Genomic DNA, 115081 nt, shown 5'->3' with positions numbered 1-115081 from the left:
CGTGGCCCAGACGCTCGCCGGCGTCGGCGACGTGGTCTCGACCGTGTACGTGCAGGCCGATTCGGCGGATGCCATCGACCAGGTGCAGAGCGAGCTCACCGCCGCACTGCCCGACGCCACCGTCAGCTCGCAGTCGGAGCTGGCCTCCACCGTCTCGGGCTCGCTCTCGAGCGCGTCGACGATGATCTCGAACCTCGGCACCTGGCTCAGCCTCGTCGTCCTGCTGGTCGCCCTCGCCCTCGCTGTGCTGTTCACGATCTCGGGTGTCGCCCGTCGCACCCGCGAATTCGGCACGCTGAAGGCCATCGGGTGGTCGAACGCGCGCATCGTGCGCCAGGTCGCGGGCGAGTCGCTCGTCCAGGGTCTGCTCGGCGGTGTCGCGGGTCTGATCCTCGGGCTCGGCGGCATCCTGCTGGTCAACGTGATCTCGCCGACCGTGTCTGTGGCGGCGAGCACCTCCGGCGGCCCCGGCGCGCAGGGCGGTCCGGGAGCCGGTGGCCCCGGCGGCGGTTTCGGACAAGCGGCGGCGCAGGCCACCGACATCGTCCTGAGCGCTCCCGTCACCCCGGTCGTCGTGCTGGCCGCGGTCGGCATCGCCGTGCTCGGCGGCGTCCTCGCCGGAGCGTTCGGCGGATGGCGCGCCGCTCGCCTCAGCCCCGCCGCCGCCCTCCGTTCGGTCGCGTGAGCGGCATCCCCCGTCCTTCGAAGGAGACATCATGACCCTCACCGTTCCCACCGCCACCGCCACCGCGTATCGCCTGTCGAAAGTCACGCGCACGTACCGGCAGCGCGAGCGCACCGTGCAGGCCCTCGCCGGAATCGACCTCGACATCGCCGCGGGCGATTTCGTGACCATCCAGGGCCCCACCGGCGGCGGCAAATCCACGCTGCTGCAGATGCTCGGCGCCCTCGACCGCCCCTCGAGCGGGTCGGTGACGCTCGGCGAGGTCGACATCGCGAGAGCGTCGAACGCGCAGCTGAGCCGCCTGCGCGCCGAGGAGATCGGCTTCGTGTTCCAGGGCTTCAACCTCATCCCCACCCTCACCGCAGCGGAGAACGTCGACATGGGCCTCGAGCCGCTGCGCCTGGACCGCGGCGAGCGCGACCGGCGGGTGACCGAGGCCCTCACGCGCGTGGGTCTGGCCGACCGCGCCGACCACCGTCCGGGAGAGCTCTCCGGCGGTCAGCAGCAGCGCGTCGCCATTGCGCGGGCGGTCGCGAAGCAGCCGCGCGTGCTGCTCGCCGACGAGCCGACCGGCAACCTCGACGAGAGAATGCGCGACGAGATCCTCGACGTGCTCGAGACGCTCAACGCCGAAGGGCTGACGCTGGTGGTCGTGACGCACGATTCGGCCGTGGCCCGCCGAGCCCGCCGCCGATTGCGCCTGGCGAAGGGCGTGGTGACCGACATCACGCGGGGCTGAGGGCGGTCCAGGGGTGGTCCGGGGCGCCGGGCCACCTCTTTCCCGGCGCGAGGCCGCCGTCCACGCGAGGACCCTGAGCCCGTCGATGGGCGCGGGACCCACGCCCACCCCGGAGGCGTCGACAAGCTCAGCCACCTCCCTTTCCCCCACCTCCGCCGACCCCAGCCGTCAAGTCCCGCCGCGCGTGCGGCATCCACCCCCTACAGTCGAACCACGCCGACCGGAGGGAGGGGATGCCATGGCCGCCCGCAACACGCGCCTCATGCGGTGTACACCCGACGACCTCTTCGCGGTGCTCTCGGACGGCTGGCTGTATCCCGTGTGGGTCGTGGGCGCCGCCCGCATGCGCGATGTCGATGCGGAATGGCCCCGGGAGGGCAGCCGCATCCACCATTCGCTCGGCGTCTGGCCCGTGATGATCCACGACGAGACCGAGATCGTCGAGTGGGACCCGCCGCGTCGACTGCGCCTTCGGCCGCGAGCCGGTCTCCTCGGTCGCGGCGTGATCCGCATCGAGGTGCGCCCGCACGGCGACGGGATCGCCGTGACGATCCTCGAGGAACCCGTGTCGGGCGCCGCCGCGGTCCTGCCCTCGCTGCTGTGGAAGCCGATGCTCGTGGCGCGCAATCACGAGTGCCTGAACCGCCTGGCGTTCCTCGCCGAGGGTCGGCGCGACGAGCGCGAGGCGCGCGAGCTCGACCACCGCACCGACACGCCGGACCCCGCCGAGGGCACCCCGTCGTCGCAGGCGGAGGAAGACGTGCGCGAGGCCGGCGTCTGACGCCGCATCCGCTGCGTCTCACCGTCTCAGTTCTCGGGCCGCGTCTCCGCGCCGGTCGACCCCGGCTGCTCGGTCCGGTGCTGCAGCTCGTCGATGTACAGGCCCTCTTCGTCGGTCGTGCGGTTGCGGTAGGCCGCGCGCCCGACCATGTGGGCGGCGAGCGGCGCCGTGGCGAACTGGATGAGCACGATCGGGATGCCGAAGGCCACCACCTCCCACGTTCGCAGCGACAGCGCGACCGCGATGACGATGAGCAGCACGCCCAGCACCTGCGGCTTGGTCGCCGCGTGCAGGCGGGTGGGCACGTCGCGCCACCGCAACAGCCCCATGGTCGCGGTGAGGCAGAGCACCGCGCCGATCAGCACGAGGACGAGCGCGACGGTGTCGAGGACCGATTCGAGGGTCACCGCGGGTTCTCCTTCCGCGCGACGAAGCGGGCGACGGCGATCGACCCGAAGACGCCGACCGCCGCGATGATGAGCATCGCGGGCAGCGACCGCGTGTGGTGGTTGATCACCATGTCGGCACCGAGGATGCAGATCACCTCGGTGAGCAGCACGTCCGCCGCGACCGCGCGGTCGAGGATCGACGGGCCGATGACGAGCCGGATGAGGGCGAGCACCGCGGCGGCGGCGAAGACGACCAGGATGACGACGACGAGGGCGTTCACAGCGGGGTCCTCCCCTCGCGCGGCGATTCGATGGACTGGTGGTGATGCGTCGAGCTGTCGGCGATGCGGGCGCGCAGTTCCTGCAGCTCCTCCCGCGAGCCGACGGCACGCGTGATGCGCGCCTCCCAGCCGAGCACGATGCGGCGCTGGTGCTCGGCATCCTCGTCGCTGCGTACGCCGATGGTGTGCAGGTAGAGCGTGCGGTTCTCGCGGTCGACGTCGACGATGAGCGACCCTGGGATGAGGGATGCCGTGACGGCGGTGTGGGCCATGATCACGTCGTCGTCGACCCGGAGCGGCACCGCGATGATCGCCGCGCCCGGCTGGCGTCGCACGTCGAGCACCTGCCACGCCACGATGAGCGAACCCTTGATGACGGCACCGAGGAAGGTGACGACGAAGATCAGGCCGTACCAGAGGTTGATGCGACCCGACAGCTCCACCGGGGGCAGGCGGAACACGCGGGTGACGAAGACCGCCATGACGAGGCCGGTCACGAGGGCGAGCCAGGTGAACTGGCCCCACAGCAGCATCCACAGGGCGATCAGCCAGATCATCAGCGGGAGCTGATGCAGGAACAGCGACACCTGCGCGCGGCGGTTCGGACTCATCGCGGGTCCTCCGCATCCTGCAGCTGCACGAGGGTAGTCCCGCCGTAGATGCGCTCGCCCGCCCGCAGGCACGCGTCGAGCAGGGGGCCGGCGAACACCGTCAGCGAGATCGTGACGACGACCATTCCGACGGTCGCGACGGTCATGATCCGCGGAATCGTGCGGCGCTCGGTCGAGATCGACGCCGCGGGCGCGTTGCCGAGATAGGCGATGCGCTCGGTCGTCTCGGCCGAGTCGTCGTCCTCGCGCCAGAACGACAGGTTCCACGCGCGCATGAGCGCGTACAGCGTGAGGATCGAGGTGACGATGCCACCGACGATGAGCACGATCATGACCGGTGTGCCCACCTGGGCTGCGGCGTCGAAGAGGGCGTACTTGCCGATGAAGCCCGAGAACGGCGGGAGACCGCCCAGGTTGATGGCCGGGATGAAGTAGAGCACCGCGAGCAGGGGGGCCGCACGCATGAGTCCCTTGACCTTGAGGATCGACGTGCTGCCCGCGCGGCGCTCGATCAGGCCCACGGCGAGGAACAGGGTCGTCTGCACGATGATGTGGTGGACGATGTAGTAGATCGTCGCGCCCACGGCGAGCGGCGTGTTGATGGACAAACCGAAGATCATGTACCCGATGTGGCTCACGAGCGTGAACGACAGGATGCGCTTGAGCTCGGCCTGGGCGACGGCTCCCAGCACCCCGACGATCATCGTCGCGAGGGCGACCATGAGCAGCAGGAAGTTGATGTCGTTGTCGACGAAGAGCTGCGTCTCGGTGCGGATGATGGCGTAGACGCCGACCTTCGTCAGCAGGCCCGCGAAGACCGCCGTGACGGGGGCCGGGGCCGTCGGGTACGAGTCGGGCAGCCAGAACGACAGCGGGAAGACCGCCGCCTTGATGGCGAAGGCCAGCAGCAGCATGAGGTGCAGGATCGTCTGCGTGTCCTGCGGCAGCATCGCCATGCGCTCGCTGATCTGCACCATGTTGACCGTGCCGAGCGCGCCGTAGACCATGGCGATCGCGGCGAGGAACAGGATCGACGACACCAGCGACACGACGATGTAGACCACACCCGTGCGGATGCGGGACTCGGTGCCCCCGAGGGTGATGAGCACGTACGACGCGACGAGCAGGATCTCGAACCCGACGTAGAGGTTGAACAGGTCGCCGGCGATGAAGGCGTTGAAGATGCCCGCACCCAGGATGAGATACGCCGGGTAGAAGATCGAGACGGGCGTGTCCTCGTCGTTGTCCGCCGCTCCCTGTCCGATCGAGAACAGCAGGACCGCGAGCAGCACGATGCTCGTGACGACCACGAGGAGCGCGGCCAGCACGTCCACGTACAGCACGATCCCGAGGGGGATCTGCCACGCGGCGATGGCGACGGCGATGGGCCCGGTGGTGTCGACCGCGACGAGCAGGACCGCGCCGAGGACGAGCACCGCCGCGAGCGAGGCGACCGACACGACGATCTGCGTCTTCTTGCGGCGGCCGAAGATGAGGTTGATCGCGGCGCCGATGAGCGGGATGCCGACGAGCAGGGGCACGAGGGCGCTCACGAGCGATCACCGTCCTGGGGGTCGCGGGGGGCGTCGGACGCGCCGTCGGCGGGCGTGCGGTCGTCCGACGCGCGGTCGTCCGACGCACGCCGGCGGACGGCGACGCGGTCGACCGGAGCGTCGTCGACGAGCTGCGACAGGTCGCCCTGGTGCAGCACCCGGATCGGGTTCGCGGCATCCCCGACGAAGTCGGTGGTGACGTCGTCGTCGTCGGAGCGCGACTCCTCGTCCATCGCATCCTCGACCTCTTCGGCCGTGCGGGTGCGCAGCGCGACGTCGTCGACGTCGTCGATGACCGTGTCGGCCTGACCGAGCTGCCACGACCGGTAGATCAGGGCGAGCAGGAAGGCCGAGATCGCGAAAGTGATGACGATCGCGGTGAGCATGAGGGCCTGTGGGAGCGCATCCGACATGTCGGCGGCGTCGGTCTCGCCGTCGTAGAACGGCGCGATGGCCGGGCGGCCCATGACGATCAGCAGCAGCAGGTTGGCCGCGTTGCCGAGCAGCAGGAAGCCGATCAGAACGCGGGTGAGGCTGCGCTCGAGCATCGCGTAGACGCCGCACGCGAAGAGCACGGCCATGATGATCACCAGCACGAGCGAGATGTTCACGGATTCACCACCTCCGCGTCCTCGGGCAGCTGCGACTGCCGGTCGACCTCGGCCCCGAGGCTGCGCAGCACGTCGAGCACCAGACCGATGACGACGAGGTACACGCCGATGTCGAAGATCGTGCTCGTGACGAACTCCCAGTGGCCGATGAGCGGCAGCTCGCCCTCGAAGGTGAAGCTCTGCAAGGGGGCGAAGCCGAAGAACATCGGCACGATCGCGCACAACACGGCGATCGCCATGCCGGCGCCGAGCAGGCGGCCGGCGTCGGTCGGGGCGGCGGCGCCGAGCTCCCAGCGTCCGCCGGCGATGTAGCGCATGACGAGGCCCAGACCGGCGACGAGCCCGCCGGCGAACCCGCCGCCGGGGAGGTTGTGGCCGGCGAAGAGCAGATAGAGCGAGATGACCATGACCGAGTGGAAGAGCACGCGGATGATGATCTCGAGCAGGATCGAGCGGTTCTCGGGCTGCACCTTGGCGCCCGACACCAGCCAGGCCCGCGGGGCGCCGGTCTCGCCGACGCGCTGCGCGCGGACGCCGCTGTCGGTCTCGACGAGCGGACGGCGACGGCCGAGGCCCGTCCGGCTGCGAGCCGTGCCCGAACGCCGCGACAGGTTGTCGCTGCGGTCGGTGATGAAGACGAGGGATGCCACACCCGTCGCCGCGAGCACGAGCACCGACAGCTCGCCCATCGTGTCCCACCCGCGCAGGTCGACGAGCGCGACGTTGACGACGTTGCGACCGTGGCCGATCTCGTACGCCAGCGGCGGCCACTCGAGCGAGATCGGGAGCTCCTGGCGGGCTCCCGTGGCGACGATGGCGACCAGGGCCATCGTCAGGCCGACGCCGGCGCCGAGCACGGCCCGGGCCAGGGGCGCGACGGAGGCGTTCTGCTCGCCCATGCGCGCGGGCAGTCGACGCAGCACGAGAGCGAACACCACAAGCGTCACGGTCTCGACGAGCACCTGCGTCAGGGCAAGGTCGGGGGCACCGCTCGTGGCGAAGAGCACGACGAGGCCGAGACCGGTGACCGAGACGAGCGCGACGCCCGTGTAGCGCTTCCGGGCACGCACCGCGAGGATGCCGGCGGCGATCATGAGCGGGGCGGCGATGAGCTGCGTCGGGGAGTGCCAGGCGTCGAGCTGCGCCCGCCACTCGGCCGACGCGAACAGGGCGGTGCCCTCGGCGATGACGAGGACGATGAAGATCGTGCCGACGTAGAACGGCAACGAACCGCGCTGGAAACGGGCGGTCACCCACTCCGACGAGTGGTCGATGCCGCGCAACGCGACGTTGTAGACGTCGTTCGCCGTGAAGGGCAGCACGCGGCGCCGCTTGTGCAGCTGCGTCTTGCGCACGGCCCAGAAGATCGCCGCGCCGAGGGCGAGCGTGCCGAGCGACACGAACAGCGCCGGCTCGAGACCGTGCCAGAGGGCCAGGTGGTACGGGTACTCCGGCGCGGCCACGCCGGGCGTCGCCTCGGGCAGGCCGTCAGCGTAGGGGGCGAGCCAGTGGTCGACGACCGGCGCCAGGAAGCCGAGCACGAGCGAGGCCGCGGCCAGCAGCACGGGGGCCGAGAGGAAACCGATGGGCGGGTCGGGCCACTCGGTCGTCTCGACGTCGCGCTTGGTCCAGTACGCGCCCCAGAGGAACCGGATGCCGTACCCCGCCGTGAGCGCCGAGCCGAGCACGATGCCGACCAGTGCGACGATCCCCCACCCCGCACCCGCCTCGGCCTCGTGCAGGAGGGCGGTCAGCGCCGTCTCCTTCGCCACGAAGCCCAGGGTCGGGATGACGCCCGCCATCGACGCGATCGCGATGAACGACGCGGTCGCCATGACGGGAGCCTGGCGGCCGAGGCCGGAGAGCTGCCCGATGTCGCGGGTGTTGAGCTGACGGTCGATGACGCCCACGACGAGGAACAGGCACGACTTGAACAGCGCGTGGCTGAGCAGGAGCGCGGCACCCGCGAGGGCGGCATCCCGTGTTCCGTAGCCGAGCATGACCGTGAGGAACCCGAGCTGGCTGACCGTGCCGAACGCGAGGATGCGCTTGAGGTCGCGCTCGCGCAAGGCCTGGAACCCGCCGAGGAGCATCGTGAACACACCCAGCGCGATGAGGGTGGGCCGCCAGAACGGCGTTTCGGCGAAGCCGGGGGCGAGGCGCGCGATGAGGTAGATACCGGCCTTCACCATGGCGGCCGCGTGCAGGTACGCGCTCACCGGGGTGGGTGCGGCCATTGCACCGGGGAGCCAGAAGTGGAACGGGAAGATCGCCGACTTGCTCAGGGCGCCGATCAGCAGCAGCAGGACGGCGATGTCGACGACCGTGCCGGTGGGCGGGTCGGCGAGGATCACCGACAGGCTCGACGTCCCCGCCTGCACCACCAGCAGCACGACGCCGATGAGCATGACCAGCCCGCCGAGCGTCGTGACCAGCAGCGCCTGCAGCGCCGCACGGCGGCTGGCGGCGCGCGCGTGGTAGTAGCCGATGAGCAGGTACGACAGCACGCTCGTGGCTTCCCACAGCATGACGAGGACGACGATGTCGTCGGTCAGGACGAGGCCGTACATCGCGCCGGCGAAGGCCAGGAGCACGGCCGAGAACTGCCCCACCCCCCGCGTCTTGTCGCGGAAGTACCAGCGGCAGTACAGCATCACGAGCGCGCCGACACCGGTCACGACGAGGGTGAGAAGCCACCCGAGCACGTCCATCCGCATCGACAACGAGACGTCGATGGCGGGGATCCAGCGATATTCCTCGAAGGGAATGTTCCCCGCGAAGACCGCCGGAGCGAGCACGAGAGCATGGGCGAACGCGAGTGCCGGCAGCACGGCGGCGACGTAGAACGCGCGAGCGCCGATGCGGGAGACGAGCCACGGCAGGAGGAGGGGAAGAGCCGCGAAGGCGCCGAGGAACATCAGCATGATCGGGCCTCCTCGGGGTCGACGGGCAGGTGCCCGGGCTCTCGGGGTGTCGGACCTATTCTATGCGGCGCATGAGAGTCCGCGGTCCACGGATTCTCATGTGGTACGCGGAGGAGCCGTCGTCGTTCCCACGCGGAACGTGCATCGGAGATCGAGACCGGAGGGAACGGCATCCTCGAGCATGGCGGCCACCGCCTCGCCGGCGGCACGCCCCTTGGCCGTCGCGGGCTGGACCAGGGTGGTCAGCACGTGGGGGGCGAGCCCGTCCACCACGACGCCGTCGAAGCCGGTGACGCTGACATCCTGCGGAACCCGGAGCCCTGCCTCCTCCGCCGCGCGGATGACGCCCGCGGCGAGGAGGTCGCTCTGCGCGATGACGGCCGTGGGGCGGTGCGCCGCGTCGCCGAAGATCGTGCGTCCGGCGATGGCGCCCTCGTCGATCGAGCTCGTGGCCGCGGCGAGCACCGGGGCGTCGGGGAAGACCGCGCGCGCGCCGGCGAGGCGATCGGCGGTCACATCGACGCGGACGGGAGCGTCGGCGGCGACCCACCCCCGGCGCCGTGAGGTGTCGATGGGCAGGGTCACGAGCACGACGTCGCGGTGCCCCAGGTCGGCGACATGCTGAGCCGCCGCGCGCTGCGCCTCGGCGTTGTCGAGCAGCACCTGGGGGACGCCCTCGCCCGCGTCGCCCTCGACGACCACCACCGGGATGCCGCGCCCCCGCACGATCTCGAGGGAGTCGCGCATGCGCGGGCTGCAGCCGATCAGCACGGCGGCGTCGATCGGGGCGGTGTGCAGCGAGGGTTCGCTGACGGTCTCGCCGTCGTCGCGCAGGAGGAGGAGCGCCGCACCCAGGCGCGAGACGCCGTCGGCGAGGCCGTCCATCATGTGCGTGGTGACCGGGTCGAGGAACGCCGTGCCGAGGTGGGTGTCGAAGACGACGCCGACGATCCCGCTGCGACCTCGACGCAGTGAGGCCGCGCGCGGGTCGGGACCCGTGTAGCCGAGGGCTCCGGCGGCCGCCAGCACGCGGGCCCGGGTCGCCGCGGAGGTGGGCGTCTTGCCGCTGAACACCACCGACGCGGTCGACGGGGAGACGCCCGCCTCACGGGCGACGTCGCTGATGGTGGCGCGGCGGGTGCTCACGGGCCGATCGTACCCGCGACGCGTGGCGCTGCCGAATCGATTCGATCGATGTCGAATCGATTCGGTACAGTGTCCGCATGGCCCCCTCGCTCACCCGCTCCCAACTCGTGCGTTGGCACATCGCCATCTGCGCCATCTTCTTGGCGAGCGGACTGAGCATCTCGACATGGGCGTCCCGCGTCCCCGCGATCCGCGAGTCGCTCGGCATCGAGAACTCCGGCGTCGGCCTGCTGCTGCTCGGCATGGGCGTGGCATCCATCATCGGCCTGTCCATCGCGCCCGCGGTGATCGCGCGCCTCGGCGCGCGATCCGGGATGCTCGTCGCCCTCGTCCTGGTCGGGATCGGCCTCGCCGTCATCGGCTTCGGTGCCGACACGCTCCAGGTCTTCGGCGTCGCGCTCGTGGGCCTCGCGCTCTTCGGCTTCGGCAACGGCGCGGTCGACGTGATGATGAACGTCGAGGGGGCCGCGCTCGAGAAGGCGACCGGCCGCACGATCATGCCGCTGCTGCACGCGTTCTTCAGCTTCGGCACGGTCATCGGCGCCGGCCTGGGCTTCGTCGCCGTGAGCGCCGGCATCCCCGTGCTCGCGCACTGCGTCGCGATGGGTGTCGTGATCCTCGTCGTCGCCTTCGTCTCGGTGGCCAACGTGCCGCGGGCGGAGGTCGCGCTGGACGCCCCCGCCGACGAGGAGCGCGCGCACTGGCGCGAGCGCCTCGCCACCTCGCTGCAGGCCTGGCGCGAGCCGCGCACCTACACGCTCGGCGTCATCATGCTGGGCATGGCCTTCGCCGAGGGCAGCGCCAACGACTGGCTGCCTTCCGCCGTGGTGTACGGGCACGGCGCCCCGGAAGAGGCGGGACCCGCGGTGCTCGCGGTGTTCTCGGTCGCCATGACCGTCGGCCGCATCGCGGGTGGGCCGGTCGTCGACCGCCTCGGCCGCGTGCTCGTGCTGCGCGTGCTCGCGGCGACCGCCGCCGCGGGGCTGCTGTTGTTCATCCTCGCTCCGTACGGCCCGCTCGTGTTCGTGGGAGCTGCCCTTTGGGGTCTCGGCGCCTCGCTCGGTTTCCCCATCGGCATGTCGGCCGCCGCCGACGACCCCGCCAAGGCCGCCTCCCGCGTCGCGGCCGCCGCGACCATCGGCTACGTCGCCTTCCTGTGCGGCCCGCCCATCCTCGGCTGGATCGGCGACCACATCGGGCTGTTGAACACCCTGCTGATCGTGGTCGGCCTGATCGTGGCATCCGGGCTGTTCTCCGGCGCGGCGAAGCCGCTGGTCCCGGCCGCGGCGCAGACCGACGAACCCGCCCGCCGCTGACCTGCGACGAGGCGGATCCGGCGAGCGCGATTAGGCTCGTCGGGTGCGTCTCGTCATCGCCCGTTGCTCCGTCGATTACACCGGCCGTCTCAACGCGCATCTGCCCCTCGCCACACGTCTGCTCGTGCACAAGAACGACGGCAGTCTGCTGGTGCACTCCGACGGCGGCTCCTACAAGCCGTTGAACTGGATGAGCCCGCCGTGCAGCCTCACGCGCGAAGACCCCGACGAGGTCGACGTCGAAGATGGCGTCATCGAGCGGTGGCGCGTGACGCACGCGAAGACCGGTGACGCGCTGCTCGTGCGCATCCACGAGATCGTCCACGACACCGCGCACGATCTCGGCGTCGACCCCGGACTCATCAAGGACGGTGTCGAGGCCGACCTGCAGCGTCTCCTCGCCGAGCAGGTCTCGGTCGTGGGCGAGAACCTCACCCTCGTGCGGCGCGAGTACCCGACGGCGATCGGCCCGGTCGACCTGCTGCTGCGCAACGACGACGGTCCCGGCACGGTCGCCATCGAGGTCAAGCGCCGCGGCGACATCGACGGTGTCGAGCAGCTCACGCGCTACCTCGAACTGCTCAACCGCGACCCCCTCCTGGCTCCGGTCACCGGCGTCTTCGCCGCGCAGGAGATCAAGCCGCAGGCCCGCGTGCTCGCCACCGACCGCGGCATCCGCTGCCTCACCCTCGACTACGACGAGATGAAGGGCGTGCAGTCGGGGGCTCCGCGGCTGTTCTGAGAGCCTCGCGTTCGGTGCAGGTCGTCTGGGCCGGCATCCGTCGAACCGCCCCCGTGCGTGGAGCGCCCGGGACGCACGGCTCCGCCGGTAGCGTGGACGCATGCCCGTACGCTCTCCCTTCTCCTGCGTCCTGTGGGACGTCGACGGCACTCTCGTCGATGCATCGGAGGGGATCCTCCGCCGCCTGACCATCACGCTCGAGCACTTCGGGCGCCGGGCGCCCACGCGCGGTGAGCTGTCGCACTGGATCGGCCCGCCGATGTTCGAGTCGTTCCAGGCCAACGTCGGCATGACGCCCGAAGAGGCGACCACCGCCGTCGCGTTCTACCGCACTCTCAACAAGAGCGAGGGCTACACCGTCAGCGCGCGGCTCTACCCCGGCGTGGCGGATCTGGTGCACGAGCTGCACGAGGCGGGGATGCCGCAGTCCACGGCGAGCTCCAAGCCCGAGGTACAGGTCGTGGCGCTCATGGACCACTTCGGCCTCGCCCCCGACCTCGAGGCCATCGTCGGCGCGACCCTCGACGAGCGCACCCTCAGCTCCAAGGCCGACATCGTGCGCGAGGCGCTGCGCCGTCTCGCCGCCACCGGTGTCGACGTCTCGCGCCCCGTCCTGATCGGCGATCGGCACCACGACGTCGAAGGCGGGGCGGATGCCGGTGTGCCGGTGATCTTCGTGCGCTGGGGCTTCAGCTGGCCCCACGAGGCCGAGGGTGCGCAGGCCGCCGTCGACGACGTCGCGCAGTTGCGGGCACTGCTGATCGTGGACGACCCGGCCGGTGCCTGATCTCGGCGCGGCGGTGCCGATCGGCGTCGCCCTGGTCGCAGCGCTGGTCGTCGCGGCGGCGATCGTGATCGCCGTGCGGGCGAACCGCCGTTCGCCCCGCGCCCGTGCCGCTGCCGACGAGGCCGTGGCCCACGCGGCCGAGGCGCTCGTGCGCCTCGACGATGCGGTCGAAAGCCTCGACGTCGCCTTCGAGGCGGTCGATGCCGTCGATGCCCCCGACGCGCCGACGGAACTGCGCCGCGCCCGCACCGCAGCGCACCGCGCTCGGGACCGCGGCTTCGCCGACGTCTCCGCCCTCGACGCTCGACCGACCATCCCGGCACGACGTCGAGACGACGCCCGGCGCGTGGCGCACGACGTCGATGCGAGCCGCGCACGCGTCGACGCCCTCCGGGTCCGCCTCGACGAGTGGACCGCGACCAGCCGTTCCCCCGCCGCCCTGCGCGACGCAGCGAGAGCACGTCGCGACGACATCGTCGCCGCGACGGGCGACCCCGAACGGCTCCTCGCCGCGCTGCGACAGCGTTTCGACGCCCCCGATTGGATCGACGCCCGACGTGCGGCCGACGCCGCAGCCACGGCGCTCTTCGACGCCGAAGCGGCCCTGCGCGATGCCGATGCCGACCCGTCGCTCGAGAATCTCCGTCGCGCGACCGCGGCCCTGCGCCGCGCCGAGCGGCACGGGCGCGCCGTCGAGGACGCCCATCGCATCGCGTTCCAGGCGGCGCAGAACGCCGACGACGAACTCGCCGCCGTTCGCGACGAACTCGACGCAGCGCTGTCGATCATCGCCGCGCGCCCCGCGCAGTGCGCGCCGTCCGCCGGCGAGACGGTGCGCGAGGCCGTGCGCGAGTTGGAGACCGCCGCCGCAGCCGCGGCGCGTCGTCCCCGCGAGGCGGTCGCCACCGTGGCGAGCGTGCGGGAGGTGCGCGACCGCGCCCTGGGGGATGCCGTCAGCGCGCGCCAGCGACTCGAGGCCGCCCGGGCGGCGCTGCCCGGAACGCTCGCGTGCGCGCGGGCTGCTCTCGCCGCCGCCGACGCCCGCGACGACGCGCCGGCCATCCAGGACCGCCTGCGCCTCGAGCGTGCGCGCCAGGAACTGGCCGCCGCCCGCGCTGCCACGGACGCCGAGGAGGCGCTCGCCAACGCGCGAGCGGCCTGGCACGCGATTCCCCCGACCCGGGGCTGACCCGGCCCGGCCGGGCGGTGCAATATCGTGAGCGGCATGGCGGACACCTCCCGCGTCCTACGCGTCTCGGCCATCGGCCGTCGCATCCCGGTCACGCTCGGGCTCGCCGGCGTCCTCCTGGTGGTCGGTATCGTCTCGGGCGGCCTGTGGTCGCCCGTCACCGATTCACGCGTCTTCGCCGACGTGGCCTACGGTCTTCCCGCGCTGGCCGAGGGCCGGTGGTGGACCCCTGTCACCGGCACGTTCTTCGTGAGCGCCCCGTGGGTGTACCTCGCGGGAATCCCTGCCGTGGCCGTGATGGCGTTCTTCGAGTACCGGCGGGGCAGTCGCGTCGCCGCCGTCTTCTTCGCCGGCGGCCAGCTCTTCTCCATCCTCGCGGCCGCGGCGTTCCTCGCGGTCGCGTCGCTGTTGCCGTGGTCGTGGGCGCAGGAGCAGGCGGCCGCGCTCGACGTGGGGCCGTCGGGCGGCGTCTTCGCGTGCATCGCCGGCGCTCTCGCGCTTCTGCCCTCGCCGTGGCGGCTGCGCGCGTGGACCGTGTTCGTCGCGGTCCTGGCCGTCACCTTCGTGTATTACGGCTCGCTCCCCGACCTCGAGCACGTGTTCGCCGTGGGTCTCGTGCTCGTCGTCGACCGCTCGCTCCGGCCGCAGCGGGTGAGTGTGCGCGAGCAGCGTCTCATCGCGTTCGTGGTGGTGTGCGCGCTCGGCGCGATCGAGATCCTCGGCTACGTCGCTCCGATGACCGGCCCGTTCGGCACCTCGGCCGCGACCTCCGGCTCCTGGGTCGACGTGGCTATCAACACCGCGGTCGTGCTCGTCGTCGCCACCTCCCTGCGCCGCGGCCGCCGGTGGGCCTGGGTCCTGGTGCTGGTGTACTGCCTGCTCAACGTCCTGCTCGTCCTCGCGGTCATCGGCATCCTGGTCGCCGTCGGTCTGCCCGGTGTCGAGGCCGAGATCGACACCGACGTCACGAGCGTCCTGGCCTCCTCGGTGCTGTGGGTCGTGGCATCCGCGTACTTCGTGCTCGTGCGCGGCGCGTTCCACGCCCGCCCCCGTGCAGCGCTCGGCGAGGCCCCCGCCCCGACGGTCGATGACGTGAAGGCCGAGCTGCGCGCCACCGGTGGGGGGACGCTGTCGTGGATGACGACGTGGGAGGGCATGTCGTACGCCCGGTTCGGCCGTGGGCTCGTCGCCTACCAGCGCCGGTCAGGGGTGGCCCTCGCTCTCGGCGACCCCCTCGGTCCGGTCGGCGAGCGCGCGGCCACCGTGCGGCGCTTCATCGAGCGCTCGGAAGCCGCGGGTCTGGCGCCCTGCTTCTTCAGCGCGGGAGAGGCGACGCGCGCCGCCGTCCCGGCCGGGTGGCGACACATCGTCGTCGCCGACGACACCGTGGTGGATCTTCCCGGCCTCCAGTTCACCGGCAAGGCCTGGGGTGCGGTGCGCACGTCGCTGAACCGCGCACAGCGCGAGGGGATGACGTTCCGCCTCACGCATCTCGCCGACGAGCCGTGGGGGGTACGCCAGCAGCTGCGGGCGATCTCCGAGAGCTGGGTGGGCGAGAAGGGTCTGCCCGAGATGGGCTTCACCCTCGGCACCCTGCACGAGGCCTCCGACCCCGAAGTGCGCCTGGCCCTCGCCGTCTCGCCCGCCGGCGACGTCGACGGGTTCCTCTCCTGGCTCCCGATCTACGGCGAGGGCGAGGTGCGGGGCTGGACGCTCGATCTCATGCGACGCCGCGACGGCGGCTTCGGCCCCGTCATGGAGTACCTCATCGGCTCGTCGGCGCAGCAGTTCTCCGCCGAGGGCGCGCAGGTCCTGTCACTGTCGGGCGCTCCACTGGCGCACGAGTATCCCCCGGATGCCGGAGCCATCGCCGAGCTGCAGGCGCGCATGGCCGCGATGCTGGAGCCGGTGTACGGCTTCGCGTCGCTGCACCGCTTCAAGCAGAAGTTCCACCCGCGGTACGAGACGATGTATCTGCTCTACCGCGACGAGGCGGACCTCACGCGGATCGGCGCAGCGCTGACCCGCGCGTTCTTGCCGCATGCGACGCTGCGTCAGTTCGCGGCTGCCGGGATCGACCTCGTGCGCCAGGAACGCTGATCGCCCCGACCGGCGCGGCTGCGCACGGCCGGGGCGGAACCGGCCGCAGCCGGACGCGTCAGAGCGGGCGGATGTTCTCGGCCTGCAGGCCCTTCGGGCCCTGGGCGATCTCGAACTCCACGCGCTGGTTCTCCTCGAGCGAGCGGTACCCGCCGGACTGGATCGCGCTGTAGTGCGCGAAGACGTCCTGTCCACCGTCATCCGGGGCGATGAAGCCGAAGCCCTTCTCCGAGTTGAACCACTTGACCGTGCCCTGCGTGCTCATCGTGATGCCGTTTTCCGCTTGAGCCGACGCCGTGCGCGCCGGACTGTGCCCCCACGGTAACGGCCGGATTCCTCGGACGCACGGCTCCGTGACACAAACGTTGCGCGGCGGAGAAAAGCGGTATCGCCGGCGAGAACGGCCCCGAGCCCATACGACGCCCGGGCTGAGCAGAGCTCGAAGCCCGGGCGTCGACGGATCCCCCCGGATATGTCACGCGATGCGCGACGGCGATCACTTTACCGGCGCGGACGCGTGCGCGCGACACGAAAACGAAGAATCAGTCAGTTCTGACGATGTTCTGTGATAACGATGAGCCGTAAAATCCGGCTGATGGATGGACGGCGGCGCGCATCGGCCCTCGTCGACGAGGCGTATCGCTCTCTCGGCGAGGCCATCGTCGACGGCCGCCTGCAGCCGGGAGACCGCCTGCGCGACGTGGAACTCGCCTCGCTCATGGGCATCTCGCGCACTCCGGTCCGCGAGGCGCTGCAGCGCCTCGAGCGGATCGGACTCGTCGAGGTCGCCGCCAACAGATACACGCGCGTCGCGGCGCTCAGCGACCGCGCCCGGACCGACATGCGCGAGTACGCGGCGCACACCATCGCGGGGGTCATGCACGTCGCCCTCCCTCGCGCGTCCGACGACGAGATCGTCGAGACCGTCGCCCTGGTGGACGCCCTTCACGACGCCCCCTCGTCTCGCTCCTACGTCGCGGCGATGATGGCGTTGTATTCGCACCTGGTGGCCGGATCCCGCAACATCGTCTTCCGGAAGGCCCTCGATCAGACGGACCTCGTGCTCCGTCGCAACCTCGACGGCTGGAGCAGCGTCGACGACGACACCCGCGAACCGCTCTTCCGGCATCTGCGAGAGCAGATCGCCCGTCGCGACGCGAACGGCGCGTGCTGGACGTTCCTGACGCTGCACGGTTTCGCGTGACCGCGCAAGGTCGCACGACCCGGCTCGACCCGCCGCTAGCGTGACGTCATGCCCCACATCGAGCTGCGCGCCCTCACCGACGACGACCGGGATGCCGCGTACGACGCGGTGCGGGCCAGTGGCTCCGCGTGGCCGCGGGGGGTCTTTCACGACCGCGGCTCGTTCGACGAGTGGGTCGACCGCTCCGACGTGGAGGTTCACGCGATCGTGCAGGACGAGCAGATGACGGGCGTCGCTGCGGCCATGGACGTCGACGGAGACCGCGAGATCCTTCTGGCCGTCGCCCCGGATGCCGACGCCGAGGTGCCGACGGAGGCACTGCGTCAGCTGACGGTGCGCGAGGCCGAACGACCGCTCTACGCGTGCGTGGCGGCCGACGATCGTCCCGCCCACGATGTGCTCGCGCGCATCGGTTTCGTCGAGCACGGACGCGACGGCGCCGACGTGGTCTACGTGCTGCCGCCGACGCTAGAGTGACGCGGTGCCGACGAACGACGACCCCGCGGAGCGACCGGTCCCGGACGCCGAGGGTTTCACCCGCGTCCTGAGCGGCCCCCGTTCGCTGGCCGTCTTCGCCGCGATCGTCTTCGTCGTCACCGCCGTGCAGGCGCTGACCAATCCTCTCGCGGGCCTGCTGGAGGGCGAGTTCCCGTGGGAGGGGCCCGTTCCGCTACCGATGGTCGTCGCGCTCGTCGTGATGGGGTGCGCGGCGCAGAGCGCCTTCCTCTTCCTCTGCGCGCGCGCTCCGGTCGTCGCGGTGATCGGCACCGCGGCGTGCTACGTCGCGCTGGTCGTGGGTCTGTCGATCCCCCGCTGGCTCTCCGCGCTGCCTCTGGTGGTCGCCGTGGCCGTGTTCTTCCTCGCCGCGGGCAGACGCCCGGTCGTCGCGAGCGCGTGGTCGGTCGTGGTGGTGATCGCCGTCAGCCTCTCGCTCTTCGCGTGGGCTGTTTCGACGGGCGTCCCCTTCGGCATCGTCGGGAGCTTCGTCCTCGAGACCGTCCTCGCCGTCGGCACCCCGATCGCGGGCGCGGCGGCCCTGGGCATCTGGTGGGCGCGACGCATGCGCGCTTTCCGGCGCACGCGCGACGAGCTCGCCGCCGCCGCCGAACGTCACGCCGCCGAGATGGAGCGGGTCACCACCCTCGAGCGGGCGCGCATCGCTCAGGAACTCCACGACGTCGCCGGGCAGCATCTCGCCGGTCTGCTCTCCCTCGCCGACGCGGCCGTCGACATCGATGTGCTCGACACCGCGCAGGCGACCGCGTTGATCTCGGAGATGCGGGCCGAGGGACGCTTCGCCTCAGCGAGCCTCTACGCCGCCCTCCGAGACCTCCGCATCCAGACCGGCTCGCGTGTCGAGCCGACCCTCGACCTCCGATCGCTCGACGGACTGCGTGACTTCTGGTCGGCCCGCGGCATGCGGATCGACGTCGACGTGCGCGGGCCCGTCGCCGACCTACCGGCGATGGTTTCCACGACCGCGTACCGCGTCGTGCAGGAGGCACTCACGAACGCGGGGAAACACGCGCCGGGGGCACCGACGCGGGTGGAGGTCGACGTCTCCCTCACGACGCTTCGACTCTCCGTGCAGAACGAACCCGCCCTCGTCCCTCGCACCACCCCGACCGTCGGCGGCCTCGGATGGGGCCTGACCGGCATGGCCGAGCGAGTGGATCTGATCCACGGGAGCCTCACCGCCGGTCCGCGGGACGACGGCGGGTGGGCCGTGATCCTTCGTGCGCCGGTCGGCGCCTTGGATGCGGTCTCGCCGTGACGGCGTCCGAAGGGGAGGTGAGCGTCCTCATCGTCGACGACAACCGGACGGTGCGCCGCGGCATCCGTCTGCGGCTCGAGAACGCCCGCGGCATCCGGGTGGCCGGCGAGGCGTCGAACGGACAGGATGCCGTGGTGCTCGCGCGAGCCGAGCGCGTCGACGTCGTGCTGATGGATCTGCACATGCCCGGAATGGACGGTATCGAGGCGACGCGTCGGATCGCGGCCGAGCGCGGCGATCGCTGCCGCGTCGTGCTGCTGACCAGCGAGGTGTCCGACGCCTCGTCGTCGAAGCGCTCGAGGCGGGAGCGAGCGGTTACCTGCTGAAGGGCCACGACAGCGATCAGCTTCTTCCCGTGATCCGCGGCACCGCCGCCGGAACGGCCACCATCTCGCCCCTCGTCGCCCCGCGACTGCTCCGCGAACTCCGCGAGTCCCGTCCCGCCCCCGCCGACCCCGCGCAGCGCGCTCTCCTCACCGCGGCCGAGCAACGGGTGGTGGGTCTGTTGAGCAGTGGCGTGACCTCCAACGAAGACATCGCCCGCCACCTCTGCGTCTCGGTCAACACCGTGCGGAGTCAGACGGCCGCGGCCCTGCGCAAGCTGGATCTCGACGACCGGACGCAGCTCGCCCTCTGGGGCGCGCGCAACGGGCTGCATCGCCGCGACGCGTCGTCCGAACGGATGAAATAGCAGCTGATCTTCGAGCGGATCCCCGCCCATCGCGCGGGCTCGAGCCGCACGCGGAGAAACTTCGTACGTGAACGCGGCGCGAACGCGCCAGAATGCTGCACACAGCGGCAGGGCTTCGCCGCTGGTCCGCGCGGGGCCGGGAGTTTGGGGGCGGCCCCGCGCGGCCGCCGGCCCCGCGCGGACGCTCGTCGCTTCTCAGCGGCGTGACAGCGTCGCGACGATCGGTCGGTGATCGCTTCCCGCGTCGTCGAACCCCGCGACCACGGTGAACCCGTCCACGCTCCAGTCCGATCCGGCGAGCACGTGATCGATGGGCGCCCCCAGCAGCGCCGGCGCACGTACGGGCCAGGTTCCCACCGCGGCAGAACCGGTCATCGCGGCGGCGTCGCGGCATCCGCCGAGGTCTCCACCGTCGACGCCCTCTCCCGCGAAGTGGTCGAGCGTCGCGTTCAGATCACCTGCGACGATGACGTCGTCGTCGGCGCAGCGGTCGGCGATCCACTCGAGGCCGACGTTCCACTCCTCCAGGACGGCGGGAAAGGGCGGCATGGGATGCGCGGCGACCAGCGTCGGACCCGCGCCGTCGACGGAACGCCACACGCCGCTCGGGAGCCCCGGGGTCGATCCCGCGGCGGTGTCGCGCGTGTACGGGCCGAGCGCGTGAGAGATGAGGATCGAGGTGGGGATGGACGCACCGCCCGCGGCCGCCCACACGGTGTCGTGGCGCATCGAGATGCCGTCAGCAGTCAGGATGCCGACCACTTCCGCCGCCGCGAACCCGTCGGTCTCGGGCAGGCTCACGACGTCCGCCCCTGTCTCCCGCACCAGGCGGGCGATCTGCTCGGGCGAAACGGAACCCCCGTAGGTGTTCCACGCCGCGACGGTCAGCTCGCCACCAGAGGACGACGGTCCCGCGCCGCGCACCGCGAGGACGACGCCGTTTCCCACCGCCGCCGCGGTCAAAGCGAGGGCGAGAGCCGCCGCGACACCCCACCGACGGCGACGGGCGGCCACGGCCATACACGGCAGGGCGAGCGCAGCCAGGCCCACCGTCAGCAGAGCTCGGAAGGAGATGGCATTGGCGACGACCGGAAGACGATGGATGCCGATCGCCTGCGGCCACACCGCGACGAGCGCCGCGATCGCACCGAGCAGCAGCGCGATGACGAACGAGGTGCGGGATCGTGTCGGCATCCTGATCAGTAAAGCGTGACCGTCGAGGTCATGGCGACACCCGGGCGACGGCGATCGCTCTCCGCCCTCGGACGCGACGGAGACGCGCGAAGGCCCGGGGCGCGTTCCCCCCGCCCCGGGCCTTCGCGTTCTTCGTCAGCGCGCGGTGCGCCGACCCACGATGAGGCCGTAGATCAGCAGCACGATGATCGAGCCGCCGATGGCCAGCAGCCACGTCTGGATGGAGAAGAAGTCCTGGAGCGGGGCGTTGAACAGCAGGCCGCCGAGGAATCCGCCGAGGAGTGCGCCCACGACACCGAGCAGCAGCGTGACGAGCCATCCGCCGCCCTGCTTGCCCGGGAGGATCAGCTTGGCGATGGCACCGGCCAGGAGGCCGAGGAGGAGAAATCCGAAGAATCCCATGTTGTCGTTCCTTTCGCGAGTGAGAACCGAAGCCCGCTAGAAACGGGGCTCTCGTTGTACCCAGCTTCCTCCCAGACAAGACTTTCGCAGGGTGGGTTGCATCGACGCGTTTTGTCTGTTTATCGCGTGGCGCGCGTTGCGCATCGCCTAGCGTGGGCCGGATGGCCGACCACTTCGCCGACCGCCGCCCGATTCGTCCCGCGCTCGACCTCGTCCGCGGAATCCTCATCGGGGCGGTCGAGGTGGTCCCGGGGGTGAGCGGCGGCACGGTCGCCCTGATCGTCGGCGTCTACACGACGCTGATCGACGCCGCGAGCCACCTCGTGCGGGCCGTCGTCGCGCTCATCGACATCGCGCGCGGGCGGGGAACGAATCGCTCGCGGGCTCACCTCGCCGCGGTGCGCTGGCGCGTCGTGGCTCCCGTGCTCATCGGCATGCTGCTGGCCGTCATCCTGGGCGCGCGCCTTCTCGCTCCTCTCGTGCAGGCCCACCCGACCGAGACCCGTGCCGTGTTCGGCGGAATGATCGCGGCCTCCCTTCTCATCCCCGTGCGGCTGCTCGGCCGCGCCTGGACCTGGCGCCTCGCGCTTCTCGCCGCGATCGCGGCGGTCGCCGCCTTTCTCGTGACGGGGCTGCCGTCGTCGACGGTGGCGGACCCGCCGCTGTTGCTCGTGGCCCTGGCGGCGTCGGTCGCCGTGTGCGCCCTCGTGATGCCGGGTCTGTCAGGAGCGTTCCTCCTGCTCGTCTTCGGCCTGTACGAGACGACGCTCGTCGCCCTCAACGAACGCGACGTCCCGTACATCCTCGCCTTCGCCCTCGGCGCGGTGGTGGGGTTGAGCCTTTTCGTGAACCTGCTGCGCGTGCTCCTCGCCCGCTTCCGCGAGGTCATGCTGGCGCTGATGACCGGCCTCATGCTCGGATCACTCCGCGCGCTCTGGCCCTGGCAGGACGAGTTCGGGCAGGCATCCCCCGTCGGAACGGATGCCGGGTTCGTCGCCGTGATCGCGGCGACAGGCGCCGGGGTGGTCCTGATCGTCGTGGCGATGCAGGCGCGGCTTGACCGCGTGCGCCGTTGAGTCACAATTCGCGCGGCTGTGGACAACTCTGTGCACAGCCGAGAAACTCATGTGGATAACCCTGTGGGAAATCGCTGGCGCCCCGGCGAGCGCGCCACTGCGACGAGAGGAAGAACCGCGGGATCCCGGAGCGTGAGAAGAATTACATCCGCGTAATTCCGCGGGATCGACGATTCTTGCGCATCGCCCAACGAGCTGGGGAGAACTTCCTGCACAGGGTGGTGAAACTGTGGATAACTTTTCCGCGGGTGGGCGTCGCTCGCGACGAACTGCGCCGCCGTGGGGTTCGCCACCTCGGGCGGCACGGGCTCATCGAAGCCCTCTCCGATCGGCCGCCTTCGACGCCGGTACGCGGCGCGCGGAGCCCCCGGCGGCGGGGGCCAACCCGCACGGGTTCACGGACCTCCCACTCCTTCAGACAACGAAAAAGACCCCGGGGATGAACCCCGGGGTCTTTTCGTCTGTGCGCGAGGGGGGACTTGAACCCCCACGCCCTTGCGGGCACTGGCACCTGAAGCCAGCGCGTCTACCTATTCCGCCACTCGCGCGAGACGCGGCACGGATGCCACGAACTCAACTTCCCGAGAATATCACGGAGGCGACCACGTGACGAAACGCGGCCGTCGGGGACCGCTTCCATGACCTGCCCAGCCGCCCTGGCTACGATGTGCCTACTGGTCTGCCTGCCCGAAGGAGTCTCGTGGGACTACTCGACAGTTTCGAGAAAGGTCTCGAACGCGCCGTCAATGGTGCGTTCGCGAAGACCTTCCGCAGTGGCATCCAGCCGGTGGAGATCGCCTCCGCGCTGCGCAGCGAGCTCGATAAGAAGGCCGTCGTCGTGACCCGCGAGCGCATCCTCGCGCCCAACGCGTTCTCGGTGCGCCTCTCCCCCGCCGACGACGAGAAGATGGGCGCCCTGGGCTCGACCCTGCTCAGCGAGCTCGACACCCTCGTGAAGAAGCACGCCCGCACCCAGGGATACTCCTTCGCCGGTCCCGTGGCCATCACGATCGAGCGGGATGCGTCGCTGTCCACGGGCACGCTCCGCGTGGACTCGCAGACCACCGAGGGGCGCATCGCCTGGCGCGGGGTCGTCGACATCGACGGCACGCGTCACCCCCTCACCGGCTCCCGCACGGTGATCGGACGCGGAAGCGATGCCGACATCACCATCCCCGACGCCGGCACCAGCCGCAAGCACGTCGAGATCCTGTGGGACGGCGAGCGCGCGATGGTGCGCGACCTCGGATCGACCAACGGCACGACCCTCAACGGTCGCAAGGTCTCGGAGGCGGCGCTGCCCCCGGATTCCACGATCTCGATCGGCCGCACCAATATCGTGTTCCGTGTGGTCGCGCAGGCGCAGCCGCCGCGGCGCGCGCAGGCGTCCGACGCCACGAGCATCTTCGACGTCCGGGAACGGGGACCCCTGTCATGAGTCAGCTGACTCTTCTTCTCCTGCAGGGCGGGTTCCTCGTGCTCCTGTGGTTCTTCGTGTTCGGCGTCGTGTACTCGCTGCGCGCCGACCTCTTCGGCGTCAAGGTGCGGAAGCTCCCCGAGCCGGCGGCATCCGCTCCCGCAGCCGCCGCGCCGACGGCGTCGCCCGACGCGGTGACCACGCAGGTCAAGCGACCGGCGGCGCCGCCCGCTCCCGCCCCGGTCGGAGCCCTCGCGACGACGTCCGCGGTCTCGCGCATCGTCATCACGAGCGGTCCGAAGGCGGGTCTCGAGCTGCCGCTGGGCACCGAGCCGCTGACGATCGGGCGCTCGAGCGAGTCGGGACTCGTCATCCGCGACGACTACACCTCCAGCCACCACGCCCGACTCGTCCTGTGGGGCGATCAGTGGATGCTGCAGGACCTCGACTCCACGAACGGCACCACCCACGACGGTGTGCGCGTCGCCTCGCCCGTGCAGGTCAAGGTGGGAGCGCCCATCAAGGTCGGCGCGACCACGTTCGAGTTGAGGACGTAAGCCACCCCCATGGTCTTCCAGGGCTCGAGTGCCGCCATCTCCCACACGGGCAAGGTGCGCTCCAACAATCAGGACTCCGGCTACGCCGGGTCCAATCTCTTCGTGGTCGCCGACGGCATGGGCGGACACGCCGGAGGTGACGTCGCCTCGAGCCTCGCGATCCACCGCCTGACCGAGCTCGATCAGCCCTTCGGCAGTCCCGCGCAGGCGGAACAGGCGATCCGCGACGCCCTCGCCGACACCGCCGCCGAGCTGATCGACACCGTCGCGCGCCGACCCGAGCTCGCCGGCATGGGCACCACCGTCAGCGCCCTGGTCATGGTCGACGACTACGCCGTCATCGGACACATCGGCGACTCGCGCATCTACCTGTACCGCGACGACACGCTCACGCAGATCACGGCCGACCACACCTTCGTGCAGCGCCTCGTCGACTCGGGCCGCATCACCCCCGAAGAGGCGCGGTACCACCCCCGCCGTTCCGTCCTCATGCGCGTGCTCGGCGACATGGATCCCGACCCCGAGGTCGACAGCTTCATCATGCCGACGCAGGACGGCGACCGCTGGCTGCTGTGCTCCGACGGGCTCTCGGGCGTCGTCGACGACCCGCACACGGCCAGGACGCTCGCCCTCGGCATGCCCCCGGCCCGCACGGCCGACGCCCTTCTCAAGCAGGCGCTCGACGGTGGCGCGCCCGACAACGTCACCGTCGTGCTCGTCGACGTGGGCGGTCAGCATCCGGTGTTCATCGGCACCCCCGCCATCGTCGGCTCCGCCTCCAACCCCAGCGGCGTCGTGGTCCCCGCGGCACGGCCGAGCCGGCCGAACTGGCTGCACCACGCCCGGCAGGTCGCCAATGAGCCGACTCACTTCGAGCCCGCCGCCGAATTCCTCGAGGAGCTCATCGAGGAGGACCGTCGCCGCGCGCGCCGTCGCCGCTTCGGGTGGCTCGCGGCGCTGCTCGTCGTCCTGGCGGGCATCGGCGTCGCCCTGTTCGCCGGCTACAACTGGACGCAGACGCGGTACTACGTCGGCGCCGACGAGAATTCGGTCGTCATCTACCGCGGCATCCAGCAGTCCATCGGTCCGATCTCGCTGTCGACCGTCTACGAAGACACGAACATCGTGCTCGCCGATCTGTCGGATTTCGACCGTCAGACCGTCGAGGCCACGATCTCGGCCCGCTCGCTCTCCGACGCGGAGCTGATCGTCGACCGCCTGCGACCGGCGGCGGAGGGAAGCGGATGACCGACCAGAAGCAGACGCGCTCCCCCGACGCCGTGTCGACCGACACGGCCGTCATGCGCGCGCTCAAGAAGATGCGCGTCCCGGCGACGCAGCGCAATCGCGAGCTGGGTCTGCTCGTCTTCGCCATCGCCGTCTACGGCTCCGCGATCGCCCTCGTGCAGCTCGGAGCCACGGGCGCGGTCGACACCGGCTTCCTCACGCTCGCCGCCGTGCCGGCCGTGCTCGGCCTCGTGATCCACGTCGTGCTGCGTCTGCGCGTGCGCGACGCCGATCCGTTCGTGCTCCCCATCGCCACCGTCCTCACGGGCCTCGGCATCGCGATGATCTACCGCATCGACCTCGCCGATCAGAGCACCGGGTGGGATGCCACGGGCCACCGTCAGATCGCGTGGGCCGCCCTCGCGATGCTCTGCGCGCTGGCCGTGCTGATCTTCGTCCGCAACTATCGCGTGCTCTTCCGCTACACGTACCTCTCGGGCCTCGTCGGCATCCTGCTGCTCCTTCTGCCCTTCGTGCCGGGCCTGGGCACCGACCAGAACGCCGACGTCTGGGTCTCGCTCGGCTTCGTGTCGTTCCAGCCGGGCGAGCTGGCCAAGATCTGCCTGGCGATCTTCTTCGCCGGCTACCTCGTGCGCACCCGCGAGAGCCTCACCTCGACCGGCACGAGGTTCCTCTTCATGACCTGGCCGCGGGCCCGCGAGCTCGGCCCGGTACTGATCATCTGGCTCGTCTCGCTCGGCATCATCGTTCTGCAGCGCGACCTCGGAACCGGCCTGCTCATCTTCGGCATGTTCGTCGCGATGCTGTACGCCGCGACCGGCAAGACCAGCTGGGTCTTCATCGGCCTGATCCTGGTCGCCAGCGGCGCGTTCCTGGCATCCCGCGTGCTCCCCTACGTGCAGGGGCGCTTCGCCAACTGGCTCAATGCGTTCGATCAGGACGTCATCGACCGCGACGGCGGCAGCTACCAGCTGGTTCAGGGCATCTTCGGCTTGTCGCACGGCGGACTCTTCGGCACCGGGCTCGGTCAGGGCCGGCCGTACATCACGCCGCTGTCGCAGAGCGACTACATCATTCCCAGCCTGGGCGAGGAGCTCGGCCTGGTCGGGATCTTCGCGATCCTCGCGCTCTACATGGTGTTCACCAGCCGTGGCATCCGCGTCGGTCTCGCCGGACAGGACGACTTCGGCAAGCTCCTGGCGACCGGGTTCTCGTTCACGATCGCGCTGCAGGTGTTCATCATGGTCGGCGGCGTCACGCGCGTCATCCCGCTGACCGGTCTGACCACGCCGTTCCTCGCCGCCGGCGGATCCTCGCTGATCGCGAACTGGATCATCGTGGCGTTCCTGCTGCGCATCTCCGACGCCGTCCGTTCCCGTCCCCGGGTGGTGATCGGCTGATGCGCCGCGCCCCCACCGCCCCCCGATTCGAGGAGGCACCGTGACCAAAGAACTCCGACGCCTCAGCATCGTCATGCTCGCCATGTTCCTCGCGCTATTCGCCTCGACGAGCGTCATCCAGGTGGTGCAGGCGAACGCGCTGACCAACACCCAGGGCAACACCCGCGCCCTCTACGACTCCTACGAGATCCAGCGCGGCTCCATCATCGTCAGCGGAACGCCGATCGCTCAGTCGGTCCCGTCCGACGACGTCTACAGCTGGCAGCGCCAATACACGGATGCCGACATGTGGGCGCCCGTGACCGGGTACATGAACCCGGTCCTCGACGCGAAGACGAACATCGAGTCCGCAGAGAACAGCGTGCTCAGCGGCTCCGACTCCAACCAGTTCTTCTCGCGCATCGACCGGGCGATCACGGGTCAGGCCCCGCGCGGATCGAACGTCGAGCTCTCGCTCGACGCCGACGTGCAGAAGGCCGCGTGGGACGCCCTCGGCGATCAGCAGGGCGCCGTCGTCGCCATCGAGCCCTCGACCGGACGCATCCTGGCCATGGTCTCCAAGCCGAGCTACGACACGAACATCCTCGCCTCCCACGACACGGATGCCGTGAACGCGGCGTACGACCAGCTCGTCGCCGACAGCGCGAAGCCGCTCGACAACCGCGCCATCGCGGGCAATCTGAACCCGCCGGGCTCGACGTTCAAGCTCGTCGTGGCCTCGGCCGCCCTGGCATCCGGCAAATACACGCCCGACTCGGCGTTCCCGAACCTCGCCGCCTACACGCTGCCGCAGTCCACCAACGTGGTCAGCAACGCGGGCGGCGGCACGTGCGGCGGGGGCGACACCGTGACGATCGCCACCGCGCTGCGCCTGAGCTGCAACATCCCGTTCGCCGAACTCGCGGTCGAGCTGGGCGACGACGCCATCCGCGCGGAGGCCGAGAAGTACGGCTTCAACGAGCAGTTCACGATGCCGCTGCAGTCGACCGCGTCGACCTATCCCGACAGCCCCAACGCTCCTCAGACCGCTCTGAGCGGCTTCGGTCAGGGCGATGTGCGCGCCACGCCCATGCAGATGGCGATGGTCTCCGCCGGCATCGCGAACGGCGGCGTGGTGATGAACCCGCGGATGGTCGATCGGGTCATCGAGCCCAACCTCTCGGTCACCGACGAGGGCTCCAATAGCGAGTTCGGCCGGGCTCTGGAGTCCGACATCGCGGCGCAGATGGTTTCGATGATGACGGCGAACGTCCAGGACGGCGCGGCATCGAATGCAAGAATAGACGGGGTCCAGGTGGCGGGTAAGACCGGCACCGCGGAGAACGATTCCCGTCCCTACACTCTCTGGTTCACCGGCTTCGCACCGGCGGACGACCCCCAGGTCGCCGTCGCCGTGGTGGTCGAAAACGGTGGAGGCCAGGGGCAGAGCGGGAGCGGCAACGAGATCGCCGCCCCGATAGCGAAGAAGGTCATGGAGGCGGTGCTGGGTAAATGAGACCGACACAGGGTGTGACCTTCGGCGGGCGGTACGAACTCGATTCGCGGATCGCGATCGGCGGCATGGGCGAGGTCTGGGAAGCGACCGACCACGTCATCGGGCGCACGGTCGCCATCAAGATCCTCAAAGACGAGTACATGGGTGACCCGGGCTTCCTCGAGCGCTTCCGCGCCGAGGCCCGTCACGCGGCCCTCGTCAACCACGAGGGCATCGCCAGTGTCTTCGACTACGGCGAGGAAGCCGGCAGCGCCTTCCTCGTGATGGAACTCGTCCCCGGTGAGGCCCTGTCCACGATCCTCGAGCGCGAAGGCTCGCTGTCGTCCGACAAGACGCTCGACATCGTCGCGCAGACCGCGGCCGCTCTCCAGGCCGCGCACGCTGCGGGCCTCGTGCACCGCGACATCAAGCCCGGCAACCTCCTCATCACCCCCGACGGCCGTGTCAAGATCACGGACTTCGGCATCGCGCGCATCGCCGACCAGGTGCCGCTCACCGCGACCGGTCAGGTCATGGGCACGGTGCAGTACCTCTCACCCGAGCAGGCCTCGGGTCACCCCGCATCTCCCGCCACCGACACCTACTCGCTCGGCATCGTCGCGTACGAGTGCCTGGCGGGCAAGCGTCCCTTCACGGGCGAGTCGCAGGTCGCCATCGCCATGGCGCAGATCAACGAGCAGCCCGCGCCGCTTCCGCCCACGGTCGCGGTCCCGGTGCAGAACCTCGTGATGGCGATGATCGCGAAGAAGCCCGAAGACCGCCCGGCCTCGTCCGCGGCCGTGTCGCGCGCCGCCGCGGCGCTTCGTCGCGGCGATCTCGCGGCCGCCGCCGCGGCCGTCCCGGCCGTCGCCGCGGGCACCGCCGCCGTCGACGACGCCACGCAGCTGCTGACGTCGGGACAGACCTCGGCCACCACGCGTCTGCTGCCCGCAGCGGGCGCTGCCGCCGGAGCGACGTCCCTTCTGACGGAGCAGCACACCGAGGAAGACGTCGAGCCGCAGAAGAAGAAGCGCAGCCCCTGGACGTGGCCGCTGGTCGCCCTCATCGTGCTACTGGCCCTGGTCCTGGGCGGAACGGTCTTCACCCTGCTTTCGAACCAGGACGAGCCCGACGCGGCATCCTCCAGCACCGCGCCGAGCTCGGCGGCGCCCAGCACCCCCGCCTCGCCCTCCGCCTCGCCGACGCCGACGCAGTCGGCACAGCTCGTCGACGTCGACGCCCTCGACCTCGTCGGTCAGACCTGCGACGAGGCGCGCGAGACGCTGCGCCAGGCGAACCTCGGCGCGACGTGCGCCACCGGTACGGCAGCGGAGAACGCCGATCAGATCGGTCGCGTCTACATCGTCGACCCCACGGGCCGTAATCCCGAGGGCACGAACATCACCGTCACCGTCTACGGCGAAGAGACCCCGCTCCAGCAGCCCGGCGCCCCCACGCTTCCGAGCAGCTCCGTCACGGCCGGCAGCGACATCCAGGTGTCGTGGCAGCAGTACTCGTGCCCCGCCGGTACCGGCAGCGTCACGTCGTACGACTTCACGGCCACGAACGGCACGTTCGACACGAACGGGCAGTCCACGGCGTCGTTCTCCCCCGACGAGCGCAACGCGCAGCTGAAGGTGAGCAATTCCGCGGGCCAGACCCTGCGGGTGACGTACACCGTGAGCTGCTCGGGCACCGACCGCACCGCGGGGCCCTCGGGCGAGGCATCCGCCTCCATCACCGGTGGCAACACGCCGAGCCCCACCCCGACGGGCAACGGCGCCGGCGCCACCACCAAGCCCTGAGCTTCGATTCACCCTCACCGGGAGTTCCTTCGTGACCACTGAGACGCGCGTCCTGTCCGGACGCTACCGTGTCGACGACCTCATCGGTCGTGGCGGAATGGCGAGCGTCTACCGTGGCTACGACCAGACGCTCGGTCGGACGGTTGCCATCAAGATCCTCAAGGCCGATCTGGCCGGGGACGCCGCGTTCCGCACACGGTTCCGTCTCGAGGCGCAGGCGGCCTCGCGGATGGCGCACCCGACCATCGTCCGGGTCTTCGACGCGGGTGAAGACGTCGAGGTCGACATCGACGGTCGGGAACGCCCCGTCCCGTACATCGTCATGGAGCTGGTGCACGGCCGCCTGCTGAAGGAGATCATCGCCGAGGGTTCCGTGCCGGTCGACGACGCGCTGCGCTACGTCGACGGCATCCTCGAAGCCCTCGAGTACTCCCACCGTGCGGGTGTGGTGCACCGCGACATCAAGCCGGGCAACGTCATGATCACTGACGCCGGACGCGTGAAGGTCATGGACTTCGGCATCGCGCGCGCCGTCTCCGACTCGTCGTCGACGGTCGCCGAGACGACCGCGATCGTCGGCACGGCGGCGTACTTCTCGCCCGAACAGGCCAAGGGCGAGTCCGTCGACGCCCGCGCCGACCTGTACTCCACCGGTGTCGTGCTCTACGAGCTGCTCACCGGTCGTCCGCCCTTCCGCGGCGAGACGCCCGTAGCGGTCGCCTACCAGCACGTCAGCGAAGCGCCCCTGCCGCCGAGCGAGATCAACGAGGCCATTCCGCGTGCGCTCGACGCGATCGTGCTCCGCGCCCTCGCGAAAGACCCGTTCCAGCGCCCGCAGGATGCCGCGAGCTTCCGCGAGACGCTCGACGAGACCGCCGACGGCAAGGCGCCGACCAAGCGGCAGATGTCGGCGCTGTCGAACGAGCTGTACGGCCCCAACCCCCGCCAGGCCGCGGAGACCGCGCGGTCGCTGCGCCAGCTGAGCACCGACACGACCATGCGTCGCACCCAGCCCGGCCCCCCGGTGGCCTGGATCTGGGCCGGGGTCACCGTCCTCGCCGTCCTCCTCGTCGCCGTCCTCATCTGGGTGATGCAGATCCAGCCCGACAACGACGTGCCCACGACGTCTTTCTCCGTGCCCGACGTCGTCGACATGTCCTACGACCGCGCCGTCGAAACGCTTGAGGCGCAGCAGCTGACGGCGAGCCGCGTGAACGAACCCGACGAGACCATCGCCGCGGGCAACGTCACGCGCACCACGCCCGACTCGGGTACCACCGTGGCATCCGGCCAGCAGGTCACCGTCTACGTGTCGACCGGTCCCGACACTGCGACCGTCCCCTCGTTGGAGGGGATTTCAGAGACCGAGGCGCGGAACGCCCTGCAAGCCGCCGGCCTCTCGGTCGGCTCGATCCGCCGCACCACCGACCCCGCCCTCGCCGCCGGCACCGTGATCTCCGCGAGCGCCGATGCCGAGTCGCAACTGGCCAAGGGGACCGCGGTCAACCTCGTCGTCGCCAGCGGGCAGGTCGTCATCGTCAACTACACGGGCTACACGCTCGATGCCGCCAAGCGCGAGCTCGAGTCGGACAGCAAGCAGTTGACCGTCCTGACCCAGGAAGACACCGGATGCCGCGCCACCACGCCGCAGACGGTGAGCGGTCAGTCGCTCGCCCCCGGCGAGGTGCCGGTGCACAGCGAGATCACGCTGACGGTCTGCTCGGGCTCCTGAGCCCGCGCGGACGCAGCTGCGCCGCACGCTCCACGGCTCCCGTGAGCCCGGCTTCCTCCAGCCACCGCCCGAGGAGCGCGTGGCCCCCCTCGGTCAGAACGCTCTCGGGGTGGAACTGCACGCCCTCGATCGGCGAGGAGCGGTGGCGGATGCCCATGATGACCCCGCTGTCCGTACGCGCCGTCACCTCGAGCGAAGCCGGCACGGTGGCCGGGTCCACCGCGAGGGAGTGGTAGCGGGTCGCCGCGAAACCGTCGGGCAGGTCGGCGAACACGCCCCCGCCCTCATGGTGGACGACGCTCGTGATCCCGTGCAGCAACTCGGGGGCGTGACCCACCCGCGCGCCGAAGGCCGCCGCGATGGCCTGATGGCCGAGACACACGCCGAGCAGAGGGATGCCGAGCTCCGCTGCGTCGCGCACCACCGAGACGGAGCACCCGGCGTCGTCGGGATGCCCGGGACCGGGCGAGATGAGGATCGCGTCGGCCCCGTCGCGGATCACTGCCGGCGTTTCCGGGTCGTCGGCTGCCGTGAGCACGGTGTCGGCCCCGAGGTCGCGGAGGTACCCGACGAGGGTGTGGACGAAGCTGTCGCGGTTGTCGACGACGACGACGCGCCAGGGGCTCACTCGACCGTGACCTCCTGTGGGTAGACGATGTCGCTGACCCAGGGGAACACGTAGAAGAACAGCCCGTAGAGGACGGCGGCCAGCAGCACCAGCACGATGAGCAGTCGCACCCACCACGGGCCGGGGAGGACGCGCCAGAGGGCTCCGTACATCAGGCAGCTCCAGAGGTGAGGGACGTGGGCGGGCCGGCATCCGTGCGTGGGGTGTACGACTCGAAGACGCCGTAGGCGATCGCACGCTCCGAGAAGCCGTACCGCGGGCTGCAGGTCGTCATCGTCATGATCCGGTCGGTCGCCTCAATCTGCGGCTGCTGCGGGAAGGGGAGCAGCACGTCGACGGCGTCGGGGCGCACGTACTCGAGGTTGCGGTAGCGGTACGTGTACCAGCCGGTCTCGGTCTCGATCACGATGGCGTCGCCGATATGCAGCGAGGGGAGGTCGGCGAACGGCGCCCCGTGGCTGCCTCGATGACCGGCGATGGCGAAGTTGCCGAGCTGACCGGGCATGGCCGTATCGGGGTAGTGTCCGAGGCCGATCGGGTCGAGGGTGCGCGACGCGCTCACACCCCCGGCGAGGCGGAACTGGTAGTCGGATCCCAAGCGCGGGATGCGGACGACGCCGAAGATCTGCGCGTCGTCCGGCTGCGCCATCGCCGGCGGATCGGTCGTCGGCGGGAGACCGGGCACGCCGGTGGCGCTGGGGGCCGGCGGCAGGGGGTCGGCGGCCCACGAGTCCGTGATGTCGCGCGCCTCGTTCTTGAATTGCGACCCGATGATCACGTCGCCGATCCACAGCTGCCAGACGACGAAGAGCAGGACGAGCACACCCGCCGTCACGAGGAGATCTCCGATCACCCCGACGACGGAGAGCCCACGGCGCGGCGCACGTGCACGCCGCCTGCTCCGGCGGGTCTGCGGCGATGTGACCGTGTGCACGAGGCGAGTCTAGTTCCGTGGGTTCGGGCAGACCTGAGCATTAGACTGTGCCGCATGGCTCGAACTGGCAAAGGCGAAGACCCGATCGCCGAACGCAACGACGGTGGATCCGCCCCGAACCCGGTGTGGTTCCTGCCCATCATGATCGGCCTGATGCTGATCGGCCTCGTCTGGGTGCTGGTGTTCTACCTCAGCAACTCGCAGTTCCCCATCCCGGGCATCGGGCCCTGGAACCTGGTCATCGGCTTCGGAATCGCTTTCGTGGGCTTCCTCATGACCACCCGCTGGCGCTGACTTACACTCGTGTAATTCATCCCCACCTGTGGATGAGGCTGTGGATAACCCTCAGAAGTAGACCACCGCGGGAATCGCCAGCAGCGCGACGAGCACCACGCTGAAGGTGATGAGCAATCCGGTCTGCAGTGCGCGCTGGCGCTGTGCGCGCGTTCGGGAGTAGACGAAACCGACCACGGCGCCCGTCATCAGACCGCCCAGGTGCGCCTGCCACGAGATGCCGATGGCCGCGAGCGACGCGGCGAAATCGCCGGAGCCGATGGCGTTGACGCCGGCGAGGACGAACGGCCAGGCGAAGTTGATCGCGATGAGGATCGCGATGACACGGATGTCGGCACCGAGGTGCCGACCGATCACGAGCAACGCTCCGAACAGGGCGAAGATCGCACCGGATGCGCCGACCGTCCAGACCCCGGGAGCGAGCAGCGCGACCGCCACCGAGCCGCCGAGCGCTCCGATCAGGTAGAGGATCAGGAAGCGCGCGCGTCCGAGCAGCGGCTCGAGGCTGCGCCCGATGAACCACAGCGCGAGCATGTTGAGCGCCACGTGCAGGAAACCGCCGTGGACGAGTGCCACGGTCAGGAGGCGCCACGGCTGCAGCACCCCCGCCTGCGGAAGCACGAAAACGCTGTTGAACGCCAGAAGATCGGACAAGACGCTTCCAAGACCCGGGACGAGTCCGAGGATGTAGACCAGTCCGGTCACGGCGATGATGCCGAGCGTCATGGTCGGGCGCCCGGAGGAGACGACCGATATCGGGCGCGACGCCCAGCGGCGCTCCGCCTTCTTCTGAGCGGGGGTCTGCGTGGCGCGCTGCTGCGCCATGCATTCGGGACAGATGACTCCGACGGCGGCGGGCGTCCGGCACTCCGAGCACACGGTGCGCATGCACCGCTGGCACAGCACGAAGCTCTGCCGGTCAGGATGCCGGTAGCAGAAGTTGTCGCTGTTGCGACGGAACTCCTCGGTGGTGGACACCCGCCGCCGTCCGCGGGTCAGACCGAGACGACGTCGACCGACTGCAGCACGACGTCTGCCTTCGGCCGGTCCTGGGCACCGGTGGGGACTGCGGCGATGGCGTCGACGACCGCCTTCGACGCCTCGTCGGCGACTTCGCCGAAGATCGTGTGCTTGCCCTGGAGCCACGGAGTGGGGTCGGTGGTGATGAAGAACTGCGAGCCGTTCGTGCCCTCGGCCTGGCCCGTGATGGCGTTGCGGCGGAGACCGGCGTTGGCCATCGCGAGCTTGTACGGAGCGGTGAAGTCGAGCTCGGGGTGGATCTCGTCGTTGAAGGTGTATCCGGGTCCGCCGATCCCCTGACCGAGCGGGTCGCCGCCCTGGATCATGAAGTTGGGGATGATGCGGTGGAAGATGACGTCCTTGTACAGGGGACCCTCGCCCTTGGCGCCGGTGGCCGGGTTGGTCCATTCCTGCGTCCCGTCGGAGAGACCGATGAAGTTGCGGACGGTGCGCGGAGCGTGGTCACCGAAGAGGTTGACGACGATGTCGCCGTGGTTGGTGTGCAGGGTCGCGACGGCGGTGTGGTTGGCCATGGGTACATTCTCTCAGAGTTATCTGCAAGGGTCGGCGGCGCGGACGGCCCGTTCTGGCAAGATGAGGGCAACGTACATCCCATCGACAGGGAGGATGAGCCGTGGGCCTCAGCCGCAAGAGCAAGAAGGAACTGCGCAAGCTCCAGAAGCACGCCGCGAAGGTGTGGGAGTCGCAGCAGGTGCTGCTGGGCGAGAGCGGGAAGGTCGCTCGTGAAGCCGGCCACCAGCTCGGTCGCTTCAGCCGCGAAGATCTCGTCCCCGCCGTGCAGGACGGCTACAGCAAGTACGCCGCGCCGTACGTCGACAAGAGCGTGAAGTACAGCAACCGCTTCCTCAGCAACAAGGTCGTCCCGGCCGCGGGTGCTGTCGTCGGCGGAGCGCTTTCGGTGTGGGACGCGGCGGGTGACACCCGTGACCGTCTCGCCAAGGGCAAGGGCTTCGAGCTCGACGCCCACAAGTACGCCAAGCGCGCCGAGAAGTACGGCAAGCAAGCCTCGAAGCGACTCTCCAAGAAGCTTCCGCCGCAGCATGACGGCATCGGCGCCGGTGGCGTCATCGCCATCATCCTCGGAGTGGTCGCCGCAGCCGGTGTCGCGTACGCCGCCTGGCAGACGCTGCGTGCCGACGACGAGCTGTGGGTGGCCGACGACCCGCTGCGCGCACCGGACGCGTGAGCGACCCCACCGTCAGAGTCAGAGAGGCCGCGCGCGAGCGCGGCCTCTCTGTCGATGTGCGCGAGCGCCCCGCCGCGTCCAGCCTCGACGAGGCGGCGGCTCTGCTCGGTATCCCGTCGGCATCCATCGTCAAGACGCTCGTCGTCAAGCGGTCCGACGACACGTACCTCTTCGCTCTCGTTCCCGGCGACCGGGCCATCTCGTGGCCGAAGCTCCGCGCCGTCGTCGGCGTGAACAAGCTCCGCTTGCCCGAACCCGACCTGGCTCTCGCCGCGACGGGCTACGAACGCGGCACGATCGTGCCCATCGGCAGCTCCACCGCCTGGCCGGTCTACGCCGACGAACGCATCGTGGGGACGCGCGTCGCCATGGGGGCCGGCGCGCACGGATACAGTCTCTTCGTCGACGCCGACGACCTGATCGCCGCGTACGGCGCTGTGGTGGCCGACATCACGACCGAGCGGGCCTGATCCCGTTCACGGCCGCGGCAGATCCGCCATGCGCAGCGCGATGTCCACCAGCTGCACCCTCCGCACCTTCCGCGCCGCGGCCACCGTGAACCATTCCGCGCGGTCCGTCGACCCGTCGGTCTCGAAACGCAGGCGCCCCCCGACGATGCGTGCGCGATAGACGATCCGCAGCGCGTGCAGGGGCTCCGCGGCCCCTTCCGCCAGCCGCGACTCGGCCGGGATGACCCGCGAGTGGATGCCGAGGAGCTCGCCGACGACGACCCGGAACCCGGTCTCCTCCCGGACCTCGCGACGTACGGCGTGCGCCGGATCCTCCCCGGGCTCGAGTCCGCCGCCGGGAAGCGTCCAGGCTGCCCGGCGGCCGTCGATCCAGTGCGCGAGCAGCACGCGTTCGTCGGCGTCGGTGATGACGGCGTACGCGGCGACCCGCATGTCCATGTGCAGACTCTATCGACCGTCGCCGCGTGGTCGACGCGCCTCCGTCATGCGGCAGCCGTATGGTGGCGGGTCATCGACGTCGATACGCGAAAAGCCGGTCCGAAGACCGGCTTCTCGTTTCGCGGATGTGGAGCCTAGGAGATTCGAACTCCTGACATCCTGCTTGCAAAGCAGGCGCTCTACCAGCTGAGCTAAGGCCCCGCGAGGGAAAGGGGTGGGGCTACCAGGACTTGAACCTGGGACCTCTTCATTATCAGTGAAGCGCTCTAACCGCCTGAGCTATAGCCCCGTCTCGCTGACGTGATGTCAACCTCGAAGACTTTACCGGACTTGCGAGGATTTGACGAATCGGCGTCAGTTCGAGGTGAAACCGACCAACAGGCCGCCGGTCACCTTCACGGCGAGGTTGTAGATGCCGGCCATCACGGCACCGAGGACCGTGACCACCACGAGGTTCAGAATGGCCACGATCGCCGCGAACGCCATCACCTGCGGCAGCCCGACGTACTGCGAGAGCGTCGCCCCGCCGTCGGTGAAGCTGGTGAAGAACTCGTCGAGCTTGGTGAGGAGCGTCGCCGAGACCACCAGGTAGATCAGGAAGTACGACACGACCGTCACGATCGCGAGAGCGACCGCCACCAGGAACGACAGCTTCACCGCCGACCAGAAGTCGATGTACACCAGGCGCAGTCGCACCTGCTTGGCAGGGGTCTTGTGAGTCGACTTCTTGGCGAGCTTGTCGGCTACCGTGCTCATGCGTCAGTACTTTCCTCGGGGGTCTCGGGAGTGGAGGCGGTGGCCCCGTCCGCATCGTCTGCGGGGGGCTCCGTGGTCGTCTCCGTCGTCTCGGCCAGGTTGCGCTCGGCGTTGCGGGCGATCGCGATGATCCTGTCGTCGCCTCCTGCGCGGGCGAAAACGACACCCATCGTGTCGCGGCCCTTGGCGGGCACCTCGGCCACGGAGGAGCGTACCACCTTGCCGCTGGCAAGAACCACAAGGACCTCGTCGCTCTCGGACACCATCATGCCGCCCGCGAGCACGCCGCGATCATCGGTCAGACGGGCCACCTTGATGCCCAATCCGCCGCGGTTCTGCATGCGGTACTCGGTCACCGCGGTGCGTTTGGCATAGCCGCCCTCGGTCACCACGAACACGAACTCGTCGTCCTTGGCGACGGATGCCGAGAGCAGACTGTCGCCCTCGCGGAAGTCCATGCCCTTCACGCCCGACGTCGAGCGACCCATCGGGCGCAGCGCGCTGTCGGTGGCGGAGAAGCGCAGCGACATGCCCAGGCGACTGATGAGGAGGATGTCGTCCCCCTCGTCGACCAGGAGCGCGCTGACGAGCTCGTCGGCGCCGGCCTGCTCGTCGTCGCCCTCGTCGGCGGTCTGCCCGCGCAGCTTGATGGCGATGACGCCACCCTGACGGTTGGTGTCGTACTCGTCGAGACGCGTCTTCTTCACGAGCCCGCCCCGGGTCGCGAGCACCAGGTAGGTCGCCACCTGGTAGTCGCGGATGTCGAGGATCTGCGCGATCTCCTCGTCGGGCTGCAGCGCCAGCAGGTTGGCGACGTGCTGACCCTTGGCATCCCGACCGGCTTCGGGAACCTCGTAGGCCTTCGAACGGTAGACCCGACCCTTGTTGGTGAAGAACAGCAGCCAGTGGTGGGTCGTCGTGACGAAGAAGTGCTCCACCACGTCGTCGGCGCGCAGCTGCGCGCCCTTCACGCCCTTGCCGCCGCGGTGCTGCGACCGGTAGTTGTCGCTGCGGGTGCGCTTGATGTAGCCGTCGCGGGTGACGGTGACCACCATCTCCTCTTCGGCGATGAGGTCTTCGAGCGACACGTCGCCGTCGAACCCGTGCATGATCTCGGTGCGACGGTCGTCTCCGAAGCGGTCGACGATGGCCGTCAGTTCGTCGCGGATGATCGTCCGCTGACGACCGGGAGTGGCGAGGATGTCGTTGTAGTCGGCGATGCGCGCTTCGAGCTCGGTCGCCTCGTCGACGATCTTCTGGCGCTCGAGGGCGGCGAGTCGGCGCAGCTGCATGTCGAGGATGGCCTGGGCCTGGACCTCGTCGATGTCGAGGAGCTTCTGCAGGCCCTCGTTGGCATCCTGAGCCGTGGGCGACCGGCGGATCAGCGCGATGACGTCGTCGAGCGCGTCGAGCGCCTTCAGGTAGCCGCGCAGGATGTGCATGCGCTCCTCCGCCTTGCGTAGGCGGTAGCGCGTCCGTCGGACGATGACCTCGATCTGGTGATCGATCCAGAGGCTGATGAAACCGTCGAGCGAGAGCGTGCGCGGCACGCCGTCGACGATCGCCAGCATGTTGGCGCCGAAGTTCTCCTGGAGCTGCGTGTGCTTGTACAGATTGTTCAGCACGACCTTCGCGACCGCGTCGCGCTTGAGCACGATGACCAGGCGCTGGCCCGTGCGGCCGGAGGTCTCGTCCCGGATGTCGGCGATGCCGGTGATCTTGCCCTCGCGGGCGAGGTCGCCGATCTTCACCGCGACGTTGTCGGGGTTGACCTGGTACGGCAGTTCGGTGATGACCAGGCACGTCCGGCCCTGGATCTCCTCGATGTTCACGACGGCGCGCATTGTGATCGAGCCGCGGCCGGTGCGGTACGCGTCCTTGATGCCGCGGGTGCCGAGGATCTGCGCCCGCGTGGGGAAATCGGGGCCGGGGATGCGCTGCATGAGAGCTTCGAGCAGCTCCTCGCGGGTGGCATCCGGGTTCTCGAGGGCCCACAGGGCCCCGGCGGAAACCTCTCGGAGGTTATGCGGCGGGATGTTCGTGGCCATACCGACCGCGATGCCGACCGAACCGTTGACCAGCAGGTTGGGGAAACGCGCCGGCAGGACCGTCGGCTCCTGGGTCTGTCCGTCGTAGTTGTCCTGGAAGTCGACGGTCTCTTCCTCGATGTCGCGCACCATCTCGAGCGCGAGAGGGGCCATCTTGGTCTCGGTGTACCGGGGCGCGGCCGCGCCCTGGTTGCCGGGTGAGCCGAAGTTGCCCTGGCCGAGTGCCAGGGGGTAGCGCAGCGACCACGGCTGCACGAGACGCACGAGGGCGTCGTAGATGGGGGCGTCACCGTGCGGGTGGTAGTGACCCATCACCTCGCCGACGACGCGCGCGCACTTCGAGAACGACTTGTCGGGGCGGAATCCGCCGTCGTACATGCCGTAGATCACGCGGCGGTGCACGGGCTTGAGGCCGTCGCGGACGTCGGGGAGCGCGCGACCGACGATGACGCTCATCGCGTAGTCGAGGTAGCTCCGCTGCATCTCGAGCTGCAGGTCGACCTGGTCGATCTTGCCGTGGTCGTGCACCGGCTCGCCCCGGACGTCGTCGGGTTCGGGGGTGGTGTCGTCAGCCATGTCTTCTCAGTTCCGTAGTGCGTTCGTCGTCTCGTGCCGTGTGTCGCGCCGGCGAGATCAGATGTCGAGGAAGCGGACGTCTTTCGCGTTGCGCTGGATGAAGCTGCGGCGGGACTCGACGTCCTCGCCCATCAGGACCGAGAAGATCTCGTCGGCCGCGGCGGCGTCGTCGATCGTGACCTGCTTGAGCGTGCGGGTCTGGGGGTCCATCGTGGTCTCCCAGAGCTCGTGGTCGTTCATCTCGCCGAGACCCTTGTAGCGCTGGATGCCGTTGTCCTTGGGGATGCGACGCCCCGAGGCCTGGCCGTCGACGAGCAGGGCGTCGCGCTCCCGGTCGCTGTAGGCGTACTCGTGCGGGTGGTTCGACCACTTGAGGCGGTACAGCGGCGGCTGCGCGAGGTAGACGTACCCGGCCTCGATCAGACCGCGCATGTAGCGGAACAGCAGCGTCAGCAGCAGCGTCGTGATGTGCTGGCCGTCGACGTCGGCATCGGCCATGAGCACGATCTTGTGGTAGCGGGCCTTGGCCATGTCAAAGTCTTCGCCGATGCCCGTGCCGAAGGCCTGGATCATCGCCTGGACTTCCTTGTTGCCCAGTGCCCGGTCGAGACGCGCGCGCTCGACGTTCAGGATCTTCCCGCGCAGCGCGAGGATCGCCTGCGTGTGCGGGTCCCGGCCCTGCACGGCCGAGCCGCCGGCGGAGTCACCCTCGACCAGGAAGATCTCGCTGATCGACGGGTCTTTCGAGGTGCAGTCCTTGAGCTTGTCGGGCATCGCCGCCGACTCGAACACGCTCTTGCGGCGGGCGGTCTCCCGCGCCTTGCGCGCTGCCAGACGCGCGGTGGCCGCATCGATCGCCTTGCGGATGATGTTCTTCGCCTGGCCGGGGTTACGGTCGAACCAGTCACCGAGCTTGTCGCCGACGACCTTCTGCACGAACGCGCGCGCCTCGGTGTTGCCGAGCTTGGTCTTCGTCTGCCCCTCGAACTGGGGCTCTGACAGCTTGACCGAGATGACGGCGGTCAAACCCTCGCGGATGTCGTCGCCGGTGAGGTTGTCGTCCTTCTCCTTGAGGAGGTTGTTCGCCCGGGCGTACCGGTTGACGAGGGTGGTCAGCGCCGCGCGGAAGCCCTCCTCGTGGGTGCCGCCCTCGTGGGTGTTGATCGTGTTCGCGTAGGTGAAGACGTTCTCGGTGTAGGCGGTCGTCCACTGCATCGCCAGCTCGAGGGCGATCTTGCGCTCGGTGTCCTCTGACTCGACCTCGATGATCTCATCGTTCACCACGTCGGCCTTGCGGACCCGGTTGAGGTGCTCGACGTAGTCGACGAGACCGCGCTCGTAGAGGAACGAGTCGTGGCGCGCTGCGGTGGTCTCCTCGCCGGGCTCGCCCTCGGTGATGACCGACTGCGGACGCTCGTCGCGCAGGCTGATGCGCAGCCCCTTGTTCAGGAACGCCATCTGCTGGAACCGCGTACGCAGGGTGTCGTAGTCGAAGTCGATCGTGTCGAAGATCGTGGCATCCGGCCAGAACGTGATCGAGGTGCCGGTCGCCTCGCTCTCCTCGCCCTGCTCGAGGGGGGCCAGCGGCACGCCGCCATTGCGGAACGACTGACGCCACACGTGTCCCTGACGCTGCACCTCGACCTCGAGGCGGGTCGAGAGGGCGTTCACCACCGAGGAACCCACGCCGTGCAGACCGCCCGAGACCGCGTAGCCGCCGCCGCCGAACTTGCCACCGGCGTGCAGCACGGTGAGCACGACCTCGACCGTCGACTTACCCTCGGTGCGATGCATGTCGACGGGGATGCCGCGGCCGTTGTCGACCACGCGGACGGCGCCGTCGCTGAGGATCGTGACGTCGATGGTGTCGCAGTAGCCAGCGAGGGCCTCGTCGACGGAGTTGTCGACGATCTCTTGCACCAGGTGGTGAAGGCCGCGCTCGCCCGTGGAGCCGATGTACATACCGGGGCGCTTGCGGACGGCCTCGAGGCCTTCGAGCACCTGGATGGCGTCTGCCCCGTACTCGTTGGGAACCTTCGCGGCCGGCGTCGCTTGGGGTTCCTCGGAAACGGTGTCGGGGTTTTCGGACGTCATGAGTGAACGCGCTCCAGATCGATTCGTCGGAATCTCCATCCTACCGCGCGGGGCTCGCTGGAATGGCGTGTGAGGCCCTACGCGGCGATAAATCGTGTCGAACCGGGACCGACCATGGCCTAACCGTAGGTATCGCGCGGACCGCGGCCTGGAACGGCTCTGGGCCCCCATTTCCAGGAGGGGACGTCGGGTCCGACGAAGCGGATTGCTTCGACCCCCGCCTCGGGGAAGCGCCGAATGATCTCCGACAGGATGTGCGCACGCATCAGCTGCAACTGCTTCGCCCACGCCGTCGAGTCGGCCTGGATGGTCAGGATGCCGGCATCCAGCGCCACGGGACGGGTGTGGGCGGCGGTGTCCGCGCCCGCCACGTCGTCCCAGGTGCGCACAAGGTCCTCGCGCGAGAGCTGCGGCTCCCACCCCGCGGAGCGCGTGAGCGACGACAGGACGTCGCCGAGCCCGCGTGGATCACGGCCGGGCGCGAACGGCGCGTTCTCTCCGTCATCGACGCGGCGTCGCCGCTTCTTCTTGCGGTAGGGCGAGGGTTCGAGCCCGCGCAGCCGCAGATAGGTCGCCATGGTCTCGGGCAGTTCCGACTCGTCAGTCATCGAGCGTCTCCCGGATGCGTCCCGCCTCGACCCGGACGACATGGGCGCGAAGCGCATCGGGGACGTCTTCCTCGACCGCGGAGGTGACGATGACCTGCTCGTAGCCGCCGGCCAGTTCCGCCAGGCGCGTGCGGCGGCCGGAGTCGAGCTCCGCGAAGACGTCGTCGAGGATGAGGACCGGATCGCCGAGACGGGATTCGGCGCGCAGCAGTTCCGCCGACGCGAGCCGCAGCGCGAGCGCGACCGACCAGGATTCGCCGTGCGACGCGTAGCCCTTGACCGGCAGGCCACGCACTTCCAGCACCAGGTCGTCGCGGTGGGGCCCCACGAGCGTGAGACCGCGCTCGAGCTCCGCGCTGCGTCGGGCGGCGAGCGCCGTGCGGAATTGATCGGCGAGCGGAGCCGAAGAGCCGCCGGCGTCCGTGGATTCGCCCTCCTCGGGGTCAGCGCCGCCGACGGAGAGGGCCCACGACAGACGGGGTCCGTGCTCCGCGCCCGCGATCGCGGCGTAGGAGCGCGCCATCGGTTCGGAGAGATCGGATGCCAACGCGAGCCGGGCTTCGATCACCTCGGTGCCGAGCGAGACGAGCTTGTCGTCCCAGACGTCCAGCGTGCTGAGGGAGTCGCCGCGCACACCCCGCGCCCGAGCAGACTTCAGCAGCGCGCTGCGCTGACGCAGGACGCGGTCGTAGTCGGCGAGCACGGCGGCCATCCGCGGGGTGCGCTGCACGATGAGCTGGTCGGCGAAGCGACGTCGGGCCGAAGGGTCGCCCCGGACGATCTGCAGGTCTTCGGGGGCGAACAACACGACCTGGGCGTAGCGCGGGAGCTCCGAGGTCCGGACGTTGACGCCGTTCACGCGGGCCTTGTTGGCCCCCTGTCGGTTGAGCTGCAGTTCAAGCAGCACGCTGCGCTCACCGTGGGCGAGCCGAGCGCGCACGATCGCGGCATCCGTCCCGTCGCGGACCAGGGGGGCGTCGTTCGAGACACGGTGCGAACCCAGCGTGGCGAGATAGGCGACGGCTTCGACGAGGTTCGTCTTCCCCTGCCCGTTGCGACCGATGAACACATTCGCGCCCGCGGAGAGCGAGACGTCGACACCCGCGTAATTGCGGAAGTCCTTCAGTCCGAGCTGCTCCACGATCACCGGGTCAGACTACCCGTCGCCTCCGACACGGCGATCGCGACGGGAGCGACCACGGACCGTCAGCGCAGCAGCAGATTCGGCTGCAAGAGATACTTGAACGACCCTTCGCCGCCCTTGTCGACCGAGGTCTGCGGGGTGACGAGCACGGGGCTGAGCTTGTTCGCGTTGTCGCTCGACGTGAAGGTGATGCGCGCGAATTCGCTGCGCACGGCACCCAGTGACTCGAGCAAGTACTGGGGGTTGAGGCCGAGGGTCACTTCGTCGCCGACGAGGGTCGCGTCAACCGACTCGGTCGCGCGCGCCTGCTCGGTTCCCGACGCGTCCATCGAGACGCCTTCCGGGCCGAAGGTGAAGCGCAGGGGCGCGGAGCGGTCGAGCACCAGGGCGACACGACGAACGGCCTCGGCGAGCTCCGCCGTGTTCACGACACTGTGGTGCTCGGTCTGCGCGGGGAAGAGACGGCGTACGGGCGGGAAGTTGCCCTTGATGAGCAGCGACGTCACCGTCTTGTTGCCGGAGGAGAAGGCGATGATCTCGCGGTCACCCGAGCCGGAGAAGGCGATCGAGATGTCGCCGCCGTGCGCGAAGGTCTTCCCGACTTCCTGCAGGGTGCGAGCCGGCACGAGAGCCGACGTCGGCTCATCGGATGCCGCGGCTCCACCGTCCCACGGGATTTCGCGAAGAGCGACGCGATAGCGGTCGGTGGCCACCAGGCTGAGCTGGGTGCCGGTGACCTCGAGCTGCACGCCGGTCAGGACCGGCGTGACGTCGTCGCGGGAGGCGGCGAAGGCGACCTGAGCGATCGCCGTGGCGAACTCGTCGGCGGGGACGAGACCCGACTCACCCGTAACCTCCGGAATGGCCGGGTATTCCTGCACCGGCATGGATGCCAGTGTGAAGCGCGCGGAGCCGCAGGTGAGAAGGATGCCGCCGTCGTCGTCGACAGCGATCTGAATGGGTGCGTTCGGCAGGCGGCTCGCGATGTCGCTGAGCAGTCGGCCGTGAACGAGGATCGTGCCCGGCTCGTCGACGGTCGCCTCGATCGTGGTGCGGGCGGATGCCTCGTAGTCGAAGGCCGCGAGCGTGAGTCCCTGGTCGCCGGCCTCGATGAGCACACCGGCCAGGATCGGCTGCGGATTGCGCTGCGGCAGGAGCTTGACCACGAACGAGACGGCTTCGCTGAACACATCGCGATTGACGTGGAACTTCACGGGCGCTCCCTTGACGGCGGGTATGGCTTACCCATGCTAGTGCCCTGCTCCGGCTGCGCCGATCGAGCGTGGTCTGCACGGCAAGGTCATCGAATCTCTCTTAACAACGGGAAAGGATCTTCATCTTGTTAACCGCTGTGGAGAGTGTGGATAACTCGCGACACGCTTGTTAACGCAAGGGATCAGCTCGCTTGTTAACTGTGGACGCGTTGCGGAGACCCTGGGCACTTAACAGCGCCGCCGGACGTCGACCCTCCTCCGTCATCCACAGCGTTAACGCGTTCGTGCACAGCTCATCCGCAGAGAATCCGAGTTATCCACAGGTTTTCCACACTGTGCAGAACTGTCTGAAACATCGCGTTCCCCGGCGTTTCGCCGGCTGCTGAGGGCGGAAAAGACATGAGGGGTCCACCCGAAACCTCGGACGGACCCCTCATGCGAGGAGAGCGCTCAGCGCATGCGGCCGAGCTGGCTGGTGATCTCGGAGACCTGGTTGAAGATCGAGCGACGCTCCTTCATGAGGTCGCTGATCTTCTTGTATGCGTACATGACGGTCGTGTGATCGCGGTTGCCGAAGAGCTGGCCGATCTTCGGCAGAGACAGACTCGTCCGCTCACGGCACAGATACATCGCGATCTGTCGCGCTGTCGCCACGGCTTGCGAGCGGCTCGAGCCGTACAGATCGTCGACCGAGAGCTTGAAGTACTGCGCTGTCGCCGTGATGATGTCCGTCGGCGAGATGACGTTCGCGTCATCCTGGTCGATGATGTCGCGGAGGACCGTCTGGGCCAGCGACATGTCGAGCGTCGATCTGTTCAGACTCGCGAAGGCGGAGACGCGGATGAGGGCGCCCTCGAGCTCGCGAATATTGGACGAGACGACGGTGGCGATGTACTCGAGCACATCGTCGGGGATGAGCAGCCTCTCGCTCTGCGCTTTCTTGCGGAGGATGGCGATGCGCGTTTCGAGGTCGGGCGCCTGGACGTCGGTGATCAGGCCCCATTCGAAGCGGCTGCGCATCCGGTCTTCGAAGCCGGTCAGCTGTTTCGGCGGGAGGTCGCTGGTGATGACGACCTGTTTGTCGTGGTCGTGCAGCGTGTTGAAGGTGTGGAAGAACGCTTCCTGCGTCTCGGCGCGGCCCTGCAGGAACTGGATGTCGTCGATCAGGAGGATGTCGACGTCGCGATAGCGCGCCTGGAACGCCGAGCCGCGGTTGTTCGCGATCGAGTTGATGAAGTCGTTCGTGAACTCCTCACTCGAGACGTAGCGGACACGGATGCCGGCGTACATGCTCGCGGCGTAGTCCCCGATGGCGTGGAGGAGGTGCGTCTTGCCAAGACCGGAGTCGCCGTAGATGAAGAGCGGGTTGTACGCCTTCGCCGGCGCTTCGGCGACTGCCACGGCGGCGGCATGGGCGAACCGGTTGGACTGCCCGATGACGAAGTTGTCGAAGGTGTACTTCGGATTGAGCCGGGTGTCGTTGCGCGAGGCGGGGACGATCGGTTCGGGTGCCTGTTCTGTCACGACGCCGTGTGCGGCGGGCACGGCGGAGCGATCCGGGGTCGCCGCCGTCGGGGAAGAAGACGGACGCGGTGACTCCACGAGATCGGGATTCACCACGACGCGGAACGTGCCGACGGAGGGGTCATCGCCCTGGACCTGTGCAAGGGCTTCGAGGATGGGGGCGCGCATGCGCTTGTTGAACTGCGCCGCCGTCAGATCGTTGGGCACGTCGAGATAAAGCGTCCCGCCCATGACCCCCTGGGGCACGGCGAGGTTGAGGAAGCCGTGCAACTGCGGAGTGACGCGGTCATCGGTGAGAAGATGGTCCAGCACGGCCGACCAGACGGGGACATCCGGTACTTCGTGCAGAGACATATCCCCTCCGGGATCTAGACGCGACGGGTGGTCGACGTGTCGCGTCGAGCCTGTGGATAACTTCCGGGGCCACGCTAGTTCGCGGCTCTCTCGGAGCAAAATCCACTGTAGGACCCGGCCGCGTGTCTTTGCCATGCTTGTGGACAACGCCTGGGGATAATGGGCGGTCGGCTCCCCGGTTTGAGTTAACGCCGCGCGCGACGTAGCCTTAGTCGGTTGACTTATGCCTATACGGCAGTCCCGACCCCGTCCCCGGCAGAAGAGCATCGGGCGACACCACCTCCGGAGTGACCCATGAGCAAGCGCACCTTCCAGCCCAACAACCGCCGCCGCGCCAAGAAGCACGGCTTCCGCGCCCGCATGCGCACGCGTGCCGGCCGCAGCATCCTCTCGGCGCGTCGCGCCAAGGGCCGCACCGAGCTCTCGGCCTGACAGACCCGGTGCTCGCGAAGCCGAACCGACTCACCCGCGGATCGGACTACAAAGCCACAGTCCGACGGGGTTCTCGTTGTGCCGGAGCGCACACGATCACGTACGTCGGCTCGTCGGCCGAGACTGATTCGCCTCGCTTCGGCTTCATCGTGAGCCGGCAGGTCGGCTCCGCTGTCACCCGCAACACCATCCGCCGCCGCCTCAAGGCGGTGTGCGCCGAGGCGCTCCCGTCCATCCGCGGGGGCGCCTCGATCGTCATCCGTGCACTTCCCTCCGCCGCCACGATCGACTACGCGACCCTTCGCGCCGACGTGGTGAGGTGCCTCGAACGAAAAGCGTCAGCATGAGCGCTTCGACACTCCCGATGTCCTCCACGGGGACCGGTCGACTTCGAGCGGATGCCGTCCTGGCATCCGTCCCGCTTCTCCCGCGTAATGCGGGGCTGATCCTGCTGCACGCGTATCGCGCCACGATCTCGCACGTCTACGGCGACGTGTGCAAGTACTATCCGTCCTGCTCCGCCTATTCGGTGGGCGCCGTGCAACAGCACGGACTCGTGAAGGGCATCGCGTTCACCGCGGCCCGTCTCGCACGCTGTCATCCCTGGGCTCAGGGTGGCATCGACGACGTCCGTCCTCACCGGGCCTTCCGCCACGAACTCACTCCGCACGGATTCGTCGTGCCCTCCCGAAAGGACTGATCGTGCAATTCGATCTCATTGGGACCATCCTCTGGCCGCTGAAATGGGCGGTCGAGCTCGTGCTGGTGGGCTGGCACGCGCTGTTCACGGCGCTCGGCATGCCTCCGGCAGCAGGTCTGACGTGGGTGCTGTCGATCATCGGCCTGGTGCTCATCGTCCGCGCAGCGCTGATCCCGCTCTTCGTGAAGCAGATCAAGAGCCAGCGCAAGATGATGGAGATCGCCCCCGAGCTCCGCAAGGTGCAGGAGAAGTACCGGGGCAAGCGCGATCAGCTCTCGCGAGAAGCGATGAGCCGCGAGACGATGGCGCTCTACAAGAAGCACGGCACCACCCCCGTGTCCAGCTGCCTTCCACTGCTGGTGCAGATGCCGATCTTCTTCGCTCTCTTCAGCGTTCTGAACGACGTGTCGAAGCACGCGGCGAGCGGAGTCGGCGGTGTGGGTCTGCTGACGCCCGAGCTCACCACCGAGTTCTACGACGCGCGCCTGTTCGACGTGGCATCCATGCACGTGAACCTCGTGACCGCGTGGAGCCAGCCCGACGGTCAGGTGACCGTCGCCATCCTGCTGACGCTCGTGGTGCTGATGATCGGTTCGCAGTTCTTCACGCAGCTGCAGATCATCTCGAAGAACCTGTCGCCGGAGGCCAAGACGGGTCAGGCGTACCAGATGCAGAAGATCATGCTCTACATCCTTCCGCTGGCGTTCATCTTCTCCGGTGTCTTCTTCCCGCTCGGTGTCGTCATCTACTGGTTCGTCAGCAACCTGTGGACGATGGTGCAGCAGTTCGTCGTCATCCGCGAGATGCCCACGCCCGGTTCGGATGCCGCCAAGGCGCGCGAGGAGCGCCTCTCGCGCAAGGGCAAGGCCATCGACTCCACCGGCAAAGTCATCCCGATCGAGAAGTACGAGGCCGAACAGCAGCGTCTCCTCGAGGAGGCCGAGCGCGCCCGTGCCGCGGCGCCCAAGCGCCAGCAACCGGTGGGTAAGCAGCGCGCCAAGAAGCAGCAATCCACCAAGAACACCGGTGCCGCGGGTGGGACCGCCGGCCGCCCCGGCTCCTCCCCCGCTTCCTGACATCCGGAGATCACGATGACGACGTCCGATCAGATCGCCCCCGACCAGACCGCCGCCACCGAGGAGCAGCTCGAGCAGGAAGGCGACATCGCCGCCGACTACCTCGAGGGCTTGCTCGACATCGCCGATATCGACGGAGACCTGGCGATGGATGTGCGCGCGGGCCGAGCGTACGTATCCGTCGAAGCCGAAGATGCCGCCGCGCTGGGAAGCCTGTCGCACCCTGACACGGTGCAGGCGCTGCAGGAGCTCACGCGGCTTGCCGTGCAGAACTCGACGGGCCGTTTCTCGCGGCTCATCCTCGACATCGGGGGCTCTCGGGACGCGCGACAGCGTCAGCTCGAGAACCTCGTCGACCGGGCCATCGCTCGCCTCGACGAGGGCGCCTCGCAGGCGTCGCTTCCCGCGATGTCGAGCTACGAGCGCAAGCTCGTTCACGACATCGCGGCTGACCGGGGATACTCCTCCGAGTCGTTCGGCGAAGGTGCTGACCGTCACACCGTGCTTCGTCGCGGCTGAGGTTCGAGATGCCGGAACAGCTCGAAGCAGAGCCGGCCGTCGCCGAGTCGCTTTTCGGTGAGAACCTCGAGCGCGCCCGGCTCTTCACCGAGAATCTGGCGCGCCACGGCGAAGAACGCGGGTTGATCGGACCCCTCGAAGTGCCACGGCTGTGGACTCGTCACATTCTGAACAGTGCGATCGCGGCCCCCTACTTCCACGGCCGTGCGGTCGACGTGGGATCCGGAGCGGGTCTGCCCGGCCTCGTGCTGGCGATCGCCCGTCCGGATGTCGAGTGGACGCTCATCGAGCCCATGGAGCGTCGCACGGTCTGGCTTTCGGAGCAGGTGGAGGAGTTGTCGCTCTCCAACGTCACCGTGGAGCGGATGCGCGGTGAGGAGTGGACAGGAGGTCGCGTCTTCGATGTCGCTACCGCTCGCGCGGTGAGCGCTCTGCGCACGCTCCTCCCGTTCACGGCGCCGCTGGTGCGACCGCAGGGCCGTCTGGTGTTCCTGAAGGGCGCCAATGTGGGAGCCGAGCTCGACGCGGCCGCGAAGCAGGTGCGGAAGTTCGGTCTGCACGACGTGTCGATCGAGGTCGTCGGCGAAGGTGTGCTCGACGAGCCGACCCGCGTCTTTGTCGCAACGGTGTCCCGATGACGTGTAATCTTTGCCGTTTTTTGGCTTGATCAGGCTTTTTCTACCGGTTCCGGCTCGGATGACGAGATGCTGGCGTGCGTTCGTTCTCTGTCGGATGTCTGACGGAGGTTCGTGGTCTGCCACGTGTGCAACGGGTGGGGCGTCCTCGCCATCCGATAGCGGAGCGAGAAGGCACCGTATCCGAGCAGGCGCATCTGCGTGCGGGGGTGTCGAGGCCGGGATGGCTGCTCGCTCCGGGACCGCAGTGAGGTTACAGAATGGATCTGTGGTTGCTTCGCCCACCGCGGTGGCAGACCGACGGTCGAGGCGTGTCGACTCAGGATCGGGAGCAGAAGTCTCGATTCCGCGTAGATACGCGGGGATCGTAATGGTGTGCCTTCGGGCGTGAGCGGGACGCTGGCGGTGACGGCGGCACGGTCGGGAGCAGCCGGGCTTCGAGTGATCAGTGAACCGAGGTACGGCGAGCGGGCGTCTCGGCCATCAGTGTGCGTCGGGTATGGCCGTAGTGGCTGCTTCGGAGACGTTGGTGGTCTGCGGGTGGGTGATGGGCGACCCCCTCCCCCGCTCCCCTGGACGACGTCTACGGCTCGCGCATGACAGCGCTCGAGGTGCGGAGATCGCGGCCATTGCTCCCGCCGATGACGGTTCGGCGTTTGAGGCGTCGCGGACGTCCGGGTGGGGAGCCTCCTCGATCTTCGGCTCCGATACATGTGTCGCTCCCGGATCGACGACGTCACCGGATGGGTGGACGGGTGATGCGGGCACGGTGGCCGCTCGCTCCGATGCCCCCTGCGCTTGGTGCGTCCTCCGTCCATGGTGAATTCCGGCGGCTCCGCATGAGGGGCGCGGCGACTGCGGGCATTGCTTCATGTTTCACGTGAAACGCAACTCGATGGCTCGTGAGCGGTGAGCGGCGGAGTGAGATGAGAGGCGCTGTAGCCGTTTTTGGCGCCGGGATCGAGGTGGAGGTGGCGGTCGGGGTTCACGCTGAATCATCTCGCGGGGGTTCATCACTGACGCCGTAGGGGTCGAGCTGCATGCGCCTGTGCCGTCGCCTAGGACATCTCTCTGGATCTCATGGAGAGAAGGTGCTCGCGCCACTGCCGGTCTATCTCACCGAGCGGACAACTCCTCGCGTGCCTTCACCGTGGCCCTTCGGTTCTTATGCAGCCTGCGTCATGGGGTCTTGCGCGTCGTCAGTCCTCCGTTTCTGCGAACGCCAGCCGCCTGCCGAGTGTCAGGGGCGACGAGTGCGTTGACTTCGGAGCAAGCCGATCGATACGACGCTGAGGTCGGAGCCTGATGAACGACTGACGGGGCTCGAGAACGAGGGTCGCTCGTCGAGGATGGTGATGGTCAGGAGAGACACGACGTCACGGGCCGCCAAATGCCAACGCCGGGCGAGGGTCCGACGCGTTGGGCGGCGAGCAAGCGTGCAGATGCCGGGGGTTCTGAGGGGTCCTCTGTCGTCCTTGCGCCAAGTCTAGTTGGCCGATGGTCTTCGAGGCGCTGGACGGCCATGTCTGCGGCGCCGATGCCGCTCGTCGGTGAAGCATTCTCGTCAGGAGCGATGACTTCACGCGGCGCCTTTGTCGACGCAGTGTCCGTGGCGAGTGACACAGGCACACGCACTGACGCCCGCGCCTGCTTCTGGATTCTTACGCGAGCCGCGCACCGGCGCTGTGGTGCCGGGCGGTTGGGCCGCGTTCTGTGTCGCCCGGGCCGCCGTGTTCGCGGGCGGTAGAGAGAAAGTGGGTGAGCCTCGTACTACAGGGAACATCGCAGCGTACGGCGGCGACTCTCATCCACTCATTTGCGGCGACAGCCTCTCCCTGAAAGGATGCGGCGCCAGCGTTGTCGCTGGGGTGCGAAGACCCTCCCCCGGACCCGCGGGCTGCGCCGTGCGCGCCCGGGTAGGCGACGGAGTTGCGCCTCGACCTGGTCTCGTCGGACTGCCTGTGATTTCTCGTTGCAGGTGGGTGGCTCCCGTGGTCATAACGCGGGGCTGCGTCGACGGCCGCGATGACTTCGCGTAGGTGCGGTCGGCCACCCCGATCAGAGATCCGGCGCGGTTGTGCGTAGGGTCGCCGCAGAGGCCCGCGCCGTTCCTACAGGGCTTCGGGGCATACGGGGCCGGCTGGACCTCACGGCGTGGGATTCGCTGGAATCGCTCGAATGCCGCACTGTCCGTCGCTGACGGGTTCCCCACTCGTCGGTTGGGATGTGTTTCACGTGAAACGTCGGGAATCGGGCCTTACCTCGCTCGCTCCGGGGAGGCTCGGCGGCCGTGCTCGGGCACGACATGTTTCACGTGACACCATCGCGCGGCTGGCGAATAGAGAGGGAGCCGGCTCGTATCGCTTACGCGCAATGCTTCGCGGGGCGCTTCGCACACGACCGGATCCGCGCTGTGCCACAGCTCGATGGTACACGTCAGGCACGCAACGAACAGACCACCATTCCCGGTGACGGCCGGTGAGTTGGCGCCAGGCGGGTTCGGCTGGGCGAGTGCGATCGTGCCGCGCGAAGACGCGCGATTGTGTGACTGCGGTGCGTCGTGGCAGCGCTGAGGCGTGTCGCAGACTTCGCCTCCTTGATCGCCCGGAGATGCGACAAATCCATCGTGTGCGTTGTCTGAGTGCGGCCGTTCATGCGGTTTGGAATGTCCGGTCCGCCGCAGGCTGTGAAAGTGAATCGTTGTGGTCTTGGTCCCCGCCAGAAGACCGCGCGATACGATCGCTCTCTGGCAATGGAGCTGCTGCCGGATCTTGTGACAACCTGAAGAGTTCGTTCCGCGGGCCGCGTTTCCGCAACCTCCGGTTGAACGCGCGCGAGCGCGGCAGCGAAACCGCACGGCGGTCGGGTAGCGCGCATCGGCTGGACCCAGGTGTTTCGTGGAAGTCGCTTCCGGGCCGGCCGCGCGGGAGGTGGGCCCCTGTCAGGCTCCAGCTAGCCCGCCAACCGATCGGTCGGAATGAGGACGGATCCATACGGTCGAAGTGCCGATGTTTCACGTGCAACTCCCCGCGGCGGAGTGGCAGTTGAGCATGAAGGCTGCGCATTTCGGGAACCGACCGCACGTATCTCGCCCTACTTCCGTCAGTCGGCAGCACGCACGTCACCCCATGAATCATCGGTTGGCCAGGACGTGAGCAACGTCCCGCTCCGCCCACGCGTCGCGCGCAACGCGCCCGTTGAAGCGGGCCCATTCGTCGGGAAGACGAGCTGCTCCCGGGCGGCGGCGGTGTCTCTTAGAAGGCACACTAACGGCGCATTAGTGGGGTCCGGCTCGCGATGTTTCACGTGAAACGCCTCACCGGCTCACGCGGCGTTTCATAATCCAAGACCGTGGATGGCTGCGCACCGTCGTGATTGGAATTTTCGATGCGACACGTCTAGACGGGCGTTCATCCCGCCGCTCACGGGCGCAGCCCGGCGGGACGCGTGAGCTCGCCGGTCAAAGGACCATCGACGTTCGACCAAACCTTCCCGCCAAGCCCAGGCGAAACCGGCGCGGGCGTAGCCCTTGACTCAGCGTGGTCGTCTACGGGCGAGGTGTGAGCGCGTACCGTAAGAGCTGCGTTTGGCAACCCTTCCGTTTCACGTGAAACATCAGAACCGACGATCGTCACGTCGGTGACGGATTCTCTGGGCGAGAGTCACCTATCCCCTAAGGTCTCCGGGTGCAACGCGCATCCGCCGACATTGTCGACTCAGACTCGATCAGCGCCCATCGCTCTTTTCCGGCGTCTTGCTGCGACTGGTCACCGGATGCCACCCTGTCCTCGAATCACTGCTCCGCCGTGTCGCTGCACCGCCGTCGGCCATACGAACGCCTCATCTTGCCAGCGCGCGAAGGCAGACACACTACCGAGTTGAGTTCCGAGACGGTCCCTGATTTTGTTGTTGACCGCTGATAAGGCGATCGGTTCCCGTGGGGTTGCGGCGTGGCATCCGACGAAAGCGTCTTGATGCTTCTCAGCGACTTCTCAATCGCTCCGCACAACGAGCGGGCGGCGTCAGATGCGCGATACCGAACGGGGTGCAGGAAGGAGGTGGGCTAATCTCTTTGCGGATCGGATCCAGACGGACGGCGGGTTAAGGTCGCGGACTGGCGACGTCGGCCTCCGCTCGCCTCCGGCGGCCGGGCCGCGCTGAAGCACGAGCAGTGCCGGTTTGATACCGCCACCGTTCGGGTGAGCTGCCGCGGGGTGATTCCGGAATGGCGGCGGTGGTACTCGGTGGAGCATCGGTGAAATCTCGATGCGCGGACTTCTCTCGAACGCGAAATCCGACGGGGATCTCTCCACCCGCGTAAGGAGGAAATGTGCCGAAGCGGGAGCGGAGATTCATCGGCGTACGCCGGCTATTCCGCGCGGTCCGTTGATAGCGGTGCATATTGTCCGATCACGGCATGCAGCACGTGGCGCCCGCTTGGGCAGTGCTCTTGAGTAATGCGATTGCAGCGACAGGGCGCACTGAACCCAGAACGAGTGCGTGCCGTTATGTGCCCCGCTCCGTGCCCTGTCGGCGAGGGTGCGGGCGATTGCGATGACCGTGGACCCGTGGCTCGGCCATTACCGCTGCAAAGTCGCGTCCGCGACGAGTAGCCGCTGCTGGTCGAGGGCTCCGCGCGGCTGTCGCCTTTCAGGCCCGTTGATGAAACGTGTCGTCACTACCAGAACCCACAACCTTGATCCCACTGCGTCCTCACCATCGTGTTCATAGCCACGTGGATGTCGCACCGCGCAGGTAGACTGGGCGAGTTCGCGACGGAGAGGTGTGTTTCACGTGAAACAGTCCGGTGAGGCATCTGCGTCGTCATTCTCGCTCGACGACTCCCCCATCGCTCGCGAGATTGCTGACCTGTCTGCTCGTCGTCGCGCGCTGGAAGCCGCGAAGGTGGAACTGTCGGGTCGTACTCGTGTGTTCACCGTCTCGAATCAGAAGGGTGGCGTCGGGAAGACGACCACTGCTGTGAACGTCGCCGCCGCCCTCGCATCCGTCGGCGCGCGAGTGCTCGTCATCGACCTCGACCCCCAGGGGAATGCGTCGACCGCTCTTGGTGTCGCACACAACGCGGAGACGCCCAGCATCTACGACGTGCTGATCGACGAATTCCCCCTCGCAGATATCATCCAGACGAGCCCGGAGTCGCCGAACCTTCTCTGTGCTCCCAGTACGATCCACCTGGCCGGCGCTGAGATCGAACTTGTTTCTCAGGTGGCGCGTGAGCACCGGCTCCGTGGCGCTCTTCGTGATTATCTCGCGATCGACGACAACCACCTGGACTTCGTGATCATCGACTGCCCGCCCTCGCTGGGTCTTCTCACGATCAACGCGTTCACGGCGGCTGACGAAGTGATGATCCCGATCCAGTGCGAGTACTACGCGCTCGAGGGGCTCAGTCAGCTTCTCGGGAGCGTCCAGATGATCCAGAAGCACCTCAACCCGACATTGCACGTGTCGACGATCCTGCTCACGATGTACGACGGGCGCACGCGTCTCGCGCAGCAGGTGGCCGAAGAGGTTCGCTCTCACTTCACGAGTGAGGTGCTGGACACGGTCATTCCGCGTTCCGTCCGCGTGTCCGAAGCGCCGAGCTTCGGTCAGACCGTCATCGCGTACGATGGCCAGTCAGCGGGCGCCATCGCCTACCGCGAAGCCGCGGTGGAGATCGTTGCGCGAGACACCACGAAGAAGGGTTCCTGATGGCGAAGAGGACCGGACTGGGTCGCGGTATCGGCGCCCTCATCCCCACGGCGGAACCCTCGGAGGCTCGCCCGGTCGACGTGTTCTTCCCGGAGGGGAACAACGGGACGAAGAGTGACTCCCCCGCGGCATCCGTCCCGGCGGCCGACGCGCTGGTGAGCGTACCGGGCGCACGTCTCGTCCACATCGACCCGAAGTCGATCGTGCCGAACCCGCGGCAGCCGCGCACCCACTTCGACCCGGACGATCTGGCTGAGCTCATCCACTCCGTGCGGGAGTTCGGAGTGCTGCAGCCGGTCGTCGTGCGCGATAAGGGCGACGGCACGTTCGAGCTCATCATGGGCGAGCGGCGGACGCGCGCCTCGCGCGAGGCCGGCTTGGACACCATCCCTGCCGTCGTGCGGGAGACGGACGATGAGTATCTTCTGCGGGACGCCCTGCTGGAGAACCTGCACCGCTCGCAGCTCAATCCCCTGGAGGAGGCGTCGGCCTACCAGCAGCTGCTGGAGGATTTCGGCATCACCCAGGAGGAGCTGGCGACGCGCATCGGACGCTCCCGTCCGCAGATCAGCAACACCATCCGTCTGCTGAAGCTGCCCGTGCCCGTCCAGCAGCGGGTGGCGGCAGGCGTGCTGAGCGCCGGTCACGCCCGCGCGATCCTCTCCCTCGACGATGCGAAGGAGATGCAGAAGCTCGCCGACAAGATCGTCAACGAGGACCTGTCGGTTCGCGCGGCGGAGGCTGCGGCCAAGATGCCCGGCGTGGCCCCCGTTCGACAGAAACCCACGGCCGGCTCCCGCCGGAGCGGTCTCGACGACGTGGCCGACCGTCTTGGTGACCGGCTCGACACGAAGGTCCGCGTGTCGCTGAACGCAAAAAAAGGCCAGATCAGCATAGATTTTGCCAGCATTCAGGATCTGAACCGCATCCTTGCGGCGCTCGGCGAAGAGGGATACACGGGCTGACCGCGTCTTTGCATCCGCGGGGAGCGAACAGCTCGGCGCCCCGGTGTCGGTGGTGCGACGTACGCTGGAACGGTGACTGCGAACGATGACAACCTGCGCCGTCGCGCCAGCCTCGAGCTTCTGCGCGCCGAGGCATCCGACGAACTGGGCGTGCTGATTCACGAGCGTCTCCGCGGCGGCGAAGACCCGTGGGACTTCATGGAAGACCTCCCCAGCGTCGACGAGCTCGTCGTTCTCACGCTCCGTGCCGAGAACATCGCCGAGAACGGCGGTGTCCGCCCGAACAAAGCGCGCAATTATCGGGTGCTGCGTCAGATCGCCCTCGACTATCCCGCCCTCACGCGCGCTGTGTGGCGCATTCTGGGCGACGAGGAGCCGCACCGCCGCTGGGACGCAAGCGTACGTCTCGACGCCTCCTGAGCGCTACACAGGGCCTCTGACGGGTGAACCACCTCATTCGCAGACGCGCCGATGTGGAGCGCTTCGAGCCGACACGGCATCCGTCTTGTCACCGAGGACAAAGCGCCGCAATGAGAAGAGCCCCGACACCGGAGTGTCGGGGCTCTGTCGTCCGCGAGGGGAACTCAGCCGATGAACGCAGCGAGATCCTGCTCGAGCGCGTACTTGGGCTTCGCGCCGATGATGGTCGTCTTGACCTCACCGCCCTGGAAGACCTTCATTGCCGGGATCGAGGTGATCTGGTACTTCATGGCCAGATCGGGGTTCTCGTCGACGTTGAGCTTGAGGATCGTGATCTTGCCCGAGTTCTCGTTCTGGATCTCGTCGAGAACGGGGGCGACCATGCGACACGGTCCACACCACTCGGCCCAGAAGTCCACGAGAACGGGTCCGTCGGCCTGCAGGACGTCCTGCTCGAACGTCGCGGAGGTCGTCGCCTTGGCGGTCATTTCATATCTCCTTAGATGGAAGCGTCAGCTTGTGAAAACGCCGGTGAGGGCGAGTTTGTTCCTCAGACCACGGCCGCGTCGGGGAGTCCCTCGATCGGGCTCTCGGCGACCGCGGGCTCGCCGGCCTCCCCGCGCGCCGCGAGGAAGTGCTCGACATCGAGGGCGGCGACCGTGCCACTGCCCGCGGCGGTAATGGCCTGCCGGTAGGTGGGGTCGATGACGTCGCCGGCCGCGAACACACCGTCGACCGAGGTGCGCGAGGAGCGGCCGTCGACCCAGATGGTGCCCTGGTCGGTCAGCTGCAGCTTGTCGTGAACGAGGTGCGTGCGCGGGTCGTTGCCGATCGCGACGAACAAGCCGTCGAGCGGGAGTTCGCGCGTGGTGTCGTCGACGGTGGAACGCAGACGTACACCGTTCACCGCGTCGTCACCGAGGATCTCGTCGACCGCGCTGTTCCAGATGAACTCGATCTTCGGGTTCGCGAACGCGCGCTCCTGCATGATCTTCGACGCGCGCAGGGCGTCTTTGCGGTGGATGACGTAGACCTTCGAAGCGAACTTGGTGAGGAAGTTCGCTTCTTCCATGGCCGAGTCGCCGCCGCCGACCACGGCGATCGTGCGGTCGCGGAAGAAGAAGCCGTCGCACGTGGCGCACCAGGAGACCCCACGACCGGAAAGGCGGTCCTCGCCCTCGAGGCCGAGCTTGCGGTAGGCCGATCCGGTGGCGTAGATGACCGAGACGGCCTCTTCGACCTTGCCGCTGCCGAGGGTGACCCTCTTGACCGGGCCGTCGAGCTCGAGCGAGACGACGTCGTCGTAGAGCACCGTCGCGCCGAAACGCTCGGCCTGGGCCTGCATCTTGGCCATGAGGTCGGGCCCCTGGATGCCGTCGGGGAAGCCCGGGAAGTTCTCGACCTCGGTCGTGTTCATGAGGTCGCCGCCGGCTTCGACGGAGCTCGCGACGACGAGGGGCTCGAGGTTGGCGCGGGCCGCGTAGATGGCAGCCGTGTAGCCGGCCGGGCCGGATCCGATGATGATGACGTGACGCACGGTAGCGCGTTCCCTTCGTTGATTCCGCCGGATGAAACCCATGCTAGCCCCGGGGTATTCCGGGGGCGGGGGGCTAGCGCTTGGGGAGGAACCGCCGGCTGAGCGCGAGCGCCGGCGCCAGTTCGGGAGTCTTGAACACGGCCAGGATGCCGATGTAGACGGCCAGGACGACGGAGCCGACGATGGCGGCACCGACCGCGCCGGCAAGGGCACTCGCGGTGGTCCAGCCGCCGGGTCCGCCCAGCAGCTGCAGGACGCCGTATCCCGCTGCGGCGGCGGGCAAAGCCGCGAGCGAGAATTTCGCCAGGGCAAGCAGCCAGCCGGCGGTGCCGATACCGCCCAGCCTTCGATGCAGGAGGACCGTCGCCACCACGACCTGCACGATGCTCGCCACCGACTGCGTGAGCGCCACCCCGGCCGCGAGGTCGGAGCGCCCGAGAGTGGCGCCCGCGGCCACCGCTCCGCCGGCCACCAGGGCGCACTGCAACAGGGTGAAGAAGAAGGGCGTTCGCGTGTCGTTGTAGGCGTAGAACGTCCGCTGCACGACGAAGAGGACGGCCAGCGGCACCAGACACAGCAGGAAGCACAGGAGCACGGGGGCGGCTGCTTCCGCCTGTTCGGCACCGTTCGTGAAGATGCGGCTGGCCGGAACGGCGGCCACGGCGAGGGCGGCTGTCGCGGCGACGATGAAGAACCCCAGCGTGCGGATGCTGCGCTCGATGTCGCCGCGCACCTCGTCGTGCCGACCCGCGGCGGCGTGCTCGCTGAGCTGCGTGAAGTAGGGCGTCCCGATCGACAGCACGATGATCGAGTAGGGCAGCATGAACAGCAGCCACGCGTTCTGAGAGGCGAAGATCGCCGGGTCCTTTCCCGACGCGCCGGAGAGGACATTGGACTGCACGATGCCGGCGAGCTGGCCCGCGATGACCATGAGGAACGTCCAGCCCGCGAGGCGGGCGATGTGGCGCAGCCCCACTCCCTTCCACTGGAAATCGGGACGCAGAGCGAGGCCTGCGCGGCGCCAGAAGAACAGCAGCACGAGCGTCTGGACGACGATGCCGGCCGTCGCGGTGCCGGCGAGCACGGCGACCATGCCCGGGGTCCAGGCATCCACCCGGGTCTGCGGCCCGCCGAAGATCAGGATGAAGGCGCCGAAGCCGACGATGGAGACGACGTTGTTGACGATCGGCGCCCACGTATAGGGACCGAAAACCCGCCGCGCGTTGAGGATCTCTCCGAGCAGGGCGTACAAGCCGTAGAAGAAGATCTGCGGCAGGCACCAGTGGGCGAATGCGGTCGACAGAGCGAGCTGATCGGGTTCGAACTTGCTCGCGTAGACCTGCACGAGCAGGGGGGCGGCGAGCATCGCGAGCGCGGTGGCGCCGAGGAGCCCGACCGTTCCGAGGGTGAAGAGCTTCGAGATGAACGCCTGACCCCCGTCGGCATGCGCGGCGGCTTTGACGATCTGCGGCACGACGACAGCGGTCAGGAGCCCTGTGGAGATGATCGCGTAGATGTTGTTCGGAAGCTGGTTCGCGACCGCGAACGCATCGCCCGCCCCGCTGATCGAGCCGATCGCCGCGACGAGGACGATGGTCCGGAGCAACCCGCTGACCCGGGACACGATCGTGCCCGCCCCGATGAGCACACTCGCCCGTCCGATACTGCTCACGGGCGCGTCTCCTGCTCGGTGTCGGTGTCGGTGCTGTCGGCGTGTTCGGGATCGGCGTCGCCACGCCCGTCGGCATCCGGATCTTTGTTCCCGACGCCGTCCATCTCGGCGGTGTCATCCACCGGAGGGTCGGCGGCAGCGCGGCGGCGACGACCGACCGTGCGGACAACGCCGAGGCTCAGGAACGCCACCACCAGCACGATGATGACGATGAGGCCGATGCTCTCCCACTCGGCGCGCACCTCGACGTCGACGGCCTGCGGCTGCCCGATGGGAACGCCGCTGGGGCTGAACAGCTGCAGGTCGACGCCGACCTCGCCGTTCGCGAGACGGGCCTCGACCGGCACCTCGACACGGGTGTTGGCCGAGGCCTGGGCGTCGACCGTCGTGCGGTCCTGCACGCGCAGGCGAGCATCGTCGGGGCGCACAGAGAGCACCACGGTGACGGGCCACGGCAGGTCGTTGCGCACCCACGGGCGCAGCGGAGCACTCGAGCTGACGAGTCGGAAGTCCGACGACAGGATGCCGACGGAGTCCAGCGTGGTCTGCGTCGCGGCGCGGTGGTCGGAGACGGCCTTGCGGGCGGCATCCCCGGTCCAGGAGACGTTCGTGACCTGCAGCACCTCGGCGCGTTCGCGACCGGTGAGCAGCTCGGGCTGATCGAGGATCGTGGCGAATCGGTCGACGACCTGCTCGTCCGCGAGCAGGTCACTCACGTCGCCCGCGCGTGCGTCGTCGACGGCGGGGTCGGTGAGGGAGATCTCGGATGCCGGCAGCTCCGCGAGCGTCTCCAGGCGCGAGCCGGCGAAGCCCGGTGCGGTGGCGATGAGTCCGAGCGTGGCGCGGAGGCTCACCCGGGAGCGATCCGTGCCGCGGTCGAGGACCGCGAGGACCGGCTGCTCGCCGGTGGACGCCCGCGCCATGGCGAGGTATCCCTGCGCCGCCGCGAGCGAGGCACCGCGGCGGGTGGCGTCGTTCTGTCCGGCCGCGTCGGCGAGAGCGCGCGACACCTCGGCGTCGTAGACCGGGGTCGACACTCCCCCGACCGAGGCGGCGGCCTGACGCGCGCCCTCGGCGACACTCGTCGACGGCACCAGGACGTGGGCGGGCTCGTCCGCGGTGCCCAGGGCACCGAGGGCGGCGACCGTGTCGGAGCCCGCGGAGCCGGTGGAGGGCCAGTAGACGCCGGGCGTCGCGGTGCCGATGTCGAGCAGCGTCGCGAGGGAGGGGTACGTCGGCTGGCCCGGCGTCGTCGCGGGCGAGGGGTCGGGGGTCGAGACGGCGGAGACGGCCGGCGCCGGCTGCGTGAAGTCGGCGGCCGCCATGTAGGACTGCAGCGATGTGGGCGTCAGCGGACTCGCGAGGCCGGCGCGCAGTTGCGAGGCGATGTCGGAATCGCCGAACTGCAGGGCGAACCGGTCGTTCGGCAGTCCGAGCAGACGCTGCAGCCATGCCACCGCGGTCGGCGGTGCCGACGACCCCAGCACCCGGATGGCGGCCGGGATCGCCGGGTCGACGGCCAGTGTCGCGCCGGTGCCGTCGACCGCGTCGAGCTGCGCGGAGAGTGCGCCGTCGACGGCGGTGAGCTCGGCGAGCTCGTTCGCGGTGAGCAGGCCGCGGGTGAGGGGGGCGGCGGTGATCGGGACGACGAGGGCGATCGGTGTCTGGGCGCCGGCGTCGGCGGGAACGACGACCACGCTCGACGCCGACAGGCCGGCGGTCGGCGCGCTCACCTGTACCGGGTAGACGCCGGCGGCACGGCCGGCCAGTGCAGGGTCGGTCGCCGCGGCGGAGAGGGTGGTGGTGCTCTGGGCGCCGGCGGAGGTGGCATCCACGGATCCGGTCGCGACCTGCTGCACGGTCACCCCCGTCGCGTCGCCGCTGAGCCAGCGCTCCAGCGCCGCGTCGTCGGCGAGCGGGTCGCTGCCGAGGCCGAGGACGACGGGGGTCGCGGTGGTGCCCGAGGACCCGGCCGTGAGCGTCGTGACGACCGCGAGAGCGTCTCCGGACCGGAGGATGCCGTTCGCCGCGGGCGCGGCGGAGAGCGTGGCGGGGGATGTGGATGCCGAGGGCGACGGGGTGGCGTCCGCGACCGCCGCGGAGGCCGGCAGCACGACGCCGAGGGCCAGTGCGAGCGCCGCGAGGGTCGCCAGCAGCCGGCGCGTGCGAGGGCGCCGCGGCACGGGTGAGCCCGAAGGCGGGGAAGTCACGGTCATACGAACGTCGGCGGCACGAGGGGGCCTCCTACCGCGATGAGTCTAGGCCGCGTCCCTTCACGCCCGCCGAAAGCCTCGCGCAGACGGTTGAATGGACCGGTGCTCCCCGAACCCGATGCCCAGCTCTGCGATGCGCTCGCCTCCGACCTCCGCGCGGCGGGTTACACCAGCGCCGCTCTCCGGGAGGCGTGGGGGGAGCAGGCGGACGACGCCGTCGCCCGTGGTCTGCGCGGACCGGCGGAACGCGCCCTCGGCGCTCGCGACGACGCCCTGGCGGTCCTGGGGCGCCTGTGGGGCCTGGGCCTGGCGGTGCCGCGGTCCGCGGCTGCGGCGGCGTTGCCCTCGGTCGGCGTGGAGGGCGCCCTCGCACTGGGCCTGGTCACCGCGACCGCCGATGAGGTGCGACCCGTGGTGCTGGTGCGTCCGCAGGCCTTCGCAGACGATGCGGGCGACGTGGAGTGGTGGATCGCGAGCGACCTCGACGAGGCAGCGCTCGGTGGACCCCTCCCCGAGGATCACGTGCTGGGCGTCGGCGGGGCGTCGCAGACCCTCGCCCGTTTGCAGCTCACCCGTCGCGGGGGGACCGCTCTCGATCTCGGCACCGGGTGCGGCATCCAGGCCCTGCGTCTGCGCCGACTGGTCGACCGCGTCGTCGCGACCGACATCTCCGAGCGCGCGCTGCGCTTCACGCGGCTGAACGCGCTGCTGAACGCCGTGGACGGCATCGAGACGCGTCTCGGCTCGCTCTTCGAGCCGGTGACCGATGAGACGTTCGACCGGGTGGCATCCAATCCGCCGTTCGTCATCACCCCGCGCGTCGAGGGGGTTCCGGCGTACGAGTATCGCGACGGCGGCATGGAGGGCGACGCTCTCGTGGCGACCGTGATCCGCGAGGTCGGCGCGCACCTCGCTCCGGGCGGCGTCGCCCAGTCGCTGGGGAACTGGGAGTACCACGACGGCGAGTCGGGGCTCGATCGCGTGCGCGGGTGGGTCGGCGACGCCCTCGACGCGTGGGTGATCGAGCGCGAGGTGCTCGACCCCCTGGCCTACGCGGAGCTCTGGGTGCGCGACGGGGGGACGGTGCCGGGCACCCCGGCGTACGCCCGGCTCATCGAGGCGTGGCTCGACGACTTCGCCCGACGGGGTGTGACCGGGGTGGGCTTCGGCTACGTCCTCGTGCGCCGACCGCTCGCCGGCGGCCCGACGCTCGCGCGCTACGAACGCGTCGCGGGCGGCGGCGAGGCGGGCTTCGGACCGCACCTCGCGGACTGCCTGGCCGCGCACGACCGCGCCGCGCTGCTGGACGACGACGACCTCGCCGACAGCGTGCTGCGGGTCGCGCCCGACGTCACCGAGGCGCGCCACCACCGGCCGGGCGAGGGCGATCCCTCGGTCATCGAGCTGCGGCAGGGCGGTGGGTTCGCCCGCACGATCGAGGTGGATCCGGCCCTGGCGGCCCTCGTCGGAGCGTGCGACGGCGACCTGCCGGTCGGGACGCTCGTCGACGCGATCGCGCACCTCATGGAGGTGGATGCCGCGCACCTGCGCGCCGATCTCCTCCCCCGCGTGCGCGAGCTGCTGGTGACCGGCTTCCTGTCGTTCGAGGACTGAAGCCGTCGCGAGCGGGTCGTCCACAGCCGCCGGACGCTGTCAGCGCCCCCGGTTAGGCTCGAAGGCATGCTGAACATGGCCGAGGGTCTCGTGCGCCTCGAGGAGCTCGCCGCGCACCCCGTCGTCGCCGCCGTCGCGCGTGCTTTCGCCGACGCGGGCCGCGATCTCGCGATCGTCGGCGGCCCGGTGCGCGATGCTCTGCTCGGCCGCATCACCCACGATTTCGACTTCACGACCGACGCGCGCCCCGACGAGATCCTCGCTCTCATCAAGCCCATCTCCTCGGTGCAGTGGGACGTCGGCCGCGCTTTCGGCACGATCGGCGCGCGGGTCAAGGGCGAGCAGGTCGAGATCACGACGTTCCGCGCCGACAGCTACGACGGCGTCACGCGCAAGCCCACCGTCGAGTTCGGTGACACCCTCGACGCCGACCTCAGCCGACGCGATTTCACCGTCAACGCCATGGCCCTGCGTGTCCCCGCCCGCACGCTGGTCGATCCGACGGGCGGCGTCGAAGACCTCATCGCGGGCCGCCTGCGCACCCCGATCGACCCCGCGGTCAGCTTCGGCGACGATCCGCTGCGCATGCTTCGCGCGGCGCGCTTCTCGTCGCAGCTCGACTTCTCGGTCGATCCCACGACGCTCGACGCGATCGGTGACCTGCGCGCGTCGCTCTCGATCGTCAGCCCCGAGCGCGTGCAGGCCGAGCTCGTGCGGCTGCTGCAGACCGATGACCCGGTGCGCGGCATCCGCGTTCTCGTCGAGACCGGCCTCATCGAAGAATTCCTGCCCGAGGTGCCCGCGCTGCGCCTCGAGGTGGACGAGCACCACCACCACAAAGACGTCTACGAGCACTCGCTCACGGTGCTGCGCCAGGCGATCGCGCTCGAGAAGGAGCGGCATCCGGATGCCGCTCCCGACGTGCCCCTGCGACTGGCGGCCCTGCTGCACGACATCGGGAAGCCCGCCACCCGTCGCCTCGAGGCCGGCGGCGGCGTCACCTTCCACCATCACGACGTCAAAGGCGCGCGGATGGCGCGCAAGCGCCTGCAGGCCCTGCGGTTCGACGCCGCGACCACCACCGTCGTCTCGCGCCTCGTCGAGCTGCACCTGCGGTTCTTCGGCTACGCCGAGGGCGCGTGGACGGATGCCGCGGTCCGCCGGTACGTGCGCGACGCCGGCGACGAGCTGGAGCGCCTGCACATCCTCACGCGGGCCGACGTGACCACGCGCAACAAGCGCAAGGCGCAGCGCCTGGCATCCGCGTACGACGACATCGAGGCGCGCATCGCCTCCCTCCGCGAGCAGGAGGAGATCGACGCGATCCGCCCCGAACTCGACGGCAACCGCATCCAGGAGGTCCTGGGGCTCACGCCGGGGCGCGAGGTCGGTGAGGCCTACCGCTTCTTGCTCGACCTGCGACTCGACGAGGGCGTGCTCGGCGAAGACGAGGCCGAGAAGCGCCTGCGCGCGTGGTGGGCGGCGCGGGACTGAGATCTGGCGACGCCGACGGGGCGGCATCCGTCTGCGGGATGCCGCCCCTTCGAAGCTCGGGTCAGGGAACGACCACCGCGCGACCGCGCACCGTGCCCTTGTGCAGCTTCGCGTACGCCTCGACGGCGTCGTCGAAGCCGTAGCGCTCGACGTGCACCCCCACCGCTCCGCTGCGGGCGAGGTCGAGGACCTCGATGAGCTCGCTGCGCGTGCCCCAGTACGGTGCCCGGACGGCCGCGCCCATCGGCGTCGAGAAGAAACCGGCGGGCAGGATGCCGCCACCGATGCCGACGATGTGGATGAAGCTGTCGAGCCCGGCGACCGCGCGCGCGAGATCGATGGTCGGCTGAACGCCGACGAAGTCGAACACGGCGGTGGCGCCGAGGCCATTGGTCAGCTCGCGGATGCGGTCGGCGGCGTGCTCATCGGAGGTCACCGCGTGATGTGCTCCCACCTCGCGGGCGAGGGCGAGCTTGTCGTCGCCGAGGTCGACGGCGATCACCGTTGCCTGCGTGATGGCGCGGAGGATCTGCACCCCCACATGACCCAGTCCGCCGACACCGATCACGACGGCGGTCGCCCCGGGATACAGCTTCTCCTTGGCGGCGACGATCGCGTGGTACGGCGTGAGTCCCGCGTCGGTGAGCGACACGGTCTCGATGGGATCGAGGTCGCCGAGCGGTGCGAGGTGGCGCGGATCGTCGACGATGACGTACTCGGCCATGGCGCCCGGGCTCCCGAGTCCTGGAGGGGTGATGCCCATCTCGGCCGCATAGGGACAGTAGTTCTCGGCGCCCTGGGCGCAGGCGTGACACCGACCGCATCCCCACGGCCCGTAGATCGCGTACGCGCCGCCCATCTCGACACCCTCCACGCCTTCACCCAGTTCGTCGACGATTCCGGCTCCCTCGTGCCCGAGGGTGAGCGGCAAGCCGTACGTGTACTGGTCTTCCGGGAGGTCCATCACGAACCAATCCGAGTGGCACAGGCCCGCAGCCGTCACCTTCAGCCGCACCTGGCCCGGGCCCGCGTGGGGCTCCTCGATGTCGACGACCTCGGGGCCCTTGCCGATCTCGCGATACTGCACTGCCTTCATGGCATCCCTTTCTCTCGGTCCCTCCACGGTGCCTCGGCCCTTCCGCGTCGCGGGCGGGGGTTGACGTCGTTTTCCGCTGATCGGGAACCGTTCTCACGGGCAGAGTGGTGCGATGGATGCCGTCTTCGACGCCCGTGTCCGCTTGGCTCGCGGTACGACATCGCTGTTGCCCGTGAGCGTTCTGCCGCACGTGCTGTCACCCGCTGCGGTGCCGCTCGAGCGGGCGCGGGTCGTGTCGTGGTGCGACGCGCCGTAGCCGTTCGCCTGCGAGCCCGCCGCGAACCCTCCCTCTCGGGCCGGCACCGACCTACACTGGTCGCACCTGCCGTCACCGTCGATGGGAGTTCCGTGCCTTCACCCTGGTCGCGTCTCGCGATCTCCCCCGAGACGTCGGGGTTGCTGATCGCGCGCGCCCACGACGAACTCCTCGCCGGCAACGAGGATCGCAGGCTGGCGGACGTGCGGCCCCTCGTGCAGGAATCCTGGCGGCGGTCGCTGGCATCCCTCGTCGGGCCGGAGGGACTTCCCAGCCTGGAGTTCGCGACGCACGAGCTCGAGGCGTACCGCCGCGCTCACCCGCTCGCGGGAGTGATGGATATGGTCCGTGCGCTGCTGCTGCCCGGCACCGCCGAGGAGTCCGGCGTCGTCGTCGCCGTGGGCGACGCGGCCGGGCGCCTGCTGTGGGTCGAGGGCGACCGTCACATCCGGTCGCTGACGGGCGACATGGGTTTCGTCGCGGGGGCGAACTGGGCGGAGGATGCCGTCGGTACCTCGGCCCCGGGGACGGCTCTGACTCTCGATCGGTCGGTGCAGATCCGCGGCGCCGAGCACTTCAACCGCCTCGTTCAGCCGTGGTCGTGCACCGCGGCGCCCGTCCATGACCCCGAGACGCGCCGGTTATTGGGCGTGATCGACGTCACGGGAGGGCCCGAGGCCGTCACCCCTCAGGCGCAGCTGCTCGTGGATGCCACCGCGCGGGCGATCGAGAGCGAACTGCTCGTCGCCCGGCTGCGCGCTCAGCAGGCTCCTCCCCTGAAACGCTCCGCTCCGTCGCGGGCGTTGCTGCGCATCCTCGGCCGCGACCGGGCGATGCTCGAAGCGGGCGGGGCGACGCTCGAATTGAGCGCGCGCCACGCCGAGATCCTGCTCCTCCTGGCGGTGCACCGTGAGGGACTGTCGGCCGAGGGGTTGAGCGAGGCCGTGTACGGCCACGCGGCCGTCGAGACCCTGCGGCCCGAGATGGTGCGCCTGCGCCGGGCGCTTGTCCCCGTCGCGCCGCGATTAGTGCCGGCATCCCGTCCTTACCGTCTCCCCGAGGGCCTGGAGACCGACGCGCAGCACGTGCTTTCGTTGCTCGATCGCGGGGCGCACCGGGTGGCCCTCGCCGCCTACCCGGGGCCGGTGCTGCCCGAGTCCGATGCGCCGGGGGTCGTCGAGGTGCGCGAGTCAGTGCGCTCAGCCCTGCGCGAGGCGTTGATCGCCGAGGCGGGCGTCGACGTGCTGCTCGCCTACGCCGACACCATCGACGGCCGCGACGACGACGAGGTGCTGCGCCTGTGCCTGTCGATGCTGCCGCCGCGCTCCCCGAAGCGCGCTGGCCTGGTCGCACGAATAGAGCGGCTCGAGAGCGCCTGAAGCGGGCGGTTCCGCTGATCCACAGGCGACGCGCCGTGCGTATGCCCGATGTCGGAGGCCGTGGTTACAGTGAACATATGGACGAAAAAGCGCTCGACATCTTCTCGGCAGCCCGCGCCCGTCGCGATGTGGGGCGCATCCGCGAAGCGCTCGCCGAGGTGAAGGCGGGCGACGTCGCCCGCGTCATCGTCCGTTCGCCGCGGTACGGGCTCTACGCCCTCGAGGGCACGGTGCGCATCGGCGTCGGCGGTCAGCCGCTCGTGGGCGACGTCATCCTGGCCACGAGCTCCGAGATCCAACGCATCGACCTCGGTATCAAGGCACCGCAGCCCGCGCTCGAGGCCGACGTCGTCGACCCGTCCACGCTCCCCCACGGCACTCCCGTGCGCGTGACCTTCCTCACGCCCACCCACCAGACCTTCGCGCTCACCGGGCCCATCACGGCGGGCAACGACCGCTTCCTGCTCGTCGGCAGCTGGATCGTCGCCGATGACCGCGCGATCGCCCCCCGCGTGCAGAGCATCGAGCGTCTCGACGACGTCGACCTGCACGAGGTCAACGTGCCTCCGCTGCGCTCGGTGCTGGCCGACGCCGACGCCTGAGCGGGCGATTCGCCGACGGCGTGGGGCGCCCGTCCGGCCCTGGACGGTGACGGATGCCACGGCCTCGGGGTCGTGGCATCCGTCGATTGTGCGGGCGGGATGCCGGCCGTATTCGGTCGCGTCGCCCGCGCGCTACGAGAGGCCGTGGGCTCGGGTGGCTCGACGCGGGGTGACCGCTGCGCCGGCGAGATCATGCGCTGTTGCCGAGATCACCTCCTTTGCGCGGAACGATGGGCCATCTCGTGAAAAGCGCGTGATCTCGGCGCTCGCCAGCCCCGCGCGCCTGCCCGACCCCGTGCAACCCGATGCAACCTCCCCCGGCGTACCGTCGGCGCATCGCCGCCCGAAGCCGTCGCGGCGACTCATGACCGTCGAAGGAGACACGCATGACCATCGTCGAAGAAGGCGTCTCGAGCGTCTACGCCGCCCCGGGAACCCGCGGGGCCGTCGCCGAGTACCGCTCGCGGTACGGGCACTACATCGGCGGCGAATGGGTCGAGCCGCACAGCGGCGAGTACTTCGAGAACATCACCCCCGTCACCGGCAAACCCTTCTGCGAGGTCGGCCGCGGTGACGCGCACGACATCGACAGAGCCGTGGATGCCGCGTGGAAGGCGTTCGCGAGCTGGAAGAAGACCACGCCGGCCGAGCGCAGCGTCATCCTGAACAAGATCGCCGACCGCATCGAGGAGAACCTCGAGAAGATCGCCGTCGCCGAGACGTGGGAGAACGGCAAGCCGGTGCGCGAGACGCTCGCCGCCGACATCCCGCTGACCGTCGACCACTTCCGGTACTTCGCTGGTGTGCTCCGGGCTCAGGAGGGCTCGCTGAGTCAGCTCGACGAGAACACCGTGGCGTATCACTTCAACGAGCCGCTCGGTGTCGTGGGGCAGATCATCCCGTGGAACTTCCCCATCCTCATGGCCGCGTGGAAGCTCGCCCCGGCGCTCGCCGCGGGCAACTGCGTCGTGATCAAGCCCGCCGAGCAGACTCCGGCCTCCCTGCTGTTCCTCTTCGACATCATCGGCGACCTGCTGCCGGCCGGTGTCGTGAACATCGTCAACGGCTTCGGTATCGAGGCGGGCGCCCCGCTCGCGCAGCACAAGCGGATCCGCAAGATCGCCTTCACGGGTGAGACGACGACCGGTCGCCTCATCATGCAGTACGCGTCGCAGAACCTCATTCCGGTGACGCTCGAGCTCGGCGGCAAGAGCCCGAACGTCTTCTTCGAGGATGTGGCGCTCCCGAGCGACGACGCGTACTACGACAAGGCGCTCGAGGGCTTCACGATGTTCGCGCTGAACCAGGGCGAGGTGTGCACGTGTCCGTCGCGCTCGCTCATTCAGCGGTCGATCTACGACCAGTTCCTCGGCGACGGTCTCGAACGCGTGAAGAAGGTGCGCCAGGGCAACCCGCTCGACCCCGAGACGATGATCGGCGCGCAGGCCTCGAACGACCAGCTCGAGAAGATCTTGTCGTACATCGACATCGGCAAGCAGGGTGGAGCGAAGCTGCTCACCGGCGGAGAGCGTGTCGACCTGGGCGGCGATCTGTCGGACGGTTACTACGTCGCCCCGACCGTGTTCGAGGGAACGAACGACATGCGCATCTTCCAGGAGGAGATCTTCGGCCCGGTGCTGTCGGTCACGTCGTTCGACGACTTCGACGACGCCATCTCGATCGCGAACGACACGCTCTACGGCCTCGGCGCGGGCGTGTGGAGCCGCAGCGGCGACACCGCCTACCGCGCGGGCCGGGCCATCGAGGCGGGCCGCGTCTGGACGAACACGTACCACCAGTACCCGGCGCACGCCGCGTTCGGCGGGTACAAGCAGTCGGGCATCGGCCGCGAGAACCACCTCAAGATGCTCGACCACTACCAGCAGACGAAGAACCTGCTGGTGTCGTACGCCGAAGGGGCCATGGGTTTCTTCTGATCGGTGAACCGGGGCCGCGGCGGGTGGCCCCGGCTCTCGTGACCCCCGGGTTCGTCCGGGGGTCACACCCGTTCGGTCGGTGCTGCACCCCCGCGAGTGCGGCAAGAGATGTTCCCACTCGTGCACGTTGCACGACTGTTCTGGGCAAAGTGGGACACGCCTCGGGACAGCGGCCTTGGCGCGTCCCGCTCGGTGCGGATCGAGCGTCGAGTTCCTGCGCAAGGTGGGACGCGCTTCTGTGGAAGGAGAAGAACGGATGCCAGAACTCTCCCGCGTGGACGTGACGGATGCCGCCGCCGCGCTCCTGCGCGAACTCACGGCGAAGCACGGACCTCTGATGTTTCACCAGTCGGGCGGCTGCTGCGACGGCAGCTCCCCCATGTGCTACCCGGTGGGGATGTTCCTCACCGGCCCCAGCGACGTGCACCTCGGTGACATCGACGTCGGTCTCGATGATCCGATCGAGGTCTACATGTCGGAGTCGCAGTTCGAGTACTGGAAGTTCACCCACCTGACCATCGACGTCGTGCCCGGGCGCGGAGCCGGGTTCTCGGTCGAGGGGCCGACGGGGATGCGGTTCCTCATCCGGTCGCGGATGCTGACGGAGGAAGAGGCGGTGGCGTTCGGGGTCACGAAGACGCGCGCGCACTGAGTCAGGAGCGCGTCTGACAGGGTGAGGACGCCTGATCGGGGAATTGCCTCGGTCAGGCGGCCGCCACACGGTCGTCGGTGGCGGCCGCAGCGCCTTCGATGAATTCCTTGATGGTCTTGGCGAGGTCGACGTACGTACCGGCGGAGGTGACGAGCTCGCGGACGAAAGTGGACAGGAGCGACGTCCACCGCGCGGATTTGATGGCGAGCTGTGCGGCGATCGCGGGGGTCGCCGCACCGAGCGTGCCGGCGGCGAGAGCCAGGCTCTGGACGACGAAGCCGACGAGATCGGCAATGACATCCCGAACCACATCGTGCACCGCTTTGACGATGCCGGCGAGCAGGTCGGCGGCGATACCCAGGCCGGCGCACAGTTCGGCGCATCGCTGCAGCGACGTGGTCAGCGTGGTCAGCAGCGCGCGATAGGCGTCGGCCGCGGCGCCGTCGAAGTCGGCGAGGTCACCCGTCGCCCGTGAAAGCGAGCCGGCGCTGTCGCCGAGTCGACCCGAGACGTTCTGCCAGGTCTGCGCGAATCCGGCCACCTCGTGATGGTCACCGGTCAGCTCGTCGAGCCAGTCGTTCAGCGGCCACATGTGCTCCAGCAGCCAGCCGACGCCCAGCGAGACGAGTGTGGCGATCGGGTTCACCACGGCGTCGATTCCCGACACGGCGATCGACCCGCCCGCGAGCGAAGCACCGATCCAGTCGCCACCCGCGATGGACGTGACGAGCGACGAGCCGTCTTCGAACGGTCCGAGGCCGTCGGCGAGGCTCCCCTCCGTCGGCGGCGCGATGAGCGAGTTCGTGTCACTCATACGTACACCCCGCCATCGATCTCGGCGCGGAGCGTCTCGAGCTCCTGCACGTACCTGTTCTCGAGATTCTCGAAGTCGTCGGCCATCTGCATCGCGGCGGATGCTGCGCGAGCCAGCGCTCGCTCGACGGCGGAGACGGCCCCGACGGCGCCGAGACCCAGGAGCGTGGTCGGGGCGGCGGCGAAGGAACACATGACGCCGAATGCCCGTCCCCCGAGCGCGACATGCGCGGCGGCGGAGGTTGCCTGACCGACATCGTGGGAGAGTGCGGTGATCTTCTGCGCGTGCTGACGCAGGAGGTCCGGATCGACCTGGATGCGGTCGCTGCTCACTCCTCATCCTCCTTGGTTATGCGGGGGCGGTAGCGCTCGGCGTTCTCCTGCAGACCGGCCACCGTCGGTGCGTCGGGTCCGAAGGCGGCCGCGGCGAGGGCGACACTGCGGCGAGACGCCTCCTCGTACCCGTCGGCCAGCGCATCGAGGAGCAACGAGCGCACCCGCGGAGGGTCGAGCGCCAGCGCCCGCGTCGTCACATCGATGTCGACCAGGCGCCCGTTGGCATCCACGTGGACCGTCATCTCTCCTCCCGGAGACGTGACCTCGACGCGGATCGCCTCGATGTCCGATGCCAGAGTCTGCATCTGCTGTGCCCGTTGCTGGCTCATGGCCACCTGCTCGTCGAGCTTGCGCAGCGCGTCGCGCACATCCGTTGATTCCGTCATTCAGCCCTCCCTTGAATGTCGTGCTCGTACACCCTAGGGATTTCCGGCGCGAGGTGTCAGCCCTCGGCTCCCCTCGGAAGCGACCGGCAGAATGACCACGTGCTTTCCGACATCGATTTCTCCGCGCTGACGCACCCGAGCGCTCCCCCGGCACGAACGAACCCGACGGCGCATGCCGTCTCCTCTCTGGCGTCTGCGAACGGGTGGCAGTACTTCACTCACGCCGTCGGTCAGCAGCTGCCGGGCGTGGTGTTCCGGGAAACCGACGGAAAGCCCCGCTTCTCGCAGCGGGCGGTGAACATCGTCCGCATTCCCGGCGACCCTTCGATCGAGATCGGCGACAGCTTCTACACGGAGATCGCCGTCGGAAACCAGTTCACTCAGCAATGGGGCTATGTCGCCGTCGACCTCGGCGTCATCGTGCCGTCGGTCACCGTCGAAGCGGAGAGCATCCACGCCCGCAGTGCCCTGCCGGCTACGCCGGCCGGCGCGGTCGTCGACGAGAGTCGACAAGGGATGCGCGTGGAGGCGGCCCCCGGCTCCGAGCAGGCCGTCGCAGCTCTTCTGACGCCCGCCATCGTCGGGGCCCTCGGTCACCCGACGTATCCCCTGGACGCGGAACTGAGCGGACAGTGGTTGTTCCTCTACGCGCCCCGCTCGCTGGCGAACGACGATGCCGCCTCGTGGGAGCACGTTCTGCGCACCACCGAGCTCTTCGTGGCGCGCGTCCGCGAGGTGTATCCGGCCGGTTCTCCGATGCCCGCGACAACGACAGCCCCTCCCGTCGACCGCTCCGCGGTTGCTGAGGCGCCCGTCTCCTCGATTCCGGCCTCGACGCCGTCCGCCGCGTCGGTCCCGTCCTCCCCGGCGCCGATGCAGCCGAGGGGGTCCCGCGTCAACGGCCGCCGCGTCGCCCTGTACCTCGGTGTGGTGTTCGCGGTGATGATCGTCGGAGGCGTCGCGGCGTTGGTGTTCGGCCACTGACGGTCCCCAGGCATCCGGCCGGTCGCCTCAGACGGGCTGTGCGGACTCCCCGACGCTCCCTGCCTCGGGCGGATGGTTCCGTGGCGTGATGTCGGGCGCGTGGGCGGCGGTAGCTGACCGATCGTCGGGTGCGGCCGCGCGCGATACCGACGGGACCACGCCCAACCCGAGTCAGCGCCGAGCCAGGCGAAGGTGGGTCATCAGGCGGGTGAGCCTGTGGACAACCGCCGCGCTCGCCGCGTCGATCTCAGTACGTTGCCGGAATGCGGAGCTTCACGGTGACCCCGGACAACCTCCGTCGCGCGGCGGGCGGCGTCGACGCGACGGTCCACCGTGCTGAGGCCGAGACGGCCGTCGCCGATGCGCACGACCTGGGTCATCGCGAACTCGGCACGGCCGTGACCGACCTCATGCAGGCGATGACGGGCGGGTGGACGGAGGCAATCGTGCAGACCGACGATGTCGCATCCGGGCTCCGAGAGTCGGCCGGCTTCTACGAGCGGGCGGAGGATGCCGCCGACGCGACCGTCAGGGCGCTGGGGCGGCGTTCGTGACCGGGCTCGGTTCGGCATCGTTCGCCGAACAGCTCGTACCGGGGTCCGTCGAGGCTGCATACGAGGTCTCACACCTCACGCAGCGGCGAGGGAAAGTCGCCGACGAGGTGGGAGACGACCTCCGTCGACGGCGCGAGATCGAGGGCTGGACGGGCGAGGGAGCCGATGCCTACTCGGCGCGAATGACAGCCGTCGCGCAGCGGTGGATCGAGATCGGTCAGGGCGCGGCGACGGTCGTCGAACCGATGCGGACGTACGCTCTCGCGCTCCGACGGGCACAGGGTCTGGCGGCGGCTGCGATCGAGGCGTGGAGCTACGCGGCGACCCTCCCCGAGGATGCCACGGCGGCAGCCGGAACGTTCACCTCATTCGCGAACGGATGGCCGGTGTTCGTCACCGACCCGCGACACCAGGGTGCGGTCCCCTTGACGCGGGCGGAGGCGCGTGCGCGCGCCGAGGCCATGCTTGCCGACGCCCGCGCCGACGTGGCGACCGCCGGCTCGATCGCCGCACAGGCCGTGCGCACGGCGGTCGAGAAGGTGCGGGCGCGAGGCGACGTCTGGGCGTCCGTGGGGGCCGGGCTGGGCGCCACGTCCGTCACCGCGGAGAGCGTGCTCGCCGTGATGCAGTCTCTTGATGCGCGTGCTCTCACGGCATTGCTGCGGGCACGCCCCGACCTCATCACCCGCTTGAATCAGACGACGCCGGAGGAAGTGGCGCCGTGGTGGCGGCGACTGAGCGCTGAGCAGCAGGACGTGCTCATCGCCGAGGCTCCGGGGGTCATCGGAAATCTCGGCGGAGTGGCATACGCCGCGCGCGACCGTGCGAACCGCATCGTGCTCGCGGAAGCGCTCGAGGTGGCGCGGCACATCGGATCGGGCGAGTCGGATCAGGTGCGGGCGTTGGAGGCGGTGGAGAGGGCGTCGAGCGGCAACACGCTCGTTTCGTTGGTGCTGGATCATCCGCCGTTGGCGCAGGTGGCGGTGGGCGATTTGGATCGAGCGCGCCATGTGAGCGTGATCGTGCCGGGCATGGGAACAACTGTCGAGAACAGCCTGGAGCAGTACGTGTTCGCAGCTGGAAAGCTGCGGGTAGCCGAAGCACAAACGGGGTCTCTTCCGCTCAGCGACGTGGGCGTTATCGCATGGATCGGTTACCACCCGCCAATGCCTGAGCCATTATTCAATGCCACCGAGGTCATGATCGATGAGCGCGCAGCAGTAGGGTCTCGTTCGCTTGCAGGCGATTTGCAGTCAATAACCGCAGGGCATGCTGCGAATGGCGAACCGGCCGACTTGTCGGTGATCGCGCACTCGTACGGAACCGATGTAGCAACTCTCGCCGTGGAGAGGGCGCCAGTGGAACACCTCGTGCTGCTCGGTTCCGCCGGCGTCTCTGACCAGGTGAGCAATGTGACGGATCTTCGCGTCCCCGCCGGAGAGGTTTACGCCTCTCAGTCGACGAAGGACGGTTGGGCGCCTGTCGGCCAGGGGTTATCTTCCCGGGCGGATCCCACCTCGCCGGACTTCGGCGCGCGCCCTTTCAGTTCTGAACAGGTCGTCGTTGATGGGGACAAGACGCTGGCGGTGGGGATGCACGGGCCATTCGCGGTCGGAGACGGAAAGGCAAGCTACCTGGACTTCAACTCGTCTGCGTTGAAGAGCACGGCGATGATTTCCGTGGGTCGAGGCTCAGAGCTCCCCGAGGTCGGAACGCCCGAAGACAGGTTCAGATGGCGCGTGGAGGCCGAGATGAGGAAATTACACCGATGAAAAGAGCAGCCCTCGTTGCCACCATCTTCGCGGCGGCCTTGCTCACCGGCTGCGCGACGACACAAGGATCGACATTGACACCTGATGCGGCAGAGCGCGACGCTCGTGACATTTTTGCCCGAACCGCGTCGGTGGTTTCCGCAACGAGCTGGAGGACTGAGGTCACGTGGGGTCCCTGTGAGATCGCACGTGATGGCCATGTGCAGGTGATGCTCGTTGCGCAAAGCCTCACCGACGTGCCGAGGCCGACCCCGGCGCTCGCCGAGACGGTCGCGGAAGTATGGCGGCCGGCAGGTTTGCAGCCGACCGTGACTTTAGATGACAGATCAGGCGACAGTGGGACTCTGGTGGTCTCGGACCCCGCATACCTCACGGGTTCGAATTCCGACGGAAGTCTGACGCAGCTGGCGCTGAGCGACACGGCCGTTCTCCTGCAGGTCGTCAGTCCTTGTATCGAGGGCGACCTTGTGCGGCTACGTGGACTGGAGTAATTCCCGTCACCCCACCTTCGTCGCCCTGATCGTGTAGCTCAGGGGCATCACGGAGGGCTGTTCCGCCAGCGCGTATTCGCCGTCGGCTCGCAGAGTCATCCGACCGGGAAGCGCTTCCCAGGGGACGCTGTCGTGCTCGATGAGCGTGTCGATCCGCAGGCCGCGAGACAGAAGGGCAGTGACGATCTCACCGAGACCGCGGTTCCACTCGTACGTCCGCGTCGACTGCAGCGGCGCGGCCACTTCCACGTACGTGCTGTCGTCGTCCCATTCGAGCGGGATCGGCTGCTCGAAGTACGGGAACGCCAGTGTCAGACCGGGCAGCGTCTCGTTCAGCGACCACAGGATGGGGTGCCCCTCGCGGATGTGCAGAGTGCCACCGGGCGCCAGAAGGTCAGCGACGACACCCGCCCACTCGTTGATGGACGGCAACCAGCACAGGGCGCCGATACCGGTGTAGACGAGATCGAATTCCCCTCGAGGAAGCACCTCGGCCGCGTTCCGGACGTCGGACTGCACATATTCGATCTCGGCGCCGGCTTCAGCGGCGAGTCGGCGGGCCTCCGAGACGGCGTTCTCGGAGAAGTCGAGGCCGGTTACCCGGGCGCCCAGACGAGCCAGGGAAAGTGTGTCCGTACCGATGTGGCATTGAAGGTGCACGGTGCGCTTGCCGGCGATATCCCCGAGGAGGGGCACGTCGAAGCGCACGACGTCGGACAACGCATCCGAATCGGTCACGTACCGCTGGACGCCGTAACCGGAACCGTCACGTGCGGCGTGCAGAGTCGCGCGTTCGTTCCAATTGGCGCGATTGGCGTCGATGAAGTCAGAGGTCATGGCATCCCTTCGGCGAACCTCGAGCCTAGGGATTTCCCGCGTCGGTGTCGCCTCGTGACGGCGAGCGGGCGCGATGTCGGAGCCCCGGGTTAGCCTGGCGACATGTCGGGCAAGGTCTATGTCATTCACGAGAACCCCCAGTGGATTCCGCCGTTCGCGGCGGCGTTCGAGGCTGAGGGAGTGCCGTTCGAGGAGTGGATGCTCACCGACGGCTCGATCGACTTGGCCGTCGAACCGCCCGAGGGCATCTTCTGGTCACGCCTCAGTGCCTCCGCTCACACGCGCGATCACGCCCACAGCAAGGAGTTCGGGCGCGCTGTTCTGCGGTGGCTCGCCTCGTGGGGCCGGACGGTCATCAACGGCGCCGACGTGCTCGAGCTCGAGGTCAGCAAGGTCGCGCAGCACGCGGCTCTCCGGCACGCGGGCATCGATGTTCCGCGCACGGTGGCCGTTTTCGGCACCGACGACCTCGTCAGCCAGGCCGAGCAGTTCGGCGCGCCGTTCATCAGCAAGCACAATCAGGGCGGCAAGGGCCTCGGCGTGCGCCGCTGGGAGACGGTCCAAGAGTTCGCGGCGTGGGTCGGCAGCCCCGACTTCGAGCCCTCCCCCGACGGCATCACGCTGCTGCAAGAACTCCTGGTCGCCACGTCGCCGTTCATCACCCGTGCCGAGTTCGTGGCCGGGGAGTTCGTCTACGCCGTGCGTGTCGACACCAGCGCCGGCAGCTTCGAGCTCTGCCCCGCCGAGGCGTGTGCCGTCCCCGGTGCCGACGGAGCGGAGCCGGAGCCGCTCTTCCGCCGCCGCGACGACGTCGACCCCGCGCTGACCGACCGCTACCTCGCTTTCCTCGCGGCCGAGGGCGTGGGCATCGCCGGCATCGAGTTCATCGAAACGCGCGACGGCCGGACCGTCACCTACGACGTGAACACGAACACGAATTACAACCCCGATGTCGAGGCCACCGCACCCCGCTCAGGACCTCGCGAGATCGCCCGCTGGCTGGGCTCGCTGCTCCCGCAGGAAGCGGTCGGTCTGCGTGGCTGAACCCGCGATTCCCCACTCCGACTGGACGGGCTTCGGGTTCGCGACCCGTCAGGTGCACGCGGGTGAAGAAGAAGACCTGACGCACGGGTCGCGGATCACCCCCGTGCACCTGTCCGCGGCATACCGCTTCAGCTCGTTCCAGGAAGCCACCGACCGATTCGGTGCGGTCGACCTCGGACACCTGTATTCCCGCAACGCCAACCCCACCAACCAGGTCGCCGAGCGGCGTCTCGCGTCGCTCGAGGGTGGCGCAGGGGCCATCGTCGTCGGGTCCGGCCAGGCGGCCATCACGATGGCGCTCCTCGGTCTCGCCGGCAGCGGCGAGCACATCGTCTCCACCGCGAGCATCTACAGCGGCACCCGTGTGCTCTTCGACCGCACCTTCGCGCGCCTCGGCGTCACGGTCGAATACGTCTGGAACCCCCTCGACGAGGCGGAATGGGATGCCCTCATTCGTCCCGAGACGAAGGCGATCTTCACAGAGACCCTTCCCAACCCGAAGAACGACGTCGTCGACATCGACGCCGTCGCGCGCGTGGCGCGACGTCACGGCATCCCCCTCGTCGTTGACAACACCATCGCGACACCGTTCCTCATCCGACCGATCGAGCACGGCGCGGACATCGTCGTGCACTCCGCCACGAAGTTCCTCTCGGGGCACGGCGCCAACCTCGCCGGCGCGGTCGTCGACGGCGGAACCTTCGACTGGGCGGCATCCGACCGGTCCTACCCGGCGCTCACCGACACGCCCGTCGCCACGCACGCCTCGTTCGTCGACGCCTTCGGTCCCCGCGCCTTCGAGCTGTCACTGCGGTTCGGCATCGCCAACGACACCGGACCCGCGTTGTCGCCGCTCAACGGGTTCCTCCTCCAGCAGGGCATGGAGACGCTGTCGGTGCGCATGCGCCAGCACCTCGCGAGCGCTCGCACCGTCGCCGAGTGGCTCGACCAGCACGATTCGGTCGAGAGCGTCGACTACGCCGGACTCCCCTCCCACCCGCAGCACGCCATCGCCCTGCGCGACTACGACGGCCTCTCGGGCTCGGTCTTCTCCTTCACCCTGCGTGGCGGTCGCGCCGCAGCGGAGCGGTTCTTCGACGCCCTTCGCCTCTTCAGCCGTATGACGAACATCGGCGACACCCGGTCCATGGCGCTGCATCCCGCGACGACGACGCATCTCGGGTTCACGCAGGAGACGAGGGACCGCCTCGGCATCGGCGACGGCCTCATCCGCCTGTCGATCGGTCTCGAGGATGCCGACGATCTGGTCGCGGATCTCGCGCAGGCCCTGAGCGGGGTCTGACACTGCGGCGGCCGAGCTCATGACTCCTGGTCGCGCTCGCGCCGCCGTCGTGCCAAGTGATCCCTCAGCAACGCGGTGGCCGCGAAACCCACGATGCAGCCGGACGGCGCGAGTGTCGCCTCCGGTGACAGCACGAACACACAGACGCTCATGAGGAAGACGGCTCCCGCTGATCCCCACAGCGCGCCGGAACGACTCTGCTCATGGCTGATTCCCACGCTGATCCCCGCGAAGAGGGCCAGCAGTGTGATGACGAGGGGCTCTCGAACGAACTGGTAAGCGAATGAAAGAGTCGTCAACGTCACCTCCCTGCGACCCGGGCGAAGTGCGACGGTCGACGGCACTTAGCCGGCGAAAGCATGCGGACCGCGGTGAGAGCATAAAGAAAAACGCATGTACGAATAGGGTTCCGCCACCCTTTTTCACCCGCCGCGACGGTGCCGCTGGGTGGGCGCGCGCGTCCTCGCCGGGGGAGCGCGACGGTCTCCCGTCCGAAGGCGGCCCCAGCACTGTCAGGGCTACGCGCTGGTCCGTGGAGCGACCGGCCGAGGCGCCCCAGAAAGGGTGTCGCCGCACGATTGCGAGGCCGGACGCGGCTTCATGCGTCGCGCTGCGCCTCCAGGCGACGCACGCGCGGGATGACCTCCGCGGCGAAGCGCTGCATCTCGGGCAGGTGCGGGGAGAACTGCAGCAGCAGCGTCGAGACGCCGACGTTCGCGAAGTCGACGATGCGCTCGGCCACCTGGTCGGGGGTGCCGACCAGGTTCGGGCGGAGGCCGCGGTTCGAGACCGAGTACTCCTTGAGGTCGACCTGGGTATCGAGCTTCGACTTGCTCACGAAGTCCTGATACGACCCGTATGCCGCTCCCCCGCGCACGTCGGTGATGCGGTCGATCTCTGCCTGCGCCTCGTCCTCGGTGTCGCGGACGATCGCGTAGGCGGCCATACCGAATGCCTCGAACGGCGCCGAACCGGCCTCCGACCGGCGGCGGCGCATGTCAGCCACCTTCACCTCGAGCTCGTCGAGCGTGCCGCCGTGCGTCAGGTACGCGTCGGCGAAGCGCGTGATGGCCGTGCGACCGGCCTCGCTCTCGCCGCCGGCGTACAGTCGCGGGAGCACCTGCGGCTTGGGCTCGGTGTACGTGCCTTCCGTGCGGTAGTACTCCCCCTCATAAGCGAAGGGCGTCTGCGTCCACAGGCCGCGCAGCACCTCGACCCACTCGATCGTGCGGGCGTACCGGTCATCGTGCGCGCTGAAGAGGCCCTCGTACTGCTTCGCCTCCTCGGCCCACCATGCCGAGACGACGTTGAGGGTGAACCGACCGCCGCTGATCTCGTCGATCGTCGCCGCCTGCTTCGCGGTGTGGAACGGGTTGTGGAAGCCGGGCCGCACGGCGGTCATCAGCTCGAGCTTCGACGTCACCGCGGCGAGGCCGGCGGTCACGGCCCAGGCATCGAGCGACGGCGCCTCGACCCCCTTGATGTCGTTGAGGTTCAGCTCGGGGATCAGCGTGAGATCGAACCCGCCCTCCTCCGCGGCACGGGCGATCTCCGCGATGTGCGCGAACGACACGGGCGTCTGCTCATCGTCGACGTTGCGCAACCATCCGCCGAAGATCGGGGTCCAGTAGCCAAAACGCACGCGCTGGGGGGAAGTCATGCCTCCATCCTCGGGGGCGTCAGGGCATCGGGCGTCACATCACGAAACGGGCCGTCACATGTCGTTGACCGCTCCCGTCCGCGGTGCGAACGTGGCCGGGTTCCGACCCGCGAGGAGAACCCATGTCCGACATCGCCCCCACCCACGAGCCGCTGAAGTTCGCCTACTGGGTTCCCAACGTCAGTGGCGGGCTCGTCATCAGCTCGATCGAACAGCGCACCGACTGGAGCTACGACTACAACGTGAAGCTCGCCCAGACTGCGGAGCGCGTCGGCTTCGAATACGCCCTCAGTCAGGTGCGGTACGCCTCGAGCTACGGCGCCGCCCAGCAGCACGAGTCCACCTCGATCAGCCTCGCGCTGCTGCTGAACACCGAGAAGCTCAAGGTCATCTCGGCGATCCACCCGGGGATCTGGCATCCGGCGGTCCTGGCGAAGTTCATCAACACCGCCGATCAGTTCTCGCACGGTCGCGCGGCCGTGAACGTCGTCAGCGGGTGGTTCAAAGACGAGTACACCGACCTCGGCCTCGAGTGGCTCGAGCACGACGAGCGGTACGAGCGCGCGGCGGAGTTCATCCAGGTGCTGCGCGGGCTGTGGACGCAGGAGAGGTTCTCGTTCCACGGGAAGTACTACGACATCACCGACTTCACGCTGCGGCCCTTCCCGTACGACGTGCCGGGCCGGGCGCACCCCGACATCTTCCAGGGCGGCAATTCGACGGCGGCGCGCTTCAACGGCGGGGCTCATTCCGACTGGTACTTCTCCAACGGCAAGGACTTCGAGGGCTTCACCGAGCAGTACGACGACGTCACGCGGATCGCCGCGGAACACGGACGGCGCACCCGGTTCGGACTCAACGGTTTCGTCATCCAGCGCGACAGCCGCGCCGCGGCGGAAGAGCAGCTGCGCGAGATCATCGCCCACGCCGACGACAGCGCCGTCGAGGGGTTCCGCAAGAGCGTGCAGGAGGCCGGGGCGTCCACGAAGGACGGCAAGGGCATGTGGGCCGACTCTTCGATCGACGACCTCGTGCAGTACAACGACGGATTCCGCACGCAGCTGTTCGGGGATGCGGAGCAGATCGCCACGCGGATCATCGAATACAAGAAGCGCGGGGTCGACCTCTTCCTGCTTGGATTCCTGCACTTCCAGGAGGAGCTCGAGCGATTCGGTGAGACGGTCATTCCGATTGTGCGCGAGCTGGAGGCGGATCTGGCGCGGACAGGCGACCCGATCGACGTGGCTTCACTCTGAGAGGCCGGTGGGACTTCCGAGCGACCCGGGCCGCCCCGCTCGAGATCCGTCTTAGCCTGGATGGGATGGCATTCCGCAAGGGGAATGCGAGGAGAGGGGCGATGATGAGCGGCGCGCGGCTGGGCTTCTTCACCCGCCTCCTGGATGCCGGCACCGACGGCGAGCGATACCGAAAGGCCCTCGCGCAGGTCCGCGCAGCCGAACGGCACGGCTTCGCATCGGTGTGGGTGGCGCAGCATCACTTCGACCGCGACGAGGGCGGACTGCCGTCGCCGTTCCCGTTCCTGGCTGCTGCGGCGGCGCAGACCGAGCAGATCGCCCTCGGCACCGGCATCGTGACCCTCCCGATCGATGACCCCGTGCGGGTGGCGGAGGATGCCGCGTTCGTCGACGCCCTGAGCGAGGGTCGCGTGCAGCTCGGAATCGGCACGGGCGGCACCCCGGCGTCGTTCGCGGCGTTCGAACGCTCCTCCGGCGACCGTCGCGAGATCCACGCCGCCCACGTCGCCGTGCTGCGGGACGCGTTCGCCGGCCGCGGTATCCGCGGAACCGACCTGCGGCTCAACCCCGCAGCGCCCCGTCTCGGTGGGCGGCTGTGGCAGGCGACGTTCTCCGTCGACGGAGCGCGCCGCGCCGGGGAGCAGGGCGACGGGCTGCTCCTCTCCCGCACCCAACCCCGCGAAGTCAACCAGAACCTGCACGAGGTGGAGGTGCCGATGGTCGAGGCCTACCTCGATGCTCTCCCCGCCGGAGTCGAGCCGCGCGTCCTCGCGTCGCGCACGGCGGTGGTCGTGGATGCCGACCGGCTCGGGGAGACCTGGGCCGTCGCCGAACCGGGAATCCGCCGCCTGACTCGTACATTCCTCAAACGGAATGCGGACGGAGACGTGCGGGAGGTCGCGCGGGCCACGGACACTCACCTGGGCACGGTCGATGACGTCGTCACGTCGCTCGCCGCCGACCGGACGCTCGCCCTCGCCACAGACGTCGCGTTTCAGGTGCATTCAGTCGATCCCCCGCACGAGGTGACCCTCCGCTCGATCGAGTTACTCGCGACCGAGGTTGCTCCGCGCCTCGGCTTCCGCATCGGCGCCGAGGCGGCGGGCGAACTCCGCGCGCTCGGCGCGCCGCCACTCTCCCGCTGACGTCCGAGGAGGACGCCCGCGATGCCCTCGTTCAGGACGCACACGAACGCCAGCGCCGGAAGTCCGCGAAGGCCAGCGCCGGACACCCGGAGACGCCGGCGCGGCACGCGCCCGCGAGGCCAGCGCCGGCCCGCCCGCGACGCCGCGCCGGGCGCATGCGACGCCTGCGGGAGACACACGCGCCTCGCCTCGCGCGCGTCGCCTCGCGCTGGGCTGCCGCCGGGCGCAGCGGTCGGCGGACGGCTCAACCCACCCCGTCGAGCATCGCGGCCGACCGTGCGGTCTGGTCCCGGAGGGCTTCCGCGAGAGCGGCGACGGCGGGGATGCGCAACGAGTCCGCGCGCACGATCATCCAGTAGGGCAGGCGCTCGGCGACGCTGCCGGGAAGCAGGCGCACCAGGTCGTCGTGCCGATCGGCGGCGAAGCACGGCAGCATCCCGATGCCCGCCCCCGCGCGCGTGGCCTCCACCTGCACGAGCACGTTGGTCGAGGTGACGCCGTCACGCATGTGCGGCACGATCCGGCGGGGAAGGTCGACGGCCTCGACCTGCAGCATCGCGTCGACGAAATAGACGAGGCGGTGCCGCTGCAGATCGTCGAGGTCACGCGGCGAGCCGTGCTCGGCGAGGTAGGAACGCGACGCGTACATGCCCAGCGTGTAGGACCCCAGTTCGACGGTGGAACCGCTCGAGGTCTGCGGTTCGCCCACCACCACTTCGAGGTCCAGCCCCGGGCGATGCAAGGCCGCGCGCCGCTGCGCGGCCACGATCTCCACGGCGAGATCCGGATGCCGCTCGCGCAGCGCCGAGATGGCGGGGGCGGCGATGTAGGCGCTGAAGCCGTCGGTGGCCGACATGCGGACGACTCCCGACACCGGATCGGGCTCCTCTGCCCCGGCGGCCAGGTGCGACATCGCGGCCTCGATGCGCCCTGCGGTCTCGCTCGCATGTCGGCCGAGAGCCGTGAGCTCCCATCCTCGACCCGACTGTGCGACCACTCGGCCGCCCAGTGCGTCCTCCAGTGCGGCGATCCGTCGCGCGACGGTGGTGTGGTCGACCCCGCGTACCTGCGCGGCGGCGGTGTAGCGCCCGGTTCGCGCGACGGCGAGCAGCATCAGAAGATCGTCGGCCCGCACATTCGCGAATCGGCCGGTCGTGGCATCCATGTGTGCAATTGTGCACACCGGGGAAGCGGGAATGGGCATTGTCGCAAGACGGCGCCCGGCTCACACTGGAGCGCGAATGTCACCGTCGACACCGAAGGAGCAGCATGGATTCCCCCACCCCCGCGTCGCGCGCCAGCGGCGGCGCCCCCGCCCCCACCTCTGGCGCAGGTCAAGCCCCGGCCACGACCCGGATCCGCCGGGTCGTCGCCGCCTCGATGGCCGGCACCGTCGTCGAGTGGTACGAGTTCTTCCTCTACGCCACCGCCGCGAGTCTCGTGTTCGGGACGTTCTTCTTCCCGTCGTCGGGCTCGCCCCTCGACGGCATCATCGCCGCCTTCGTGACCTACGCGGTGGGCTTCGTCGCCCGGCCCCTCGGTGGCGTCGTCTTCGGGCAGATCGGCGACCGCTTCGGCCGCAAGCCGACCCTGCAGGCGACGATCATCATCGTCGGAGCCGCGACCTTCCTCATGGGATGCCTCCCCGGGTTCGCGTCGGTGGGGTATTGGGCGCCCGCGATGCTCGTCGCCCTCCGCTTCATCCAGGGCTTCGCGGTCGGCGGCGAATGGGGCGGGGCGGTGCTCCTCGTCGCCGAGCAGAGCCCCGACAAGCGCCGCGCGTTCTGGTCGAGCTGGCCGCAGGCGGCCGTGCCCGTCGGCAACCTGCTGGCCACTCTGGTGCTGCTCATCACGTCGTTCGTGCTCAGCCCGGCCGCGTTCCTCGACTGGGGATGGCGCATCGCGTTCTGGCTGTCGGCCGTGATCGTGCTGGTGGGCTTCTGGATCCGCCGTCACGTCGAGGAGGCGCCGATCTTCCTCGAGGCCAAGGCGCAGGTGGAGAAGGAGAAGGCGACGTCGTTCGGTGTCGTCGAGGTGCTGCGTCGCTACCCGAAAGGCGTCGTGCAGGCCATGGGCGTGCGCTTCGCGGAGAACATCGTCTACTACATCGTCGTCAGCTTCTCGATCGTGTACCTCAAGATCGTGCACTCGTACGACACCAGCCAGCTGCTCCTCGCCCTGCTCATCGCGCACGTCGTGCACTTCCTGGTGATCCCGCCGCTCGGCAGGCTCGCCGACCGCGTCGGCCGTCGGCCGGTATACCTCGTCGGAGCGATCCTCAGTGCGACCTGGGCTTTCTTCGCCTTCCCCCTGTTTGACACGCTCAACCCCGTGCTCATCGTGCTCGCGGTGACCATCGGCCTGGTGTTCCACGCGGGCATGTACGCACCGCAGCCCGCCGTCATGGCCGAGCTCTTCCCGACCCGCATGCGCTACTCGGGCGTCTCGCTCGGTGCGCAGGTCACCGCGATCCTCGCGGGCTCGCTCGCGCCGATCCTCGCGACGCAGTGGCTGCGCGACTTCGGCTCGTGGCTGCCGATCGCGATCTACATCGTCGTGGCGTGCATCGTCACCTCGATCGCCGTGCTGTCGTTGACGGAGACGCGCGGGATCTCGCTGCGCGACATCGACGCCGCCGACGCGGCACGTACCGCCGAGCGCCGCACGGCCGGTGCGAAGGGAGCCTGATGACCATCGACCTCACCGGGCGCCGCGCCCTCATCACCGGCGGCGCGAGCGGGATCGGCGAAGCCATCGCCCGCTCCTTCGCCGCCGCGGGCGCGCAGGTGACGGTCGCCGACCTGAACGCCGAGGGCGCCGAGAGGGTGGCCGCCGACATCGGCGGCCGCCCCTGGGCGGTCGACCTGTCCGACACGGCGGCGCTGCACGAGCTGACCCTCGACGTCGACATCCTCGTCAACAACGCCGGCATCCAGCACGTGAGCCCGATCGAGCAGTTCGCTCCCGAACGCTTCGCGTTCATGCTGCGGCTGATGCTCGAGGCGCCGTTCCTGCTCATCCGCGCCGCGCTTCCCGGCATGTACGAGCGGGGCTTCGGCCGCGTGCTGAACGTGTCGAGCGTGCACGGCATCCGGGCTTCGGAGTTCAAGTCCGCCTACGTCACCGCCAAGCACGGCCTCGAGGGGCTGTCCAAGACCACGGCCCTCGAGGGCGGCCCCCATGGCGTGACGAGCGTGTGCATCGACCCCGGCTACGTGCGCTCGCCGCTGGTCGAGAAGCAGCTCGCCGACCAGGCGCGCACGCACGGGGTCGACGAGAGCGAGGTGCTCGAGAAGGTGCTCCTGAAGGATGCCGCGATCAAGCGCCTCGTCGAACCTGCCGAGGTGGCCTCGCTCGCGCTGTGGCTGGCTGGGCCCGACGCGTCGATGGTGACCGGTGCGAGCTACACGATGGACGGCGGGTGGTCGGCGCACTGAGCCGCCGACCTCGAGCGGCGTCGGTTCAGCGGCCGAACGCGAGCGTCAGCACCCACCAGCCCACCGCGGCGACCCCCACGATGACGGTCACGAGCGGGAATCCGCGCTTGAGCCGACGTCCCGGGGCCGCGACGCCCGCCGGCGGCGGCGACAGCAGGGGCGCGGCGCCGGTCGTCGCCCCCGGGATTCCGGATGCCACGGCCCCCGCCGTCGGCGTGGAGGGGAGGCGCTCGTCGCGCCAGCGTGCCCACTGCGCGAGCTTGTCGTCGATCGCCGCCACCGTGGTCAGCAGCCAGCGCCAGGTGGCAGGGTCCAGGGTGGACAGATCGCGGCGGGAGTAGAGGAACAGCCAATCGTCGACGATCTCGACGTCGAGGGCGGCGGCGCTGTCGATGAACCGCGCCATGACGTCGGGCGTGAAGAGGTACAGCGCGTCTCGCTCGTAGCCCTCCGGGCAGTAGAGCGCGAAGTGCTGGTCGAAGTCGCCCTCGAGGCTCAGGCGCTGGTCGCGGCCGAACGTGACCGGCAGGTTGGACCCGCCGAACAGACCGTTGTTGCCCACGGCATCCAGGACGATGTGGGGGAGCGGAGTGTCCAGCCGCACCGCGACGTAGCCCCACCGGTGGGTCTGCTTGTTCTTGCCGGATCCGGTCTCGTACCGGTAGTTGCCCACCTCGACGAACCGCGGGTTCTCGGCACGCACGATGTCGTGGGTCTCGCGGTCGTGGCCGAGGGAGAAGATCATGCCCGGCAGGGCGGGGTCGTCGAAGCCCGGATGCCAGGTCATCCCGTTCGCGCGAGCGAAGCGATCGAGCCGGTAACGCCGCTCGGCGGCTCCGCCGAAGCCGCGCACGACGGCCCCGGTCACCAGGGAGCCGACCACGATCAAGAGGACCACGACCAGCAGTGGAGCGGGCCCCGAGCCCATGTCGCCCGTGAACAACGCTGAGCCGACGACGCCGAAGAACAAGAGGGCGATCAGCAGGAACGCGACGCCGATGATCGCGAACAGGACGATCGGCACGGCACGACCGCTGAGCCGCCCCTCGCGTCGCAGCTGCGCGGAGAACGCGCTCGCCGCGGCGCGGTCGACGGGTGCGGTGAGCGCGGAGACGTCGACGGACGCGGTCATCGGACGGCCTCCGCGGGGTGGGAGGTCCGGCCCGCCGGAGCGACGGCGTGCGCATGACGACGGAGCGCGCCGCGCGACCGGGCGGGCGCCGGCGCGCCGAGCCGCGAGCCGGGGAGGGGCGAAGGGGTCATGATCCGCCTTTCGGTGAAAGGCCGCGTCATCGGGCGAGGAAGAACAGGATGCCGACGAGGAAGACGGCCACGACGGCGACCATCACGCCCGCCACGGCGAGGAGGGCGATGATCCACGCCCTGCTGCGGCGGAGACGCCGGCCCGGCGGGGCGACACCGACCGGCGCGGGGGCGAGGGCGGCGGCGACGGCGTCGGGAGAGGGGAGCGCGGAGGCGACCGGCGCCGGGGTCGCGTTCCCGGCGAATTTGCCGGAGGCGGCCGGTGCGGAGGGTTCGACGGCGCGGGGGAGACGGTCGTCGCGCCAACGCCCCCACTGCTCGAGCTTTTCGAGAAGGGCCGCGATGACCGAGAACAGCCACGCCCACCGCGCGGGGTCGAGCGTCGAGAGCTCGGTGGGGGAGTAGAGGAACAGCCAGTCGTCGATGATCTCCACCTCGAGAGGCGTGGCGGTGTCGACGAAACGCGCCATGACGTCGGGGGTGAAGAGGTAGAGCGCGTCGCGCTCGTAGCCCGCGGGGCAGTACAGGCGGAAGTAGCGGTCGAAGTCGCCCTCGAGGCTGAGGTGCTGACCCCGCTCCCACAGTCCGAGGCGCACGCCGTTGCCCATGGCATCCAGCACGATGTGCGGCAGGGGGACGTCGAGACGCACCGCGATGTATCCCCAGCGCGAGGTGGTGGTGTTCTTGCCGTTGCTCACCGTGTACGAGTGGTTGCCCACCTCGACGAAGCGCGGGTGCGACGACCGGACGAGGTCGTAGGCGGTGCGGTCGCCGCCGATCTGGAAGATCGCGCCGGGCAGCGCGGGCTCGGGCAGCGCGGGCACGTACTCCATGCCGACGTCGCGCGCGAAGCCGGCGAGGCGCCACCGCCGGTCCTCCTGCTTCCGCTGCCCGTGACGGACGGCGAAGAGCGCGGCCACCAGCGCCCCGAGGCCGAGCAGGATCGGGATCGAGAAGATCAGGCCGAGGATGACCGCGCCCTCGCCGATCACCGAGCCGAAGATCGTCAGCAGCACGATGAGGAAGACGCCGGCGCCTCCGATCAGACCGAACGCGAACACGTAGGCGACGACCGCCGCCGCGGTGTTGGCGGCGGGCAGGCTTCCCTCCGCGCGTAGCCGGGCCGTGAACGCGCGGGCCGCGGCCGCATCGCCCGGCATCGTCAACGCTCGCGCGTCGAATGGTCGGATCCCCGTCATGCGGCCCCCTGCCGTCGTCGGTGTCTCCAGGCTATCGACCCTCGATTCCCCGGGAGAGTCGGCATCCGTTAGACTACGAAGGTTGTCCGGCGACGCCCATGCGCGTGTGAGCCCGCGATGACGTGCAACACACCCTCCTGCTGCCGGGAAATGCCCGTCAGCCGTTCTAGTCCGAAGGAGGTGGGTTAGTGACGCACCAGTACGAACTCATGGTCATCTTCGATCCCGAGGTCGACGAGCGCCAGGTCGCTCCGAAGCTCGACGGATTCCTCAAGGTCATCACGGCCGATGGAGGAACCATCGACAAGATCGACATCTGGGGCCGCCGTCGTCTCGCCTACGAGATCCGCAAGAAGAACGAGGGCATCTACGCCGTCGTCAACTTCGTCGCGACCAGCGAGGCCACGAACGAGCTCGACCGTCAGCTGAAGCTGAACGAGCAGATCATGCGCACCAAGGTCCTGCGCGCCGAAGAAGCGATCGCCCAGGTCGCCGCCGAGGCCAAGCGCTCCGAGGAGAAGGCCGCCCGCAAGGCCGCCGCTCCCCGCAAGGTCGAGTCCGCCGAGAAGGCTGCGAAGTAACGACGATGGCCGGCGAAACCGTCATCACCGTCGTGGGCAACCTCACGGCCGACCCCGAGCTGCGGTACACGCAGAACGGGCTTCCGGTGGCGAACTTCACCATCGCGTCGACCCCCCGCACGTTCGACCGTCAGGCGAACGAGTGGAAGGACGGCGAGGCGCTCTTCCTGCGCGCCTCGGTGTGGCGCGAATTCGCCGAGCACGTCGCCGGCTCGCTGACCAAGGGCTCCCGCGTCATCGCGACCGGGCGTCTGAAGCAGCGTTCCTACCAGGACCGCGAGGGCAACAACCGCACCTCCATCGAACTCGAAGTCGATGAGATCGGCCCCTCGCTCCGCTACGCGACCGCCCAGGTCACCCGTGCCGCCGGTGGCGGCGGGGGTGGCGGAGGCGGCCAGCGCGCGCAGGTGCAGCAGTCGAACGACGAGCCGTGGTCGACCCCCGGCTCGAACAACGGCGGCGGCAACAGCGGCGCTGACGCGTGGAGCACTCCCGGTTCCTACGGCGACGACACCCCGTTCTGATCTTCGCCCCGCTCTCGAGCGAGACGACAGACCCCTCGAAATTCCGGATGCCATGACCCGGTCCGCGTGACCGGCTCGGCATCCGAACCACACGAAAGAAGGAAGCATGGCTGGAAAGGCCACTGGCGACCGCCGCAAGCCGCGGAAGGGCGCGAAGAACGCAGCCCCCGCGAAGGCGATCCGCGTCGGCGTCATCGACTACAAGGACGTCGCAACTCTCCGCAAGTTCATCTCGGAGCGCGGGAAGATCCGCGCCCGTCGTATCACCGGTGTCTCCGTGCAGGAGCAGCGCCTGATCGCCCGCGCCATCAAGAACGCGCGCGAGATGGCTCTCCTGCCCTACGCCGGCGCCGGCCGCTAAGGAGCACCCGATGGCAAAGCTGATTCTCACGAATGAGGTCACCGGGCTCGGTAGCGCCGGTGACGTTGTCGAGGTCAAGAACGGGTACGCCCGCAACTACCTCATCCCGCAGGGCTTCGCCGTGGCCTGGAGCCGCGGTGGCGAGAAGCAGGTCGCGTCGATCCGCGCTGCTCGCGAGTCCCGCGCGATCCACGCGCACGAAGACGCCGTGGCCCTGAAGAACTCGCTCGAGTCGAACACCGTCAAGCTCGCCGTCAAGGCCGGCAACGAGGGTCGCCTCTTCGGTTCGGTCAAGCCCGCCGATGTCGCCGACGCCGTCAAGGCCGCCGGTCTCGGTGAGCTCGACAAGCGCAAGATCCAGATCACCTCCGCGATCAAGTCGGTCGGCGAGCACGAGGCGACCGTTCGCCTGCGTGACGACGTCACCGCCGTGATCACCCTCCAGGTGGTCGCCGCGAAGTAATTCGCGACGCACGATTCGGCCCCGCTCCTGCTTCGGCAGGGCGGGGCCTTTTCGCGCGCGCCCGCCCAATCCGGGGCGGATTCGTGATGTCGGGGCGTGTATTTCGCGCCCCGACGTGCGGAATGCGCCCCAAACCGGTCCTGGGGTGGCTTCGACAGGCTCAGCCACCTTCGCGCCCGCACGACACACGCCCGTCACACCGCCTCCCTAGGCTGACGCCGTGCAAGAGCGAGCCGATCGTGTCGTGGTGTTCTCGGCATCCCTCGTGCTGCCGATCACGGCGCCGCCGATCCGCGACGGGGCGATCGCCGTGGCGGCGGGGCGCATCCGGCACGTGGGCGACCGCGAGTGGGTACTGCACGAGCTGCACGCCCGCGGGCTCGCGTTCGACGAGGTGCACTGGCCGGGCGTGCTGACACCGGGACTGGTCAACGCCCACTCGCACCTGCAGTACACCGGCATGGCCGCGGTGGGCCGGGGGAGCTACGCGGGGTTCGAGGACTGGGCCGCCGCGTTCCAGCCGGTCTACGAACGCGGGCACGACTGGGGAGCGGATGCCACGGCCGGCGCGCGCGCGATGATCGCCGCCGGGACCACGGCGGTGGCCGACATCGTCACCGACGTCGAGGCGGCCTCGGCGCTGCACGACGCGCGGCTGCACGGCATCACCTACTGGGAGGTGATGAGTTGGACGAACGCCGCCTGGGCCGAGCGCGGACGCGCGGAGGTGGAGGCGCGCCTCGACGCGCTGCCGTCGCCGCCGGGGACGGGGCTGTCGCCGCACGCGCCGTACTCGCTCGACGTGGAGCCGCTGCTCGAGATTCCCGACATCGTGCGCGAGCGGGGGAGTCGCCTGCACATCCACCTCGGAGAGGCGGCGTTCGAGCGCGGGCACGACGATCCGCAGCCGTGGCGGGAGCGGCGCGCGTCGAGCTTCCAGGCCCTCCGCGACGAGGGGTTCGGCACCGGGGCGACCGAGTTCGTCGACGAGCTCGGCGTGCTCGGACCCGACTGCCACATCGCCCACGGCGTCTACATGACCGCGCGCGACCGCGCGACGCTGCGGGCGCGCGGCACGAGCGTGGCGCTGTGCCCGCGCTCGAACGCCGTGATCGGCCTCGACGAGCCGCCCGTGGCCGCCTACCTCGTCGAGGGCAACGCCCTGGCCGTGGGCACCGACTCCCTGGCATCCAGTCCCTCTCTCGACCTGTTGGCCGATGTCGCGGCGCTGCACCGGTTGGCGCAGGCGCAGGGGTACGTGCATCGCGACCTGTCGGCGCTGCTGCTGCGGGCGGCGACGCTCGGGGGAGCGCACGCGATGGGGCTGGACACCGGGCCCGCGCGCACGGGGTACCTCGCGGTCGGCGCCGTGGCGGATCTCGCGTTCTTCGACGTGCCGGTGTCGGGGGTCGATGACACCATCGAGCACCTCGTGGTCGACGGAGCCGGACGCGCGGCGGCCACGTACATCGACGGCGAGGTGCGCTGGACGTCGGCGTCGTTCGCCCGTGAGACAGGAGTATCCGCATGACCGACCTCCCCGAAACGGCTCGGCTACTCGCTCTCGAGCCGCACCCCGAGGGCGGATGGTTCCGCCGCATGTGGACCGGCTCGTACGCGGTCGAGACGCCCGCGGGGGCGCGTCCGGCGGCGACGTGCATCCACTACCTGCTCACCCCCGGCGAAGAGAGCGCGTGGCACGTCGTGACCAGCGACGAGGTGTGGCTCTGGCACGGTCCCGGCACGCTCGAGCTGTCACTCGGCGGCGACGGCGCAGCTCCCGGAGAGGCGCAGACGGTGACGCTCGGTCCCGACCTCGCGGCGGGGCACGTGCTGCAGCACACGGTTCCCGCGGGCGTGTGGCAGGCGGCGCGGCCCGCGAGCGGCGCGGAGGTCGTGGTGAGCTGCCTGGTGTCGCCGGGGTTCAGCTTCGAGGACTGGCGCCTGGCGGAGTGACCGCGCCGGCGTGATCCGCGGGCCGAGCCGGCGCGCGGATGCCGGTTCGCGCACCACGACACCGGATGCCGCCGTGTCGGGGTCGGCATCCGGTGTCGTGTTCAGCGGGCCCGTGACGTAGGCCCGCGGTCACTCAGGCGCGGACGCGGCGGCGCAGCAGCACCCCGCCCATCAGCATCGCGAGCAGGCCCGCGATGGCGAGGCCGAGGGCGGTGGAGCCCTTGGTTCCGGTGACGGCCAGGGCCTTGGCCCCGCTCGTCGCGAGAGGCGCCGCGGCGCTCACCGAGGCGACCGAGCCGACGACGGTGGTGCCGCCGGTCGATTCGGTGTGACCGCCGTTGGTTCCCGGGGTGCCGGGGGTTCCCGGGGTGCCGGGGGTTTCCGGGGTGCCGGGGGTTCCCGGGGTGCCGGGGGTTCCCGGGGTGCCGGGGGTTCCCGGGGTGCCGGGCGTTCCGGGGGTGCCCGGAGTCCCGGGCGTTCCGGGCGTTCCGGGCTCACCGGGCGTTCCGGGCTCACCGGGCGTTCCGGGGGTGCCGGGGGTTCCGGGGGTGCCGGGCGTTCCGGGCTCACCGGGCGTACCGGGCTCACCCGGCGTTCCGGGGGTACCCGGGGTGCCGCCGGTGTTCGACTCCTCGGTGGTGCTGTCTCCGATGACCGAGACCGCGTTGCCGCCGATCGTGACGGGCAGCTGGATCGGGATGATCAGCTGGTTCCCGCCGCCGATGCTGCCGGTGCCGTCGGTGATGATGCCTCCGACCACACCGCCATCGCCCACGCCACCGGTGGTGGTGGCGCCTTCGCTGTGGCTGTCGCCGATCACCGAGACGGCGTTGCCGCCGATGGTGACGGGCACGGCGGTCGGGATGATCGCCTGGTTGCCGCCGAGGAGGCTGTCGGTGCCGTCGGTCTCGACGTCACCCACCGAACCGCCGTTGCTACCGGTTGTGGTGGCGTCCTCGGTGTGGCTGTCGCCGATTACCGAGACGGCGTTTCCGCCGATGGTGAGGGGCGCCTCGATCGGGATGATGGCCTGGTTGCCGCCGAGGAGGCTGTCGGTGCCGTCGGTCTCGACGTCGCCGACCGAGTCACCGCCGGTGCCACCGGTGGTGGTGGCGTCTTCGCTGTGGCTGTCGCCGATTACCGAGACGGCGTTGCCGCCGACCGTGATCGGAACCTCGATCGGGATGACCGCTTGGTTGCCGCCGAGGAGGCTGTCGGTGCCGTCGGTCTCGACGTCGCCGACCGAGTCACCGCCGGTGCCACCGGTGGTGGTGGCGTCTTCGCTGTGGCTGTCGCCGATCACCGAGACGGCGTTTCCACCGACCGTGATCGGAACCTCGACCGGCGCGACGACCTGGTTGCCGCCGAGGAGGCTATCGGTGCCGTCCGTGGCCGCTCCGGGCACCTCGTCGGTGTACACCGGCATGACGTGCAGCGGAGGCTGCTCCGGGGCCGCCTCCGGCTCCGCGGCGGGCTCCTCAGCCGGCGCGGGCTCCGGGGTCGCCTCCGGCGCGGACGCCGAGGTCTCGGCATCCTCGCTGTGGCTGTCGCCGACCACCGAGACGGCGTTGCCGCCGACCGTGACGGGCACGTCGATCGAAATGATGCCCTGGTTGCCCGAGCCCACCCCGTCGCTGCCGTCGGTGATGGTCACCGGGGCCGCATCGGGCGCGGGCGCCGAGGTGTCGGCATCCTCGCTGTGGCTGTCGCCGATGAGCGACACGGCGTTGCCGCCGACGGTCACGGGCAGGTCGACCGAGATGCCGGCCTGATCGCCCGAGAGCAGACCGTCTGCTCCCGAGGTCTCCGCGGCATTGGCGATGCCGCATCCGAGGACGGCCAGGCCGCCCCCGACGAACGCGCCCAGCAGGGCACGCGAGTAGAACTTGCGCATGAGAGTTTCTCCTGTGTGTGAATGAGGGTGCGCGAACGCGCGGGGTCGTGTGCCGTGCGGGGCACGGCGCGACCGTCCTCAGTCAGGAGAGACGTCGGTGGCGAAGACGGGGCTCCCCGGCAGATCGTCGTCGACGTCGTGGCGGAGAGCGAGCAGCAGCAGCCCGGCGCCGAAGGCGGCGTCGGCGGGCGTGGCAAGAGGAGTGGCGGCCGTCGGGGAGTTCCCGGATGCCGACGACGAAGCCGGAACGCCCGACACGGCGTCCGCGGCGAGAGGCGCGGGCAGATCGCGGGGCGTCTCGGGGGAGGCCGGGGCCGTGACGACGGTCACGGTGGGCGTCGCGTGGGCGGCGGCGGTGAAGAACTGCGCGGTCGCGGTCGTCTGCGCGGTGAGCGCATCGACGGGGGACACCGCAACCGGCGCGGCCTCGGGGAGCGCCGGAACTGCTTCCGCCGCGGCGACATCGGCCGGGGGAGTGACCTCGCCGCCCAGGTCGACCGGCGCGATCGGCGCGGCTGGGGTCGACGGGGTGAGGGGCGTCGTGGGCAGAACCGGAACGACCGGGATGATCGGGGAGACGGGGTCGACTGAGGGCAGCTCGCCGACGATGACGGGGACCGTGCCGTCGACGGCGTCACCCACGTCGGTGACGACCTCGCCGAGGCCCGTGTCTCCCACGATGGGGCCGACGACGGGCAGCGTCTCGACGGTGTCGACGATCGGCTCGACGATGGTGCCGACGACGCCCGCGTCGACGACGTCGTCCACGCCCTGCGTCGTGTCGTGCACGACGGCGTCGACGGTGTCGAGAGCGCCGCCGGTGACGTCACCCGCAGTGTCGGTCACGGTGTCGACGGCGTCGAGCGCGCCCCCGGCGACGTCGCCGGCCGTGTCGGTGACGGTGTCTGTCACCGTCTCAACGACCTCCGCGACCGGGACCGCGACGGGCTCGGGCAGCACCTCAGCGACGGTGTCGGTGTCGGATGCCGCGGTGTCGGACACGCGGTGAGTGACCGGCTCCACGACGTCGGCGACGGTGTCGGCTGCCGCGGAATCGGCGACGTGATCGGTGACCGGCTCCACGACGTCGGCGACGGTGTCGGTCGCGTCATCGACCGTCGAGGCGATGCCGCCGAGCAGGCCCCCTCCGCCGTCGTCGGCCGAAGCCGATGAGACCGACAGGATGAGCGAGAGGAAGGCGAGGGCGAATGCCGCGCAGGCGCCGAGAAGGAGCAGTCGCAACGTGTGCGACACCCCTCGCCCTGCCATGGCATCCATTCGATGCACCCCCCAAAAGAATCGACGGCGATTCTGCGCGGGCCACGGTACGCCTGCCACCGCGGGTGCGGAAGAGATCGGGTGAAATCCCAGTAGTCGACCGGTAGCCGCGCGATGACGGGCGACACGCCGGATGGGAAAAAAGATTTGACAGCGGGGGGCTCGGATCGGTAGTGCTTCGGCGAGTTATCCCCCGAGTTGTACACATGTGGAGCCCCTAGCGCACAACCTTCAAGGCGAAGTTCACGCAGGTTTTACGCAGGAAACCTGTGGACAGATATAGGCCCGGTCAAAAGCTTTTTTGGGCGGCAAATTGGCATCCATCCACCGAGTTCTCCACAGTGGTTGTGCACAGACATGGCGGCGTTTCCCGCAAACTCTCCACAGAGTTATCCACAGGTCTGTTTGCATGTGGGGAGCGTGGTATCTAGCGTGGGTGCAGCCCCTCGGGCATCCCCTTCACCACCCGCGCGCTCCGATGTCCGAACTCGGTGATTGCATGCTGGCGAGGTCGTCCCACCCGCAGTGTTTCCGAGCCCCCCACGCGCGCGCGTGAGGCGGTGACGGGCGTCCCGAGCACAGAAGGAGAGCACGTGGCCATCGCCGACATCGCCGAAGACCGTCTCGGAAAAGCACCCCGCCCCGAGCGCACGCCGCCGCACGACATGCTGGCCGAGCAGAGCGCGCTGGGCGGCATGCTGCTGTCGAAAGACGCCGTCGCCGATGTGATCGAGACCCTGCGCGGCGGCGACTTCTACGTGCCGAAGCACGAGCTGATCTTCGAGGCCATCCTCACGCTCTACTCGCATGGCGAGCCGACCGACGTCGTCGCCGTGACCGACGAGCTCATCAAGACCGGTGAGCTGCAGCGCGCCGGGGGAGCGGACTACCTCCACACGCTCACCTCGATCGTGCCGACGGCCGCCAACGCCGGCTACTACGCGTCGATCGTGTCGGAGCGCGCCATGCTGCGCCGCCTCGTCGAGGCCGGCACCCGCATCGTGCAGATGGGCTACGCCGGCGAGGGCGACCCGGTCGAGCTCGTCAACAGCGCGCAGGCCGAGATCTACAACGTCTCGGGCGACGACAGCGCCGAGGACTACATCCCCCTGACGGTGGCGGTGGATGCCGCGGTCGACGAGATCGAGGCCGCTCGCGGTCGCGACGGGTCGATGACGGGCATCCCCACCGGCTTCGCCGGCCTCGACCAGCTCACCAACGGCCTCCACCCGGGTCAGATGATCGTGCTCGCCGCGCGTCCCGCCATGGGTAAGTCGACGCTCGCGCTCGACTTCGCCCGCGCTGCCGCGATCAAGTCGAACGCCCCGTGCATCTTCTTCTCGCTCGAGATGGGGCGCAGCGAGATCGCCATGCGCCTGCTCAGCGCCGAGGGAGCCATCCCCCTGCAGAGCATGCGCAAGGGAACCCTGGACTCCCGCGACTGGACGACCGTCGCCGCCACCCGCGGCCGCATCAACGACGCCCCCCTCTACATCGACGACAGCCCCAACATGACGCTCGTCGAGATCCGCGCGAAGTGCCGTCGCCTGAAGCAGCGCGAGGGTCTGAAGATGGTCGTCATCGACTACTTGCAGCTGCTCACCAGCGGTAAGCGCGTCGAGTCGCGCCAGCAGGAGGTCAGTGAGTTCTCGCGCGCGCTGAAGCTCATGGCGAAGGAGCTGCAGGTTCCCGTCATCGCCCTCTCGCAGCTGAACCGTGGCGCCGAGCAACGCGCCGACAAGAAGCCGGCCCTCTCCGACCTGCGTGAGTCGGGCTCGATCGAGCAGGATGCCGACATGGTGGTGCTGCTGCACCGCGAGGCTGCTTACGAGAAGGACTCGCCGCGCGCCGGCGAGGCCGACTTGATCGTGGCGAAGCACCGTAACGGTCCGACCGACACCATCACGGTGGCGTTCCAGGGTCACTATTCGCGGTTCGCGGATATGGCGCCGGGGATGTAGCTCGGGTTTCGATGACCCCGGAGCGGCGTTCTTTGAGGCGCGGAGGTGAGCATTGCGCAGTCTCGCCTCTCGTGACTGACAGCGGTGGTGACACCGAAGCACCTGCTGGAATTCCGAGCTGCGACCTGCGGGTGTGCTCGGGGTCCGGGGAATGACACCGCTCGCTCCCAGCGGCTCGTCGAGGGCGAAGAGCGCAGCTGCGGCGAGGTTCTGTCAAGATTGTTGGTCGGGTTGCGCTGACAGCACCGCGCCGAGGACGCCGAGGACGTCGGCCGCCCCAGCCTCGGTGATTGTCTTTCCGGATCGACGCAGCCTCTTCATCTGCGTTCGTACGAGTTTGAGCGTCGATTCTTCCGCGAAAGGTGAAGCACCGTACACGCCGACGACGAGCCGAACGAGAAGCGCTGGAGCGAGGAACACCTGCCACATGGGCGCGAATGCAGCGAGCGCAAATCTTTCGAGCACGATTCTCGGCAAGTAATCCTGGGCTCGGTAGAGCCGTTTCCGTCCCAGGAGAGCGTGCCTGTACGCGCTGATCCCGAGGGCGAGGACCACTGGAATGAGCGTCCACAACACCGGCACGAAGTTGGACCCGGACTGCACACTCACGGCCATAGCGAGGACACTTACAACGACTAGACCCGCGCTGCGTTGAGCTTTCGCAAAGCATGTGGCGCAGAGAGCCGCAACAACGGTGAGAAGTCCGACAGCCCACGCGTGCGCGGACTCCGCCAACCATTCTGGAATTTCTCTGAGCCACTCCGGGACATCGGCCCCGAGACTCATGATTCCCCGGATGAGCCCGTCGATTGGACCCTCATCGAAGGTGGCGTTCTGGCCAAATACATGCGAGGGTGCAGTCTTGTGAATCTATCCGGTCGCGGCGTCCTATATGCGCAAGGGCGGACCTCCGACGCAGCCGCGTCGACGGTTTGGGCGGCGGCGAGTGGATGAGCATCAGAGTCGCCCGCGTCCACGGAGCAGAGTCTCGTGCCAGCTCGGAGATAGCTGGAGAGCGGTGGGCCCTGACGCTAGAGGACGAAGAGGGGCTAGCGCCGGCTCCCGAGCTGCCGAGGGGGAAGGCGCGAGCTCCCGTCGCGTGCCGCCGCCTCGACCTACGACTCGACCGGTAACGGCGGGGTATGACGCCGACGTCGGTGGCCGCACTTACCATCGGTCTATGACGAAATCCCTCCGCATGATTGACCTTTTCGCCGGTTGCGGAGGCATGACAGTCGGGTTCGCGGCCGAGGGGTTCCGTTCAGTGCTGGCGGTTGAGTGGGATCGAGTTGCGGCGGCCACATATGCGGCGAACTTCGGCGAAGAGCATGTGATCGCGGGCGACATCGCAGGCGTACCCAACGAGGCCATCCCTGAGGCCGACATCATCATCGGTGGTCCACCGTGCCAGGGATTCTCGAACCTCGGGCTGAAGGATATCAACGACCCTCGGAATCAGCTCTGGCGCGAGTTCATGCGGTTCGTGAAGCACTCGCGCCCCAAGGTCTTCGTCATCGAGAACGTCGATCGCTTTGCCAAGTCGCCGGAGTTCGCGATGCTGCTGGCGGAGGCCGATCATGGCGCTCTGGCCGAGTACGAACTTCAGCACGCAGTGCTCAATGCTGCAGACTACGGCGTCGCTCAGCGCCGCAAGCGGACCATTGTGATCGGATCGCGGATCGGTCGAATCGATCTACCCAACGCTACTCACACGAAGGATCCCGCCGAGGGGTCGGGCCTGAAGCCCTGGCGGACGGTGCGGGATGTGATCGGCGCGATCCCTCCGCATCCTTTGACGACGGAGCTTCCGGACGCCAGGTCCGCTTTCTTCGGAGAGACGATGCCTGGAGTCTTCCGCGGGCTCGACCTCCACATCCGGCGCACACCGACGAGCAAGAGCCTCGACCGATACAGCTTCATACCACCAGGCGGCGGACGGTTCGACCTTCCGCATGCGCTGCTTCCTAACTGCTGGGCCAACAAGCCGACCGGCACCACCGACGTCATGGGCCGGCTCCGTTGGGACATGCCATCGGTGACGATCCGGACAGAGTTCTTCAAGCCGGAGAAGGGGCAGTACCTGCACCCTCAGTGGGAGGCTGGCGAGTGGGTGGAGGAGTACGGCAAGCATCGCAGCGACCCGGTTCGCTCGGTTGACCGCGTCATCAGCCACTTCGAGGCATCGCTGATCCAGGATTTCCCGGCTGACTATCGATGGGTGGGCACCAAGATCCAAATCGCACGACAGATCGGGAACGCGGTGCCCTCAGGTCTGGCGCAAGCCATCGCACAGCAGATCAAGCCGCACCTAGTCGCCGCACGGATCGCGGACGAACAAGACCTCGACCTCGCCGTCGCCTAACTGCCCGCGCCAGGTATTTGCGGGTCCCACTCGATCTCAAGCTGAGCAGGCGTCACGTCGACGCGGTCGTGAGCCTTTGCAGGACTCACGGCCACCCAGGCATCATCACCTAGATCGAACCCGAGCTCCTTCGCCCGCAGCCGATCGGTGAGCCAGGTCCCGACAAGCACCTCCAGGCCCGACGCGGCGAGAACAGCATCCTTCGCCTGGCGTGCCCGGCGCATCGGATCCCTGTTTCCGAAACACACCGTTTCGATCGAGGACCGAGGAATCACCGTGTCTGGCAGGAACCCGAAGAGCGAAGCCAGCCGAGAGGTCTGACCGACTCTTGGCGCGAAGACGACAGCGAGTTGTGCTGCCGTGAGCTGGATCAATGGCTCCGCGGGAAGCGAGGTCCAATCGATCAGGGGAAGTGAGAACTGCGCGAGCGCATCCGCTGCGACGCCACGCTTTCCGTCCTTGTTGGCACCGTCGTTCAGCCACACCCGGTGGACCCGCATCAGGAACGCCCGGTGACGTCGCCTCGCGACATCCACCTGGATGAGGACGCTGATCTCACATTGGCCCTCTGTCGGGATCATCCAGTTCGACCGGATCGTGGCCTTGAGCTCGACCGGGATCCCGAGGATCAAAGTGTCGAGCGGGGGCTCTTTGTAGAGACCCAGCTCATTCAGCACGCGGTACTGAAGCTTCGTGCCCACCGAGGCTCGCTCGTCGGAATCGACCTCAGGACTCAGCAGGTCGAACCGTCCCGTCCGAGCTCCATCGAGAACGTACTTCACGGCATCGTCGACCGCTCGCGTCAGCTGGACGGGCAGCGGGCGGGCGACGAGCCATGACCACACCTTCTGGAGCTCAGTATCGTCGTCCACCCCATGGACCACGTGGGGAGCGGAGGTGCGCCCGCGTCGCTCGTCGGGTAGGCACAAACTGCCTGGCAACGCGGCCGTCTTTCTCATCATCGAGACGCTATCGCACCCCCGGCGGGCGGGACGACTGTCGCAGGTCGGCCTCGCCGAACATCCTTCGTTTCTCGTTCACCGCGTCGATGACGCGTGCGGAGGCGGCAGCGACCGATTCGTGCTCCCAGACACGAATGACCGCCCAGCCGTCGGCTTCCAGCGCCCGGGTTGTCTCCACGTCGCGAAGCCGGTTCCGCTCCAGCTTCGGCACCCAGTAGTCGGCGTTCGTCTTAGGCACCGTTCCGTGGACCGGGCATGAGTGCCAGAAGCACCCGTCGACGAAGATCGCGATGCGCAGTCTTGTGAAAACGATGTCTGCGCGTCGGCGCCGATCGGGGCCGGGGGCAAAGTCGACTCTGTATCTGTAACCAGCCGCGTGCAACTCCTTACGAAGTGCACGCTCAGGGCTGGTGTCGCGACCGCGGTTGGAGCGCATCGATCTCGCGACGCCCGGACTGCTCGCCCAGGACGGATTGGAACGGGGTGGGTTCCATTCAGGGCGAGGATCAGAGAATGTCAACCGCCACTTCCTCGAGTTTCGCTAGCAGGGCTACGGTCTTAGTTTGTGCCCTCTTTCGAAGGAGCGCAGGGGCTGTTCCGCCAACGAAGTGTTCCTGCATCTCGAGACGTCATTGAGGCTCGTTCATGGTTAGGCCGCAGATGTTCTGACTTCCTCCAAAACCCCTTCGAGTAGGCCGGGAACGCTACGACCGCCGAACACGAGCTGACGGTCCAGGAGCCTATTCCCTGACTCGCAGGAGGTCTCGCTAACAAGTGAGCAGCCGTGGCATGCGGACAGATTCAGACTCGAGGAACCCTGGCTGTCGCTTTCAATACACACCGGGTCGTTAGAGCAGACGTCGGCGTCGTCGAGTGCGGCCAGCAGCAGCGGGACCAGCTTGTCCGGCGCTCCGAGGCGGACGAGGCCGCCGAGGGTGCCTTGCGCGTCTCCGGCAGCAGTGTAGATGAGCACGCCCGCCGTCCTGTCTGGTCTTTCGGAGCTGGCGTAGATCCGCTCCTGCAGGGAGGCCGAAGCGTAACCGCTCGCGTATGCGAGTCGCCGGACCAACAGATGAGCAATCGTGTGCAGGGCGATGAATCTTGGTTCCGGGGTTGGTAGCCGGTGAGCCCATTCGGTAGCGTTTCGGCGGCCGATTAGTACATCAGCGCGCGCGAGCACCTCGGGGTGCCGCTCCCACTCAGCCAGGACAGCTTCTTTGAATCGCAGGAAAATACCCTCACCGAACATCTCGATCGCTGGGTACACCGGCTTCCGTCGTTGATCAGGTCCGAGGTCTGCCATGATGCGCTCCGCATTCCCGTCGTGGCGTCGAAATCCGAGGAGCGCGCGCACCTCCCTGACACGACGGACTTGACCGATGGAGTCGATGCGCCCTGTCAGCGTGCTCGGCCAGTCGGGACGCGGTGAGAGATCCCACCCGTCGACGACGAAATCCGATCCGCTGTCGTCTCGCCCGCTTTGCTCGAGCTTCTTGACGAATGCCGCCCACTCTCCGTCCTTCAAGTCCATGAGTGGTTCATCGAGATCGGTCCCGTCTTGGCCGGCCACTGCGAGGACGACGTCTTTCGTGGTGTTCAGCTCGGCCGCGATCCATTCGGACACCATGTCGGACTGCGGGCCGCCGTTGTCCGCCACGAGTTTGTCGAAATAGACGTGTCCGCGAATCTTGTCCGCGAGCTGGACGGATGCCGGGCGCTCCTCCGGGATGTCGAGCGCAGAGAGTCGCTCGGCGATGTAGTTGCTTGTCGCTCCGCGCTGAACCGCAGCGAGAGCGTGATCGCATACGGCCGCTGTAGTCGGATCCTGCCACGGCTGTCGACCGCTGCAACGAAGACCGTCGCGACCCAGCGCCGACTTGGCGACGAGGTCCGACAGGCATCGAGATCGTTTGCAACTCCCGCACTCGACTCGCAACGACTTCAGACCTTCACCGGACTTCGCCGATCGTACGAACCTCAGTTCCTTGTACGCGCGACAGAATCTCACAGCGTCGGTTATCCCCGAATCACTTCCGCGATGTGCCCACGTGAACCAGGGGATGTCCTGGGTGTGGCTTCCCTTTTCGCAGATCGCGATGTAGCGCATTGGCACGAGGATGCCTCCGCAGGCGCACTTATTGGTCCACTTGCCTTTATCCTTGCCCGATCGGTCCGAAAGCTTCGTGCAGCGTTCGCAAAACCGCCACTCGGGGAATCGCCAGTAGAGGAGGCTGGGGGTGCCTTTCGCAACTCTCCCCGAATGCGTGGGTGGCTCGCGAAGCTCGCCTGCGCCAATGCGCTGTAGCAGGCGCTCGCAATGAATCTCGGGCGAGTGCTTCTTGTCCCACCACGACGTATCCGCTGCGATCAGCGACTCCCCTCTCACATCAACAATCGCGCCGACGCCGAAGGGTGAAATGATCTCCGACAGACGGAGATCATGCTTGATTCGTTCCACTTGTCACCTCTTCTCTGGGCTCAACGACTTCGACCGCCACATTCGGTTCGACGGACCTCATGGAGTCGGCCACTAGAAATCCCTCACCGCCTTGACCGAACCGCTTGAGGAGTGACTCATCCTCGGACTTCGCGCGGTCATAGCGGAGAGAGAGTCCAGCCGACCGCGCATCGGACGCGCGCCGATCCCATTCCCTGAGGAGAGCCCAGACCGCGCTCTCCGTATCCGCGGCTTCCATTGGTTCTGACCGCGTGACCGCATCGACGAAGTCCGCGATGAGCGCCTCAAGGGAGGACCGCATCTGAAGGTCCGCAAGATTCAAGTTCCCCGCTGAGTCATTGCTCGCGAGAGCGGGGATCGTGTTCCTCGCTAGCGCGACAAGAGCACCGGCCAAAGAGCGCTCCCTCGACGAAAGCGACCACGGTGTAACGCTCGTAGGCTCGACGCTTCTGTACAACGCCTCGTGATAACTGCGGAATGACTCGAAATGCGATCGGTCCCGAGCGCGATTGGATCGGAACAGCGTCGTGACGATGCCGCTATTGCTCCCTCGGCCGACACGACTCGTCGCCTGGATGTACTCCGCGGTGGTTTTCGGCTGCCCCACCATCAGCATCAGGGCGAGTCGCGGGATGTCGATTCCAACCGACAGCATGTTGGAGGAGAGGACCACGTCCACGGCCTGATCTGAGGTATCCGCGCTACGAGACAACTCGCGAAGGTCGTTCGGGAGCTCCTCAGGTCCTCTTCGGGAAGTCAGTTCGAGGACTTTGTCCGCACGCACTTGGCGCAACGCGAGTCCGAGACGCTCTGCCCGTGTCTCCAGTCGGCCGTTGATGTCGTCAACGACAAGGGTGCCCGTCCGACCAAGCTCGCGAAGGCTGTTGTGGTACATCACGGCGGTCCAATAAGAATCGCGCGTCGCGCCCGATGCAGGATCGTGTTCAAGGATCGCGGGAATCTCTAGGAGCGGCGAGGCCGCTGCGATGACGCCCGATGCCTGCGACAAAGATTGCGGCATCAGACCGACGAAGAGCCGGCCCATACCCGACTTTGCAGGTTGTGAGAAGAAGGTTCGATCGTCGTCGAGACCTGCGGGAGGGTAGAGCCCCACCGGCCTACCGTAGAGACCTCTGACCTGATCGTCGGATGCGCGGATGGTGGCAGTCGAAGCGATGATCTTGGGTACGCCTCCCGCATGGCGAAGCAGCAGCCGGATCACGGCATCGAATACGGCCACTGTTGTGCCGAGCGGCCCGGACAGGAGGTGCAGCTCGTCCTGAATAACGATGGAGGGCGGGCGGAAGATCGTGCCCAGTCCTAGTAGCCTTCCAGCCTCGGGTCGAAACTGGATCCGCGCGAATTTGTCGACCGTCGCGAGCAAGATGGTCGGTGGTTCCGCGTAGATCTCATCGTCGACGACCAACACGGGTAGAGAGCTGGAGAACTCACATTCGGCGTTGGTGCAATGGATGTTGAGATCGTTGCCCGAGAACTCGAATCCGTATCGGCTGCGGTTGGTGTCCTTTCGTTCAGGAAGAAGCGCTGTGCGACACCACGGACAGCTCTCGACCTGAAATTGGTTTGCTTCTTCGGGACGCGCAGCATTATGCAAACGGCTGAGCGCGTCCTTGGCCTCGCTCTTCGTGCCGGGGGTGACTTCGTTTCCGACCCACAGGCCAATCGTGAACGGCGACATGAGACTTGCTCGAGGATCGGCGTGCGGCCCACCTCGCCGCAGCAGTTCCATGGCGCAAACCAATGCGGCTGTCCGCTGGAACTGTTGTGTGGTGAGAAGCCTCAAGGTGTACCGGGTGAGAATTGCCGTCCCACCGCCCTCGGGCCCATCGGCTATGCGCCGGCGAAAGATCTCGATCGCTGACAAGCCGAGGTATGCCTCTGTCTTGCCGCCACCCGTCGGGAACCAGATCAGGTCGACCAGGTCGCGGTCTTCATGAAGTTCGTCCACGGTCGAGGCGAGAGCGACAAGAATGAACCCGAGTTGGAACGGTCGCCATTTTGGTTCCGGAAGTGGCCACTCAGTCGCAACTTGGTGAGCCGCGGTCTGTCTCATCTGTAGGCGCATGGCGGCCATGCCGAGGGAGAAGGCGGCGCGCAGATCCTTCTTCGACGGAGAACTGAGAAGCTCGATGCTTTGTCGCATTCGCTCGACGGCGGCCCTCGACCTGGCGACTATCCTGGCGGCGACGTGCGACTCAGTGCCGAAGGTGAGCACCCGACCTTCTTGTGTACCAACCCACTGCTCGAAGGCGTTCACGAACGCATTCAGGTTCGCAGCTACGCCAGATGTGTCTGTGTCGATCTGAGCGAGCCTGCTTAGCTGCAGAGCCTCCGACTCCGGCGCGCCCGGGGCGAATCCCGTGGTTTCTATACCGACAACGACGAGGCTCGGAACCGGTTCGAGAAATACTCGAGTTACTGCGCCGTCGTCGATCTCCCAGTCCGCTGCCATCCCATGACCGACGGCGTAGACCTTTCGGTCGCGATAGCGGAGTCGGATTTCAGCCGACTCCGAATCCACGTCGAAGGAGCGTGCTGGGTCGTATTCGAGGAACGCCCCGGCCTCCGGCGGCGTGACGCTCAGCCCGGCTTGGAAGAGCGTGAGGGGGATGTCGAGTCGGTCGTCTCCCGTGCTCTTCGCGAGGACGCGGACATGCACCGTCACTAGGAATGCGGAGCCGTACTGCCTCCACCTTGATCCCACCTCGACCGGAATCCCACCGACACTCAGCTGCCGCATTTTGGCCGTGCTTGATAGATCGAGGACTCCCGACGAGAAGCCCGTTCGCTGCCATCTAGGCGGTCCATCGTCAACGACGCGTTCGTAGGTGCCGCCTGTCAACTGGCAGTGCACGTGCGGAATGCTCGAAACGAACGACAGCGCAACGGATGATGGGCGCCAGTCCTCCGCGACGGGCCCGGTCGCTCCGTCCTCGTCGACGTCTCCGGACTGAACATCTGCATCTGTAACGGGATAGCTGTCTTCGAGCGACCCAGTGGCATCGGTGGCCTCGGATGGATAGAGCATTCCGACCGAATACTGCCTATTCGGCGGGTTGGTCATCAGTTCGCCCGGTCCTGCTTCCGGCCCGACATACGCGGCGCGGAGGTGACGAAGGGCAAGACGCTGCGCTGACGTGTATGTCACTTCTCCTCCAGGCGGCTCTTGAGGAGGACTTGCAGACGTCGCTTGTCCGCCGCAGACGCGACGATGGTCAGCGAAACCCGAGCACGCGTGACGGCGACGTAGAACGCGGCCAAGCCGGGTACGTCATACTCAGCTGGGAGGCAGCACACGACGACATGCTCTGCCTCCAGTCCTTTCGCGAAGCGTGGGCTTAGGATAGTGAATCCGCCGGCAGTGAGCGCGGGAGGATCCACTGAATCCGCTCTGATGATCCAGACGCCCGAGCGGCTCGCACCATCCGACACGAGCTCTGATGCCGCGGACTCGCCCTCCTCAACGCCCCCTGACCCGGTTGGTGTGTGCCACCGCACTTTCTCTCCATGCACTATGCCGGGGTCCCCAACGTCTGCGCCGAGGTACTCCTGCACCACGTGGACGATTGCTCGAGTGTTGCGAACGTTCAGATCCAGATCCAGCGATGTCGCCTCGGCCGCGATGAGCTCAAGCACATCTCCATCAAACGCACCGTCGATGTGAGCCTGGTTGTTCGGGTCGAGGAACATTCGCCATCGGCCGCTCGTGCGACCACCCACGAGGAGCGCGTCGATAGCGTCCATTCCGTCCGCGGTCATGAGGTCTTGTGCTTCATCGACGAACACCACGTCATATCTCGTCCCCTGAACAAGGGAATGGAACGGGATGACGTCAACGTCTCTGCCCGCGACTCGGGGCGCAAAGAAGTCGACAAGGCCAGGGGATCCGAACGTGATGAGGACGCGTCGACCTTGGTCTGATTCCTGCTTGGCGCCCTCCGCCAGGACAACGGACTTCCCGGTGCCAGCCCCTCCCTGCACCAGTACTCGTGGATTGCGCGCGAGCGATGCTAATACACGCGCTTGACCCTCGGTTGCGCGATTCTGTTCCTCGAGCACTGCGCCTCGCTGTGCGTCGATCACTGGGATGCGGGTGAACTCGCCAAAAAGTCGGGCCCTCAAGTCAGTGATGCGGGCGAGCTTCTGATTCACGGGGGCACTTCGCGCGGCACTTACAACGTCTTGCAGCGCGTGCGCGACGCCATCGACGCTCATCCGGTCTTTCGCAACCCAATGTGTGGGACGCCACTCAACGGAGTGGGGCGGCGAGTCGATGTCCGGAGTCACGACAATGGCTTCATGGGCGAGCCAGCCGAGCCCCTCATCCTTCAGGATGTCTCGAAGAGCAAATGCCGCGGACTGCGCCTGCTCCATCGGGGAGGTCGCAAGTTTGTGCCAGTCACCGCGGCGATCGACTGAGTACCAAACACCATCATGCTTCCTCACGCCGCCGCCCTTGACTTCGACGACGACGACGACACCGTGGAAGAGGATGACGAAGTCGGCCTCCGCTTGTTGCTTGTATGCGTGAGAGCGAAGCCGCACCGAGTAGAACGCCACAGCGTCTGGATCTGAGTCGACTTGTCGGAGGAGCCGCGCGAGTCGGCGTTCGGCGTCGCTGTTAGCGACTCGTTCAATGTCAGCGAGGTCTGGAACTAGGATCATGCGCTCTGCTCTTCCCACAGATCTTCGTAGTCCCTGTAGCCGAGGAAGTCATTCATCGCACCCCAGTTGTCAGCAACGTCAACAATCAGACACTCCTCCTTGCCGCCGTTCTCTTTTCCGCGCAACCCTCGACCAGCCATCTGGATGTAGGCGCTTGGGCTGAATGTTGGGCGTGCGATGTAGAGAGCGCGTACGCCAGGGGCATCGAAACCCTGTACGAGCAGATCACAGTTGGCGAGTACGCGAATCTTGCCCTCTTGGAACTTCTGGATCACATCCCGTCGCTCCTGGCGGCCGGTCTGTCCACTGACCGAAGCCGCTTCTATGCCGCGGTAGCCCAAGGAGGCCGCGAGTACCTGTGCTGAGAGAACGCTCGGTGTAAAGACCAATATCGGCCAAGCGGGGTGCGAGCCGAGGACGCTCAGGATGTGATCGACGAGCACCCGCATTCGCTGCTCGTTGCGTCCGATCCGCTCATAGAGATTGCGGTCGATCAGACGATTTGTCTGCAACGTGGTCTGCTCGGGCTCGCTCAGTTCCACGTTGATGCCGGAGGGGAGTACCTCGTGCCGGACCTTGGCAAGCACCCCCAAAGCGACCAATTGCCGGTAGGCATCCGACTCGAAGGCCGTTAGCCGATTCGATCCGAAACGGGCGACGAGTTCTCTGGTGCCGCTCGAATCGTTCGCGCTTCCCTTGAACGGTGTTGCCGACAGACCGACGAGAGGGCGTTCCCAGCTGCGCCCGTCGACGCCGAGCCAGCTCAGGATCTTCCTGTAGCGTCCCGATCCTCCGGCGCGATGTGCCTCGTCGATGAATACGGCCGCGGGCGTGCTCAACCATGCGTAATCGTCGCGGTCCATGATGGTCGCTATCTTGGCGTCCGTTGCGACGATCACGGCGAACTCGGTGTCCGGCTCGTGGACCATGTTGGTGTCCCAGAGTCGGCCGATAGTCAGCGGACGTTCGTCGCCTAGGTAGCGCCACACAGATTGGAAAGTCTGAACGGCCTGCTCGCAAAGCTCGGCAGACTGTGCGATCCAGAGGATAGTGCCGCTAAGTACTTCGTCGACGAACAGTCTCAGAACGGTTTCCGTTGCGACGCGCGTCTTGCCCGCACCGGTCGGCAGTTCGACCATTCCCTTTTGCGAGGGGCCTGCCGCCGACGGCTGGGTGAGGACCGTACGCAGGTCCTCGCTGATTTTCTTCTGAAAGGTATGAAGCTTGTTCAGCCGAACTGCACCCGCGACGACGAATTCTTCGGGGCGGGGCTGGTTTCGCTGACCCGCATACGACGACGCGAATCCCATCTTCCGCACCCACGAGATCGCCGCTGGTGAACCCGCCCAGGTGTCGGGGACGTCTGAGTAACCCTCTTCCCGGAAACGGTCCGCAAGGGTTTTCAGGGAGTCCGACCCATACACCGTCAGAAAGAGCTCGGACGCGGACGTGTGTTCGCCAACAACACCCTGCGCTTCGAGCGCGGTCCATAGGCCGGTGGGTAGGGCGTCTTTCAAGTCATCTGGGCCGATGTAGAGATCCAAACGGTCGGCATCCGACTCGATCGTTCGTGCTTGCTGGCGTAGCACTTCGAGCCGATGGTCCTGGCCGGCCTGAAGAATGGCGCTCAACTGCGCGTTGTTCAGTCGCAGCTCGAACGCCTCGCTCAAGAGCGACAAGACTCGTCGCTCGTCCGCATCGGCACGGACGACGAGATCGTGACCATCAAGATGCCAGTCCAACGGCTGGTCCTCGACGCCGTCCTCGGTTGTCACACGTTTAGCGATGTGGAGCGCCCTTGCGAATCGAACGCCAGCGAGTCGTACCGAGAACTCTGTGCGTAATCCGGGATACGCGTCGAGGATCCTTTGAAGGTCCTGCTGGCCCTCGATAACCATCGAGAACGAAAAGCTCTCCTCGAATCGTCGGCAACCGACGTCGGCGACGAATTGATCTGCCTGATCCGGTGACACACGTAGGTATGGCCGCTGCTTCGCACGCAGGAACGACTCCTGCTCGTCTGTGGTGGCGAGGTACACCGCCCCAGGTGGTCGAGACTCGATCGCGCGGTGCACCCGTGACGGTATAGAGGCGAGCGGTGCCTCGTTCTGGACGATCCGCGCTGCGATGAGAATGAATTCGGCGAGGACGTCGTCCTTCAGTGTGGCGGGATACAGATCCTGCCCCAGGGCGGTTCTCGCGACCTCGAAGGACATGGATTCGAGGTCCTCGGGAAGCCCGAGCGACTCTTCCATTGATCGCGGACCACGGAACAGAGGGACGAGGCCGTCGTACCTCACCAGAGATGCAGAGACGGTCTGTCGGGGCGCGAGATATCCGCGGCTGGAGTTCACGATTCCCACAGCGTCCACTGCCCACCTGACCGGCGACGGAACGGCATACGAGGCTCCGGTGTCGATGTCCTCGCAGTCCCACGCGCTGTCGCCAAACTCCATGAGTCCTCGCGTCCAGAGCTCGCGAGAAGGCGCGCTCGCATCTGAATCGGCGAGCATGAGGAGGACGGAGAACGGTCCCGGCGATGAGTCACGCCTCGGGTAGAGAGTGATGCGTTCGATCGGACGATCGTCGGGAGTAAGGCGCGAGTTCAGCTCCCGCAGCACCCATTTCTCATAGTCGGTGGCGGCGAACTCATCCTCGAACGGGTAGTCCGCCTGAGGCGCACGGACGACACCGAGTGCATGTGCGACCGCCGGAAAGCAACGCTCGTGATCGAGCAGCAGGTTGCCATCTGCACCGGGGAGAGTCTCATCGAGGTCGAATGTTTGTTGCGGCCATGCCCACCCGCCGCCCCTCGTGGGCACAAGAATGACTGCTTGCGGGTGAGCTGAGATGACCTTCATCGCGTCGCGCGGGTTTACACCGAGTGCGGCGTCCCAGAACTTGCCCTGTAGAGATGTATCGGCGTTCGGGGTGAGCACCGCGGTGCGAGCGTTGAGGATCGCGATTGGATCTAGATCACGGAATCCACATTCGCGGAGCAGCTTCTCCGTCTCGGCATGCGCGAGAAAGTCGGGGTCGACGAAGACGGCACCCTCGATCTCGAGGTCCTCCACCTGGTGCAGGAACACCAGATCCTTATCCTTGAGGGCCTTGGCACCGCTCGATGTGGGAATGACTTTAGCTTCGATGACGGTCGGATTCGTCCGCCGGTCGAAACAGAAGCGCAATGCGTTGGCGGTGGAAATCAGGTGCGTTCCCTCCGCCCACTCTCGAAGCCAGGACAACATCCCGCGCTTGGGTAGAGATCTGAGAGCCATCTCGATACGGCGCGCCCGCGGCCCGGCGTCCTCGAAGAACAGGTCGGGATCGCTGCTCGCAGCGAAGACCTCGCTAAGACGGAGTACTCGCTGACTGGAGCTATAACACTTCCAGTGAGGGACATCGCCGCCGGTGTTGGGCGATTCGATCCATGCTTTGTGAACCGACTCATCGATTTTCAGATCGTCGATGACGGCGAAGTCAAGCGGAACCAGCTCAGCCGCTGATAGGAGCGTCCCCGCACTGTCGGGTACTAATCCGCCTTGGCCAGCGAGGCGCGGCACGTCTGCGCACAGGATCGAGTCACCGTACGACCGTTCCTCCCGACCGCGAGCAGGGAGGTAGTCGAGGTGAGCCGCCGGATCCTCGGCAGTCCGGACTTGCGGGACAAGCTCGAGGAAGACTTCCGCCATCGTGGCGAGAATCTCTCGGTTGTACTCATTGCGCAGCAATGTCGTGCGATCGTCATTGACACTCCAGGGCGCATTGAAGAAACCGGTGGCTGAGGTGTTGTCCTGCAGCGGGAAATAGCTCCAGAACTGCCCAACCTGCGTACCGCGATCGTCCTTCTCCCTCAGGCCGGCTCGGCGCGGACGCAAAGGTACAGCGACGCTGATCTTGATCTCGTCTCTCGAGACCGCCTCTCCCACCTCTCGGCGTGCCGAAGGCGACGGTGCATGCATCCGGTCTCCCACGATCCACTCGTCGCCGCTGCCATCGGGTCTTTCGATCTTGAAGCGCCCGAGTCCCATGTCACGAGAGACATGGCTCGTTTCGAAGCCTTGGTCGCCAAGGACACGGAGGTGGATCTCTCTCACGGCGCCCACGAACAGTAGGAACTCCGAAGCGAAGGTCCTCATCTCGGCCTGAATGCGGTCGACGTGAAGGATGCCGGGAAGTCTGATCACCGTGGTTGCCCAGCTCGCGAGCTCCCCCAGCGTGGCATCGCGCGCGATGGATTCGCCAGCGTCAAGTAACGTTGCCGTTCTCAGCACCGGCAGGCGCCGAGCGCCCGATCCAACCTCTCGAATCGCAGTCTTCGCAATGGGCGAGTTGTACTCGAAAGACACACTCCGGCTCAGCACCTGCGGGGAGTCGGTCAGGGCGAGGACGGACTTGAATCCCAGACCAAATCGCCCGATCTCATCGCCCCGCTTCGCACTCAAGTAGGCGTGGGCCATCGCTTCAAGCCCTTGCTTCGAAAACCCTCGCCCAGAGTTGGCGCAGTACAGGGTCTTCGAGCTTGGGTCGAGCACGATCTCTACGCGACCCAGCTCGTCCGAACCGGGTGTAGTGCCAGCCATCGCATCAGCCGCGTTTTGAACCAGCTCCAGCAGGGTGCGATTCGCGTAGCCCCCAACTCGGATTGACTCCTCGAGGTTCGCGTGCTCGACGATGAGCTTTGGGTCTGCGCGATACGAACCGATGGCTCGCTCGAATTGCTCTTCGATTTCGCGGATGAGAATCGGTTCAGGCGTCCATGCCTGAGCAGTGTCGGTCACCACTTACCCCCAATAAACGGCAGTCTAGACAGCACGCTATCCGGTCAGATCCAGACTCCGGTCGAGGGCCAACATTTTCCCCGTCGACGTGTCGAGAGCTCGCATAGATCCCCAGCGGCGCAAGTGCAGAAACAGGTTGTCGACTAGGGCCATCGAGTCACCGCACGCCCGCAAGTAGATGACGAAGAAGACGACGACGAAGACGACGAAGACGACGAAAGACGAGACAATCCACGAGGAACAGGAAGCAATGCACGCAGGCACCATGGGTGAGCGACGCCCT

Annotated in this window: 104 protein-coding genes and 3 tRNA genes (1 of these 107 running past the window's edge); 58 read left to right on the top strand and 49 right to left on the bottom strand. The window is 68.3% G+C overall.

Going from position 1 to position 115081, the window contains the following annotated elements:
* The 3 genes from B0B15_RS02585 to B0B15_RS02575 form a co-directional block, all read left to right on the top strand.
* Nucleotides 1-685, top strand: partial view of an ABC transporter permease gene (locus B0B15_RS02585; protein WP_076673147.1) — the end only. It extends 782 nt beyond the left edge of the window; 685 of the gene's 1467 nt are visible here — the last part of the coding sequence; its start codon lies off the left edge, out of view; it ends in the stop codon at nt 683-685.
* Nucleotides 686-716: 31 nt separating this feature from the next.
* Complete coding sequence (locus tag B0B15_RS02580) at nt 717-1424, top strand: ABC transporter ATP-binding protein (RefSeq protein WP_076673146.1); 708 nt, start codon at nt 717-719, stop codon at nt 1422-1424.
* Nucleotides 1425-1662: 238 nt separating this feature from the next.
* Nucleotides 1663-2205, top strand: a complete 543-nt coding sequence (locus B0B15_RS02575; protein ID WP_076673145.1) for an SRPBCC family protein — start codon at nt 1663-1665, stop codon at nt 2203-2205.
* 26 nt (nt 2206-2231) lie between these two features.
* Here B0B15_RS02575 and mnhG read toward each other — a convergent pair whose 3' ends face one another.
* The 7 genes from mnhG to B0B15_RS02540 form a co-directional block, all read right to left on the bottom strand.
* On the bottom strand, nt 2232-2612 hold the full coding sequence (gene mnhG / locus B0B15_RS02570; RefSeq protein ID WP_076673144.1) for a monovalent cation/H(+) antiporter subunit G: 381 nt from the start codon (nt 2610-2612) through the stop codon (nt 2232-2234).
* Nucleotides 2609-2875 (bottom strand): MrpF/PhaF family protein, encoded by a 267-nt coding sequence (locus tag B0B15_RS02565; protein WP_076673143.1) that lies wholly within the window; start codon nt 2873-2875, stop codon nt 2609-2611. Before B0B15_RS02565 ends, mnhG begins: the two co-directional genes overlap by 4 nt.
* Nucleotides 2872-3486, bottom strand: coding sequence for a Na+/H+ antiporter subunit E (locus B0B15_RS02560; protein WP_076673142.1), 615 nt, complete (start codon nt 3484-3486; stop codon nt 2872-2874). Before B0B15_RS02560 ends, B0B15_RS02565 begins: the two co-directional genes overlap by 4 nt.
* The gene (locus tag B0B15_RS02555) at nt 3483-5039 is read right to left on the bottom strand and encodes a Na+/H+ antiporter subunit D (protein ID WP_076673141.1); all 1557 of its coding nucleotides are present in this window, start codon (nt 5037-5039) and stop codon (nt 3483-3485) included. The genes B0B15_RS02560 and B0B15_RS02555 overlap by 4 nt, the downstream gene beginning before the upstream one ends.
* Complete coding sequence (locus B0B15_RS02550; RefSeq protein ID WP_076673140.1) at nt 5036-5650, bottom strand: sodium:proton antiporter; 615 nt, start codon at nt 5648-5650, stop codon at nt 5036-5038. The genes B0B15_RS02555 and B0B15_RS02550 overlap by 4 nt, the downstream gene beginning before the upstream one ends.
* Nucleotides 5647-8574 (bottom strand): Na+/H+ antiporter subunit A, encoded by a 2928-nt coding sequence (locus B0B15_RS02545; protein ID WP_076673139.1) that lies wholly within the window; start codon nt 8572-8574, stop codon nt 5647-5649. Before B0B15_RS02545 ends, B0B15_RS02550 begins: the two co-directional genes overlap by 4 nt.
* A gap of 96 nt (nt 8575-8670) precedes the next feature.
* Nucleotides 8671-9720, bottom strand: a complete 1050-nt coding sequence (locus tag B0B15_RS02540) for a LacI family DNA-binding transcriptional regulator (protein ID WP_076673138.1) — start codon at nt 9718-9720, stop codon at nt 8671-8673.
* A 77-nt stretch (nt 9721-9797) separates the two neighbouring features.
* Between B0B15_RS02540 and B0B15_RS02535 the strand changes: the two genes are divergently transcribed.
* The 5 genes from B0B15_RS02535 to B0B15_RS02515 all read left to right on the top strand — a co-directional run bounded on the left by B0B15_RS02535 (nt 9798) and on the right by B0B15_RS02515 (nt 15854).
* Nucleotides 9798-11036, top strand: a complete 1239-nt coding sequence (locus tag B0B15_RS02535; protein ID WP_076673137.1) for an MFS transporter — start codon at nt 9798-9800, stop codon at nt 11034-11036.
* Between the two features lie 43 nt (nt 11037-11079).
* Entirely contained in the window at nt 11080-11778 is a 699-nt protein-coding gene (nucS, locus tag B0B15_RS02530; RefSeq protein WP_076673136.1) for an endonuclease NucS, read from the top strand.
* A 100-nt stretch (nt 11779-11878) separates the two neighbouring features.
* Nucleotides 11879-12565 carry an HAD hydrolase-like protein gene (locus B0B15_RS02525; RefSeq protein WP_076673135.1) on the top strand — a complete coding sequence of 229 codons (687 nt, stop codon included), beginning with the start codon at nt 11879-11881 and terminating at the stop codon, nt 12563-12565.
* Entirely contained in the window at nt 12558-13754 is a 1197-nt protein-coding gene (locus B0B15_RS02520) for a hypothetical protein (RefSeq protein ID WP_076673134.1), read from the top strand. Before B0B15_RS02525 ends, B0B15_RS02520 begins: the two co-directional genes overlap by 8 nt.
* A gap of 36 nt (nt 13755-13790) precedes the next feature.
* The gene (locus B0B15_RS02515; RefSeq protein WP_076673133.1) at nt 13791-15854 is read left to right on the top strand and encodes a bifunctional lysylphosphatidylglycerol flippase/synthetase MprF; all 2064 of its coding nucleotides are present in this window, start codon (nt 13791-13793) and stop codon (nt 15852-15854) included.
* Between the two features lie 58 nt (nt 15855-15912).
* Here the strand turns inward: B0B15_RS02515 and B0B15_RS02510 are convergent, their stop codons facing one another.
* The gene (locus B0B15_RS02510; RefSeq protein ID WP_076673132.1) at nt 15913-16119 is read right to left on the bottom strand and encodes a cold-shock protein; all 207 of its coding nucleotides are present in this window, start codon (nt 16117-16119) and stop codon (nt 15913-15915) included.
* 330 nt (nt 16120-16449) lie between these two features.
* Between B0B15_RS02510 and B0B15_RS02505 the strand changes: the two genes are divergently transcribed.
* Genes B0B15_RS02505 through B0B15_RS16715 form a run of 5 tightly spaced genes read left to right on the top strand, consistent with a single transcriptional unit; the run spans nt 16450 to nt 19523 of the window.
* Nucleotides 16450-17058, top strand: a complete 609-nt coding sequence (locus B0B15_RS02505; RefSeq protein WP_076673131.1) for a GntR family transcriptional regulator — start codon at nt 16450-16452, stop codon at nt 17056-17058.
* A 48-nt stretch (nt 17059-17106) separates the two neighbouring features.
* On the top strand, nt 17107-17535 hold the full coding sequence (locus tag B0B15_RS02500) for a hypothetical protein (protein ID WP_076673130.1): 429 nt from the start codon (nt 17107-17109) through the stop codon (nt 17533-17535).
* A 4-nt stretch (nt 17536-17539) separates the two neighbouring features.
* The gene (locus B0B15_RS16725; RefSeq protein ID WP_076673129.1) at nt 17540-18832 is read left to right on the top strand and encodes a sensor histidine kinase; all 1293 of its coding nucleotides are present in this window, start codon (nt 17540-17542) and stop codon (nt 18830-18832) included.
* A 17-nt stretch (nt 18833-18849) separates the two neighbouring features.
* Nucleotides 18850-19158, top strand: coding sequence for a response regulator transcription factor (locus B0B15_RS16720; RefSeq protein ID WP_256334151.1), 309 nt, complete (start codon nt 18850-18852; stop codon nt 19156-19158).
* 29 nt (nt 19159-19187) lie between these two features.
* Nucleotides 19188-19523, top strand: a complete 336-nt coding sequence (locus B0B15_RS16715; RefSeq protein WP_256334150.1) for a response regulator transcription factor — start codon at nt 19188-19190, stop codon at nt 19521-19523.
* 195 nt (nt 19524-19718) lie between these two features.
* On the opposite strand, the gene B0B15_RS02485 is transcribed toward B0B15_RS16715, so the two are convergent.
* Nucleotides 19719-20717 carry an endonuclease/exonuclease/phosphatase family protein gene (locus B0B15_RS02485; RefSeq protein WP_076673128.1) on the bottom strand — a complete coding sequence of 333 codons (999 nt, stop codon included), beginning with the start codon at nt 20715-20717 and terminating at the stop codon, nt 19719-19721.
* Nucleotides 20718-20852: 135 nt separating this feature from the next.
* The gene (locus B0B15_RS02480; protein WP_076673127.1) at nt 20853-21119 is read right to left on the bottom strand and encodes a GlsB/YeaQ/YmgE family stress response membrane protein; all 267 of its coding nucleotides are present in this window, start codon (nt 21117-21119) and stop codon (nt 20853-20855) included.
* A gap of 161 nt (nt 21120-21280) precedes the next feature.
* Between B0B15_RS02480 and B0B15_RS02475 the strand changes: the two genes are divergently transcribed.
* Nucleotides 21281-22195: a DUF368 domain-containing protein gene (locus B0B15_RS02475; RefSeq protein ID WP_076673126.1), complete on the top strand. Its 915-nt coding sequence runs from the start codon at nt 21281-21283 to the stop codon at nt 22193-22195.
* A 464-nt stretch (nt 22196-22659) separates the two neighbouring features.
* On the opposite strand, the gene B0B15_RS02470 is transcribed toward B0B15_RS02475, so the two are convergent.
* Nucleotides 22660-22743 (bottom strand) — tRNA-Leu (locus B0B15_RS02470).
* A 152-nt stretch (nt 22744-22895) separates the two neighbouring features.
* Here B0B15_RS02470 and B0B15_RS02465 point away from each other — a divergent pair.
* The 7 genes from B0B15_RS02465 to pknB are packed head-to-tail and all read left to right on the top strand — an operon-like array spanning nt 22896 to nt 31828.
* On the top strand, nt 22896-23633 hold the full coding sequence (locus tag B0B15_RS02465) for an FHA domain-containing protein (RefSeq protein ID WP_076673125.1): 738 nt from the start codon (nt 22896-22898) through the stop codon (nt 23631-23633).
* On the top strand, nt 23630-24169 hold the full coding sequence (locus B0B15_RS02460; protein ID WP_076673124.1) for an FHA domain-containing protein FhaB/FipA: 540 nt from the start codon (nt 23630-23632) through the stop codon (nt 24167-24169). Before B0B15_RS02465 ends, B0B15_RS02460 begins: the two co-directional genes overlap by 4 nt.
* 9 nt (nt 24170-24178) lie before the next feature.
* A complete protein-coding gene (locus B0B15_RS02455; protein WP_076673123.1) occupies nt 24179-25417 on the top strand; it encodes a PP2C family protein-serine/threonine phosphatase in 1239 nt (412 codons plus the stop codon).
* Nucleotides 25414-26817 carry an FtsW/RodA/SpoVE family cell cycle protein gene (locus tag B0B15_RS02450; RefSeq protein ID WP_076673122.1) on the top strand — a complete coding sequence of 468 codons (1404 nt, stop codon included), beginning with the start codon at nt 25414-25416 and terminating at the stop codon, nt 26815-26817. The genes B0B15_RS02455 and B0B15_RS02450 overlap by 4 nt, the downstream gene beginning before the upstream one ends.
* Nucleotides 26818-26857: 40 nt before the next feature.
* Complete coding sequence (locus tag B0B15_RS02445) at nt 26858-28312, top strand: peptidoglycan D,D-transpeptidase FtsI family protein (RefSeq protein ID WP_076673121.1); 1455 nt, start codon at nt 26858-26860, stop codon at nt 28310-28312.
* Nucleotides 28309-30096, top strand: a complete 1788-nt coding sequence (locus tag B0B15_RS02440; protein ID WP_076673120.1) for a serine/threonine-protein kinase — start codon at nt 28309-28311, stop codon at nt 30094-30096. Before B0B15_RS02445 ends, B0B15_RS02440 begins: the two co-directional genes overlap by 4 nt.
* 31 nt (nt 30097-30127) lie before the next feature.
* Nucleotides 30128-31828 carry a Stk1 family PASTA domain-containing Ser/Thr kinase gene (gene pknB, locus B0B15_RS02435; RefSeq protein ID WP_076673119.1) on the top strand — a complete coding sequence of 567 codons (1701 nt, stop codon included), beginning with the start codon at nt 30128-30130 and terminating at the stop codon, nt 31826-31828.
* Here pknB and B0B15_RS02430 read toward each other — a convergent pair.
* From B0B15_RS02430 to B0B15_RS02425, 3 genes are read right to left on the bottom strand one after another with little or no spacing between them, the layout of a single operon-like run.
* Complete coding sequence (locus tag B0B15_RS02430) at nt 31800-32456, bottom strand: anthranilate synthase component II (RefSeq protein WP_076673118.1); 657 nt, start codon at nt 32454-32456, stop codon at nt 31800-31802. The two genes, pknB and B0B15_RS02430, sit on opposite strands and share 29 nt — an antisense overlap.
* Entirely contained in the window at nt 32453-32608 is a 156-nt protein-coding gene (locus B0B15_RS16710; RefSeq protein ID WP_256334149.1) for a hypothetical protein, read from the bottom strand. Before B0B15_RS16710 ends, B0B15_RS02430 begins: the two co-directional genes overlap by 4 nt.
* On the bottom strand, nt 32608-33390 hold the full coding sequence (locus B0B15_RS02425) for a class E sortase (protein ID WP_076673117.1): 783 nt from the start codon (nt 33388-33390) through the stop codon (nt 32608-32610). Before B0B15_RS02425 ends, B0B15_RS16710 begins: the two co-directional genes overlap by 1 nt.
* Before the next feature lie 54 nt (nt 33391-33444).
* Here B0B15_RS02425 and B0B15_RS02420 point away from each other — a divergent pair, with 54 nt between their 5' ends.
* Nucleotides 33445-33684: a cell division protein CrgA gene (locus B0B15_RS02420; RefSeq protein ID WP_076673116.1), complete on the top strand. Its 240-nt coding sequence runs from the start codon at nt 33445-33447 to the stop codon at nt 33682-33684.
* Between the two features lie 51 nt (nt 33685-33735).
* Here the strand turns inward: B0B15_RS02420 and B0B15_RS02415 are convergent, their stop codons facing one another.
* Entirely contained in the window at nt 33736-34662 is a 927-nt protein-coding gene (locus tag B0B15_RS02415; protein WP_076673115.1) for a rhomboid family intramembrane serine protease, read from the bottom strand.
* A 17-nt stretch (nt 34663-34679) separates the two neighbouring features.
* Nucleotides 34680-35237 (bottom strand): peptidylprolyl isomerase, encoded by a 558-nt coding sequence (locus B0B15_RS02410; RefSeq protein ID WP_076673114.1) that lies wholly within the window; start codon nt 35235-35237, stop codon nt 34680-34682.
* Nucleotides 35238-35338: 101 nt separating this feature from the next.
* On the opposite strand from B0B15_RS02410, the gene B0B15_RS02405 reads away from it, so the two are divergent.
* On the top strand, nt 35339-35911 hold the full coding sequence (locus B0B15_RS02405) for a DNA helicase (RefSeq protein ID WP_076673113.1): 573 nt from the start codon (nt 35339-35341) through the stop codon (nt 35909-35911).
* Nucleotides 35908-36381, top strand: coding sequence for an aminoacyl-tRNA deacylase (locus tag B0B15_RS02400; RefSeq protein ID WP_076675095.1), 474 nt, complete (start codon nt 35908-35910; stop codon nt 36379-36381). Before B0B15_RS02405 ends, B0B15_RS02400 begins: the two co-directional genes overlap by 4 nt.
* A gap of 6 nt (nt 36382-36387) precedes the next feature.
* Here B0B15_RS02400 and B0B15_RS02395 read toward each other — a convergent pair whose 3' ends face one another.
* The 10 genes from B0B15_RS02395 to dnaA all read right to left on the bottom strand — a co-directional run bounded on the left by B0B15_RS02395 (nt 36388) and on the right by dnaA (nt 47137).
* Nucleotides 36388-36819, bottom strand: a complete 432-nt coding sequence (locus B0B15_RS02395; RefSeq protein ID WP_076673112.1) for an NUDIX hydrolase — start codon at nt 36817-36819, stop codon at nt 36388-36390.
* 128 nt (nt 36820-36947) lie between these two features.
* Nucleotides 36948-37020 (bottom strand) — tRNA-Ala (locus B0B15_RS02390).
* Between the two features lie 14 nt (nt 37021-37034).
* A tRNA-Ile gene (locus B0B15_RS02385) sits at nt 37035-37108 on the bottom strand.
* A 65-nt stretch (nt 37109-37173) separates the two neighbouring features.
* Nucleotides 37174-37575 (bottom strand): DUF3566 domain-containing protein, encoded by a 402-nt coding sequence (locus B0B15_RS02380; protein ID WP_076673111.1) that lies wholly within the window; start codon nt 37573-37575, stop codon nt 37174-37176.
* Complete coding sequence (gene gyrA, locus B0B15_RS02375; protein ID WP_076673110.1) at nt 37572-40199, bottom strand: DNA gyrase subunit A; 2628 nt, start codon at nt 40197-40199, stop codon at nt 37572-37574. Before gyrA ends, B0B15_RS02380 begins: the two co-directional genes overlap by 4 nt.
* Nucleotides 40200-40256: 57 nt before the next feature.
* Entirely contained in the window at nt 40257-42293 is a 2037-nt protein-coding gene (gene gyrB, locus B0B15_RS02370; RefSeq protein ID WP_076673109.1) for a DNA topoisomerase (ATP-hydrolyzing) subunit B, read from the bottom strand.
* Nucleotides 42294-42412: 119 nt separating this feature from the next.
* The gene (locus tag B0B15_RS02365; RefSeq protein WP_076673108.1) at nt 42413-42901 is read right to left on the bottom strand and encodes a DciA family protein; all 489 of its coding nucleotides are present in this window, start codon (nt 42899-42901) and stop codon (nt 42413-42415) included.
* Nucleotides 42894-44048, bottom strand: a complete 1155-nt coding sequence (gene recF / locus B0B15_RS02360) for a DNA replication/repair protein RecF (RefSeq protein WP_076673107.1) — start codon at nt 44046-44048, stop codon at nt 42894-42896. Before recF ends, B0B15_RS02365 begins: the two co-directional genes overlap by 8 nt.
* A gap of 59 nt (nt 44049-44107) precedes the next feature.
* Nucleotides 44108-45259: a DNA polymerase III subunit beta gene (gene dnaN / locus B0B15_RS02355; RefSeq protein WP_076673106.1), complete on the bottom strand. Its 1152-nt coding sequence runs from the start codon at nt 45257-45259 to the stop codon at nt 44108-44110.
* A gap of 450 nt (nt 45260-45709) precedes the next feature.
* Entirely contained in the window at nt 45710-47137 is a 1428-nt protein-coding gene (dnaA, locus tag B0B15_RS02350) for a chromosomal replication initiator protein DnaA (protein WP_076673105.1), read from the bottom strand.
* Between the two features lie 294 nt (nt 47138-47431).
* Between dnaA and rpmH the strand changes: the two genes are divergently transcribed.
* The 9 genes from rpmH to B0B15_RS02305 all read left to right on the top strand — a co-directional run bounded on the left by rpmH (nt 47432) and on the right by B0B15_RS02305 (nt 57599).
* The gene (gene rpmH, locus B0B15_RS02345) at nt 47432-47569 is read left to right on the top strand and encodes a 50S ribosomal protein L34 (protein ID WP_005054680.1); all 138 of its coding nucleotides are present in this window, start codon (nt 47432-47434) and stop codon (nt 47567-47569) included.
* An 8-nt stretch (nt 47570-47577) separates the two neighbouring features.
* Entirely contained in the window at nt 47578-47916 is a 339-nt protein-coding gene (rnpA, locus tag B0B15_RS02340; protein WP_076673104.1) for a ribonuclease P protein component, read from the top strand.
* Nucleotides 47913-48269 carry a membrane protein insertion efficiency factor YidD gene (yidD, locus tag B0B15_RS02335; RefSeq protein ID WP_256334147.1) on the top strand — a complete coding sequence of 119 codons (357 nt, stop codon included), beginning with the start codon at nt 47913-47915 and terminating at the stop codon, nt 48267-48269. The genes rnpA and yidD overlap by 4 nt, the downstream gene beginning before the upstream one ends.
* Before the next feature lie 2 nt (nt 48270-48271).
* Nucleotides 48272-49345: a membrane protein insertase YidC gene (gene yidC / locus B0B15_RS02330; protein ID WP_176776548.1), complete on the top strand. Its 1074-nt coding sequence runs from the start codon at nt 48272-48274 to the stop codon at nt 49343-49345.
* Nucleotides 49346-49360: 15 nt separating this feature from the next.
* Nucleotides 49361-49864, top strand: coding sequence for a Jag family protein (locus tag B0B15_RS02325; protein ID WP_076673103.1), 504 nt, complete (start codon nt 49361-49363; stop codon nt 49862-49864).
* Between the two features lie 8 nt (nt 49865-49872).
* Nucleotides 49873-50502 (top strand): 16S rRNA (guanine(527)-N(7))-methyltransferase RsmG, encoded by a 630-nt coding sequence (gene rsmG, locus B0B15_RS02320; protein ID WP_076673102.1) that lies wholly within the window; start codon nt 49873-49875, stop codon nt 50500-50502.
* A 4782-nt stretch (nt 50503-55284) separates the two neighbouring features.
* Complete coding sequence (locus B0B15_RS02315) at nt 55285-56214, top strand: ParA family protein (RefSeq protein WP_371113230.1); 930 nt, start codon at nt 55285-55287, stop codon at nt 56212-56214.
* Entirely contained in the window at nt 56214-57179 is a 966-nt protein-coding gene (locus B0B15_RS02310; protein WP_076673100.1) for a ParB/RepB/Spo0J family partition protein, read from the top strand. Before B0B15_RS02315 ends, B0B15_RS02310 begins: the two co-directional genes overlap by 1 nt.
* Nucleotides 57180-57251: 72 nt before the next feature.
* Nucleotides 57252-57599, top strand: coding sequence for a tryptophan synthase subunit alpha (locus B0B15_RS02305; RefSeq protein ID WP_076673099.1), 348 nt, complete (start codon nt 57252-57254; stop codon nt 57597-57599).
* Between the two features lie 164 nt (nt 57600-57763).
* On the opposite strand, the gene trxA is transcribed toward B0B15_RS02305, so the two are convergent.
* From trxA to B0B15_RS02285, 4 genes are all read right to left on the bottom strand, one after another.
* Nucleotides 57764-58087, bottom strand: coding sequence for a thioredoxin (gene trxA, locus B0B15_RS02300; RefSeq protein ID WP_076673098.1), 324 nt, complete (start codon nt 58085-58087; stop codon nt 57764-57766).
* 62 nt (nt 58088-58149) lie between these two features.
* Nucleotides 58150-59136: a thioredoxin-disulfide reductase gene (trxB, locus tag B0B15_RS02295; RefSeq protein WP_076673097.1), complete on the bottom strand. Its 987-nt coding sequence runs from the start codon at nt 59134-59136 to the stop codon at nt 58150-58152.
* Nucleotides 59137-59209: 73 nt separating this feature from the next.
* On the bottom strand, nt 59210-60808 hold the full coding sequence (murJ, locus tag B0B15_RS02290) for a murein biosynthesis integral membrane protein MurJ (RefSeq protein ID WP_076673096.1): 1599 nt from the start codon (nt 60806-60808) through the stop codon (nt 59210-59212).
* Entirely contained in the window at nt 60805-62991 is a 2187-nt protein-coding gene (locus B0B15_RS02285; RefSeq protein WP_083708821.1) for a DUF6049 family protein, read from the bottom strand. The genes murJ and B0B15_RS02285 overlap by 4 nt, the downstream gene beginning before the upstream one ends.
* Nucleotides 62992-63123: 132 nt before the next feature.
* On the opposite strand from B0B15_RS02285, the gene B0B15_RS02280 reads away from it, so the two are divergent.
* Together B0B15_RS02280 and B0B15_RS02275 are read left to right on the top strand one after the other, a co-directional pair.
* Nucleotides 63124-64635 carry a DUF7059 domain-containing protein gene (locus B0B15_RS02280; RefSeq protein WP_256334146.1) on the top strand — a complete coding sequence of 504 codons (1512 nt, stop codon included), beginning with the start codon at nt 63124-63126 and terminating at the stop codon, nt 64633-64635.
* 66 nt (nt 64636-64701) lie between these two features.
* Nucleotides 64702-66129: a CCA tRNA nucleotidyltransferase gene (locus B0B15_RS02275; RefSeq protein ID WP_076673094.1), complete on the top strand. Its 1428-nt coding sequence runs from the start codon at nt 64702-64704 to the stop codon at nt 66127-66129.
* Nucleotides 66130-66190: 61 nt separating this feature from the next.
* Here the strand turns inward: B0B15_RS02275 and B0B15_RS02270 are convergent, their stop codons facing one another.
* The gene (locus tag B0B15_RS02270) at nt 66191-67225 is read right to left on the bottom strand and encodes an NAD(P)-dependent alcohol dehydrogenase (RefSeq protein ID WP_076673093.1); all 1035 of its coding nucleotides are present in this window, start codon (nt 67223-67225) and stop codon (nt 66191-66193) included.
* 112 nt (nt 67226-67337) lie between these two features.
* Between B0B15_RS02270 and B0B15_RS16405 the strand changes: the two genes are divergently transcribed.
* The 5 genes from B0B15_RS16405 (at nt 67338) to B0B15_RS02250 (ending at nt 72051) form a co-directional block, all read left to right on the top strand.
* Nucleotides 67338-67481 carry a hypothetical protein gene (locus B0B15_RS16405; RefSeq protein ID WP_176776547.1) on the top strand — a complete coding sequence of 48 codons (144 nt, stop codon included), beginning with the start codon at nt 67338-67340 and terminating at the stop codon, nt 67479-67481.
* 92 nt (nt 67482-67573) lie between these two features.
* A complete protein-coding gene (locus B0B15_RS02265; protein ID WP_076673092.1) occupies nt 67574-68860 on the top strand; it encodes a GAF domain-containing protein in 1287 nt (428 codons plus the stop codon).
* Nucleotides 68861-68937: 77 nt separating this feature from the next.
* Nucleotides 68938-69462, top strand: a complete 525-nt coding sequence (locus tag B0B15_RS02260) for a hypothetical protein (protein WP_083708819.1) — start codon at nt 68938-68940, stop codon at nt 69460-69462.
* Between the two features lie 386 nt (nt 69463-69848).
* Nucleotides 69849-71399, top strand: coding sequence for an acetaldehyde dehydrogenase ExaC (locus B0B15_RS02255; RefSeq protein ID WP_076673090.1), 1551 nt, complete (start codon nt 69849-69851; stop codon nt 71397-71399).
* A 256-nt stretch (nt 71400-71655) separates the two neighbouring features.
* On the top strand, nt 71656-72051 hold the full coding sequence (locus B0B15_RS02250) for a DUF779 domain-containing protein (protein ID WP_076673089.1): 396 nt from the start codon (nt 71656-71658) through the stop codon (nt 72049-72051).
* A gap of 52 nt (nt 72052-72103) precedes the next feature.
* Here B0B15_RS02250 and B0B15_RS02245 read toward each other — a convergent pair whose 3' ends face one another.
* Genes B0B15_RS02245 through B0B15_RS02235 form a run of 3 tightly spaced genes read right to left on the bottom strand, consistent with a single transcriptional unit; the run spans nt 72104 to nt 73586 of the window.
* Nucleotides 72104-72865, bottom strand: coding sequence for a hypothetical protein (locus tag B0B15_RS02245; RefSeq protein ID WP_076673088.1), 762 nt, complete (start codon nt 72863-72865; stop codon nt 72104-72106).
* Nucleotides 72862-73197, bottom strand: coding sequence for a hypothetical protein (locus B0B15_RS02240; protein WP_076673087.1), 336 nt, complete (start codon nt 73195-73197; stop codon nt 72862-72864). Before B0B15_RS02240 ends, B0B15_RS02245 begins: the two co-directional genes overlap by 4 nt.
* A complete protein-coding gene (locus B0B15_RS02235; protein WP_083708818.1) occupies nt 73194-73586 on the bottom strand; it encodes a YbaB/EbfC family nucleoid-associated protein in 393 nt (130 codons plus the stop codon). The genes B0B15_RS02240 and B0B15_RS02235 overlap by 4 nt, the downstream gene beginning before the upstream one ends.
* A 99-nt stretch (nt 73587-73685) precedes the next feature.
* Here B0B15_RS02235 and B0B15_RS02230 point away from each other — a divergent pair, with 99 nt between their 5' ends.
* The 4 genes from B0B15_RS02230 (at nt 73686) to B0B15_RS16125 (ending at nt 77387) form a co-directional block, all read left to right on the top strand.
* The gene (locus tag B0B15_RS02230) at nt 73686-74570 is read left to right on the top strand and encodes a hypothetical protein (protein WP_076673085.1); all 885 of its coding nucleotides are present in this window, start codon (nt 73686-73688) and stop codon (nt 74568-74570) included.
* A 263-nt stretch (nt 74571-74833) separates the two neighbouring features.
* Nucleotides 74834-75124 carry a type VII secretion target gene (locus B0B15_RS02225; protein ID WP_076673084.1) on the top strand — a complete coding sequence of 97 codons (291 nt, stop codon included), beginning with the start codon at nt 74834-74836 and terminating at the stop codon, nt 75122-75124.
* Nucleotides 75121-76896 carry an alpha/beta hydrolase gene (locus B0B15_RS02220; RefSeq protein ID WP_076673083.1) on the top strand — a complete coding sequence of 592 codons (1776 nt, stop codon included), beginning with the start codon at nt 75121-75123 and terminating at the stop codon, nt 76894-76896. The genes B0B15_RS02225 and B0B15_RS02220 overlap by 4 nt, the downstream gene beginning before the upstream one ends.
* Nucleotides 76893-77387, top strand: a complete 495-nt coding sequence (locus B0B15_RS16125) for a hypothetical protein (protein WP_143016319.1) — start codon at nt 76893-76895, stop codon at nt 77385-77387. The genes B0B15_RS02220 and B0B15_RS16125 overlap by 4 nt, the downstream gene beginning before the upstream one ends.
* A 6-nt stretch (nt 77388-77393) precedes the next feature.
* On the opposite strand, the gene B0B15_RS02210 is transcribed toward B0B15_RS16125, so the two are convergent.
* Entirely contained in the window at nt 77394-78224 is an 831-nt protein-coding gene (locus B0B15_RS02210; protein WP_076673081.1) for a class I SAM-dependent methyltransferase, read from the bottom strand.
* Nucleotides 78225-78326: 102 nt separating this feature from the next.
* Between B0B15_RS02210 and B0B15_RS02205 the strand changes: the two genes are divergently transcribed.
* Nucleotides 78327-79268 (top strand): ATP-grasp domain-containing protein, encoded by a 942-nt coding sequence (locus B0B15_RS02205; RefSeq protein ID WP_076673080.1) that lies wholly within the window; start codon nt 78327-78329, stop codon nt 79266-79268.
* Complete coding sequence (locus tag B0B15_RS02200) at nt 79261-80571, top strand: O-acetylhomoserine aminocarboxypropyltransferase/cysteine synthase family protein (protein ID WP_076673079.1); 1311 nt, start codon at nt 79261-79263, stop codon at nt 80569-80571. Before B0B15_RS02205 ends, B0B15_RS02200 begins: the two co-directional genes overlap by 8 nt.
* A gap of 17 nt (nt 80572-80588) precedes the next feature.
* On the opposite strand, the gene B0B15_RS02195 is transcribed toward B0B15_RS02200, so the two are convergent.
* Together B0B15_RS02195 and B0B15_RS02190 are read right to left on the bottom strand one after the other, a co-directional pair.
* Complete coding sequence (locus B0B15_RS02195; RefSeq protein ID WP_143016318.1) at nt 80589-80870, bottom strand: hypothetical protein; 282 nt, start codon at nt 80868-80870, stop codon at nt 80589-80591.
* Between the two features lie 299 nt (nt 80871-81169).
* Nucleotides 81170-82231: an LLM class flavin-dependent oxidoreductase gene (locus tag B0B15_RS02190; RefSeq protein WP_218123528.1), complete on the bottom strand. Its 1062-nt coding sequence runs from the start codon at nt 82229-82231 to the stop codon at nt 81170-81172.
* Between the two features lie 122 nt (nt 82232-82353).
* Here B0B15_RS02190 and sfnG point away from each other — a divergent pair, with 122 nt between their 5' ends.
* The gene (gene sfnG, locus B0B15_RS02185) at nt 82354-83487 is read left to right on the top strand and encodes a dimethylsulfone monooxygenase SfnG (RefSeq protein WP_076673077.1); all 1134 of its coding nucleotides are present in this window, start codon (nt 82354-82356) and stop codon (nt 83485-83487) included.
* A 104-nt stretch (nt 83488-83591) separates the two neighbouring features.
* Nucleotides 83592-84632 carry a putative FMN-dependent luciferase-like monooxygenase gene (locus B0B15_RS02180; protein ID WP_076675088.1) on the top strand — a complete coding sequence of 347 codons (1041 nt, stop codon included), beginning with the start codon at nt 83592-83594 and terminating at the stop codon, nt 84630-84632.
* 244 nt (nt 84633-84876) lie between these two features.
* Here B0B15_RS02180 and B0B15_RS02175 read toward each other — a convergent pair whose 3' ends face one another.
* Nucleotides 84877-85797, bottom strand: coding sequence for a LysR family transcriptional regulator (locus tag B0B15_RS02175; protein ID WP_076673076.1), 921 nt, complete (start codon nt 85795-85797; stop codon nt 84877-84879).
* 104 nt (nt 85798-85901) lie between these two features.
* Between B0B15_RS02175 and B0B15_RS02170 the strand changes: the two genes are divergently transcribed.
* Together B0B15_RS02170 and B0B15_RS02165 are read left to right on the top strand one after the other, a co-directional pair.
* On the top strand, nt 85902-87320 hold the full coding sequence (locus tag B0B15_RS02170; protein ID WP_076673075.1) for an MFS transporter: 1419 nt from the start codon (nt 85902-85904) through the stop codon (nt 87318-87320).
* Entirely contained in the window at nt 87320-88069 is a 750-nt protein-coding gene (locus tag B0B15_RS02165; RefSeq protein WP_076673074.1) for a 3-hydroxybutyrate dehydrogenase, read from the top strand. The genes B0B15_RS02170 and B0B15_RS02165 overlap by 1 nt, the downstream gene beginning before the upstream one ends.
* Nucleotides 88070-88094: 25 nt before the next feature.
* Here the strand turns inward: B0B15_RS02165 and B0B15_RS02160 are convergent, their stop codons facing one another.
* Nucleotides 88095-89201 carry a hypothetical protein gene (locus B0B15_RS02160; RefSeq protein WP_076673073.1) on the bottom strand — a complete coding sequence of 369 codons (1107 nt, stop codon included), beginning with the start codon at nt 89199-89201 and terminating at the stop codon, nt 88095-88097.
* Between the two features lie 157 nt (nt 89202-89358).
* A complete protein-coding gene (locus tag B0B15_RS02155) occupies nt 89359-90492 on the bottom strand; it encodes a hypothetical protein (protein WP_143016317.1) in 1134 nt (377 codons plus the stop codon).
* Between the two features lie 227 nt (nt 90493-90719).
* Between B0B15_RS02155 and rpsF the strand changes: the two genes are divergently transcribed.
* The 6 genes from rpsF (at nt 90720) to B0B15_RS02125 (ending at nt 94416) form a co-directional block, all read left to right on the top strand.
* Nucleotides 90720-91112 (top strand): 30S ribosomal protein S6, encoded by a 393-nt coding sequence (gene rpsF / locus B0B15_RS02150; protein ID WP_058622540.1) that lies wholly within the window; start codon nt 90720-90722, stop codon nt 91110-91112.
* 5 nt (nt 91113-91117) lie between these two features.
* Nucleotides 91118-91636, top strand: a complete 519-nt coding sequence (locus tag B0B15_RS02145) for a single-stranded DNA-binding protein (protein WP_076673071.1) — start codon at nt 91118-91120, stop codon at nt 91634-91636.
* A 106-nt stretch (nt 91637-91742) separates the two neighbouring features.
* The gene (gene rpsR, locus B0B15_RS02140; RefSeq protein ID WP_013584646.1) at nt 91743-91997 is read left to right on the top strand and encodes a 30S ribosomal protein S18; all 255 of its coding nucleotides are present in this window, start codon (nt 91743-91745) and stop codon (nt 91995-91997) included.
* A gap of 10 nt (nt 91998-92007) precedes the next feature.
* The gene (gene rplI, locus B0B15_RS02135; protein WP_076673070.1) at nt 92008-92460 is read left to right on the top strand and encodes a 50S ribosomal protein L9; all 453 of its coding nucleotides are present in this window, start codon (nt 92008-92010) and stop codon (nt 92458-92460) included.
* Nucleotides 92461-92680: 220 nt separating this feature from the next.
* Nucleotides 92681-93991 (top strand): amidohydrolase family protein, encoded by a 1311-nt coding sequence (locus B0B15_RS02130; protein ID WP_076673069.1) that lies wholly within the window; start codon nt 92681-92683, stop codon nt 93989-93991.
* Nucleotides 93988-94416 (top strand): cupin domain-containing protein, encoded by a 429-nt coding sequence (locus B0B15_RS02125; RefSeq protein ID WP_076673068.1) that lies wholly within the window; start codon nt 93988-93990, stop codon nt 94414-94416. The genes B0B15_RS02130 and B0B15_RS02125 overlap by 4 nt, the downstream gene beginning before the upstream one ends.
* A gap of 133 nt (nt 94417-94549) precedes the next feature.
* On the opposite strand, the gene B0B15_RS16870 is transcribed toward B0B15_RS02125, so the two are convergent.
* Nucleotides 94550-96310, bottom strand: a complete 1761-nt coding sequence (locus B0B15_RS16870) for a chaplin family protein (protein WP_076673067.1) — start codon at nt 96308-96310, stop codon at nt 94550-94552.
* A gap of 78 nt (nt 96311-96388) precedes the next feature.
* Complete coding sequence (locus B0B15_RS02115; RefSeq protein WP_143733826.1) at nt 96389-97579, bottom strand: hypothetical protein; 1191 nt, start codon at nt 97577-97579, stop codon at nt 96389-96391.
* Nucleotides 97580-98253: 674 nt separating this feature from the next.
* On the opposite strand from B0B15_RS02115, the gene dnaB reads away from it, so the two are divergent.
* The gene (dnaB, locus tag B0B15_RS02110; protein ID WP_306169550.1) at nt 98254-99549 is read left to right on the top strand and encodes a replicative DNA helicase; all 1296 of its coding nucleotides are present in this window, start codon (nt 98254-98256) and stop codon (nt 99547-99549) included.
* A 213-nt stretch (nt 99550-99762) separates the two neighbouring features.
* On the opposite strand, the gene B0B15_RS02105 is transcribed toward dnaB, so the two are convergent.
* A complete protein-coding gene (locus tag B0B15_RS02105) occupies nt 99763-100164 on the bottom strand; it encodes a hypothetical protein (RefSeq protein ID WP_076673064.1) in 402 nt (133 codons plus the stop codon).
* 565 nt (nt 100165-100729) lie between these two features.
* Here B0B15_RS02105 and B0B15_RS02100 point away from each other — a divergent pair.
* A complete protein-coding gene (locus B0B15_RS02100; RefSeq protein WP_076673063.1) occupies nt 100730-101911 on the top strand; it encodes a DNA cytosine methyltransferase in 1182 nt (393 codons plus the stop codon).
* Here the strand turns inward: B0B15_RS02100 and B0B15_RS02095 are convergent.
* The 6 genes from B0B15_RS02095 to B0B15_RS02070 all read right to left on the bottom strand — a co-directional run bounded on the left by B0B15_RS02095 (nt 101908) and on the right by B0B15_RS02070 (nt 114798).
* Nucleotides 101908-102870, bottom strand: a complete 963-nt coding sequence (locus tag B0B15_RS02095) for a NaeI family type II restriction endonuclease (RefSeq protein WP_176776546.1) — start codon at nt 102868-102870, stop codon at nt 101908-101910. The genes B0B15_RS02100 and B0B15_RS02095 overlap by 4 nt on opposite strands.
* Before the next feature lie 10 nt (nt 102871-102880).
* The gene (locus B0B15_RS02090; RefSeq protein ID WP_056369671.1) at nt 102881-103309 is read right to left on the bottom strand and encodes a very short patch repair endonuclease; all 429 of its coding nucleotides are present in this window, start codon (nt 103307-103309) and stop codon (nt 102881-102883) included.
* A gap of 213 nt (nt 103310-103522) precedes the next feature.
* Complete coding sequence (gene drmB, locus B0B15_RS02085) at nt 103523-105331, bottom strand: DUF1998 domain-containing protein (protein WP_076673061.1); 1809 nt, start codon at nt 105329-105331, stop codon at nt 103523-103525.
* Complete coding sequence (locus B0B15_RS02080) at nt 105312-108416, bottom strand: helicase-related protein (protein WP_083708813.1); 3105 nt, start codon at nt 108414-108416, stop codon at nt 105312-105314. The genes drmB and B0B15_RS02080 overlap by 20 nt, the downstream gene beginning before the upstream one ends.
* Before the next feature lie 80 nt (nt 108417-108496).
* Nucleotides 108497-110017 carry an NERD domain-containing protein gene (locus B0B15_RS02075; protein ID WP_076673059.1) on the bottom strand — a complete coding sequence of 507 codons (1521 nt, stop codon included), beginning with the start codon at nt 110015-110017 and terminating at the stop codon, nt 108497-108499.
* Nucleotides 110014-114798: a sacsin N-terminal ATP-binding-like domain-containing protein gene (locus B0B15_RS02070; protein ID WP_083708812.1), complete on the bottom strand. Its 4785-nt coding sequence runs from the start codon at nt 114796-114798 to the stop codon at nt 110014-110016. Before B0B15_RS02070 ends, B0B15_RS02075 begins: the two co-directional genes overlap by 4 nt.
* Nucleotides 114799-115081: the final 283 nt, after the last annotated feature.

This window comes from Microbacterium sp. RU1D, assembly GCF_900156435.1.
Taxonomy (GTDB): domain Bacteria; phylum Actinomycetota; class Actinomycetes; order Actinomycetales; family Microbacteriaceae; genus Microbacterium.
This window is presented reverse-complemented; position numbering and strand designations above follow the sequence as displayed.

Coding starts and splice junctions, on each gene's coding strand:
- B0B15_RS02165 (WP_076673074.1), top strand. CDS start 87,320: ATGACCATCGACCTCACCGGGCGCCGCGCCCTCATCACCGGCGGCGCG.
- B0B15_RS02505 (WP_076673131.1), top strand. CDS start 16,450: ATGGATGGACGGCGGCGCGCATCGGCCCTCGTCGACGAGGCGTATCGC.
- B0B15_RS02205 (WP_076673080.1), top strand. CDS start 78,327: ATGTCGGGCAAGGTCTATGTCATTCACGAGAACCCCCAGTGGATTCCG.
- B0B15_RS02145 (WP_076673071.1), top strand. CDS start 91,118: ATGGCCGGCGAAACCGTCATCACCGTCGTGGGCAACCTCACGGCCGAC.
- B0B15_RS02535 (WP_076673137.1), top strand. CDS start 9,798: ATGGCCCCCTCGCTCACCCGCTCCCAACTCGTGCGTTGGCACATCGCC.
- B0B15_RS02235 (WP_083708818.1), bottom strand. CDS start 73,586: ATGACGGAATCAACGGATGTGCGCGACGCGCTGCGCAAGCTCGACGAG.
- dnaB (WP_306169550.1), top strand. CDS start 98,254: ATGCTGGCCGAGCAGAGCGCGCTGGGCGGCATGCTGCTGTCGAAAGAC.
- B0B15_RS16405 (WP_176776547.1), top strand. CDS start 67,338: ATGGATGCCGTCTTCGACGCCCGTGTCCGCTTGGCTCGCGGTACGACA.
- B0B15_RS02270 (WP_076673093.1), bottom strand. CDS start 67,225: ATGAAGGCAGTGCAGTATCGCGAGATCGGCAAGGGCCCCGAGGTCGTC.
- B0B15_RS02485 (WP_076673128.1), bottom strand. CDS start 20,717: ATGCCGACACGATCCCGCACCTCGTTCGTCATCGCGCTGCTGCTCGGT.
- rplI (WP_076673070.1), top strand. CDS start 92,008: ATGGCAAAGCTGATTCTCACGAATGAGGTCACCGGGCTCGGTAGCGCC.
- B0B15_RS02075 (WP_076673059.1), bottom strand. CDS start 110,017: ATGATCCTAGTTCCAGACCTCGCTGACATTGAACGAGTCGCTAACAGC.
- B0B15_RS02475 (WP_076673126.1), top strand. CDS start 21,281: ATGGCCGACCACTTCGCCGACCGCCGCCCGATTCGTCCCGCGCTCGAC.
- B0B15_RS02440 (WP_076673120.1), top strand. CDS start 28,309: ATGAGACCGACACAGGGTGTGACCTTCGGCGGGCGGTACGAACTCGAT.
- B0B15_RS02225 (WP_076673084.1), top strand. CDS start 74,834: ATGCGGAGCTTCACGGTGACCCCGGACAACCTCCGTCGCGCGGCGGGC.
- B0B15_RS02170 (WP_076673075.1), top strand. CDS start 85,902: ATGGATTCCCCCACCCCCGCGTCGCGCGCCAGCGGCGGCGCCCCCGCC.
- B0B15_RS02410 (WP_076673114.1), bottom strand. CDS start 35,237: ATGGCCAACCACACCGCCGTCGCGACCCTGCACACCAACCACGGCGAC.
- B0B15_RS02500 (WP_076673130.1), top strand. CDS start 17,107: ATGCCCCACATCGAGCTGCGCGCCCTCACCGACGACGACCGGGATGCC.
- B0B15_RS02255 (WP_076673090.1), top strand. CDS start 69,849: ATGACCATCGTCGAAGAAGGCGTCTCGAGCGTCTACGCCGCCCCGGGA.
- gyrB (WP_076673109.1), bottom strand. CDS start 42,293: ATGACGTCCGAAAACCCCGACACCGTTTCCGAGGAACCCCAAGCGACG.
- B0B15_RS02095 (WP_176776546.1), bottom strand. CDS start 102,870: ATGAGAAAGACGGCCGCGTTGCCAGGCAGTTTGTGCCTACCCGACGAG.
- B0B15_RS02155 (WP_143016317.1), bottom strand. CDS start 90,492: ATGCCGGGCGATGCGGCCGCGGCCCGCGCGTTCACGGCCCGGCTACGC.
- yidD (WP_256334147.1), top strand. CDS start 47,913: ATGAGCGCTTCGACACTCCCGATGTCCTCCACGGGGACCGGTCGACTT.
- B0B15_RS02455 (WP_076673123.1), top strand. CDS start 24,179: ATGGTCTTCCAGGGCTCGAGTGCCGCCATCTCCCACACGGGCAAGGTG.
- B0B15_RS16870 (WP_076673067.1), bottom strand. CDS start 96,310: ATGCGCAAGTTCTACTCGCGTGCCCTGCTGGGCGCGTTCGTCGGGGGC.
- B0B15_RS02190 (WP_218123528.1), bottom strand. CDS start 82,231: ATGACTTCCCCCCAGCGCGTGCGTTTTGGCTACTGGACCCCGATCTTC.
- B0B15_RS02380 (WP_076673111.1), bottom strand. CDS start 37,575: ATGAGCACGGTAGCCGACAAGCTCGCCAAGAAGTCGACTCACAAGACC.
- B0B15_RS02575 (WP_076673145.1), top strand. CDS start 1,663: ATGGCCGCCCGCAACACGCGCCTCATGCGGTGTACACCCGACGACCTC.
- B0B15_RS02250 (WP_076673089.1), top strand. CDS start 71,656: ATGCCAGAACTCTCCCGCGTGGACGTGACGGATGCCGCCGCCGCGCTC.
- B0B15_RS02175 (WP_076673076.1), bottom strand. CDS start 85,797: ATGGATGCCACGACCGGCCGATTCGCGAATGTGCGGGCCGACGATCTT.
- sfnG (WP_076673077.1), top strand. CDS start 82,354: ATGTCCGACATCGCCCCCACCCACGAGCCGCTGAAGTTCGCCTACTGG.
- rpmH (WP_005054680.1), top strand. CDS start 47,432: ATGAGCAAGCGCACCTTCCAGCCCAACAACCGCCGCCGCGCCAAGAAG.
- B0B15_RS02560 (WP_076673142.1), bottom strand. CDS start 3,486: ATGAGTCCGAACCGCCGCGCGCAGGTGTCGCTGTTCCTGCATCAGCTC.
- B0B15_RS16710 (WP_256334149.1), bottom strand. CDS start 32,608: ATGTACGGAGCCCTCTGGCGCGTCCTCCCCGGCCCGTGGTGGGTGCGA.
- B0B15_RS02510 (WP_076673132.1), bottom strand. CDS start 16,119: ATGAGCACGCAGGGCACGGTCAAGTGGTTCAACTCGGAGAAGGGCTTC.
- B0B15_RS02115 (WP_143733826.1), bottom strand. CDS start 97,579: ATGGCAGGGCGAGGGGTGTCGCACACGTTGCGACTGCTCCTTCTCGGC.
- B0B15_RS02275 (WP_076673094.1), top strand. CDS start 64,702: ATGCTGAACATGGCCGAGGGTCTCGTGCGCCTCGAGGAGCTCGCCGCG.
- B0B15_RS02525 (WP_076673135.1), top strand. CDS start 11,879: ATGCCCGTACGCTCTCCCTTCTCCTGCGTCCTGTGGGACGTCGACGGC.
- B0B15_RS02325 (WP_076673103.1), top strand. CDS start 49,361: ATGACGACGTCCGATCAGATCGCCCCCGACCAGACCGCCGCCACCGAG.
- B0B15_RS02245 (WP_076673088.1), bottom strand. CDS start 72,865: ATGAGTGACACGAACTCGCTCATCGCGCCGCCGACGGAGGGGAGCCTC.
- B0B15_RS02480 (WP_076673127.1), bottom strand. CDS start 21,119: ATGGGATTCTTCGGATTTCTCCTCCTCGGCCTCCTGGCCGGTGCCATC.
- rsmG (WP_076673102.1), top strand. CDS start 49,873: ATGCCGGAACAGCTCGAAGCAGAGCCGGCCGTCGCCGAGTCGCTTTTC.
- B0B15_RS02125 (WP_076673068.1), top strand. CDS start 93,988: ATGACCGACCTCCCCGAAACGGCTCGGCTACTCGCTCTCGAGCCGCAC.
- B0B15_RS02365 (WP_076673108.1), bottom strand. CDS start 42,901: ATGACTGACGAGTCGGAACTGCCCGAGACCATGGCGACCTATCTGCGG.
- B0B15_RS02080 (WP_083708813.1), bottom strand. CDS start 108,416: ATGACCAACCCGCCGAATAGGCAGTATTCGGTCGGAATGCTCTATCCA.
- rpsR (WP_013584646.1), top strand. CDS start 91,743: ATGGCTGGAAAGGCCACTGGCGACCGCCGCAAGCCGCGGAAGGGCGCG.
- B0B15_RS02105 (WP_076673064.1), bottom strand. CDS start 100,164: ATGGCCGTGAGTGTGCAGTCCGGGTCCAACTTCGTGCCGGTGTTGTGG.
- B0B15_RS02310 (WP_076673100.1), top strand. CDS start 56,214: ATGGCGAAGAGGACCGGACTGGGTCGCGGTATCGGCGCCCTCATCCCC.
- B0B15_RS02100 (WP_076673063.1), top strand. CDS start 100,730: ATGACGAAATCCCTCCGCATGATTGACCTTTTCGCCGGTTGCGGAGGC.
- B0B15_RS16125 (WP_143016319.1), top strand. CDS start 76,893: ATGAAAAGAGCAGCCCTCGTTGCCACCATCTTCGCGGCGGCCTTGCTC.
- B0B15_RS02160 (WP_076673073.1), bottom strand. CDS start 89,201: ATGACCGCGTCCGTCGACGTCTCCGCGCTCACCGCACCCGTCGACCGC.
- B0B15_RS02545 (WP_076673139.1), bottom strand. CDS start 8,574: ATGCTGATGTTCCTCGGCGCCTTCGCGGCTCTTCCCCTCCTCCTGCCG.
- trxA (WP_076673098.1), bottom strand. CDS start 58,087: ATGACCGCCAAGGCGACGACCTCCGCGACGTTCGAGCAGGACGTCCTG.
- B0B15_RS02460 (WP_076673124.1), top strand. CDS start 23,630: ATGAGTCAGCTGACTCTTCTTCTCCTGCAGGGCGGGTTCCTCGTGCTC.
- B0B15_RS02090 (WP_056369671.1), bottom strand. CDS start 103,309: ATGCGCTCCAACCGCGGTCGCGACACCAGCCCTGAGCGTGCACTTCGT.
- B0B15_RS02450 (WP_076673122.1), top strand. CDS start 25,414: ATGACCGACCAGAAGCAGACGCGCTCCCCCGACGCCGTGTCGACCGAC.
- gyrA (WP_076673110.1), bottom strand. CDS start 40,199: ATGGCTGACGACACCACCCCCGAACCCGACGACGTCCGGGGCGAGCCG.
- B0B15_RS02260 (WP_083708819.1), top strand. CDS start 68,938: ATGGACGAAAAAGCGCTCGACATCTTCTCGGCAGCCCGCGCCCGTCGC.
- B0B15_RS02515 (WP_076673133.1), top strand. CDS start 13,791: ATGGCGGACACCTCCCGCGTCCTACGCGTCTCGGCCATCGGCCGTCGC.
- B0B15_RS02395 (WP_076673112.1), bottom strand. CDS start 36,819: ATGGACATGCGGGTCGCCGCGTACGCCGTCATCACCGACGCCGACGAA.
- B0B15_RS02420 (WP_076673116.1), top strand. CDS start 33,445: ATGGCTCGAACTGGCAAAGGCGAAGACCCGATCGCCGAACGCAACGAC.
- B0B15_RS02210 (WP_076673081.1), bottom strand. CDS start 78,224: ATGACCTCTGACTTCATCGACGCCAATCGCGCCAATTGGAACGAACGC.
- B0B15_RS02580 (WP_076673146.1), top strand. CDS start 717: ATGACCCTCACCGTTCCCACCGCCACCGCCACCGCGTATCGCCTGTCG.
- dnaA (WP_076673105.1), bottom strand. CDS start 47,137: ATGTCTCTGCACGAAGTACCGGATGTCCCCGTCTGGTCGGCCGTGCTG.
- B0B15_RS02180 (WP_076675088.1), top strand. CDS start 83,592: ATGAGCGGCGCGCGGCTGGGCTTCTTCACCCGCCTCCTGGATGCCGGC.